This window comes from Aquimarina mycalae, assembly GCF_029906345.1.
Lineage (GTDB): Bacteria > Bacteroidota > Bacteroidia > Flavobacteriales > Flavobacteriaceae > Aquimarina.
The window spans coordinates 288358-403700 of the sequence record NZ_JARYGY010000003.1; the positions used below are offsets into that span (position 1 = coordinate 288358).

Sequence of the window (115343 nt, forward strand, 5' to 3'; positions counted from 1 at the left end):
GTTACTGATTATGCAAAAAGAAGTTATGTATCAATCTACAAATACGTATGATACATTAAATGAATTAACCAAGGAGACTACAACAGTTTGGCTTGTTTTTCACGGAATAGGATACCTAAGCAGATATTTTATTCGTCTTTTTCAAAGTCTGAATTCTGAAAAAAATTACATTATTGCTCCGCAGGCTCCGTCTAAATATTATAAAAACAATGATTATAAAAAGGTAGGTTCTAGTTGGCTAACAAAGGAAAACACGGTTACTGAGACTAAAAACGTTCTTAATTATGTAGATTCAGTAATTGATGCTGAACAGCTTCCTGAAAACATAAAATTCGTGGTATTAGGATACTCTCAAGGTGTTAGTATTGCTAGTAGATGGATCGCCAATAGAAAGATAAAACCTGATGCTTTTGTAATGGTTTCTGGAGGTTTTCCTAAAGAACTCGAGAAAGATGACTTTGCATTTCTAACCAACTCAACTACTATAACTCATATTTTAGGAGAGAAAGATCCTTATTTTGAAATAGAAAAAGTGAAGGCAGAAAAAGTAAGAGTACAGAATATTTTACCCCAAATAGAATTCAAAACTCATTCTGGAGGTCATGAATTAGATATTGAGACTTTAAAAAATATTGTTTAAATTTAAGAAGGATTTAAACATATAATAATGATTAAGAATATACTATGCTTTATTTTAACTTTGTTTTGCACCTTTAACTCTTTTTCTTTTACCATAGCATTCTCTGATTATTATATTGATCGAGTTACTGGAAAACAGCTCGGTTCAGATGGTTCTAAAACGAATAATCTAAGAGTAATTGATAGAAGAGAATGGGATTATGTAATTGAAGAAAAAGGAGGAACTTATTCCCGTCCTGGTATTCGTGAATTACATAAGAATAGTTATATCATTTCTGTAGACGAGAATCAAATACAACAAGAAATACAAAAAGTAGCTGATGACACGATGAAAGAAGGGCTTGAAAATCAAGTTTTTATTGTCTTGAATGTCAATACTGGAAAAATATTTGCCGTAAGAGATTGGATTCCAGAACTCAAAACTAATAAAGAAATTGTAATTAACACCTATGGAGTTGGATTAAACAGTGCCCCAAGAGTAGGTGAAGGATTGATGCTTCTTGCTCAGCTACATGGACATCCAAAAGAAATGCGAAAAGACAAAAAAAATGTCAGAACCGTTTCTGAGTTTGATATAAAAGTAGCCAAACACTTAGGGATTACGGTGTTTGCTATCGATGCATTTGATTCTTTTGTTTCCATGAGATCAAAATCATCCTACCAATACTCCAGAGCATTACATATGCATAAAGTTACAAAAGATGGTCGCACTAGAAATTTTGTAGGTAAAACATTTGGAAGGAATGGATTTCATACTTTCAATTTTTCTGACTATTTTGATTTAATGTTGAGAAAAGATGAATATGCCCCAATACTATGACTTAGACGCTGCTAATATTTTTCTTGCCTCTATAGTATCATAAATAATAATCAATTTTTCAATTTTGTTTTCTGAAGAGAATTCTAAAATATCCACTACCTTAAACTCTACTTTAGTATTATTTTTTAAGGTCCATATATACTTAAAAAGTACTGATATTCTATTTGAATTGTTTTCGCTAAAAACACCATCTAATTGTAATTCTGAAGCGTTTGTATCCTCTGCTAAGACACGATAAAACTCCCTTGCTGGCAACACACCATACAAAGGAGATTCTACGATCCCGTTATCAGTAAAAAGAGCAATTACTTTATCTACTTCTCCTTTCTCTAAAAAAGAAAGATAATGCTCTGCGACTTCTATTTTTGTCATGGTTTAAATCAAGTAATAGAGTTTATAAATACCGTTCTTCAATTACCTCTACATGATGTCTTTGATGTCCAGAAAGTATATAACCAGAAGCTCTGACACTCATGGGACTTCCACTAGCCTCTCCTATTTTGATTAACATATCATCTGTAAAACTTTTGAATAATGTAATTGAACTATTTCTAACTGCCTTAAAATCATCCAACAATTCTTTCTTAGTATAGTTATTAGCATTAGAATTAGGCACATATTCATCTTGATCAAACCCCATTAAAGGGCTTTTATCATTTCTAGCAAAACGCAGTGCTCTATATGCAAACACTCGTTCTGTATCTATAATATGCTGTAACACTTCTGCAATGGTCCATTTTCCTTCAGCATAAGCATAGGTTAATTTTTCATCAGGAATTGTATTCACAAAATCCAAAAACCCTTGTTTGCTTTGTTGTAAACCATCTATAATATTTGGAGCTTCAGCTTTATCAATAAAGGTTCCATAATACGGATTATATTCTTCTGGAGTAAGATAAGATTGCATAAATAAATAATTATAAATAAAAATAGAAATGTACTAATTCTAATTTCATTCTATGACAGCATTAACAGTTCTTTATTATTCTGGGAAGAAATCAAAAAAAGAAATCAAGAACGTTTAAAACGCGCTATTTATCATCGTTTAGTTTTTCTAATTTACAGGCTCTAAAATATAAAAACAACGGAAAAGTAAATGCTATAGCTAGCACAAAAGTTAGCGGAATGAATAACCACCAATGTTTCATTTTTAATTTAATTGCTTCTGGAATATACCATACAAAAAAGGTGAATACTACTACCAACAAATCTGCACTATAGGATTTTGCAGGGAACGTTGTTTTTGTTTGCGCAATATAATGCAGAATTGAAGTATTTTCTTCAGTCATAAAAAACTGAATATTAAAATACCAAGTATAACAAAGACCAAGAATTGCTAACAATAAATATGCATATTTGAGTTTCATTTGTGTGATTTTATATATTGACTATATCCTAATTAAGGGTTTTCTAACTATCTTTCATATTATTAACTAGCATCATCATTTATCAAGCAATTTTGTATAATGCTCTAATGTTATTCTATATACAAAAACATCCATATCCATATACGTTGTTCTTACTCCTCTGATCATTCCATTTCTTTCTGCAACTTTTTGGGATGCAACGTTATCTATATCAATAATTGAAATCACTGACGTGGCCAGGTTATTTTCAAAACATAACTTTTTGAATTCGTTTGCTGCTTCTATTGCATATCCATTTCCTTGATATCGTGAAATTAAATGATACCCTACTTCTATCTCGTTTTTATCATCAATATTTTGTAATAAAAGACCACATTGGCCAACAAATTCACCAGATTTTTTATCTATCAATGCTTGCAAACCATATCTTTGCTCCTTATACCTATTTAACTGAAAATCAATCCACTCCTTAGATTTTTCTGGTTTCATTTTCCAATCATCAGGAAAAAACTTTGTAGCAACTTCATCCATGATAAATTCTTGCCAAACCGCAGCATCCTTATCAATAAGCGGTCGTATTAATAAACGTTCAGTTTCTCTTTTTTCGAGATAATTAGTCCACATGTTTATGTATTTAAATAATGAAATCAAAATCGATAAGGTCTATTAAACTATCGATCTAATTCTTTTGTTATCTTCTCCTCTAAACTTTTTACTTTTTTCTTAGTTTTTTGATAAAATCTAAGAACCCCTTTTCTGTTTAATTCTATTTTTATTAAATAACTCATCAAGATATTTTTTTGTTTCTTACTCAAATTTATTGGAGTCTCAAGACTTATCAATACACCATTTTCATCAAACACAAAACTTGGAGCCAAGAATTCATTAATTTCTTTAAAATAATTCTTTTGATACTGCATTTCTTCATACTCTTCTTCAAGTATTTTTAAAGTATAGTAATCATATTCATATAAAGAAATTAGCTCTGATCTTAAGGAGTCATTCTCGATTAACTCTAAGCCTCTTGATTTTAGCGTTTCATAGGCAGAACTATTTTGTAATGATGTATAATCTCTTGTTAATTCTATAAATCGAAATTGTAATGAATCAAGAGTCATTTCTTTATTCTGAATTACATTTCTCCAAAACTCACAAGCTTTAATACCACGCTTATGACCATTAAGATTAATATTTAAATCTTCAATATCATTTTTTAATCCATTATTTAATTCTTCTAATATTTTTTGTTTCGCAGTATTATCCCTTCGGTTTTCATTCCAATTATTTAAGGCAAAAGCCGAAACAACTGCTATAAATATTGAAACAAATTCGAATATGTACTTTTTCCAATTCTTGTTTTTCAATTCAATTCATATTTAATAATAGTTAGTGTTTCGAATTTACTGTCTTTTCAATTAGCAAGATGTATTTAATACATATGATATCTAACACAATAATTTAGAAAACTAAAGCTAACAAATGATGATACTATTATTTAATTTTTATAGTATCTAAAGTACTAATAAAATTGTGAAATATTTTTATCTATCGAATTATCGTTTGTAGAATATCTGTTGCCATAGATAATTTGTAGGTTTGTCTTAAAGTTATGTATAGAGTCTGTATAATAATGCTTTTAGAACTTATGTAAATCCATTATGATGGATCAAGAAAACGAAACAAAAAGAAAAAAGAAACCTTGGCCAACTAAAGATGCTATGAAACAGGTTTATGAAATGAAGCTTTGGGGTGATCATAATTCTGAATTTTATTCTGGTATTGGATCGCATCATCCAGAGATAATACAACCATATATCGAAGTTATAACTTCATTTTTAAAATCTTTCAAAAACCCAATTACAGTATGTGATTTAGGTTGCGGAGATTTTAATGTAGGAAAAGCTCTGGTAAAACATACCAAAAAGTATATAGCTATTGATATCGTAGATGACCTTATCAAACGTAATAAGGAAACATTTAAAGAAGAAAATCTAGCGTTCGATTGTTTGGATATCGCAACGGACGATTTACCTTCTGGAGATTGTGTTTTATTAAGACAAGTATTACAACACTTATCAAATACCGAAGTACAAAATATTGTAACTAAATTAGCTGATTTTAAATATGTTATTTTAACAGAACATGTACCAGAAGGAACTTTTACACCCAATAAAGATATAATTTCTGGACAGGGAATTAGATTAAAAAAACAAAGTGGATTAAATTTATTGGTTTCTCCGTTTAATTTTAAAGTAAAAGAAGAAAAACAATTATTATCTATTACTCCAAAGGATTCAAAAGGAGTTATAGTAACCACTTTCTATCAAGTTTTTTAAACCATATTTATGTTAAGGATATACTATTTTACATTTTTTCAATAAAATCCAAAAACACCTTTTTATGAAGTTCCAAATCTAGATTAGGCGAAAGTGCTACACGCACGATATAATCTTTATCTCCTTCTTTAGTAGTTCCTTGGGTAGAAGTGGCAGGTATAGTCCAATAACAGCCTTTTAACTGCCCGTAACTAACACAAAACTTACTTTCATTAGGAATTTCCTTTATCATTAGGTTGATCAATGTAAGATTTAATGCTCTTTTATAGGATTCTTTTTCTTCTTCGGTATTACCTTTAGTAGGAAGATCTAATGAAAATACAGATGGTGTAAACCCTTTATTTGCCAATTCATCAGAAACAAAATTAATTTTTGCTTCTGGTAAATTATCGTTAATAAAGTTTACAAATTCACGAGTATTCTTATAAGCACCATCAATTCTTTGAAGCATAGATGGCAATTGCTCTGCCAATAATTCCATCTGAAGGTTTGTAGCTTCATTATCACAAAGTCTAAGATGCAACGCTATTTTATGCATTAAATCTTCAGATTTTTTATTTGACACACAGTAACCAGCTGTACATTTTCCTCCACTAGGGAATTTTGAACCACTAACATATGCAATCGTTCTAACCGAAGAAAGTATTTCATCTTCACCTAAAAAGTGTACATTAGGGCAAAATGTTTGGTCTAAAATAAAAACAGGATCAATCGCTATTTCTCCATTCTTAGTTTTACGTTCCTTACTTAAAACCTCTTTTAATTTTTGAAGATCTGGGACTTCTACTCTTGGATTTGTTGGAATCTCTGCAATTATATATGGTATCGCATCTTCTTCTGCTATTTCTTTCAAAACCGTATCAATACTCTGAACCATGTCTTTACCGCCATCAACTGGTAAATCCATTACTTCAATAGTATCAATACATGCGGCAACTCTTCTTGCTTGGTCATTGGTTCCTCCATAACAATTTGGTGGAACTATAATTTTGATCGCTTTTCCTTTATGTTTTTCTTGTGCATCATGAATAAGTCCCATTACAATAGCATACTGCATAGAGAGTCCACTAGAACCGACAAGTGCCTTTATATCAGTACCAGTAATGTTTTTTATTGAATTTAAGACTTGGTTTTTATTTGTTTCTCGATTAGCAGTCTTATCATCAGAAGAAGTCTTTTGTAATGCATATTTTAAAGCAATCAGCGTATTAGCAGGTGTCATCGCAATAGTCTCTCTTCTTCTTACATGCTGAATTTCTGACACGTAACTTTCATTTTGTTCACCATTTACTAATAAAACACTACCTAGGTCAACATGAATATTAATAAAAAAATCAATATTTGGCGTTAGATCAAAATTACAAACATCATCTTGTTCTGTAATCAAAATTGTACTACCGTCAAATTCTGAAATCTCTTTTGTGTGCGTTATTTTTTTTAGATCAAACGTATAACCATAAACTTGTCGTAGAATTTGAGCATCAAAAAAATCTGGCAACTCACCAGAGTATAAGATTTGAGTATTTTTATTATCTAACAAATTCTTTCGCAGCACAGCCATCACAGGAATTGTCCTTGATGAAAAGCTTATTACATTTTCTGAGTTTATACTATTTAAATTAGCTATAACCCATTCTAACACACAGGATAATGGATGACCTAATCGAATATAATCAAATGCAGTAGGTAATTCATTTAGGGCTGACGATCTAGAATTATTAGTATTAAACAGGATTTCAAACTGCCCTAAAAATTGAGTTTTTGCTAATTCTTCATCATAAATATCCAATCGATGAGTAGTTAGATTTAGCCAGTCTGCGGGCATGTTTTGCAATACATTATTAATATAATTCAGCACTTTATTGTCTTCCATTATTGTTACCATTAGATAGGCTGCCAATATATATTAATTAGATATATTTTAAAAGCATTACAAGATGTTTTGTTATTCAAAAATCTAACATTTCTCATGTGGCAAATTAGTATCAGAACGATGCTATATAATGTTTTGTTTATAGCTCACCATTATTTTCTTTAAACAGAACTTTCATAAGAAGTTTATTATATCTGTATGGAGTCATTTTCAAACCTTCAACCTAATCCGATTCTAGTTTTCAAATAGTTATCATTTTTCTAACTTAGCAAAACCAACTGTTTTTCTATAAATATCTGGTGAAACTCCTACTTTCTTTTTAAAAAATCGACTGAAATAAAATTCATCCTGATATCCCAAAAAAGCAGCTATCTGTTTTACTGGTTTAGAAGTTAAATAAAGTTCACGTTTAGCTTCTATAATAATCCTATTAGTAATTAAGGAAGTAGGTGTTTGATTAAGGTACTTCTTTGCGATCCCTGCTAATGTTTTTGGACTAACACATAATACATCAGCATATTCTTGAGGAGAATGTAAGCTCGAATAATTATTCTCAATCGCATCTACTAAATTTTGTAGTATCTCTGATTGACTATCAGAAAATTTTGGTACAATATCTTTATCAAATTGTCTTTTTTGTCGTACCGCCTCTATTAAAAAAACTTTCAAAAAAGCTACAAGAACTTCGTGTTGAGCAATAGAGTTTTTATCCATCTCTTTTGAAATTTGTTCTATTAAATTAAAAAACAAAGTTTCTTCAGAAATTTTAAAATAAGGAAGTCCATGAAAATTATTGAAAAGGATTCCTTCGGTTTCAATTTCATTCTGATGACGATAGATACAAAAAAAATCAGGATGAAAGTTTAACAGATATCCTGAGCATCGCTCATCAGAAGCAATCATAAAAGGCTGGTAAGGAGCTAAACAAATTATCTGATTTCCTTCCAATTCATATTTAGAAAAATCCGCTGTTAACTCATATATTCCTCCGTTTAACAAAATAATAGAGTAATAATTTTTTCGTTGCAAATGGTCAAATTGATTTAGGTCATTGAATTGCTCCAATCTAAAAGCTAACTCACCATTTTGTTTATCAATAATAATTTGAGCCATAATCATCTATTAATCTTCCTTAATACAAAAAAGAAAGGAGTGCATTGAACACTCCTTTCTAAAGATAATAATTATTTGGAAGCTAAAATATCTATTTTTTGGATTGCTGATGCATCAAAACTTTCCAAAATAACAGGAGCGTTTTCCATAAGAGCAGCAGCTACTTTACCTGTTAGATGTGCATCTCTTCCTGTATCTTCTTTAAAAGTATCGAATATAGCAAAAGTACTCTCATCTAACTGGATAGCATACCAGGACAATGTTTTTGGTTCATCTCCTACCAATTGCTTACCTACGTTTAGAAAATTTTCTACATCTCCAGACTTTCCTTGTTTAGCTTTCATAATTACCAATAATCCTTTGTTTTGTATACCAGGTTTATGATTAGAAGCTACCACATTAACTGCCTGTATACTTCTACTGACATCAAAGCTTTCCAACAGATTATCTGCATTCGCTAATAAAGCTTTTGCAACTTCACCACTTAAATGAGCTTGTCTACCTACTTCTGTTTCAAAAGTGTCATAGATTCCAAAGGTTTTATCATCAATCTGAAATGCATACCAGGATACCGTTTGGGGCTCTTGATTTACCAGTGCCAATCCACCAAGTAGAAAATTTTTAACATCTTGTTCTTTTCCTGCTTTAGCTTTCATAATTACTAATAATCCGATTGTTTCTTTTTTTACGTCGTTCATGTTATTACTATTTATAGATTTAGAAAATGTTTGAATTGAAGATCCTAGAAGCATTACTAGGGCGATTAATTTTAATGGAACTTTAGTTTTCATATTTTCTTTATTTTTTGTCACAGTGCAAATTTGGCACTAAACAAGAGATCCTGGAATGGACATTTATTACTAATGCATGGACAATTTTCAGAAAGGACTTTCAGTAATTTTATATATTAGATTAACGCATAACGCAAACGCATCACTGTATACGTAAACAGTGACCATACACTGATTTATTAGGGTTCTTTTTTTATCGAAGAATATTTTTCCCTATTTGATACTATTCACTAATACATCGTCCCAAATTAAGTTTATTGTTATTCTAGGCAAGATATTGGGTAAAAAAAAAACCACAACAGTAAAACTGTTGTGGTTTATATAATTAAAAAGATATTTATTCTTAAGCCGAGTTACGACTGGCGTTGATATTACCAAATAAAGAACGTGTTACCATTTTTTCATAGATTTCCAAATCTTTGGCATCTTTACCAGATCTTGTAATATCTTGAATCTTCTTCAATGCATATTGTTGGATCGTAAGCAAAGGCAATACAATGTTTTCTCTAATATCTATAGATGCCTTTCCTGCTGGTTCATTTTCCATTAATTCAGAATACCCTGTTAGTTTTAATAAAAGACGTTTAGTCAATTCATATTCATCATGGATGATATTCCAGAATGCGCCATACTCTTCATCGTCTTTCATATATGAAGTTAACTCAAAAAATGATTTAGTCAAACTCATCATACTATTTCCAACTAAAGCCCTAAAAAACGCTGAACCTTTATACAAGGATGTTATTTTATCAAATTCTCCTCGATCTTCATAGACTTTTAAAGCAGTACCTACTCCATAAAACCCTGGAACATTTTGTTTTAGCTGACTCCAACTACCTACAAACGGTATTGCTCTTAAATCACCAAAATCTAATGTACTACTCTTACTTCGCTTAGATGGACGACTACCTATATTAGCTTTACCATAATACTTAAGTGTACTCATATGTTCTAAATACGGTAAAAACTTAGGATGATTTTTAAAATCAACATAGGTCTGATAACTAATATCAGCTAATTCTTGCATTGTTTCTTTATTCTCTTTGGAAAAAAGATTCGCCTCATTAGCAGTCAACTCGTTTTCAACTCCTGCTCCTAACAATTGCTCCAGATTATACTGACAAGAATCTAAGGTTCCAAAATTAGAACTGATTGTTTGTCCTTGAACAGTAAGCTGAATTTCTTCATCCTCTACTGTTGGTCCAAGAGAGGCATAAAATTGATTTGTATTTCCTCCTCCTCTTGCTGGTGGTCCTCCACGTCCGTCGAAGAATACTACTTTTATATCATATTTTCTTGACACTTCTGTCAAGGCTTCTTTTGCTTTAAAGATTCCCCAGTTAGCCATCAGATATCCACCATCTTTAGTTCCATCAGAGAAACCAAGCATAATAGTCTGCTTCATTCCACGACGTTTTAGATGCTCCATATACACTGGATTACTATACAATGCTTCCATTACTTGATGAGAAACCTGCAGATCTGGAACTGTTTCAAACAATGGAATCACATCTACAGAAGGTTGTTCCCAATCACATAATCTGATCATTGCAAAAGTTTCCATCACATTAAGAACACTTCCGTTATTACTAATAATGTAACGGTTTGCTCCTCGTTCTCCGTTGTTCTTCTGTATAGTTTTGATAGCATATATAGATTCTATAGTGGCCCTTGCCATATCATCTTCTAGTACAGATGGATCTAATTTTCCAGTGGTATTGGATAATACTTTTATTTGATCCTTTTCTGTTAAAGAATCATAATCCTCAGGAAAAAACCCTAAGCCTAGCGCATTCGTACTTTTTACCACTTCAGTTAATACATTATGATGTACTCTGGAATCTTGTCTGATATCTAAGGTTCCAAAATGGAATCCAAAAATCTTTATCTTATTTATCAGATCCTGAAGCTCTTCTAAGAACAAAGACTGATGCTTGGCAATCAGTTCTTCTCTCACCTCCAATAAACCATTCATCAATGTATCAATAGACAAAGGTTCGGCCGTTCTGGCATAATAGAAATTTTCATACAATGCTTCTTCAAGCACTCCTAATTTGTCCTGTAGATTACCAAAAGTGATTCTACGTTTTAGTTTACGCATATCCCTATAATAGTTTATCAGAATTGTTTTGCGCAATCTTTTTGCCACTTTAAGTGTCGTTTCTGTAGTCACAAATGGATTACCGTCTCTATCTCCGCCAGGCCAAAACCCAAGATTAATAAGATCATTTCCTAGATCTTCGTCTTTAAAAAAGTTTTGTTGAATATAATTATAGATAGTACCTACAGCATGATAAAATACATTCTCTAAATACCAAATCAAGCTTACCGCCTCGTCATAAGGAGTTGGTTTTTCCTTTTTGAAAAAGGCTGTTTTACCAAGTTGCGCCAACAATCTTTTGATACCTTGCGAATCATTATTTCGAATTGCTAAATCCAAATCGTGAATTATCCCTAATACTGTTCCAGGATAAAATTGTGTAGGATGCGCTGTTAAGGTCGGTCTAATCTTAAACCTTCTCAAATACTCTTTTAGTTCTTCTAATTGTCCTTTTGCTTGCGCTTCTTCTTTGATACTTCTCAAAGTACCACGTCCATCCATATTATTTACAATAGGAAAAGCTGCATCTTCTATTGCATCAAATAATACTACCTGACGCTCTATATACTGAATAAACCTAAACAAAAGATCATGTTTTTCTTTATCTGATGGATTATCTTGATAGAGTTTAAAAAAGTTTTCTACAATTTCGGAAGGGTTTTTCTTTTGATCATATCCTTTTTCGCAAACTTCTTTAAAAAGTGGAAGTAAAACCCCTGTATTCGTGATTTCATCAAAGGGTAATGTAATAAATATACTATTGTATATCTGATACTTAGTCAGAACGTTGTGGTTAAAACGCTCTATTTTTGGTTGTCTTGCCATAATTGTGGTTACTAATATGGTTGATTAATAAATTATTTTACAATAAAAAACCCTCTAAGATTGGTTCCTAAAGGGTTTATATATGAATAGCATCGCCCTTTACATATCCTGAAAAATAGAATGCATCAAGCGTTTTTTATCATTAATACTTTCTTCTAAAGAAATCATAGTTTCTGTACGATACACACCATCAATATCATCTAATTGAAAAATAATATCCTTTGCATGATTAGTGTCCTTTGCTCTAACTTTACAAAAGATATTAAACTTACCAGTAGTAATATGTGCAACAGTTACAAATGGTATTTCTTTAATTCTTTGTAATACAAATTTGGTTTGCGAGGTATTCTGAAGATAAATACCGACATAAGCGATAAAAGAATATCCTAATTTTTTGTAGTCTAATGTTAATGAAGATCCTTCAATAATTCCCGCTTCTTCCATTTTCTTAACACGTACATGAACGGTACCAGCAGAAATCAATAATTTCTTTGCAATATCCGTAAAAGGAGTACGAGTATTTTCGATCAACATGTCTAAAATTTGGTGATCTACTTCGTCTAATTTAAATTTTGCCATAGTAATTCTAATAAATTTTCCCGATTATTTACATTGCAAAAATAACAGAAAAATAATGTTTTCATACATTTTTTTTCAACTTTTTCTCAATTCTGTTGAGAATAATTCATCATTTAACCTGAATTTTAACAACTGATTTTCTCGAACTACCTCTACTGTAACGTTTTCGTTATATATTTCCCTTTTATTACCTATAATTTCTCTGTGTCCATAAAATTTTTCTAAATCTCCAATTTTTTCAATTTTCGGAATGAATTTGACAGCGTTTTCGGACAACTTCTCGGTATATTGAATGGCAATATCCACATTTTTTTTATCCAAAATTACATCTCTTATGATAATGTCATAAAAACATTTGCCATTTTCAGGAATATCAAAATATTTTTGATAATATTCTCCTGTTACGTTTTTTTCTGAAATATATCCTACTGCTCTAATAAGCGCATAAAAAATAAACTCTCGGGTTTTTTCACGACCATAATCATCCTTATAATGTCCTGCTTCAAATAATATGGTCGGTATCTCCATATCCGACAATGTATCACCAACACAATTGATATTAAAACCATCATCATACCTTCCTATACTATTTGGAATACATTGTTGTAATACAGTATTGATCTCTGATATGATTTCCATCGCAATCTTTCTGCAGGGAGTTATAGAGCGATCTTTATCACCAGCAGGAGACAAAAAAGAAACAGTAGCAGACGAATTCACCTCTCCTGCACTAAAGATAGTGCGTTGTCCATGCAAATTAAAAGCATAATGGGGTTGAACTCTTTGAATCACTTTACTCAGAATTACACTTTCTTTTTGAGTTCTATTCTGAGCGTCTCGATTAAGATCTACTTGGTTATAATTAAGTCTTGTATATGCTTTTGCTCCATCTGGACTTAACATAGGTATTATATATAAAGTACAGGATGTCAAAATATGTTTAGAAAGTTCATTAGAACCATCATTAAGCATATTTATAAAGTCAAAAATTCCTTTTGTAGTAGTGCTTTCATTCCCATGCATTTGAGACCAGAATAATAACTTCTTAGGTCCATTACCTAATTTTATAAGATGGATAGGTGCATTATTTTCAGAAGTACCTAAAAATTCAACACAGTCTTTTTTTGACAAAATTTCTATTAGAGGGTTAATATGCTCTAAATGTATATAGCGTCCATATAAAGAAAGCTCTTTGTATGTAGTAAACCAATTCGATAATTCGTGAGTATTCATAAATCTATAAAAGCGTCTAAATTACTACTGTTTAAGGAAGATTCATAACAATTAATTTAATTTTTACAGATGTAAACTTCAATTATTGTTACAATTGTAAATTATCCGCATTTACAGATGTAAACAACTATTTATCTTTGTTTGTTTAAAATGTTAAACAGCATGTTTATATCGATTTAAAAAGAACCTTAAGTTATTAACAAATAACAAGGGTCATTTTATAAATATTGCTAATATTCTGTTTTTCAATGTTTAAATTACATTTATTTAAAGTGTATATTTAATATTAAGTAACGATTCTTTTTAGTAATTTACAAATGTAAACTCATTTTTTAAACCGTTTGTTTACCTTTGTAATCATATTGCTAACTTAAATCTGTTTACAATCGTCAACACAGCTGCTTTCGGAAAAAGAATACAAGAAATCATGAAGTTCTATCATGTTTCTGCGTCAGGATTTGCTGATGCGATGGGCGTTGGACGTTCTTCTATTTCGCATATTCTTTCTGGTAGAAACAAACCCAGTTTAGATTTTGTAATGAAAATTACCGAAGCTTATCCCGAAGCTGAATTATACTGGTTATTGTATGGAAAAGGCACATTTCCTAAATCTGAAAAACCTACAAGTATTGACCAGATAAAACCTCAAACTTTAACGCCACCTTCTACTCCAACGAAAATTACAGAACAAATCACATCGAAACAAGATTTGTTCTCACCACAAACATCTACTTCAAAACCAGATATAAATACTACTCCTGAAGCGGAAAAACCTGTTAGACAGGTTTTGTCTACCACTAAAGAGATTAGCCAGATCGTAATTTTTTATATAGATGGTACATTTGATGTGTTCAAGAATTAAAAAATCTTAACAACTTTTCTTGTCTATATTACAGAATCTATTGAAATAAATTTATTTTCGTTTATTCTTATAAAAAATCTATGAAGCGAGTCGCTTTTCTATTATTTATCATCATTTTTATTTCGGGTTGTTACCAACAAGAACGGGATTGTACGGATTTTCAAACAGGTACTTTTGAATTTGAGACCTATCTTAACGGAGAACTAGCTAAAACTACTTTTATTCGTAATGATTCTATTGAGATTGATTTTTTTCAGGGTAAAAGTGATACCGCTAGCATTCGATGGATAAATGATTGTGAATACATCGTAAAAAAACTGCATCCAAAGAATATGGCAGAAGAAAAAGCTATACATATGAAAATATTATCTACCGATAAAGACACTTATACTTTTGAATATGGATTGGTAGGCGCAAAAAAAAATAAACAAAGAGGAACCGCTAAAAAAATTAAATAATGTTAGAGATTTTTACAACCGCAGATGCCTGGGTAGCCCTGTTAACATTAACATTTCTTGAAATTGTACTTGGTATTGATAACATCATATTTATTTCATTAGCCTCAAGCAAATTACCAGATCAAGAACAAAAAAAAGCAACCAATATAGGGTTGTTATTGGCAATGGTAATGAGGATAGTGTTGTTATTTGGAATTTCTTTACTTGTGGCTATGGAAGCTCCTTTCTGGCATATCAATCTCCCATGGATTGAAGCAGGAATCAGTGGACAATCCTTAATACTCTTTGGAGGTGGAATGTTTCTATTATATAAAAGTGTTCATGAGATTCATGAAAAAGTAGATGAAAAAGGAGAAGAAGAAAAAGAAATTCAAGCCAAAAGTTCTAGCTCACTATCCAAAGCTATCGTTCAGATCACTTTGATTAATGTAGTGTTTTCTTTTGATTCTATTCTTACCGCTGTTGGTATGACAAATGGATTAAGTGATAATCCAACTGATGCATTAATTATAATGATCATTGCTGTAGTAATTTCTGTTTTGATTATGATGGTATTTGCTACTCCAGTAGGGCGTTTTGTAAACAAACACCCTTCTATACAGATACTTGGGCTTTCTTTTTTAATTTTAATCGGTTTCATGTTGATTGCAGAAGCTGCACATCTTGCACATCTCCAAATATTTAATACAGAAGTAGGTACCATACCTAAAGGATATTTATATTTCACGATTGCATTTTCTCTATTTGTGGAGTTTATCAATTTTAAACTAAGAAAAAACGGGAAGCCTCAGAAACAAGAAGATTAAGACTAAAGAATACATTATTATTTTTCTTAAGCACTAATCCTAACGTATTGACTAAAACAAATGAGTAAATTAAAAGAATTACAAGATCGTAGTGGATCTGTATGCGAATTATGTAGTACTACTAATGACTTGTCGATATATGATATTCCAGAATCGCCTAATGTGGGATTAGACTCCAGTATTTTGATATGTATAACCTGTAAAAAGCAAATCGAAGATTCATTAACAATGGATGTGAATCATTGGCGTTGTCTTAATGACAGTATGTGGAGTCAGGTTCCAGGTGTACAAGTAATTGCATGGCGAATGTTATCTAGATTAAGAACTGAAGGTTGGCCACAAGATCTATTAGATATGTTGTATCTAGAAGATGACATATTAAAATGGGCTCAAGCTACAGGAGAAGGCAAAGATGAAAGTAACAACATAAAACATATAGATTCTAATGGTGCTGTATTGCAAGCTGGAGATAACGTGGTTCTGATAAAGGATCTGAATGTAAAAGGAGCTAATTTTACTGCAAAACGTGGAACCGCAGTTCGAAACATATCTTTAGTACATGATAATCCAGAACATATCGAAGGTAAAGTAAGTGGTCAACATATTGTAATTTTGACCAAATTTGTTAAAAAATCATAGCTACTCACTGCAAAATCAAACTGTATCTTAACCAATTTTCATATATTAGTAATACTAATATTTTTATTCCCTATTGCTCTAAATATCAACAAACCTACATCATCATCTGATATTAAACTCTTTTTATGTTTGCGAATTTTAGTTCTACGGAATATAGACAAACAAGAATAGCCTATCGTAATGCGATCGTTCTTATTCGTCAAGCCCATTATGCACTACATGATTACATAACAATTGGTCGTCAGAGTACTGTTAGTACGGGAGATCGAATTAGAATTGAAAATGCTTTATTCAATTCGTTTTATTATTTTGAGAGAAATAACAGCTCATATACCAGAAGAAACGGAACGAATTCTAATAATAGATTCTTAAGAGATTATGGTTATTCTATTGATTCTATTTCCAGAAATCTTAATCAACTAAATAGACATGCTACGCATTATGAAGTACAGCGTTCTTGGAGCGATATGGATGGAGATGATTTTATAAGAGTGTACGAAAGTAGTAATGATTTAAACAATGTTGTCAATAGGATAATAGCGTATTCTGTTAGATCCCGACCTCATGTACATACCGATCAGAGATCTAGAGAACATGGAAATATTTATTTAAATTCTGGTTTTTTTACTTTAAGCGCAGATCATCAAATAGGTGTGATAATCCACGAAATGTGTCATACCGTATTAAGGTTTGGGTTTTCTAGAACCACTCCTAATTCTAATGATACTTACATGCAAGACAATGGATATGACACTATGACCTTAAGCCAAGCTATTGTTAATCCCGACAAATATGCACAGTTTATTTTACTTCTTGCAGAAAGAAGTTTACTCTAAAATATAGTTCTAAATTTTTGAAGTTAACTAGTAAACAAACACTTTAAATAATCACACTTAAGACGCTAAAAAAGAGTTGTTTGATCTGTATTATCTTCGTTTTTTCCGTCGCTTTCTTTAGTGTTGTTTTTAGTACCTGAGCTCACCGCCTCTTCCTCTATAACTTCTATTTCTTCAGTTGGTATTTCTTGAGGCTCTTCATATGGTAACGAGTCCAACAGGTTTATTTGTCTTACCTTTTCTGTAGTTAATTGATTACCTTGAGCCTTGATACCTTTTACAGAAATGAAATCCTCTAAGCTTATTTCGTCATTTGGTTTCTGATCTTTTCCTCTAAGTTTATTGTATACAATTTCGGCTACTGGTCTATGATCTGTAGAAACAATTTCTAAAAATGATTTCTGATGTTCAGAAATAAACACCTCTTCTCTATCTGCATTCTCAACCAAAAATCGTTTCACATAGTATCGTTCTTTTTCTCCATCCCAATAAATGGCCGATATTGGTTTCATCGGTTTCCATTTTTCAAGCACAATCATATCAGAACCAAAATGCACTGTAATCTCAGGTACAATTGTTTTAAGAGCTCCTTTTTGATTAATAATCAAGAGTCGGTCTTCTCCTTTAAATTCACCAAGCAACTCTCCTCTTCCATCAACATTTAATCGTCTAACGGTATCATCAAACCAAATTTTACGAGGCTTCAAGGTTGAAACCCCTTGTTCCTTCAGTTCAATTTTTTTAATATTATACTTAGTTACAATATTTCCTTTTACTCCTCTTCCTTTAATTAACAAGTCAGAAAAATCAAGATCAAACTTTAATTTCTTTATACTTCCTGCTTGTCGTAAGAAAATCGTAATCACTTCAGCTTCTCCATTCGGGTTAGCAGTAAAATAAGTAATCTTTGAACTCTTCTTCCCTTGAGTTAAATCATACTCTTTATCTCTTGTAACTCCAGTAACTGCAAATCGTTTCACATAAGATGCTCCTCCTCGACCATCCTGATAAATCATATTATAAATCGTACGTTTATCTTTTTTCTTAAAGACAGCAACGTGGATAATATCCTTACCAACAAAAGTTTTAGCATCTACTTTAGTAATCATCATTTTACCATCTGCCATAAAGCAAATAATATCATCAATATCGGAGCAATCTGTTACATATTCATTTTTTCGAAGTGACGTTCCTACAAAACCTTCTTCACGATTTACATATAACTTAGTATTTCTAATAACTACCTTAGTAGCTTCAATGTCATCAAAAATTCTTATTTCGGTTTTACGTTCTCTTCCTTTACCATAGGTGTCTTTCAATCTTTTAAAATAAGAGATTGCATACTCTATAAGGTGTTCCAGATGGTGTTTTACTTGCGCAATATCTTCTTCTAAGGCTTCGATTTTTTGTTGTGCTTTATCAATATCGAATTTGGATATTCTCTTAATCCTAATTTCTGTTAAGCGTACAATATCATCTTCGGTGACAGGTCTCTTTAAATGCTTTATATGTGGTTGTAAGCCTTTATCAATAGCCTTAATAACACCTTCCCAAGTTTCTTCTTCTTCTATTTCGCGATAAATACGGTTTTCGATAAAGATTCTTTCCAGTGATGCAAAATGCCATTGTTCTTGCAATTCGTTTAATTGAATCTCTAGTTCTTTCTTCAACAATTCTACAGTATGATCTGTAGAACGTCTTAGCATCTCCGAAACTCCAATAAAATTTGGTCTGCTATTTTCTTCAATTACACATCCCAAAGGAGAGATTGATGTTTCACAATTTGTAAAAGCGTATAATGCATCAATAGTTTTATCTGGAGAAATACCGCTTGGCAAATGCACCAATATCTCTACTTCTGCAGCTGTATTATCTTCAATTTTTTTAACTTTTATCTTACCTTTATCGTTAGCTTTTAGAATAGAATCTATTAAACTAGAAGTTGTGGTAGAGAACGGTATCTCGCTTATAACCAGCGTGTTCTTATCTAGTTGAGAGATTTTTGCACGTACCCTGACTTTTCCACCTCGGTTACCATCATTATAGTTTGTAAAATCTGCAATTCCTGCAGTTGGAAAATCTGGTAGAATTGTAAATCGTTTTCCTTGTAAATGTTTTATTGAAGCTCCAATTAACTCTATAAAATTATGCGGAAGAATTTTAGTACTCAACCCAACAGCAATTCCTTCTGCTCCTTGTGTAAGTAACAAAGGAAATTTTACAGGAAGATTAATAGGTTCTTTTTTTCGACCATCATAGGATAGCTGCCAATCTGTAACTTTTGGATTATACACAACATCCAATGCAAACTTAGATAAACGTGCTTCTATATATCTGGATGCAGCTGCTCTATCTCCTGTAAGAATATTACCCCAGTTACCTTGCATATCAATTAGCAAATCTCTTTGACCTATTTGCACCATCGCATCTGCAATACTAGCATCACCATGTGGATGATACTGCATAGTATGCCCTACAATATTTGCCACCTTATTATATCGGCCATCGTCTAAATCTTTCATAGAATGTAAGATTCTTCGCTGTACTGGTTTCAAACCATCTTCTATTGCTGGTACAGCTCGCTCCAGGATTACATAGGATGCATAATCCAGAAACCAGTCTTTATACATTCCGGTAACTTTGGTAATTACTTCCTGAGGTTGATGGTCCTCTGGAGTTATATCGTTATGTAGTTCTTCGTTTTCGTTTTCTATATCCATACCTTTTTGCGGGCACTTTTTTGTATTCCTTTAGATTATTCTTCTACTGCGTCTAATTCCACCTTTAAGTTTTCTATAATAAACTCTTGTCTACTTGGTGTGTTTTTCCCCATATAAAAAGACAACAGTTCTTCTATAGACTTATCTTTATCCAGCATTACTGGATCCAAGCGAATGTCTTCACCTATAAAATGTACAAATTCATCTGGTGATATTTCTCCCAGCCCTTTAAATCGAGTGATTTCTGGTTTACCAGATAACTTATTAATTGCATCCCTTCTTTCTTGTTCAGAATAACAATAGATTGTTTCTTTTTTATTTCGCACTCTAAAAAGTGGTGTTTGTAAAATGTACAAATGTCCTTCTTTAATCACCTCAGGAAAAAACTGTAGAAAGAATGTGATTAACAGCAATCGAATATGCATTCCATCCACATCGGCATCAGTAGCAATAACAATATTATTATACCTAAGATCTTCTAGAGATTCTTCAATATTTAGCGCAGCTTGTAATAGATTGAATTCTTCATTTTCATACACAATTTTCTTACTCATATTATAGCTGTTTAGTGGTTTCCCACGTAAGCTAAAAACAGCTTGTGTATTTACATCCCTTGATTTGGTAATAGATCCACTTGCAGAATCTCCCTCTGTAATAAACAAGGTACTTTCCAGATTTCGGTCTTTTTTACTATCGGTAAGATGTACACGGCAATCTCTTAGTTTTTTATTATGTAAACTTGCCTTTTTTGCACGTTCGCGAGCTAGTTTACGAATCCCAGATAAATCTTTACGTTCTCGTTCTGCTTGTAATATCTTTCGTTGGATACTCTCCGCTACGTCAGAATTCTTATGCAAAAAGTTATCTAGTTTTGTTTTTACAAAGTCATTAATAAAAGTTCGTACCGTTGGCAGTTTTCCACCCATTTCGGTTGATCCGAGTTTGGTTTTGGTTTGACTCTCAAAAACTGGCTCCATTACTTTAATACTTATAGCAGATACTATAGATTTACGAATATCACTAGCTTCATAGTTTTTACCATAAAACTCTCTTATCGTTTTTACAACTGCTTCTCGGAATGCCGCTTGATGTGTACCTCCTTGCGTGGTATGTTGTCCATTAACAAAAGAGTGATACTCCTCGCTATACTGAGTCTTACTATGTGTAATAGCTATTTCTATATCTTCTCCTAACAAATGAATAATAGGATATAGTCGATCATCTTCATTAATATTATCCGATAGCAGGTCTTTAAGTCCATTTTCCGAAAAATATTTTTCACCATTAAAAATTATGGTTAATCCAGGATTTAGATACACATAATTTTTAAGCATCTTGGCTACATATTCTGTACGGTACTTAAAGTGTTTAAAAATAGTGTCATCTGGTACAAATGAAACTTTTGTACCTCTTCTACGAGAAGTTTCACCTAATGTATCCTGATTTGTAAGGTTTCCTTTTTCAAATTCTGCAGAAGCCGATTTACCATCACGTGTAGATTCTACTCTAAAATAAGTCGACAAAGCATTTACTGCTTTGGTACCAACCCCATTTAATCCTACGGATTTTTTAAAAGCTCTGGAATCGTACTTACCACCAGTATTCATTTTAGATACCACATCCACTACTTTACCTAATGGAATTCCTCGGCCATAATCTCTTACAATTACTTTATCACCTTGAATGGATATTTCAATAGTCTTACCAGCACCCATGACATATTCATCAATAGAATTGTCTAATACTTCTTTTAGTAAAATATAGATTCCATCATCTGCAGAAGATCCATCTCCGAGTTTACCAATATACATTCCAGGACGCATACGGATATGCTCTTTCCAATCGAGGGATCGTATATTATCTTCGGTATATTTAGTTTCCTTACTCATAAAATTTTGGGTAGAATGCTTGCTAATATAAGCTTTCACTTACAGAATTAAAATAGTCATACTACAAAGTAATTAACAATTCTAAAAAGGTTTTTGTTGATTATTTGGCACACAGTAGATTGAAGAGTTATATGGTCTTCTTTTACCATCAAAATAAGTTCTAAATACACTGTACTGATATATTACAGTTGTTTTTCTATATTGCCACAAGAGTATAAAATTATTGCTTTTGTATTGATTATATTTTTTTATTTAAAATAGACGTTTTTATAGTTTTCAATACATAAACACAACATAATTAACTCAATACACGATTAAAAATTTTAAATATACAATCAATCAGTTTCGACAAAAAAAGATATCTATAAAAGTCCTCTTATTTTACATTAAAATCTTCTCAATATGAAATTTAGAAAAGCAACCAAAAAAGATCTCCCAACCATTATAGAAATGATTGCTGATGATCCATTAGGAAAAACAAGAGAGCGCTTTCAAACACCATTACCAATGGAGTATTTAAAAGCTTTTAAACAAATAGATGCTGATCAAAATCAAGAATTAATTGTATTAGAAAATGAAGACTCTGAAATTATAGGAACATTGCAATTAACCTTTATTCAATATTTAACGTATCGTGGAGGAATCAGAGCTCAAATTGAAGCGGTAAGAGTTAGAAAAGATCAAAGAGGGCTTGGAATTGGAAAAGCAATGTTTACATGGGCAATTGAGAGATCCAAAGAACGAAATGCACATTTACTTCAGTTAACAACAGATAAAAAGAGGCCTAAAGCAATTAATTTTTATAAAGAATTAGGATTTATAGATTCTCATGAAGGAATGAAGATACATTTTAAATAAAAATAATTTTATATTGGTAATTAAAACGATGAAATATCAAATAGATAATATTAATAAAACAGAATACCCAGAAGTTGTAGATGTATGGGAATCTTCAGTTAGAGCCACTCATCACTTTCTAAAAGAAGAGGATATTGCGTATTTCAAGCCTTTAATTCTGAATACTTATCTAGATGCCGTAACATTAAGATGTATTAGAAATGAGCACAAAAAAATAATTGGTTTTATGGGAGTAGCAGATCAAAATTTAGAAATGTTATTCATTCTTCCCGAATATAGAGGAAATAGCATAGGCAAAACATTAGTAGAACATGCTGTTCAGCAACTAGATATTATAAAAGTAGATGTAAATGAACAAAATGAGCAAGCAATTGGGTTTTATGAACATTATGGATTTGAAACAATTGGTCGTTCTGAACTAGATTCTTCTGGAAAACCTTATCCAATTTTACATATGAAACTAAACCACAAATAACGATTTATATGATGCTCACCTAAGCAACAAGCAAAAATCCATACATACAAACACATTGGATATCACAACAATTCAAAACACCTTTTCCAACATACCCAAATTATGAACACAAAAATCGCCTACATTACCGATATTCATCTAGATGAACAATTTACTACTGATCAAGGAATAGATGCTCGCAAAAATTGGCAAACCATCTTAAAAGATATTACTGATAAAGAAATTGATGAAATCATTTTTGGAGGAGATATAGGCAAAGAATCTGCAAACAAGTGGTTTTTTGAATCATTACGTGCATACAATATTGCTATTTCTTTAGGGAATCATGATTCTTTTAATGAAGTTACACAACACTATGACAATCGTATTGATAAGACGCAAACCGAGTTATACTATACTCAGGAAAGAGGTTTTTACAAATTCATATTCTTGGATTCGAGTACTGAGATGATAGGTCAAGAACAATTAAACTGGTTAAAAAATGAACTCTTAACCACAAAAAAGATTGTCATATTTATACATCATCCAATATTAGCTATTAACGCAGCGGTAGATAAGAAATATGCACTAAAAAATCGTCTTAAAATAAAAGAAATATTATTCAACATTAAAAATGAGATTACTATATTTTCTGGACATTACCATTTTAATGATAAAAGTATTGACAATAACATTACTCAATATGTCACTGCTGCAAGTTCTTATCAAGTGGAAAAACTACCGAATGAAATCAAGTTAAATAATGAAACTTTTGGGTATAGAATTATTGAGTTATCTAAAAATGAAATCACTACGAATTTAGTAAGTTTTTTAACGAACTAACAAACACTTTACATCAACAAGAAACTATATCTAATAATCATACGAGCTACGCCCTAACCCAAGTATATTAATATTTAAAACTATTAAAAATATTTGCGTAACCGAATGATTACATATGTATTTGTAACCAATCAGTTACATTTATTATGCGAAGAGATGTTTTTCAGGCCATTGCAGATCCCGTTAGAAGAGAGATTATTTCGCTTTTAGCAAAAGAAACCTTATCCATCAATTCTGTTGCAGATAAATTTGATGTAAGTCGTCCTGCAATATCAAAACATTTAAAAATACTGGAAGAATGTGGAATCATTGCTATTGAAAAACAAGGTAGAGAACGATTTTGCTTGATTCAACCTACAAACTTAATTCCAGCTTTCCTTTGGATTGAGCAGTACAAAAACCTATGGGAAGACAAATTAGATTCTTTTGAAAATTACCTAATCAAATTACAATCAAAAAATAAAGAAAATGAGTAACACAAACAATCGTACATTAACATTAAAAAGAACCTTTAACGCTCCTATTCAACTAGTCTGGGAAGCTTGGTCGCAGCCAGAACATATTGTCGAATGGTGGGGACCAAAAGGAATGGAAACTAAAATAGTAACGCATGATTTTAGTATCGGTGGCTCCTGGAAATACGTTATGTTAATGCCAGATGGGAAAGAATTTATTGCTGATGGGATATATTCTGAAATTGTAGAGTTAAAAAAGATAATTTCCTCTGCTAATTTTAAACCTATGACAGAAGGTGTGGAAATACAAGCGTTATTTGAAGAAAACGGGAATCAAACTAATTTTACATTTAATGTAGTTCATCCAACAGAAGCATATTGTAAACAACAAGAAAAAATGGGATTCATGAATGGTTGGGGATCAGTTTTTGATAGACTTAGTGATTTTGTAAGTAAACAGTAAAGTAATTAAAGTAGTTACATACTAATAATAAAATCAAAACAAATATTCACAATTGTTTCTTTTTAAACATTCAAAAAATAATACCTTTAACAAAAAACTGCTTGTTTAAATAAAACTTTCTCAATTAGGTATTATATAACGCATGGAAAAAGAAAATTGTGATTACAAAGCACCTGTTAAAAATCAAGATGCTCTAGGTACAAATAACGATTATGATACCATCATAATCGGATCTGGCGCAGGAGGTCTTTCTGCAGCAATATGTTTAGCGCGTGCTGGTCAAAAAGTATTGGTATTAGAACAACATGATGTTCCTGGAGGCTGGTGTCACAGTTTTTACTTGAATGGATATCGTTTTACTCCTGGTGTGCACTACATTGGCTTATTAAATAAAGGAGGATCAACAAGTACGCTTTATGAAGGCCTTGGGATAGCTAATGATATTAGTTTTTTTAGAATGAACCCCAAAGCTTATGAACATTGCTGGATTGGTGACAAGCGTATAGATATGCCTGCTGGATATGATAATATAAAAGAAGCTCTTTCTCGGCAATTTCCTGAAGAAACAAAAGGGATTGCCAAATATCTAAAACTTGTTAGCGATGTAAGTTATGAGTTACAATTAATTCCTAAAGTGAAGGGATTCTGGGCACATATTACAATTCCATTTCGAACAAAAAACATGGGTAAATACAGTGTCTTTAGTTTACGAAAAGTAATCTCTAAACATATAAAAAACCCGTTACTTAAAGCGGTACTCAATATACAGATTGGAGATCACGGATTACCTCCTTCTAGAACAAGTTTTCCTCTACATGCTGCTGTTATGGGACATTATTCTAATGGTGGCTATTATCCAATTGGTGGCGGTGGTGCATTAGTAAAAGCAATGACCAATGCTTTAAAAAAACATCACGGTGAGATTAGAACTAGTCAGAAAGTAAAAAAAATTCTTCTAAAAGGTGATAAAAAAAAGAAAGCTATAGGAGTACAACTCGAAAATGGAGAAAACATTTTTGCGAAACGTATTATTTCTAATGCAGATCCAAATAAAACTTTTATTGACTTAATAGGAAAGAATAACATTAGTAATAAACTTAATAAGCGCCTTAGTAAAACTAAATATTCTTGTACTTCGTTAATGCTTTTCTTGACAGTAGACATGGATGTTCGCAAAGCTGGTTTAGATTCTGGAAACATCTGGATGATGGAACATGAAGATCTTGACGCTATATTCGAGAAAACTCAGAAAATAGATATTCTGGATGGCGACATTTTTCCTGGAATGTTTATTAGTTGCACAACATTAAAGGATCCTATAAGTTTTGATGGCAGATATCATACCATAGAAGCAATTACCTATATCAACCATGAATCTTTTAGTGCATTCAAAAATGAAGAAGATATTCGTTCTGAGGCTTACTTGACATTCAAAGAAAAGCTAACTGTAAAAATGATTAACACCCTAGAAAAAGCTATTCCAGGTGTTAGTGAAAAGATTGTTCAAAAAGAACTGGGTACACCAATAACTAATGAATATTATATAAATTCTACTAATGGTTGTGTATATGGAACAGAAAAAAGTTTCTGGCAAATCGGACCTTTTGCATATAAATCAAAAAGTGAAATAGAAAACCTTCATTTATGTGGAGCCAGTGTTTTATCACATGGAGTTGCTGGAGCAGGGTATTCTGGTGTGGAAACTGCAGCAAAAATTCTTAATTGTAGACAGGAAGACCTTATACAACCAGATGATTCTCAAAACATACGTATCTATGAAGCTGAAGACGATTCTGAATATCCAGAATGGATGCAAAAAAAGATTCAGGTAAAAAAGGATCGATTGGCTGCAGGAGTTGGAGGATTTCCAGAGGTTCAATAAAAATAATACGATTAGAAAAAGGAGCATTAAAGTATATGCTCCTTTTTTAATTTAAATACATATTATCCTTTAAGCCAAGCTTTTCTAAGAGCAATTTGTTTTTCTGTTGGATTATCATTAGTACCCAAACTTTCTCCTTTTGTATAAGCTTTAGCTACTTTAGTTTTTATTACTACCTCTTCTCCCGCTCTGTTTAGCTTTAACACTAAATCATCACCTTCTTTCCACTGAAAAGTACCTTGTAACACTGAATTAGCATTTATTAATGTCAATTCGGTGCCATTAATTTCTTTTATAACATCATTAGGTTGTACTCCGTTATCAGTCCAAAAACTATTTCCAGATACCAAATCATTAAAGAAAATACTTCCTTTTTCCTGATCTCCGTTAACAATAAGTGCTCCTCCATTTCTAACATAACTAGTTTCTATGTCTTTTATCCCAACAGAAAGCCCTACTTTTTCAAAAAACTCAATATAGTTGATTGGTGTATCCCCAATCACGTGAGTCTTTAAAAATTCTCCAATAGATGGATATGTCATTGCAATTATTTCTTCTATAATCTTATCATCTTCAAAAGGTTTGTTTTTACCATATTTTAACGACAATTCTTTCATAAGGGATAATATTCCACGAGTTCCATTACTTTCTTCTCTCATTAATATATCAATACACATCCCAATTAAAGCCCCTTTTTCGTATACATTGTTATAATTTTTAGCATATGGTTCATTAAGAATATTCTCACTCATAACTGTAAAACTCATCGCATCATCAAATGTATTAGCTGATTGAATTTTACTCATCATTTTAGTATAGAATTCATCTTCTGTTACCAAACCTTGATCTATTTGAAATACACTGGCAAAATATTCAGTTACACCTTCATACATCCATAAATGTTTAGAAAAAGTTGGATTATTATAATCAAAATAATGTACATCTTCAGAATGCACACTTAGTGGTGTAACTATATGAAAAAACTCATGAGATACGACATCGATCATTGCTGAAGTCAATGCATCCTCAGGAATAGCTTCTGGCAATACTACTACGGTGGATGTATGATGTTCCAGAGCGCCAAAACCTGTAGGTGCCGTCTGTGATTGCGGTGCTAGATATAAATATATATCATATCTTGATGTACTATTGATATCACCTAAGTAAGCTTTCTGTGCCTTCATCATTTTAAAAACAGTTTCTTTTATACCTGCTGCTGTATATACCTTATTAGGTGAATACACGCTTAAAACGATTTTGATTCCACCAACTTCAAACTCCTCAATATCTAACTGACCGTACATCATTGGATTATCAGTAATTTCGAAATACCTAGAAGCAAAATATTTATCCGTAACAATGGTACCATCTTCATTCTTTTCTGAACCAATATTCTCTAATGCTGATGTTCTTTTCATTGCAGAAGGAGCCTTTACCTCCAACGCATATTGATTGTTTTTTAATACGTCAAAATAACCAATAAATCCATGAAGGTTTAGCACAAAATTATCAGGTTCTATATTTGTTCCAGATGGCGAAAACGGAGTACCTTGTGTTGTGTTTTCGATATCAAAAGTATCGTTAACAAGGTATACAATCTTATCTAATTGCTTGGCATTTGGGATTAACCAAGTATTTTGATCTAGTTTCTCTACAGTCAATTCAACACCCTTATAATCAAGAGCTCTAAAATTATCCACAAATTTACCAAAATCACTTACTGCATATGTTCCTTGTACAACTTTTGGAAGGTAATACTTAACTGTATCCTGAATAAATCGTCCTGGATTTATAACCACAGGGACTTTATCATCTGTAATCTGCGTTAAATCTACCTTAGTAGCAATTGGGGTTTTTGAGGCAATATCATTTGCTTTGTTTATAGTTCCACATCCAATCAGCAATAAACTAATGGACAATGTGATAATTACATTTTTCATGTATATAAATATTTACTAAGCTAGACGCTAAAAGTTTATACGTGTTACAATTTTAATCCTCCAAAATATACAATTTGTATAGACTTTAACTTATTTTTGGTATTTATTTACTTACACTACCTCTTTTGGATATTACAATTAACACACATCGAATTCGACTTTCAACTTCCAAAAAATCATTAGATCCATTAAAAAAGACGATCATTTTCTTACACGATTCTTTGGGATGTATTGAGCTTTGGAGAGATTTTCCTGAGAAAATAGGTGCAATTACCAACTGTAATGTTGTATCCTATGATCGATTAGGTTATGGAAAATCCGACAGTTTTTCTGAACTAAAAAGAGATCACGATTATTTAAAAAAAGAAGCAGATGTTTTGAGCACAATTATAGATCAACTAGGGCTTCAAAAAGTACTATTGTTTGGTCACAGCGATGGTGGTAGTATCGCATTATTGGCTGCATCATTGTATCCTGAAAAAATTACGGGAATCATTACTGAAGGCGCACACATTTTTGTAGAAAAAGAAACTCTACAGGGCATAAAAGATGCGCAAATAGCATATAACACTACGAACCTAAAACAAAAGCTATCTAAATACCACCATAAAAATACAGAAAATGTATTTCGAATGTGGGTAGAGACTTGGCTTTCTCCATCATTTATTGATTGGAATATAGAAGATTATTTACCAAACATACAATGTCCTTCTCTTATTATTCACGGAGAAAATGATGAATATGGGACAATTAAACAGGTAGAGACGATTGTACAAAAGACTACTGGAAAATCCATACCACTTCTTATTCCTGATATTGGACATACACCCCACAAAGAAGCAGCAGATATTGTAATTGATAAAACTTTGGAATTTGTCCTAAATTTATGAATCTATGGTACTAATACTTCCCAAAAGTCTATAAAATCAAATGTTTGAAGAATTAAATCAATATTTTTGAATTGTTATATAAAATTCAAAAAACTATGAAATTCATCAAATCATTTTTAATACTCTTAGTACTGAGCTCCACCCTACAAGCTCAAGAAAGTTTAGAATATCAAAAACCTGTAAAGGAAATTTTAGATTTAGTCGATGTCCCCTTAGCTCCATCCATTCGGATTGATCAAAAAGGTGAACATATGATTTTCTTATATCGAGATGGTTACAAAACCATTACTGAATTATCAGAAAAGGAAATGCGATTAGCTGGATTAAGGATAAATCCAAAAACGAATATTTCAAGTCGTACAAACTATTATAACAATATAAAATTAAAAAAAATAGAAAATGAGCCTGTTCAGGTTACTGGACTTCCTGCAAACCCAAGAATATCCAACATATCCTGGTCTCCAGATCAAACCAAAGCTGCATTTACAAATACAAATGTTGATGGTGTTGAACTTTGGGTTTTAGATATCAAAAGTAACAAAGCAAGTAAGATTACTGATGCTTCTCTAAATGCAAATATTGGATCCCCTTTTAGGTGGTTTAAGGACAACGCTTCTTTATTGGTTAAATTTTTACCTAAAGAGAAAAAATCCTTGATTAACGTTGATGAAGCTGTTCCTGCTGGACCTACTATTTCCATTAGTGAAGGAACAAAAGCACAAAATAGAACATATCAGGATTTATTAAAAAATCCAAATGACGAATATAATTTTGAGCAATTAGCTACTTCTGAAATATATAAAGTGAATCTAGATGGTTCTAAAAAATCCTGGTCTAAAGTAGGAATGATTCTTAATTATTCTTTTTCTCCTGATGGTAATTATATTATGATTACAGAAATTAAAAAGCCATTCTCTTATTTAGTTCCATATTACCGTTTCCCTCAAGAAACAGCTATTTACAAAAGTTCTGGAGAAATTTTTAAGACCATTAATAGCGTTCCTATGGATGAAGTACGTCCTAAAGGTTTTATGGCTACAAGGATAGGAAAAAGGTCTATTAACTGGAGATCAGACAAACCTTCTACTTTAGTTTGGGTAGAAGCTTTGGATAAAGGAGATCCAAGTATCGAAGTTGAATATCGGGATGAAGTGTTCCAGCAAGATGCTCCTTTTGAAAGCAAACCAGCGTCAATACTAAAAACAATTAATCGATTTAGTAGTATACAATGGAGTAATGAAAAAGAGATAGCATTTGCATATGACTATTGGTGGAATACAAGAAATACAAAAACGTATATTTTTAATCCAAATAAACCTTCTGAAACACCAAAGATAATTCACGATCGAAACTACCAAGATCGATACAATGATCCTGGAAATTTCGTAAGATCAAGAAATGAGTTTGGAAGATCTGTTATAAACATTATCAAAGGTGATGCATATCTTACTGGAGATGGTTACAGTAAAGAAGGGCAATTTCCGTTTATAGATCAACTCAACTTAAAAAGTAACAAAACAAAAAGAGTATATCAATCTTCGTATACTGATAAAGTAGAAAACATCTATTTTGCCACTAACATAGATAAAGGAGAATTTCTTGTTGGAATAGAATCTCCAAATGAGTATCCAAATTTTTATATTAGAAACATTAATTCTAAAGATAAACTAAAACAAATCACCAATTTCAAAAACCCTTTCTCTGCTATTCAAGATGTTCATAAGGAAGTTATTAAATACAAAAGAGAAGATGGATTAGAGCTTTCTGGTACTTTATATTTACCGATTGGCTATGATAAAGCTAAAAAAGAAAAAATGCCGATGATATTATGGGCTTATCCAGAGGAATTTAAGGATAAGAAAAGTGCCTCTCAATCTACATCAAATCCTAATGAATTCACTTATCCGTTTTGGGGTTCTATGATTTATTGGGTAACTAGAGGTTATGTTGTACTGGATGATGCTTCTTTTCCTATTGTAGGAGAAAATGATGAAGAACCTAATGATTCTTTTAGAAAACAATTAGTAGCAAATGCAAAAGCTGCTATCGATGCTGTTGATGATTTGGGATATATTGATAGAAATCGTGTAGCTGTTGGTGGCCATTCATACGGAGCATTTATGACCGCAAATCTATTGTCACATTCTAATCTTTTTGCCGCTGGTATAGCCCGAAGTGGTGCATATAACAGAACACTAACTCCTTTTGGGTTCCAAAGCGAAGAACGAAGTTATTGGGAAGCTCCTGATGTATACAATACGATGTCTCCATTTATGCATGCAGATAAGATGAAAACTCCTTTATTACTTATACATGGGAAAGCTGATAATAATTCTGGAACCTATCCATTACAAAGTGAGCGTTATTTTAATGCTTTAAAAGGACTAGGAGCTACAGCAAGATTAATTATGCTACCCAAAGAAAGTCACGGATATAGAGCAAAAGAGTCCATTCTTCATTTATTATGGGAACAAGACCAATGGCTTGAAAAATATGTAAAGAATAAAAAAATGCCAGTTTCGGAAGGCACAAATTAATTAAAAATAATGATGCCTGATAGTAGTGTTATCAGGCATCATTATTTTATTTTAAAAGAATATTACCCCTAGAAAATTGGGTTAAGGCAATAAATTTTTAGAAATAATATTTCGAAGATCGTTCTTATTTAGTGGTTTATTAATAATGTCATTCATCCCGATTTCGAAACACTCATCTTTAACCTCTCCTAACTCTGCTGCTGTAAGTGCAATTATAGGAGTATCCTTATCAAATTCACGAATTCTTCTTGTAGCTTCATTTCCATTAAGATAAGGCATATTAAGATCCATCAAAATAAGATCAAAATCTTCTTTTTTCATCATTTGTATTGCGTTAAACCCATTTTCGACAATTACACAATCATACCCTATTAGGCTCAGTAAATTTTTGGTTACAATCTGATTAATCTTATTGTCTTCAGCTACTAGTATTCTACGATATACATTGGTCGCACCATTATTGCGTTCATTTGAAGATTGCTCCTCTCCTTCTTCTAATATTTCTAGATGTAAGTCAAAATAAAATTTGGTTCCCCTTCCTTCATTACTTTCTAGTTGGATTTGACTATCCATCATTTCCAAAAGATTTTTTACAATAGAAAGCCCAAGACCAGTTCCTTCTAACTTATTAGACTCTCTATCCACTTGCGAAAATTTCTCGAATACATAATCCTTCTTATCTTCTGGAATTCCTACACCACTATCCTCAACTTCATATCTAATTTGAATTGTATTTCTCTCTCTACTAAGAATTTTAATTCTCAACCATATAGTACCATTTTCGGTAAACTTAGATGCATTTCCAATTAGGTTGATTAATATTTCAGATAATCTTAGAGAATCAACATTTAGAGAATCTGGAAGTTCATTAGGCACATCTAGTATAAGCTTATTGTCTTTACTCTTTGCCTGATATTCAAATGAGTTTAATAGGTTCTGTGATAGTTTAAAGAGATTTGTAGGAGTTTTAGCAAGCGTTACTTTATTAGATTCTATTTTACTAATTTGAAGCACATTATTAATAAGGTTTAACAGGTAATCTCCAGAAAACTTTAAAGATCCTAATAATTGTCTGTGTTTATCTAACACATCTTTATCTTCAAGTAATAAGGATGTTATTCCTACTACTCCATATAATGGTGTTCTAAGTTCGTGGCTTACCGTAGAAATAAATTGTGACTTTACTTGTGTTAATTTTTCGGCTTCGGATTTTGCTTCAATAAGTTGTGCGTTTTTTTCTTTTAAGACATCGCTTAATTTTTTCTTTGATCGATATCCTATGTAAATAAAAAATATTACTCCTAGCAATAGGATCAACCCAACAACAGAAATGATATTGATTGTTTTATTAACTCTCGCCATATTGGCTTGATACTCTTTTTCTGTTTTGGTTATTTCTAACTCTCGTTTAAACTCATCAACACTAAAGCTTACTTTAGCAACTTCGATCTGCTTAAGCTTATCTTTATCATAAACCTTGTCTTTATACTCATGATATAGTTTTAGATCTTTAAACGCTTCTTCAATATTACCTTGTTTCTGATGCATTTCTGCCAAGGCTTCGTATGTATATGAAAGCTCTAATAGCATATTATGTTTTTCGGCTATTCCTATAGCATCCTTGAAATATCCTTCGGCTTTAGCCATCTCATTATTATTCAAAGCCATTTTTCCCTTAAGATATTGCACTTCACAATACCCTTCAATATCCCTATTTTCGATAACCAATTTTTCTGCTTCTTCTAAATATGGAATGGCTTTATCAAACTCATCAGCATCAATATACGTCCAAGCTAAATTTATGACAGGTGTCATATATTCCTGAGAGTTATTTAACAACTTACCTAAAGCAGTAGCTTTGTTGTAAAAATCTAAAGAAGTATTAAGATCCTTATATCCATCAGAATACACATTACCTAACCCATTATAGTTCCATAAAATAAGTAGTGAGTCATTTGTTTTTTCGGCATTTTCTAACGATTTCCTAAAATATTGTTCTGCATTTTTATAGTCTACAAGAGTCTGATAATTATAGGCTATTAAATAATAGGCTTCTGCTTTATAATGGTCATTATTTAGTTCATGAGCATAGTTAGCCGCCTTAACAGCATATTCAAGAGATTCTTTGATCTTATATTCAAAAGTTAGGTTGTTAGATGTATCTATTAGAAATTGTAAACTATCATTGACAGGGAATTTTGATTTTTCCTGACTGTAGACCAAATACGGAATAGAGAATATAAAATATGTAAATAGTAATATTTTCCTCAAAATATTTGTCTTTTAAAATGTCTAACTTACTCCTATATAGTTCTATTAATTATAGAAATATATAATTAATCCCATTTGTTAATTTACTAAAAAAAAGTAGAAATTCAAGATTTTATAATCAATAACGCAGAAAGGTATTTATAGATATAACTATTTTTTCTCCATTTTTGAAGCATTGTAAATCCATTAAAACAATTACAATGCTATCAATTAAATCACAGGAAATTATTCAAAAAAAAACTCGATAACCTTAATGGATATCGAGTTTTTATAAAAAATGTGATTTATATTTTATACATTAAATAGGAAATGCATTACATCTCCATCATTTACAACATATCCTTTCCCTTCTACTCCAAGTTTTCCAGCTTCTTTCACTTTTGCTTCACTACCATAAGAGACATAATCTTCATACTTAATAACTTCTGCACGAATAAATCCTTTCTCAAAATCTGTATGAATTACTCCAGCCGCTTGCGGTGCAGTAGCTCCAATAGGAATTGTCCAAGCTCTTACTTCTTTTACTCCTGCAGTAAAATAGGTCTGTTGATTTAATAACTTATATGCTGCACGAATTAATACAGATGCTCCAGGCTCTTCTAATCCCATATCCTGAAGAAATAACTGTCTTTCTTCGTAATCTTCTAATTCTGTTATATCTGCCTCTGTTCCAACAGCTAAAATAATTACTTCTGCATTTTCTGAAGCAACTGCCTCCTTTACTCTTTGTACATGAGCGTTTCCATTAACAGCCGCACCTTCATCTACATTGCAAACATATAATACAGGTTTATCTGTAATGAACTGTAATGGTTTTACAAATGCTAAATGATCATCCTCGGAAACTTCTATTGCCCTAACAGAAACTCCTGCTTCTAATCCTTCTTTTAATTTCAACAATACTGCTTCTTCTTTCTGAGCTTCTTTATTACCTGTTTTTGCAGCACGTTTAATCTTGTCCAGTTTCTTTTCCAGAGTTTCAAGATCTTTTAGCTGTAATTCTATATCAATTGTTTCTTTATCACGAATTGGGTCAATAGAGCCATCAACATGCACAATATTATCATTATCAAAACAACGTAATACATGGATAATAGCATCAGTTTCTCGGATGTTTCCTAAAAACTGATTTCCTAATCCTTCACCTTTACTAGCACCTTTTACCAATCCCGCAATATCAACAATCTCTACCGTTGCTGGTAAAACACGTTCGGGATTCACCAATTCTTCTAATTTTTCTAATCTTGAATCAGGTACATTAACAACCCCAATATTAGGTTCAATTGTACAAAACGGAAAGTTTGCACTTTGCGCTTTTGCATTAGACAAACAATTAAAAAGAGTAGATTTTCCTACGTTTGGTAATCCAACTATTCCTGCTTTCATATGTATAAATATATAAGGATAAATATGACACTTATCCAAATTTTTGAGAGTGCAAAGATAATAGTATTAACGTATAGTAAACAAATACTATACAAAGAGATTATTATTAAAAGTAAAGATGGTAAAACAAACTTAAAAAATAATAGTTCTACTCCTAATTATCGACTCTACACGATTCTTTCATTTTTTCGTAATTTTGTGATAGCAAATAACTATCCAATGAAAACGCTACAAAACTTTTTAACGATTGTATTCTTCATGTGTATTTGTACCACTTATGCACAATCTGAAGAGAAAAAAGAAGAAAAAGAGACTCCTGAAGAGGCAAAACCCAAAGAAAATTCTTCTGAAGAAATAGTAACTAAAATCATACGGATTAAAGGTCCTAATGGAGAAGAAAAAGTAATTAAAGAACAACAAGTTATTACTAAAAAAACGGATATTAAACTGAATCCTGATGAGGAGGATCAAACAAACCGAACAGCGGTATATTCACCTCAAAAGGTATCTATTAAAAATTCTGGAACTACTTCTAATGAAAAAATATACAGCAGTGTTCCAGATGGAACAGGATATGTATTAACTCTCATTGATGAAAACGGAGAAAAAATATCAAAAGCTAAGCCTGTTTCCAACGGATATTATCTTATAAACATTGGTCCTAAAGATAACTGTCTTGGTCGTTTTGATGAAAGCAAAAATCTAATTATAGAAACGTATGATGCTGCAACTGATTCTGTTGTTTCATTGACTTATAAATTAAAATAGATTCCTATATATTAAAAAAAATAGCCTGATGTATTGTATTGCATCAGGCTATTTCTGGTAGTTAATCTATCTAAAATGTGTTATTATAACAACATATGCATTAATTTACGCTAAGATCTTTAATAGCTACTTGTCCGTATACGTTAGAACTAGAATGACTGCTACTTGTAGATTGAAGGTAGGCTCCAGCTTTAAAATAATTTTCATCTGCATCTCCGATATCAACCGAAGTAAAGAGTGTTCTTACTCTACTACCACTATTATTTAATTCATACAATCGTACTACACTATTTCTCATAGTAAGTTCAAAATAATATTCGGTATCCATATTCATGTCAAAATTGATTGTTCTTCCCTGACCTTCTATCTCTTCTGTAACATAACCTAAAATTCTAAGATCAACTCCTCCTGAATTTTGTCCATTACTTCCTTGTACTTGCACACGAATCACATCATCATAACTATCATTTCTTTCGTGAATTTGACCAAAACACAGTTTTCCTGAAGGAGGAAGATCTTCTATTCTAAACCTCCATTTCATAGAGTGCTCTGTATTAGTGGTTCCATCCCAATAATTATCTCCACCATTAACTAATTCTCTTAACTCTGATCTTGGGTTAGAAGAACCTCCAGAAGTTGGGTTTCCTGGATAACATCTAAATGTTGCATATCCATTATTTTCAAAGAAGAAATGACTTTCATTTTTACTTGCATTGTCTGCATAATTCAATCCATTATCATTACTTCCAACGTTTAAATTTCCACTAAATCCGTTTAATTTCCAGCCACTACCTATAATACTTGCTGCAGTTCCTCCACCTGGAGGTGGCGGTGGTGGCGGTGTTGTACCTCCTACTTCTGTAAAAAACCATCTGAATTTATCATTACCATTCCAAGAGCGTGATTCTACATTACCACCATTAGAAGTACTTCCTCCTGCAACTCCTATAGATTTCCCACTATCTCGAGACTTCAGCCTATAATATCCACTACCAACACTTATAATCTGCCATTCTTGATGACTACTACCATTATAAGCTCTTGATTCAATATTAGCTCCATTACTGTTGCTTCCATTCTTAACAGTAATTGACTTACCACTATCAACACCTTTTAGTCTGTAATAACCATTGCCGACACTAATGACTGTCCATTGTCTATGGGTACCACTAGCATTACCCCATTGTTGAATATTAGCTCCATTAGAATTACTTTTATTTTGAACATCCATATGCAATCCACTTTTCTTATTTCGTAGATAATACGTTTTACCAGCAACTGGGGTTGCTTTTTGAAAGGTTTCTTCTTCAATATTGGATTCAGTTAGCTCTACAAACTCTTCTGACTCACAAGATAATGTAAGTATAAAGCTCAATAACAAGAACGTTTTGGCTAGGAAAGGAAGAGATTTACCTTTCCAATGGGTTACATGAGTTTTCATAATTGTTAATTTTGAATTATTCATAAAATTTGTGTTAAATATTTGGTTACCCAATAAAATAATTGGTTAACCAATTCAGTTATCACAATATTAATGATTTATTAACACAACTCAAACGTTTTCGTAAAATATTTTGAAATTAATTAACACATTACTAGAGATTTAACAATAATATTCCACAAAAATAACCCTGACTATATTGTAAAATATCATATCAATAATAATTCATATGCAATATACTTACGAAAAAAGACCATCTCTTAAGACAGTCTTTTTGAATTTTAAAACAATATTTTATTCTAATACGTTACATCTAATGTCATATCTTTAACTCTAACTTCTCCATAAGCATTGGGGGATTCATTATCATACCCTTCTCCTGATTTACAATCTTCTAAGAACATTGTAGATTGAGTATAACATCCTACTTTAAAATATCCAGTACTATCTGCGGATTCCCAATCATCTGTCCAAGCATCTAAACCAGGTCTACTTTCATTTTCTATTCTACAGTAAACTCGACCATTTTGAACGGTAACTGTAACTCTTAGTTGCTCTCCCAAACTGTAGGGTAATACATTATCCACCTCAATATCATCATTTTGAACCACATGTAACCCCTGCTCATCTGATCTATACTCCACACGCAAAGGCTCATCACCTGGTCCATGAATTTGCACCATAGACACTTCAGGTTTCTCTACGGGTAAGTGTGTAGCTCTAACGCGTACATCTAAATATTGATAATCATTCATACTCCAATAATTATCATTGCCTCCTGGCATTTGTCTTAACTCTGATCTTGGATAAGAAGAACCACTTGTTGTTGCTCCACCACAATGTGCCTTAAAAACAACTTCATCACCTTCTACATAAAAATACTCAGCATATGGCATAGGAATTTCTCCGATAAGATCTCCCATTTCTATTTCACTATCAGAAGCATTTCTATTTCTATCATTACAGTCATTTCCTGACCTGTTATCATTAGTACTATCCTTACCATTTCCATCAAGTGGGAATGTAATTTTCCATTTATCTAAACCTGATAAAATATCTGATGGATTATTACCTCCTCTTGTATTACCTTGTGGAGTAGCTGTTACCGATTTACTAGAAGATGTATTTCCAGAATCATCCTTTGCTACCACTGTAAACGTATATGATGTTCCATTTGTTAAACCACTTATTGTTTTATTTTCACCTGTAGCCGTCGTACTTCCACCTGTATAGGTAATACTTACATTGCTAAAATCAGCATCATTGGGATTATCCCAACTTAAAGATACCGAACCGTTACCTGCATTTGCTCTTAAATTAGAGACAGCTCCTGGAGGTGTCGTATCACCTGGATTCGTACCTTCTCCATAAATTTCTGTTTCTATAATACTATTCCAACTACTACTTGAATTACCAAAACAAGATATTCTAACATATCTTGCATTTACACTATCAAAATCATAGGTTTCCAATCCTTCAGTTGTACCACTACTCCCATTAGTTTTTGCATCATATATAGTACTTAGAGAAGATGTTGAGTTACCTACTCTAATTTTAAAATATGCTTTTCTTTCATCACCTTTAAACCATGCTATTTTTAAGCTGGAAATGGTTTTTGTTGTACCGAGGTCATACGTAATATATTTCCCTGTATATCCATTAGATGACCATCTAGATTCTGTATTCTGAATTTCTCCATCAACTGTATTTTCTGGTCCGTATCCTGTTTGATTTCCGTTTGTAGAAACATTTTGCGCTATGATTTGACCGGATCCTGTAGTGCCTTCTGATTCACTATTCAGCGTAAAATCATCAAAACGAACATCACCACTATCCCTGGTTCCTACGATAGTTACTGAAGACGAGCTTCCACTATTAAATGAAACTGAGACCTCTTCGAAGTTACTGGTATTAAAATCATTTGTTTGACCACTTATAGAAAGTTTTCCATTTCCTTTAACCCAAGCCTTCAGAATATAATTGGTATTTTGATTTACACTCACCGTTTGCTCTATTTTACCTGAGGAACCTGTTACTTTTGCTGCTTTAGATCCTGAGTGTTCATCACCTGATATTGCATAATTACTTGTACTTCCCCAATTTGCTTTTCCAGATTCGAACCCTGGATTTTGAATCGGCACAGAAATTTTTATTCCAGTATCTTCTTTTATCCCTTCCAAAATTTCATCTTCAATTTGCTCATTGGTGCAACTTAAAGCTGAAAAAAGCAGTATCAGCATGAAGGTCACAGTCAATGATAAAAAGGACAACTTCTTTTTGACGGTTGGTAATTTTTTCATTTGTTAGTAATTTTTAAAATGTTAACGTTTTTCCCTTAAACTACCGATTTGATTAAATTGGTTACCCAATATTTCAATATTAATACTTTTTTAACATTACTCAAACGTTTTCGTAAAATAATTATCTAATAACTTTCATATTCTCAAATTCCATAGATAAGAATTGGGGCTTTAAAAACGACATAAAAACCACCTTTAATCACACGAAAAATCCTACAAATAGTAAGTTTGCAAGCCATGGAATTATTTTCATTTCCGACTAAATTTTAAATAAAAAACAGAATTTACACAAACCAAAAAAAATTAGTTTTCATACTTAAATCCGTACATAAATTGAATAAAATATGCATAAAAAACTGTCGAAAAATACCTAAGAAAGATAGAAAAACGTCAAGTTGATCATTTAGCTAGGTAAAACATGTAATAAATAGCACGGATATTTCTGCTTTAAGATTTATTGAATATCTTTAAAATCATAAAACCAATAAATATATTTACATGAAAAAACTCACACTCATTTTATTTGGCTTATTCACTAGTATAGGGTTTAGTCAACAAATCGTCACCGGAACAGTAACTGATAGTTCTGGAGTACCCATACCTTTTGTTAATATTATAGAAAAGGACACCAATAAAGGAACAACTTCTGATGATTCAGGAAATTACACCATTGCTGTAGATGAAAATGCTACTCTAGTTTTTAGTTATATAGGTTTTCAAACCCAGGAAATCCAAGTTGGTACAAGAGAGAAGATTGATGTTATTCTTTTAGAAGGTGAAGCACTCAGCACCATTGTTATCGTTGGTTCCAGAAGTCCAAAACGAACAGCTACAGATACACCTGTTGCTATCGATATAATTGATATGCAAGATATTATCACTAAAAGTGGTAAAATAGAAATTAACGAGCTCTTACAGTATACTGCTCCGTCATTTAATGCGAACAAACAATCTGGATCTGATGGTGCAGATCACGTGGATCCTGCTACATTGAGAGGTTTAGGTCCTGATCAAACTTTAGTACTTATTAATGGTAAACGAAGACATACTTCTTCTCTTATCAATATTTTTGGTACAAGAGGTAGAGGTAATTCTGGTACAGACCTTAATGCTATTCCTGCTTCTGCTATAAAAAGAATTGAGATTTTAAGGGATGGTGCAGCTGCACAGTATGGATCGGATGCGATCGCTGGAGTTATAAATATTGTTCTAAAAGATAATACCGATAGACTTAGTGGTAGTATTAGTTATGGAGCATATAATACAAACGCTAAAGGAGATTTTCCTGCAGGAACTCCGAATACAGATGGAAATCGATTGGATACAGAAAATGATGGAAACAGAATTGCTGATGATAAAAATTTTGATGGGGGCTCTGTAAAAGTAACTGCTAACTATGGTGTTGGTATCGGAGAAAAAGGATTTGCAAATTTTACCACAGAATATCTTAGTAAAAATAAAACATTAAGACCTGGTTATGATTTTAGACGAGGTTTTGGAGAAGCTGCTATTGATGGTTTTAATTTCTTTGCCAACGCTGCTATACCTTTATCAGACAAAACCGAATTATATGCCTTTGGTGGTAGAAATTATCGTGATACAGATGCGTTTGCTTTTACTCGTAATGGAGGAGAACGCGTAGTTACCGCTATATTTCCTAATGGATTTACACCAAGAATTACCTCTAATATTATTGATAATTCTGTTTCTGCAGGAATCAGAACTGAAATTGCAAGTGGTTGGAAAATTGACCTTAATAATACTTGGGGTAAAAACAACTTTCACTATTTTATCGAAGGAACCCTAAATGCTTCGTTACAAGAATCGTCTCCTACAGAATTTGATGCTGGTGGTCATAGTTTAAGTCAAAATACTACCAGTTTGGATTTTTCTAAATATTATCCAAATATTTCTAAAGGTTTGAATATTGCTTTTGGAGGAGAATATAGAACTGAAAACTTTATCATTTTTGCTGGAGAAGAAGGTTCATACGCTACTTATGATGTAAACGGATTGGCAATTACCGATCCTGCAAATCAAACCCAACCAACTGATCCTGATTCTGGAAATCTTAGACCTGGAGGATCTCAGGGATTCCCAGGATATAGTCCTGCCAATGAAGTAGATCGTTCTCGTTCTAATATTTCTTTATATGCTGATGCCGAATTAGATATAACCGATTCTTTCTTGTTAGCTGGTGCTGCAAGATTTGAGAATTATAGTGATTTTGGTAGTACAATTAATGGAAAATTAGCTTTTAGAGTAAAGGCTGCAGAAGGTATTAATATACGAGGTTCTGTTAGTTCTGGTTTTAGAGCTCCTTCATTAGCTCAGATATATTATAACTTAAGGTTTACTGATTTCCAAGGAGGTGTTGCTACAGAAACGCTACTTTCGGCTAATAATAGTCCAGTAACCGCATCTTTTGGTATTGAAAGACTTAAAGAAGAGACAGCAATCAACGCAGCACTAGGTGCAACAGCAAGTATTGGAGATTTTACAATTACATTGGATGGATATTATATTGATGTAAAAGATAGAATTGTACTGACTGGTACTTTTGCAGCACCGCAGATTCCTAATGTAGCCGAGGCACAATTCTTTGCCAATGGAGTGGATACAGAAACCATAGGATTGGATTTGATATTCTCCTGGAAAGGAAACTATGACTTTGGTAATTTTGGAGCTACGCTTGCTGGAAATATCAACAACATGACTATTAAAGATGTAAATACTACTTTAGATGAATCTACATTTTTTGGAGAAAGAGAAAAAGCCTTTTTATTAGCTTCTGCTCCTGACAGCAAATTTGCATTAAATCTAACCTATGGTTTAAATAAATTTAATGCTGGTATTGGAGTTACTCATTTCAGTGAAATTGTTTTAATTGATTTTGCTGATACAGAAGATGTATATGGCTCAAAAATTACTGCGGATCTAAATCTTGGATACAAGTTAACTGATAACCTTAAATTCACTTTAGGTGGAAATAACATCTTTAATGAATATCCTGATCAGCAAAACGACGGAGAAACGGAAGCTGGTGGATACTGGGATGCTGTGCAAATGGGATTTAGTGGAGCTTACTATTATGCTAGATTAGATTTTAATTTCTAAAAATTAATAATACTGTGAAGTCACATTGAGTATATCTATATATTTTACTCAATGTGGCTTTATTTTTACTCAAACTCCATTAAGCGTTTGATCGATTGTTTCTATATATTCATCAAATTCTATCAAATCGTTATGAGTCCCTCCTTCTATAGAAATCATTCTTTTTTTGGGAGTTTGTATATTCTCGAATAGCCTTCTACCAGACGCGTACGGTACTACTCCGTCATCAGTTCCATGATAAATGGTAATATCACAAGTTACCTTTTTTATATATTCGTTAGAAGTAAATTTATACTTCAATATATTTTTAACGGGAAACATCGGTAACCAATGAGAAGTAACTTCTTCCAGGGTATTGTATGGGGTCTCTAAAATCAAATTAGCAGGTTGATTTGTTGATGCAATTTTTGTAGCTATACCTGTTCCTAACGATCTACCATATATAATGATCTGATTTTCTTTATATTTTTTCAAAGTATATTCATAAAATAATTGAGCATCTTCATAAAGGTTTTCTTCTGTGATGCTACCTGTACTCTTACCGTAACTTCTATAGTCCATCACAATCACGTCATATTGTTTCTTTGCAAAGAAAGAGGTTATCCTTCCCCATTTGGATAAACTTCCTCTATTTCCATGAAAATATAAAATGACTCCTTTAGGGTTTTTATTTTTAAAATGAATAGCATTTAATCGTTCACCATCTTTTGTTTCAATAAAAAATTCTTCAAAAGGGTGATCAAACTGAAAAATATGACTAGTTGGAAGTTTTTTTGGTTGAAAAATAATTTTTTGCTGAAAAAAATACAATATTCCTAATCCCATAAGATATACTATCAATGTCCATTTTAAAACCGATTTAAGCTTGGACATTTACTTTTTTTGAAGCGTGTCTTACACCGATACTGGTATTCGAAAGATTGATTTTCTTTATTCTCGAATTAATAATTTCTCCAAGCATCTTGTGGTAAGATTCAAAATTATTAAGGTTTTTATGTCCTCCACCTATTACGGTATACAATCGCGTAAGTTTTGGTTTTATTTTTGACAACTTAATACTAGATTTAAAAGGAATCAATTTATCATGAGTTCCATGTATAATATGAATTGGACAGTTTACATATTTTAACCATTTATACGTTGGTATGGGATATCTCATAATCAAAGAAACTGGCATAAAAGGTATAAACTTAGCTGCTACTTTACTCAAACTATAATACGGAGCGTCAAGTATTAACATTTTTGGGTTATTAATAGAAGCTAATTTAGTAGCAAAACCAGATCCCATAGATCTTCCATACAATATGATGTACTTCTCATCAACCTTTTCTTTTAGTTTATTGTATACAAATTGAAGGTCTCTTTTAATAGCCTTAAAAGAACGTCTGCCAGTACTTTTACCAAACCCTCGATAATCTAACATACATACATCGTACCCATGCCTTGTAAAATCAACAGCAAATTTACCCCAACCTTTAATACTTTTAGAATTTCCTTTAAGATATAACACCACACCTTTTGGTTCTTCTACCTTAAAATGAAGTCCATTAATAATGGCCCCGTCTCTAGTCTCTAAATTGTATTCTTCTACGATCTGATTGTTATAATGGAACTCAAAATCTTTATCTAGCTTCTCTGGCTTGAAAATAAAATACTCCTGCAAATAATATAAAGCAACACTAGCGATGATGTAAAATGCAAGAATAATAATTGCTATGTAACCCCAATTTGGCATATTAATATTCCTTTTAAAAGTTTTTGTAAGTAACTAATTTACAAAAAATTAAAACGCGCAAATAAAAAAATCCTGCCAAAGCAGGATCTTCATATTATTATTTACATTTTTTTAACGTCTTGCGTCATAAATTCTAAAGCGAACACCTACCCTTGCATAAATATCAAAGAATTTACTATCCACATCTACTATATTATCTGTAAAATCATTTGTAGCACCTACTTCTACCATAATATCGAACATTTCTCCAATCATCTGAGAAAATCCTACTCCGTACACTCCACTAATTACCAATTGTTCGTATTGTTCAGATTCTAAATCAACATCCCCCAACTTCACATTAGTATTTAATCTAAAAGCAGGCCCTGCATTTATAAAAGGTCTGAAACGATCTTTTCCACGATTAAATAAATACCTGAATTTAGGATTAAAACCAACCTGAAGTGCTTTAAAATCTTGAGTAATATTTGTTCCAAATACATTACCCACTATTTCGCTATTTCTTTGTAATAATTCAATTGAAAAAACAATACTTGTTTTTGCTCGAACTCCCATTACATATCCATATCCAGCATTAAAATAAAACCCTACTCCACGATTACTATCAGCGTTTTCTATATTTAAACTAGAGCTTGTTACACCTCCTGAAACTTCCCATCGATATTGTCCATAAGAAGTGATTGAGATTGTTGCTAATACAATAAAGAATATTAATTTTTTCATAATTTCATGTTTAGATTTGAGGTTAAATTCCAGACGAAAATACTAAAATTTAAAAAATGAAGATAAAAAAACCTGTCTAAACAGACAGGTTCTTATTAAGTATTTAAAAACTAATTTGTTATTCTTTATGCATAAATGCTTGTTTTTGTAATAAAAACTCTTCAGTCTCCACAATATCTTCATCTGGTACACAACAGTCTACAGGACATACAGCAGCACATTGCGGTTCTTCATGAAATCCTTTACATTCAGTACATTTATCAGGTACTATATAATAAATTTCATCACTTACAGGTTCCTGCGCTTCTTCAGAGTTGACAGCTTTTCCACCAGGAAGCACAACATCTCCTTCTAAATCAGTTCCATCGGCATATCTCCAGTCATCTGCACCCTCATAAATTGCAGTATTTGGGCATTCTGGTTCACAAGCACCACAGTTTATACATTCATCCGTTATTATAATTGCCATAGCTCTTTTTTATTCTAAATTTGCATCACAAAAATAACTCGTAAACTAGTGATAAACAAATTAGAAATGGTATTAAATGATCGTATTGCCGCTTTTTCTGAATTAGGTCTCTTCTTAAGTCAATTCAAAAATACTGGTTATGAGAAGATTAGCAATATTAAACACAATGAAGATTTTTTTGAAGGAATGATTCAAAAAATAGAATCTGCTAAACATCATAATGGTTGGTTTACTGAAGAAAACATTGTGTTTTCATTATCTCAATGGAGCAACCTCTTAACTAAAGTTACTATAGAAGCATGGTTATCTCCATACACATTGGATAAAGAAGCACAAAAGACTATTGGTATCATTATGGCTGGAAACATTCCGTTGGTAGGGTTCCACGATTTTATTTCGGTACTATTAAGTGGTCATAATGTATTGATAAAACAATCTTCTAATGATAATCAATTGCTTCCTTACCTAGCATCTTATCTAATTGCCGTAGAAGCTAGATTTAAAGATCGTATTTCTTTTACAACCGAAAAATTCACTGATTTTGATGCAATTATAGCTACTGGCAGTAATAATACAGCTCGTTATTTTGAACATTATTTTGGTAGTAAACCTAATATAATTCGTAAAAACAGAAATTCTGTTGCAGTATTAACGGGTGATGAATCCAAAGAACAGTTAACTGCCTTAGGTGAAGATATATTTAGATACTACGGTCTAGGATGTAGAAGTGTTTCTAAACTTATGGTACCAGAAGGTTATGATTTTGATCTGTTTTTTAAATCTATGTACCCTTTTAATGATATCATAAATGGTGCTAAATATGCCAATAACTACGATTACAACAAGGCAGTATATTTGATGAGTAATTATAAGTTATTAGAAAATGGTTTTCTTATACTTAAAGAAGATAACAGTTATAGCTCGCCTATCGCAACCTTATTTTACGAAACCTACGCATCAAAAAGCGAACTATCTAAAAAATTCGAAGCAGATAAAGAAGCAATACAGTGTATTGTAAGTGATAATTTTTCTGATAGTAGTATTGATTTCGGAACCACGCAACACCCTTCTCTATCAGATTATGCAGATAATATAGATGTTATTGAATTTTTAACAACAATTGACTGAATAATTTATCATTTTGATAATGCTTTTGTATCAGATTATTAGCACCTTTGTGGTGTTTTTTCTTACTGGATTCAGGAACCAAAAAAGAAGATAAAAACTAAATAATAAAAACGATAAAAACTACTGATGAAAAAGCACAACTTTAGCGCAGGACCTTGTATTTTACCACAAGAAGTATTCAATGAAGCATCCCAAGCTGTATTAGATTTTAATAACTCTGGGTTATCCATTCTGGAGATTTCACATCGTAGTAAAGATTTTGTAGATGTAATGGAAGAAGCCCGTAGTTTGGCTTTGGAGTTATTAGGCTTAGAAGGTAAAGGATATAAAGTTCTTTTTCTTCAAGGTGGCGCTAGTACTCAATTTTTAATGACTGCTTATAATCTACTACAAAAAAAAGCTGGATATATTAATACTGGTAGTTGGAGTGATAAAGCAATCAAAGAAGCTAAGATTTTTGGAGAGGTTATAGAATTAGCATCTTCTAAAGATGCCAATTATAATTATATTCCAAAAGGGTATGAAATCCCCGAAGGTTTAGATTATTTACATTGTACAAGTAATAATACCATCTTTGGTACGCAAATAAAAGAGTTTCCTACCACTAATTCTCCATTGATATGTGATATGAGTAGTGATATCTTCTCTAGACAACTAGATTTCTCTCAATTTAGTTTAATCTATGCTGGAGCTCAGAAAAATATGGGACCAGCAGGAACTACTCTTGTTGTAATTAAGGAAGATATTCTTGGTAATATTGAAAGACAAATACCTTCAATGTTGGACTACAAAGTACATATTAGCAAAGGAAGTATGTTTAATACACCTCCAGTATTTCCTGTATATACCTCAATGTTAACATTACGATGGTTAAAGAAATTAGGAGGAATTGCAGCTATAGAAGAGCAGAATGAGAAAAAAGCAAAACTTATCTATTCTGAAATAGAATTAAACCCTCTGTTCAAAGGATTTGCTGCAACAGAAGATAGATCTATGATGAACGCAACTTTTTCTTTGGTAGATGAAGATCTTAAAGAAACTTTTGACGCTATGTGGAGCGAGGCTGGTATTAACGGACTTAATGGCCATAGAAGTGTTGGTGGTTATAGAGCTAGTATGTACAATGCAATGACTATGGAAAGTGTAGCGGCACTTGTAGATGTAATGGGTGACTTAGAGCGAAAAGCGTAATTGACCCAACCAACTTATTAAACTAAAAACTTAACATTAAAAATAAAACTTTTACAATGAAAGTATTAGCAAACGACGGAGTATCTCAAAGTGGTATTGATGCACTGGAAAGCGCTGGGTTTGAAGTGCAAACCACTACCGTTGCACAAGATCAATTAGTAAACTATATTAATGAGAATGACATCAATGTATTACTGGTTCGTAGTGCTACTAAGGTACGAACTGATATTATTGATAACTGTAGTTCTTTAAAAATTATTGGACGTGGTGGTGTTGGTATGGATAATATTGATGTCGCGTATGCTCGTGAAAAAGGATTGCACGTAATTAATACACCAGCTGCTTCATCAGGATCAGTAGCAGAGCTGGTTTTTGCTCATTTATACGGAAGTGTACGTTTTCTTCACGATTCTAATAGAAATATGCCTTTGGAAGGAGATAGCAAATTTAAGAACCTTAAAAAGGCCTATGGAAGCGGTATTGAACTAAGAGGAAAAACTCTTGGTGTAATCGGTATTGGACGCATAGGTCAGGCTACTGTAAAAATTGCCATTGGTGTTGGTATGAATGTGATTGCCTTTGATCCTTTTATAGAAGAAGTTGACATTCCTTTAGAATTTTTTGATGGACAATCCTTAAATTTTAAGATTAAAACTGTTTCTAAAGAAGAAGTGTTGAAGCAAGCTGATTTCTTTACACTACACGTTCCCGCGCAAAAAGAGTACGTTATTGGTAAAGCGGAAATTGAACAAATGAAAGACGGTGCTGGATTAATCAATGCTGCTCGTGGCGGTGTAATTGATGAAGTTGCATTGGTAGAAGCGTTAGAAAGTGGTAAGTTAGGATTTGCAGGTTTAGATGTATTTGAAAATGAACCTAATCCAGCTATTAAAGTATTAATGAATAATAAAATATCATTAACACCACATATCGGTGCTGCAACAGGAGAAGCACAAGATAGAATTGGTCAAGAACTTGCTGATCAAATAATATCTATACTAAAATAACAGCAATAGTATAGTATCTAACAAATTATTTAAGAAGCATCTTTTATAAAATTTTATAAAAGATGCTTCTTTTTTACATCAGATTGCACTTACGTCGATAAAATCGTCTTTTCATCTATTATTTCCCTAAATAAATACGTCACTTTTTCAGAATTTTATGAATAAAAAATGTAAATTTAGATCACATAATAAAAAATATAAATCATGTCTGGAATTTTAGATCTTTTAAATAGCCCAATGGGAAAACAAATTATTAGTGGAGTTAGTAGTCAAACAGGACAATCTGCTGATAAGACTGGAAACTTATTAAGTATGGCAATGCCAGTACTTATGGGTGCAATGCAAAAAAACGCTTCTACTCCTGAAGGTGCTTCAGGATTATTAGGTGCACTATCAGGAAAACATTCTGGTGGAGGAATATTGGACAACTTAGGAGGTTTATTTGAAGGTGGCGTAGAAGACAATGTCTCTAATGACGGAGCAGGAATTCTAGGACATATTCTTGGTGGAAAACAACCTGCTGTAGAAAATGCTTTAAGTCAAAAATCAGGTATTGATGCAGGTTCTGTAGCTCAAATTTTAAAAGTTGCTGCTCCAATCCTTATGGGAGTGCTTGGTAAGCAAGCTTCACAGAATAATGTTTCTGACGCTAACGGATTAACAAGTATGCTAGGTGGTATGCTTGGAGGAGGTCAAGGTTCTAAACAACAATCACTTATTGAGTCTTTCCTTGATGCAGATGGAGATGGAAGCATTCTTGATGACGTTGCAGGTATGGTGCTTGGAGGTGGCAACCAGAAAAAAGGCGGTCTAGGAGGATTATTAGGTGGACTTTTTGGAAAATAAGCCTATTATAATATAAATATCATTTGATATTCAAAAACTAAAGGAATCTTAATTAAATAGTTAAGATTCCTTTTTTTATCTACAAAGCATTTTTTGTATTTGCCTTTAAATAATATGTTTCACAAAAATGTTAAAGCTGAAAACTATTTGAAGTACTTTTTGTATTTTAACCTTTAGTAAGGTTATGAAAAATTTTATCTACATACTAGTACTAGGGTTACTCATCTATGGTTGTGGCGTTACAAAAGATAGAAATCTTGATGTTGCATCTACAGATACATTAGATACTTTGCGTATCGCAAATGACAGCTTAGAATATGAGATTATTATTATTGAACCAGGTTTTAATGGTTGGCTTGCTACACAAAACCCTAGAGGATATTATACAGAACAATATTTAGAAATCAGAAATCGACAATATGTAGTAGAGTATAATCAAAGAGTATTACAGCCTCAAAGATTCAATCCCAATTTATATCTTCAAACAATTAACTATGAACCTAATGTTCATTATGGATATGAAGTTAATTATCTCTTATATAATTACTTTTTATTTTTTGAACAACGATATCGTCAAAGATTCATTGTAACCAGAGGTCGAAGATTTTGACAGCCTAAGTTTTAATCGTATTTTTGCGATATGCAGAAATTCAAAGATCGTTGGGAAATTAGCGCAAACTGGCAGCTTATTTTTCCAGTCCTGGGATTAACAGGTTTACTTTTTTCATCTTTTTTATTAAGTAAGAAACTAACTTCTGGAATATTCAAACTAGCAGAAAGTGATAATTCTTATGTGATATCTACATCTCTAATTACACTATTCCTTTTCATCATTTTACTAGTTTTGACATTAAAGATTTTTGGTGCCTTAGAAAAAAAATGGGATGTTACCTATCGATGGGAGCTTATAGCTATTTTTATAGCTTTTGCGATCACTGGTTCAACGGCTGCAAGAATTTCAGACCCAATCATTTCATTATTAGGATTTGATAGAGAATCCACCAATGGATTGATATATTGGACTTTAAGAATATTTTTAATATTTCCTGTATACCAAGTGTTACTCCTAATAGTAGGTTGGGTATTTGGACAATTTAAGTTTTTCTGGAGTTTCGAGAAAAAAATGTTGCGCAGAATGGGGTTTGCAAGATTTATAAAGGATTAAGAAGCATCTACTTCTATGATATCTTTTATACTTTGTTTTTTAAACACATAGGTATATACCCACATAATAGTAAACGTTGGAATAACATCTAATCCTGGGATTGCCTCTTCAATAAATGTAAAAACACCTGCAGCTTTACCTACATTACCTTTATACATTCTTGTCATTAGTATTGCGGCTAATGGAGCCCAAATAACATCACCTACATCTCCAATAATAGGAATTACATAAGATGAAGTAACAACTCCAATAATATCAAAAAGGATGCTTAAACCAAGTTTCTTGTGTTTTTCTTTTGCCATAGTAAATCATTTATATTTAGTAATTTACAAAATATAAATCAAATAGCATTCCAAAAAAACACTATGCCAAATCTGCAGTAATTAATCTTAAAAACTCGGTGCGTGTTTCTATTTTTTCAAATTGACCTCTAAATCCTGAAGTAGTAGTTACAGAATTTTGTTTCTGTACTCCACGCATCATCATACACATATGGGCTGCCTCGATAACTACAGCAACACCTTTTGGTTTTAAGGTATTATTAATGCATTCTAAAATATCATGAGTTAAACGTTCCTGAACTTGTAAACGCCTTGCAAACACATCGACAATACGAGGTAACTTGCTTAATCCTACAATCTGCCCATTAGGAATATAGGCAATATGAGCTTTCCCAAAGAAAGGTAACATATGATGCTCACATAACGAATACAATTCAATATCCTTAACAATTACCATATCATCATAATCTTCCTTAAACATAGCACTTTTAAGAATTTCTTCCGGATCCTGATGATATCCTTGCGTAAGAAACTGCATTGCCTTTGCAGCTCTTTCTGGAGTTTTTACGATTCCTTCTCTACTAACATCCTCACCTAAATCTGTAATTATAGATTTAAACTTATCCTTTACATCATCTGTAACCTTGATATTATATTCTTCAAATTTATTATATGGCATTTTATATATATTAATTCGGTATTTCTGTTTTTAGTTTATTCTTAAAAGTAGCTTGCAATTTACTCAGTTTCGGGTTAATCACAAACTGACAATAGCCCTGATTGCTATTTTGATTGTAATAGTTTTGATGATAATCTTCTGCATTATAAAAAGTACCTAATGCTGTAACCTCTGTAACAATAGGACTATCAAAGATACCTTGCAAGGTAAGATTTTCAATCATTTTATGAGCCAATTCTTTTTGATCATTATCTATATAAAATATAGCACTTCGATATTGTGTACCTCGGTCAGCTCCTTGTTGATTTAGCGTTGTAGGATCATGGGTAGCAAAAAAGATTTCCATTAACTCATTAAAGTTTATGATTTCAGGATCATATTCTATTTTTATTGCTTCAGCATGTCCCGTCTTTCCTGTAGTTATTTCTCTATACGCTGGATTTTTAATCGTTCCACCAGTATATCCAGAAATTATCTTATACACCCCTTCTAACCGCTGAAAAACGGCTTCGGTACACCAAAAACATCCTCCAGCGAAAACAGCTATCTTTAAGTTATTTTTTCCCATAATATTGTTAAAAAATAAAAATTGTTTAACGAATGTAAACTAATACTAAACAGCACTAGTCATTTTTAACTTTTCATTAGTACGCCATGTACCTCTACAATCCTAGTTTTGCAGATAAGTCGAAAAAGTAAGGATTTTTTTACAAAATATGAATATAAAATTAAGCACTATCGCTAGTATGCTATTCTCTTTGCATACCATTATTTTATGTAGTCAAGAGAAAAAGGAAATTATTGCGCAAAGAATAAACTCTGCACCAAAAATAGATGGTATTCTGGATGACGAAATTTGGGAAAACATACCTGCCAATGGTGATTTCAGTATGTGGCAACCAGGTAATGAGGGTGTTATACCTCAAAACCTTCAGACTGAAGTAAAAATGGCATATGATAATAAAGCGATTTATTTTGCTGCTTACTTATATGATGATGAACCTGATAAAATATTGCGCCAATTCAGTCAACGAGATAATGTATTTGCTCAAGCAGATTTCTTCAATATATCGATAAACACCTATAATGATGGGATTAATGAAACCCGATTCTTTATTACTAGTGCGGGAACCATTGGTGATGCTCGTGCAGATCAATTTAACGAAGATTTTAGTTATAACGTAGTATTTGAAGCAAAAATCTCTTTTGATGAAAAAGGATGGTATGCAGAATTTAAGATCCCATATAATGCATTACGTTTTCCAGAAGTGGATGTACAAGATTGGAGTATTAACTTTTTTAGAAGGTTACAACATAAAAATCAAACACATTCATGGAATTTTGTAGATAATAAAGTTGGACAACGAACTCAATATAATGGAATAGTTAAAGGAGTAGAAAATATAGATCCTCCTACCCGATTAACGTTTTTCCCTTTTGTTCAAGGTTTAGCGTCTAGTTTTGATGGAGAAACCGAAACAGATGTTAGTGCTGGATTAGATGTTAAATATGGTCTAAGTGATAGTTTTACTCTTGATGCTACGCTAATTCCAGATTTTGGGCAAGCAGCTTTTGATGAAGTGCGTCTTAATCTTGGCCCTTTCGAGCAAACTTTTGGAGAAAATAGGCAGTTTTTCACAGAAGGAACAGAGCTTTTTAATAAAGGTCGTATTTTCTTTTCGAGAAGAGTTGGTAATGGTCCAACTGGATCTGTATCTGATGATGACCTTAACGAAAATGAAGTTGCAGAAGATACACCTTCTAAAGTCAACTTATTAAATGCTCTTAAAATTTCAGGAAGAACTAAAGGAAACCTCGGTATTGGTTTTTTTAATGCCGTTACCGAAAAAACAAGCGTAAGAATAACCGATACAATTACAGGAACTCAGAGAGAAAAAGTAGTTGAACCCTTAGCAAACTATAATATATTCGTACTTGATCAACAGTTCAATAAAAACTCTTCTTTATCATTAATTAACACCAATGTAACTCGTAACGGTAGTGATTTTAGAGATTCTAATGTAACAGGCTTAGTTTGGAATCTCGCTAATAAAGCTAATTCTTATCGTCTAACTGGTCGTACTATTGTAAGTCATGTTAATCTTCCTGGTGATAATATTGGAGGCTTTGCTTCAGAACTTGATTTTGATCGTATTAAGGGTAAATTTAGATACGGTTTTGGACATGACTTATCAAATACAACCTATGATATTAATGATTTGGGAGTTAACTTTAGAAATAACTTTAACAACTTTAGGGTAAGTGCTTCTTATCAAATTTTTGAACCTACCAAGGTGTTTAATAATTATCGAATTAATGTATTTGCAAGACATCGACGTTTATATGATCCTAGTGTAAAAACTATGAATTCTATAGGTACAGATTGGTTTTTTGTAACTAAAGACCGACTTGCCTTTGGTGGTTTCTTAATTTACGATTCTGATACAGATGATTATTTTGAACCTAGAGTAGATGGAAGATTTGTTACCTATAGCGAAAACTTAGGCGTAAGATTATGGGTTTCTTCTGACTACCGTAAAAAGTTTGCATATGATGTAAGATTATTTCATCGCAATTGGTTTGAAGATAATCAAGAAACCTATAGCATCAATGTTTCTCCAAGATATAGGTTTTCTGATAAATTACTTATGATATGGACTACTGACTATTCTCAAAGAAATAAAAACTTTGGATATGTTGACAATACAGATACTGATGTGTTTTTAGGACAAAGAGATATTACCACAATAGAAAACTCATTAAGTGCTAGTTATAATTTTGATCCTTATAAAGCAATCAATCTTCGTTTTAGAAATTTCTGGAGTACTGCAGATTATTCTGAAAATGTATTCTTTGTATTAAATAATGATGGATCTCGTACACAAACTAATTATGATATTTCTGAGAATAATCCCAATACCAATTTCAATATTTGGAATCTTGATCTTAGTTTTAGTTGGCGGTTTGCTCCAGGAAGCGAGGCTACCCTACTCTATCGTAATCAGATTTTTAACCAAGATGATTTATCAACTATTAATTACACCAATAGTCTAGACAATCTTTTTGATCAACCAATAAAACACACATTATCTTTAAGAGTCGTTTATTTCTTAGATATAAATAATTTAAAAGGTTCTTTTAAAGGATAATCTTGGCGAATTTTGAGATATTAGTTACTTTCACTGTTTTAAGCTATAAAATTAATGATCAAAGCAAAAAACATTCACAAGAATTATGGAGATTTACATGTATTAAAAGGTGTTGATCTTCATATAAAAGAAGGTGAAATAGTTTCTATTGTAGGAGCTTCAGGAGCTGGTAAAACAACATTGTTACAGATTTTAGGGACTTTGGATAGAGCAACAGAGATAAAAGGTAGTGACTTATCTATTAATAAAAATATTATCAATTTTCTATCTCAAAAACAGCTTTCTAAATTCAGAAATGAACAATTAGGCTTTATTTTTCAATTCCACCAACTATTACCTGAGTTTACAGCCTTAGAAAATGTATGTATCCCTGCATTTATCAAAAAAACTCCTAAAAAAGAAGCTGAAAAAAGAGCTAAAGAATTATTGAACTTTTTAGGATTAGGAGATCGCTATGATCATAAACCTGCCGAGCTTTCTGGAGGAGAACAACAACGTGTTGCGGTTGCAAGATCCTTAATTAACAATCCAAAAGTAATTTTTGCAGATGAACCTTCTGGAAATCTAGATAGTGAAGCTGCAGAAAACCTACATAAGTTATTTTTCAAGCTACGTGATGAATTCGGGCAGACCTTTGTTATTGTTACTCATAACAGGGATTTAGCAGATATGGCGGATAGAAAATTAGTTATGGTTGATGGAAAAATTGTAGACAAAACATAAAAATTACTAAAGGTTCGAAACTAAATAAATTTTGTGAAAAAGCTAACAAAAACCGAACTCAAAGAATTTCTTGATGAAAAAGCAGCTTTCTATGAGCAACCAAAATTTATCGAAACAGACCCTGTTCAAATACCACATCTTTTCTCACTAAAAGAAGATATCGAAATCTCGGGTTTCTTAACGGCCACTATTTCCTGGGGGAATCGTAAAAGCATTCTCAATAATGCCCATAAATTGATGTTACTGATGGGTAATTCTCCTTATGATTTTATAATGAATCATGCAGAAACTGATCTGGATAATCTAGAAGGTTTTGTTCATAGAACCTTTAACAGTACTGATCTTACTTATTTTATAAAAGCTTTACAAAGTATCTATATCAAATATGGAGATATGGAAGGCTTTTTTAAGCCATATGCTAAGGACGAGTATCTGCAAGATGCAATTCATCATTTCAAGAAAGAATTTTTCTCTTTACCTCACCAGCTCAGAACTCAAAAGCATATTAGTGACCCTCATAAAAACTCGGCTGCTAAGCGGATCAATATGTTTTTTAGATGGATGGTTAGGGATGCTAATGCAGGCGTAGATCTAGGTATCTGGAAAAGCTTATCTCCTGCTCAATTATCTTGCCCATTGGATGTACACTCTGGTAATGTTGCACGAAAATTAAACCTATTAAGTAGAAAGCAGAATGATAGTAAGGCTTTACATCAGCTTGATGTTAACTTAAGGTTATTAGATCATTCAGACCCTATAAAATATGATTATGCGCTATTTGGACTAGGAGTTTTTGAGAAGTTTTAACTTAAAACAATTCCAAATAATAATACTCAATTCACATTCTAAACATTAGGTTGATGTTTCTTTAATAAACATAAAACATTCGCATAAAGTTATTCAGCTTATGGTCGTAGTAAATTTGCATAAACAAATTTACACATAGCCATGAAAAATTACTTAAGTCTTACAATTCTTTTATTTACCTTATTACTCATTTCATGTAACAATGATGATAATACGACAGCTCCACCTATAGGAGATTTAATACAATTAGAAAGTAGATCTACTTCTCCAGTTCTTTTAACTAAAATGTCTGGATTTACGGATATAGAAATTTATAACTTACTTTCTTCTGAAGATACTTATATTCCTAATTTCACTTATGGATCCATGGCAGATGGAGCTGGTTTACTTCGTAATGCAGATGGTACTTACACATTAATCAATAATATAGAAGCAGATTATGCTATAGCAAGAATAACTCTTGATGAAACATTTAAACCTATAAAAGGAGAACATATTCTTAATGCGGTTGCTACAGCTAATACTGCACAATGTTCTGGATCTATGATTTCTCCAGAAGAACATGGTTTTGGACCAATGTATCTTTCTGGTGGAGAATGGGGAGGAAATTCAAAAGGAGTTTTTGCTACAGATCCTTTAAGAGATCCTTCGGTTGCCTCTACTCCTAAAATGTTAACAGCTATGGGACAATGGTCTACCGAGAATGCTGTTGCAATAGGAAAAGATGCCTATACTGATAAAACAGTTGTTTTTATTGGAGATGATCATAGTAATAATGAAATTCCTTCTGGTCAATTAGGAATGTATGTTGGAAACAGAGGTGATCTTGAAGGAGGAAAATTGTACGGATTAAAAGTTACTTCTCCTGGAATCACATATGAAATGGATATGGAAGAAGGTACTGCCTATGATATGGAATTTGTAGAACTTACTGAAAAAGATATCGACTTATTGGATACAGAAGCAAAATCTAAAGGTATTATGGGATTCTCCAGATTAGAAGATATCGATTGGAGAAGAGGTTCTTCCGCTAATAACAGAGAAGTATATCTTGCCGTAACAGGAAGAAACAAACCAGATCTTATCGGAAAAGGAACTCGTTCTGGAAGAATTTATAAAGTAGTATTAAACGAAAACGATCCTACTGGAGCTGGTAAAATCATCTGTGTGTTAGATGGTGATAAAATTGGCGGTAAAGCGGAAGCCTTCCATAGTCCAGATAATATATTAGTTACAGAAAATTACGCATACATCCAAGAAGATCCTAATGGGATTCAGGATTTTAAACCAGCTGCTAATCACTACGCGAGATTATATCAATATGACCTGAATAACGGAACATTAAAAGCAGTTTTAGAATGTGATCAGGTAACTGCCGCCGCTCAAGGATATGGTCCAGTAGACAGAATTTGGGAAATCACTGGAATGATTGACATCTCTGATATTATAGGAGTTGATGAAACTTTTATCCTTATTACTCAAAACCACGGATGGGAAAAAGCAGATGGAACACCTTTTACTGATCCAAATGCAAACCCAAATGTTTCAGAAAGCAGAAAAGAAGGAAGTATGCTATATATAATCAAAGGATTAGGTAGATAGTATATCATATACTAGCTAAGAATATAATTATTTCACATGCAATTATTATTAAATTTTAGCAATAAAGGGGCCTATCTTAGGATAAGCCTCTTCGTGTTACTTATCGTATCCTCTTGTTCAAAAGAAGTTAAAGTAAAAACGGAAAAAATTCCTTTTATTACCGTAATGCAAAAACAGTTTGGTGAAGATATTACGCTTGCTATTTCTTACCTTGATAGTATTAAGCAATACCCATCCGAATCTGGAGATCGTTTCAAAGAAGTTAAAACATCTTTCAAAAAAATAGAACCTGTTTTATCGGTGCTTGACGTTGAAAACTATGGTTTTCTTAATCAACCGAATATATTAAAGGTAGAAGAAGAAGATTTTACAGATATAAAAATCAAATCACCCAGCGGATATCAAGTGCTAGAAGAAGAAATCTTTACTGATCAAATTGATACGCTGTCTATCATAAAGCATGTTAATTTAATTACCAACAGATTAAAGCTCATCAAAAAAAACACTAGTTTTAATCACCTAAAACAATATCATTTCCTTTGGTTGCTTAGAAAAGCAATCACTAGGGTTGCGCTCACAGGAATTACAGGGTTTGATTCTCCAGTATTAGAAAACTCTTTAGAGGAATCTAAAATAGTATACCAAAGCTTATCTACATACTTATCTATTTTTGAAACTGAATTTAACGATGAAAACTTATTCAAATCCTGGAATACAGAAATCAAAGCTACTTTGAATAATTTAGAAGGTGACTTTAATGAGTTCGATCGGTATCATTTCATTAAAAACCATACACACAAACAACTAAATCTTTGGAATCAAACAGTTACTGATTGGCAAGTAGTGTTCCCTTTTGAGTTGGCTTTAAAAAACAATGCTACATCTCTTTTTTCTTCTGATACTTTTAATGTGAATTATTTTGCTGATCAGGGTCAAAAAAAGATCCCCTCAGAAAAAATTTCACTTGGTAAAAAGTTATTCTATGACGCAAATCTTTCTGCTAATAAAATGATTAGCTGCGCTACCTGTCATCAACCAGAAAAAGCTTTTACAGATGGTTTAAAAATATCCAAAGGAGTTACTCGCAATAGTCCAACACTGCTATATGCAGCATTACAGCAAGCTTTTTTCTATGATAAACGAGCAGGTGGATTAGAAGGACAAATCATTAATGTGATCGAAAACGAAAATGAATTTCATTCGAATCTGGAAACTTTAGAAAAAGTTGTGAAAACAAATAAAGTATATGTCAAAGAGTTTTCAAAAGTTTATCCCAATCGAGAAATAAACAATAACGATATCAGAAATGCTATAGCTAGTTATATAAGGAGCTTAACTCCTTTTAATTCCAAATTTGATAGAAACATCAATGGTATAGAAAATTCACTTACTATAAACGAAATTAATGGATATAATCTTTTTAATGGTAAAGCCAAATGTGCTACTTGTCATTTTGCGCCATTATTTAATGGAACCGTTCCCCCAGATTATAAAGAATCTGAGATCGAGCTTATAGGTGTTCCTGCAACGAATGATACAGTCAATGCCATAATAAGCAAGGACCTAGGAAGATATGAAGTATATAAAACACCAGAACGAAAACACTTTTTTAAAACACCTACTGTGCGAAACTCTGGTAAAACAGGACCATACATGCATAATGGCGTATACAATACATTAGAAGAAGTTATGGATTTTTACAATCGTGGTGGTGGAGCTGGGATAGGTATAGATCTACAATATCAAACTTTGCCCTCAGATCGCCTGAACCTTACAGAGCAAGAGATAAATGATATTATTGCATTTATAAAAAGTTTAAATGATAATACCATAGATTATTAGATTTTGAGTGTCATTTGGCGAATGATTGAAGGGAATTCTTAATTTCTAATATTTTTTTGTTAATTTTATTAAGAATTGATACACACAAATCAATTCTTGATGAAGATGATTGTACCGGCATTCCCCATAAATGAAGATTTTAGACTTGAAGCATTAAAATCACTAGATATTCTTGATACCGAATCTGAAAAAGAATTTGATGAAATAACTGCACTTGCTGCATATCTATGTGATACAGAAATTGCACTTATATCATTAGTAGATAAGGATAGACAATGGTTTAAATCTAAACATGGATTATCTATTTGCGAAACTCCCAGAGAACAATCCTTCTGTGCACATGCTATTTTAGAGCCAGACAAGCCTCTAATTGTAAAAGATGCTAGACTTGATAAACGTTTTTGTAATAATCCACTAACAGCAGAAGAGAAAGTTGTAATTTTTTATGCTGGTATTCCTCTGATTGATAAAAATGGATTTGCTTTAGGAACCTTATGTGTTATTGATAGTAAACCCAAAGAACTTAGTAATAAACAACTAGAGTCCTTAAAGTCATTGGCAAATCAAGTAGTGATACTTTTTGAATTAAATAAAAAAAATAAAGATCTTGAAAAAGTAGAAGGTAAATTGAGAAAGAGAAATGAATCTTTAAAAGAATTTGCCAGAGTAATTTCTCACGATCTTAAAATGCCTTTAGCTAATGTAATTACTACTTCTGATTTACTTAAACTAAAACTGGCAAACGATCTGGATAAAGAAACATCCGAGTATTTTGAATACATAAAACAATCCTCTTTTTCAATGAGTGATTACATAAATGATGTATTAGATCATTATGAAAGTGATAGTTTGGTACAAAATAAACCAGAAACGTTTAAATTAAATCATCTGCTTAAAGAGATTTCAGAATTACTTAGTATAAAACCCGATTGCACGATTAATTTTCCTAAATCCGATCCTACATTGGATTGTAATAAATCTGCCTTAAAACAAATATTTTTTAATCTGATTGGAAATAGTATTAAGTATAATGATAAGGAACATATTATCATAGATATAGAAAATACAGAGGATGATATTTTCTACTATTTTAAGATTATCGACAATGGTATGGGAATTCCCAAGGATAAAATTGCTTCTATTTTTGACTTATTCACAACTGCTAATGGAACAGATAGAAGTGGTAATAAAGGAAACGGAATTGGGTTATCGACTGTAAAGAAATTAGTAAATAACCTGGGTGGATGTGTCAAAGTAACATCCAGCGTAGGTATACAGACAGTATTTGATTTTTCGATAAAAAAACAAGTCAGTAATTAGCGTATTGTTGCAACACAAGCTTCTGCACATTTTTCTCCATCAATTGCGGCAGAAATAATTCCACCAGCATAACCAGCTCCTTCTCCACAAGGATACAGTCCTTTTATTTGTGTATGCTCTAGCGTTTTTCGATCTCTTGGAATACGAACTGGAGAAGATGTACGTGATTCTGGAGCATGAACTACAGCTTCATTCGTTAGATAACCACGCATACTTTTATCAAAAGCTTTAAAACCTTCCTGTAATGTATGATGAATGAATTTCGGGAAAACCTCCTTCATATCTACAGATGTTAAACCTGGTTTATACGAAGTCTCAGGTAAATCCGAAGATAATATCCCTCTAGTCATATCTATCAATCGCTGTGCAGGAACTTTTTGGGTTTCTCCTCCTGCACGCCAAGCCTGTTGTTCTATACTTTTTTGAAAGTACATTCCTGCCAATGGACCATATTGTTCAAACGCTTTAAAATCCTCTAGACGAAGTTCTACTACAATACCACTATTAGATGTAGGTTGATCTCTTTTGGAAGGCGACCATCCGTTTGTGACTACTTCACCAGGACTAGTAGCACAAGGCGCAATAACACCACCTGGACACATACAAAAGGAATACATCCCTCTACCTCTAACTTGTTTTACAATACTATAAGGTGATGGAGGAAGATACGGCCCGCGAACTTCACACTTATATTGTATTTGATCTATTAATTGTTGCGAATGTTCAACTCGAACCCCTAATGCAAAAGGTTTAGCTTCAATTACAATCTTCTTTTTATATAAGAGTTCAAAAATATCTCTGGCAGAATGTCCCGTGGCTAAAATCACCTTCTTTGTATCTATTCTATCACCATTTTGTAGAGTTACGGCATTAATTTCAGCATTTTTGATTTCAAAATCGGTGACTCTTGTTTCGAAATGTATTTCTCCTCCATACTCAATAATTTTTTCTCTTATTGACGCAATGATTGCTGGTAATTTATTAGTACCTATATGAGGATGAGCTTCTACTAATATTTGATCAGTAGCTCCAAAACCTACCAATAATCGAAGAATCCGTTGTACATCTCCTCTTTTTTTAGAACGTGTATATAACTTACCATCGCTATAGGTTCCTGCACCACCTTCACCAAAACAATAATTAGAATCTTCGTTAACAACATGATCTCTATTAATAGCCTTAAGATCTCTTCTCCTATTGCGAACATCTTTACCTCTTTCTAGTACAATGGGCTTATACCCAAGTTCTACAGTTCTTAAGGCTGCGAATAAACCTGCTGGACCAGCTCCTATTATTACTACTTCACTAGCATTGGATACATCAGAGTATTCTGGAAGTCGAATGGGTTCTTCTACAAAATTTTCTTGTACAAAGACTCTAATTTTAAGGTTTACTTTTATAGATTTTTGTCGCGCATCAATAGAGCGCTTTAGAATCTGTATATATCTTATTTCTTCTAATGGTAACCGATTCTTCTTGGAGACCTGAACCTTTAACTGATCTGAATTTGCAGCAATTTCTGGTGATACTTGTATGGTAAATTCGTATTGCAATACTTATCTATTGTGATTTTTCGCGAAGATACAATATTCTTCAAGCTAAAACATGTTCATTGCTTTTTAACCACCAGAATACTTCTTAAACCTTATGACAAATCATTTATTCCGAACATAGACCAATTTAAACTTTCTGTTGTTTTGATCTCGCTGTTCGATCTCAAACTGCTTTAACGATTTAAATAAAGGCGTCAGTTTTTCGAATCCAAAGTTTCTGGAATCAAAGTTAGGTTGTTTCTTAAGAATAAGAGAACCAACATCTCCCATAAAAGCCCATCCATCTTCATCTGCAGCATCGGATACAGAATTTCGAAGCAATCGCATCACTTTAGGAGTTATTTTATCTAAGTTAACCTTCTCAGATGTAGCTTTTCCATCCTGCTTCTCTGTATCTTTCTTTAATATTTCTAGATAAATAAACTTATCACAAGCTACAATAAACGGATCTGGAGTTTTCTTTTCGCCAATTCCGTAAACTACCACTCCAGCTTCTCGTAATCTTGTAGCTAATTTAGTAAAATCACTATCAGATGAAACCAAACAAAATCCATTCACTTTTTCTGAATATAAAATATCCATTGCATCAATGATCATAGCAGAATCCGTAGCGTTCTTACCAGTTGTATAACTATACTGTTGTATAGGATTGATTGCATTTTCTAAAAGTATATTCTTCCATTTTGCCAAGTACGGTTTTGTCCAGTCACCATAAATTCTTTTAACGGTAGGAGTCCCATATTTGGTAATCTCTTCCATCATTTCCTTTATATATTTTGAAGGTATATTGTCACCATCAATAAGGACGGCTAATTTTGTATCTTTAATCATAATTTTTAAAGATACATAAAATAAGATAGCTAAAAAGTATATAATCCTTGCCTATTTCATGAGTGTTAAGAAAATTTTAGAACAAACAAATCATCGTCCATGGATATTACCAAAAGAAGATTGGAAATTTTATCAGGAATGGAATAATGCTATTTTTTTGCATTGGAAGGTAACACTTAATGAATTACAAAAATTTGTTCCAAAACAGTTAGAAATAGATTTGTTTGAAGGAGAACCTTGGGTTTCTTTAGTTGCTTTTTCTATGGAAAAAATTAGGCCTAAACATCTACCATATTTTCCTCCAATTTCTAATTTTTATGAAATTAACATAAGAACCTATATCAAATCAAAAGAAAAAACTGGTGTTTATTTCCTGAGTATTGAAGGAGGAAAACGACTTTCATGTTTTATTGCAAAAAAGCTTTCTGAACTTCCTTACCGATATTCTAATATGACAAGAAGCGAGCAGATCTATACCTCTATGAATAATGCGTATAGTGATCGGTTTCATATCAAATTCAATATAGAAGATAATGTAAAACATAAGTCAGATCTCGAGAATTGGTTAACTGAAAGATATGCACTGTTTCAAGATGCTAATAATACTATCAATACCTACGAAATTCATCATCCCGAATGGTCTTTACGATCTCTAAAAATTAAAGATTTAACTGTTGATTATCCTCGATTTCAAAATTTACTAAAAAACCAACCTGATAAAATTGGATATTCAGAAGGAGTAAAAGTAATTGCCTGGGAAAAACAAAAAAGTAAGCTAGAAGATTATAAAACATACAACTAATAGTATCCCGTGGAAATTAAATCTCTTAAAATATACGCTAAGCATATTGAAGCTCAAAAAGTTTTTTACAGAGATATATTAGGATTTACATACCAAACAACATCTAACGGTTTTAAAATTGATACCCAGGAAAACTCATTATACTTTCAAAAATCATCGCTTGACACGTATTATCATTTTGCTTTTTTAATACCAACTGGCGCGATACATCAAGCTATCTTATTTTTAGAAAATAAAAACATAACACTGCTACCATATCGCAACAAAAAAATCATTCAGTTTGATCACGGTAAAGCAATTTATTTTTATGATAAAGATCATAATATAGTAGAATTTATAGAACGTCCTTTATTAGATTACCCTTCTAATAATACATTCTCTATTGAACAAGTAATCAAGCTTAATGAAATTGGTTTACCTCATAAGGATCCTCTTTTAATGGCTAATACTCTTATTAAAGATTACGGAATAAACCCTATCAATAAAAATATAATGAGCGAAAAGTTTTGTTGGGTTGGAGATCATAATGGTGTAATTATCGTAACAAAAGAAGGTAGAAATTGGCTCCCAACAAATAAACCAGGAATTATAAATGATTTCACGATCCATTATGAAGATGAAGGGAAAATATACAGCTTATCATTTGATCAAAATAGAATTAAATAAAGCATCAATTATTCGTTTTTCCTTTTAAAATGTACAAAAAATTGTTTTTTATCCGAAAAAACAAAGTTTTCGTCGATCCTTTCTATTATTGAGATCACATCATTATTAGCCTATAAAAACAGTATGAATTCTGGGATTTAATGAGAGAATTTAACTTTTATTAATATTTAAGTTTCTATATTTGATTTGAACAAACAATTAATTAGACTCATGAAAAAACTATTTTTATTAGCCATTGTGCTTATCGGTTTTACAACAATTTCTAATGCCCAAAGTTTTGATTTTGGTATTAAAGGAGGTGTGAATTTTGCTAATATAGATTCTAGGTTTGATACTGATGCCAGAACAGGTTTCCATATTGGTGCAGTAGCTACCGTTGGAATAGGAAGTAAATTTGCAATTCAACCAGAAGTTTTATACTCTGCACAAGGTACTGATGATTTAAAGGTTGATTATATAAATGTTCCAATTCTTGTTAAATATAAGTTCCTAAAGTTTTTGAGCTTCGAAGCAGGACCACAATTTGGTATCGCAGTAAATGACGATTATGAGATTGGTGAACCTGAAACCTTCGATTTAAGTGCTGCTGTTGGAGCAGGTGTAAAATTCGGGAAATTCTTTTCACAGCTTAGATACAATTATGGTTTTACAGATGTTCGAGATGGCGTTGGAAGTCAAAACAGAACTTTCCAGCTTTCTGTAGGATACTACATCTTCTAAATAGAATAACATAAAGTTATAAAAAAGCGGAAGTACAACTTCCGCTTTTTTTATGATCTATTACGTCTTCTATTCTTATTTCTATTATTACGTCTAGGTTTTCCTTGTTGATCCTTCTTTGGTTTGGCAGCGTTATAATCAAAAACGAAACTAGGCTCAAAACCTTCAATTATTTCTTTAGGTAATTTAAACCCTAATAACTTCTCGATTCCTTTCACATAACTAACTTCTTCCTGAGAAACTAACGAGATAGCTTCTCCACTTGCTCCTGCCCTTCCTGTTCGACCAATTCTATGCACATAATCTTCGGAAACATTAGGTAATTCATAATTGATTACATGAGGTAATAAAGGAATATCAAGTCCACGTGCAGCAATATCTGTAGCAACTAATACTCTAATTTTATTTTGTTTAAACCCACTCAATGCCTTGGTTCGTGCACCTTGACTTTTATTGCCATGAATTGCAGCCGATGTAATTCCATTTTTAACCAATTTTTCACTAAGACGATTTGCGCCATGCTTTGTTCTTGTAAAAATCAAGACCTGTTTCCAGTTACCTTCAGAGATTAGCTTGATAACGACAGCTGTTTTCTTAGCTTTGTCAATCTTATACATCTTTTGATCAACTTTTTCAGCAGTCGTATTCTCTGGTGCAGCCTCTACCGATATTGGGTGATGCAAAATACCATTGGCTAATTTTTTGATTTCTTTAGAAAATGTAGCCGAGAATAATAGGTTCTGTCTTTTTTGAGGTAATAATGCTAAGATTTTATTAATATCTCTCTGAAACCCCATATCAAGCATTCGATCTGCCTCGTCTAATACTAAAACCTCTGTTTTTGCCAGAGAAAGTGCTCTTTGATTATGTAGGTCTAATAGACGCCCTGGAGTTGCTACTAATATATCTACTCCTTGCCTTAATGTTTTGATTTGAGGGTTTGCATTCACTCCTCCAAAAATCACCATTGATCTGATATCTACAAATTCGCTATATGCTCTCACGTTTTCTAATATCTGAGCTGCTAATTCTCTTGTAGGAGTTAATATCAAAGCTCGTATGGGTCTTTTTCTAAAACGCTGTCCTTGTGATAATATTTGCAGTATCGGTAAGGTAAATCCTGCTGTTTTACCTGTTCCTGTTTGAGCAGATGCTAACACATCTTTTCTTTCTAAAATTGGTGGTATTGCTTTTTCCTGAATTGGAGAAGGAACTGTATATCCTTTCTTGTCGATAGCTTTTAATAAAGCATCGGATAATCCTAATGAATTAAATGACATATATATTGTTTAAGAAACAACAATTTTTATTTAATTAATGCCATTTCTGAATAAAGCGCAAATGTACGTCTATTTTTTTTGGACTAACTATCACTTCATTATTCTCACAATAATTAAAATTTTATAAAATATCTGTTCTTTGAAGAAATGTTATGTAAATTTATAAAAACTACTATTATGTCTCAACCAAAATATCCAGGGCTTTTTGATAGAATAAAAGCGATCATTATTGATTCTATAGTTTTGATAATTTTTATGATCATTATTACTGATATATTTTCCTCATTAGATAATGTCTCAGATAATGCTAGAATAATTGCTTTTCTATTCATATTTCTACTTTATGATCCTATTTGTACCAGTTTTTTTGGAGGAACTATTGGCCATAATCTTATAGGGATTAGAATAAGACAAGAAAACAATCCAGAAAAGAATATTTTATTTTCAGTAGCGCTTTTTAGATATCTTGTCAAAGCATTATTAGGCTGGATCTCTTTGTTTTCTGTAATGAATAATGAAAAACGACAAGCGATACATGATTTTATGGCAAAATCGGTAGTTGTATATAAAGAACAGATAAAAGAACAATGTACTCCCTAAAAATTAGTTAACCCAAAACCGTCAATACCAAATCTTATAGTATATTTGACAAACGTTAATCAAGAATGCAATTTAAACACCCAGAATTTCTTTATGCTTTACTTGCACTTGTTATTCCTATTATAGTTCACTTATTTCAATTAAGACGTTTTCAGAAAGTAGCTTTTACTAATGTTCAATTCTTAAAAGCTGTAACCATACAAACCCGTAAAAGTTCGCAAATAAAAAAGTGGTTAACACTGCTTGCAAGACTATTAGCGTTAGCTGCAATAATTATTGCTTTTGCGCAACCGTTTCTAGCTTCAGAAGAGATTGTTGGTAAGAAAAGTGAAACTGTAATTTATTTGGATAATTCTTTTAGTATGCAAACTAAAGGCTCTAAAGGTCCTTTATTACAACGAGCCGTTCAGGAGTTATTGGCTGCTTTGCCCGAAGATGAACCTTTCTCTATTTTTACTAATACAGAAACCTTTAAAGAAGTCAGTAAAAAAGATATTCAAAATGATTTGCTACAGTTATCCTATACTTCAAATCAAATACCATATAATGCAGCATATCTTAAAGGTAAGCAGCTACTAGGTAACTCTCCAGAGACTATAAAACGTGTGATAATGGTTTCTGATTTTCAACAAAAAGAAGACATTTTTGATCTTCCATTAGATTCTGAAACCAAGACAAATCTGGTGCAATTAAAGCCTGTTACTCGTCAAAACATTGCTATTGACAGTCTCTTTTTACAGCGTAATGCAGATAACGAATTAGTCCTTAATGCACTACTTAGTAATACAGATTCTAATGCAGAAAATATTTCTATTGCATTATACAATGATGATAAATTGATTGCTAAGACTTCTACTTCTATTCCTAAAAATGGTACCGCAAGTACCCAATTTAGAATTGATGAAAACACCAAGATCAATGGACGTGTTGTACTGGAAGATCTTGCATTGACTTTTGATAATTCGAGATATTTCACAATCAATACTCCTGCAAAAATAAAAGTAGTAGCTATTAATGAAGAAGATGATCGCTTTGTTAAAAACATTTATACATCAGATGAGTTTTCTTTGATCAGTAGCGCATTAGATGCTCTTAATTATAACGATATCAGTGATGCAAATTTGGTTTTACTAAATGAAATAAAACAAATTCCTGTTTCCTTGATTAATACTCTAAAATCTTTCTCTGATCAAGGTGGTACTATCTGTTTTATTCCTGCAGAAGATGGCAATTTAAACTCTTATCAACAATTAATAAGTAATTTCTCTACAACAGGGTTATTATCAAAAAAAACTCAAGAAAAAAAAGTCACTGGCATCAACTTTTCACATCCATTATATAGAGGAGTTTTTGACAAACAAATTACTAATTTTCAATACCCAAAGGTAAATTCATATTATAAAACTAATGTCGATTATAATATATTATCTTTTGAAGATAATGATCCTTTTTTATACAAGACAAATTCATTGTATGTGTTCACAGCATCTATAAGTAGTAATAACTCTAATTTCAAGAACTCTCCGTTGATTGTTCCTACTTTATACAATATCGGAAAACAAAGTTTGCAACATTCTGATATATCTTATACTATCGGACAAGCTAACACATACGATGTTCCAATATCTTTAGGTAAAGATGGAATATTATCTTTGGAATCTGATAAAGAAAGTGTAATCCCATTACAACAAAGTTTTGCCACCAAAGTACGAATTACAACAGATGAAGTTCCTGTGAGTGCAGGTATTTATGCACTAAAAGATAAAGAAAACATCATTCAGAATGTGAGTTACAATTATAATACTTCAGAAAGTGATTTAGAATATTATAACCTTACAACCACAGGAGAGTATGAAGTTAATGATTCTGTTGCAACACTATTCGAACAGATAAAAGAAGAGACCAGTATTCATGAAATCTGGAAATGGTTTATTATTTTTGCATTGTTTTTTCTCTTAATTGAAATCCTATTATTAAAATATCTAAAATGAACTTTGTATTAAAGGCTGCAACCGTTATTGATCCTTCATCACCCTTTCATAATCAAACGGTTGATATCCTAATCGAAAATGGTATCATAACTGATATTGATGCTTTAATTGATACAAAAGATGGTGTTGAAGAAGTTAAATTAGATACACTGCACGTATCACAAGGATGGTTTGATAGTAGTGTAAGTTTTGGAGAACCTGGTTATGAAGAGCGCGAAACTATTATTCACGGATTGACTGTAGCTGCTAAATCTGGTTTTACAAATATTGCTTTAAACCCTAATACCTTACCAATTACGGATACGAGCGCATCCGTAGGTTTTTTAATGGGAAAAGCAATGAATAATGCGGTCAATTTACATCCTATTGGTGCTTTAACAACCAAATCAGAAGGAGTAGATTTAGCTGAATTATATGATATGCAGCAAGCAGGAGCCATTGCTTTTGGAGATTATAAAAAAGCCATTAGAAACCCTAACTTACTCAAAATCGCATTATTATACGCTCAAAATTTTAATGGATTGGTACTCTCTTTTCCTCAGGATAATAGTATCGCTGGAAAAGGAATGGTAAATGAAGAAGAACAAAGTACATTATTAGGTCTTAAAGGAATTCCTGCATTGGCAGAAGAATTGCAAATTTCCAGAGATATTTATTTATTAGAATATACTGGAGGAAAATTACATATCCCTACAATATCAACTGCTAAATCAGTGGCATTAGTTAGAGAGGCAAAAGCCAAAGGATTACAAGTAACTTGTAGTGTCGCTTTGCATAATATCGCGTTAACTGATAAATCGTTAGAAACATTCGATACTAATTATAAAGTATTACCTCCGCTAAGAACACAAAATGACGTAGAGGCATTGCTTGAGGGAATCGAAGATGGAACAATTGATATGATCACGAGTGATCATAGACCTATGGATGTAGAACATAAAAAGGTAGAATTTGATAATGCTAAATATGGTAGTATTGGCTTAGAAAGTTCTTTTGGGGTATTAAATAATATTATAAGTACAGAAAAAGCAGTAGCATTGCTTACTCAGGGAAAATCAATATTTGGAATCGAAGATATTCCTGTTGCGAAAGGAAATAAGGCAAATTTATCTTTATTTATCCCTAAAGGTAATGATACCTTTACTGAAGAACATATACTATCAACTTCTAAAAATAGTGCTTTGTTAGGGAAAGTTACAAAAGGAAAGGTGTATGGAATTATTTCTAATGGAAAGGTAATACTTAAGTAGTTTTATCAAAATCATAACTTTTGATATTAACAGATAGATTTATAAAAAAACGCTCACAAAACAAAATACATCAATCATGCAATCAGATTACGCAAAACAAGGAAAAACCTCAGCAATTATTGCTTACATTACTATCGTAGGTACTATTATTGCTTTTTTTATGAATCAGGATCAAAAAAACACTTTTGCCAGTTTTCATATAAGACAGGGCTTAGGGATAAACATTAGTTTTTACTTATTAGGAGCACTGGTAAGTATGTTTGATTCTTGGTTGATTTCTTCTTCTTTTTATGTTTTTATATTTGTCCTTTGGGTATTCGGTTTGATCACTGCCATAAGAGAAGAACAGAAAACAGTGCCTATTATTGGACCTTATTTTCAGGACTGGTTCACTTTTATAAAATAGTTTCTGCTCAAAAAAACTATCCGAAATACTTCGTAACATATCAAACTAGTTTTATTAAGAATTAAAGTTAAAAAAACAGTTATTTCCTCATACCCATCAGTTATTACTTCTCATTAAAAACTTAGTGATATATATACTAGCTTTAAAGTAATAGTATGTGTAACCATTAAAAAAACTATTATGAAAGTAATTAAATTTAAAAAAAACAAAAAACGTATCACATTGATTATCAATACTGAACGAATACGAAAGTTCTTTATTTCTCTCCCAAAAGCAAGCTCTGGAGCAATCCATGGAAACAACGGATCTTCATATTAACAACACAATAGCTAGAAAATTATTGATACAAAATTACTCAATTATGGTACGTTTAAAAAACTACTTAATATTGCCTCTTGTCCTTCTAGTTCTATCTGCTTGTAATACTTCTAAAGTACCTATAAGTTTAGTTAAAAGAGAAGTAAATATGATCCCAAACAGAATAATTGGATGGGAATATTATGTAGAATTAATCAATGGTAATATTAAATCAGAAACAATCTACAATTCTAATAAATTATCACAGGAAGATACCCTTGAAAAGGCAATAGAAGCCATACAAGTGTACGCACTACACGATAGTTTAATTAAGAGAAAAGTGTTGAAGCCTATTCTGGAGCTTCCTAATGGAAAAAATAAAGCAATTAGCTCATTTTAAATATTATGCAGAATTATTTATAATTTTAAGAATTTATAGATCCTCAAACATTTTACCGTAATATCAAAATCATAGCGCTAGCAAGTTGTTTTGCTAGCGCTATGATTTTGATATTATTACTAAGTAAATTAGCTTTTATATTATTTTTCGTCTATTCTTATTTCTTTTCTTTATAAATGATCTTTAGGTTGGAAATCAATTTCCTTCATTACAGATTTCTGGTGTAGATGTGCTCGCTTCTTTATTTTTAATATTTTCTATGTCACTAATAATTTTATGAAACAGTTCATTACTGGATAATTGGTAGTAATATTCAGAGGGTGATTCTTCAATACATATTTCTTTATCCATTATAATGTCTTCTTTATGATTCATGAAATATCTAAAGACAAATACCAGTATGAAAATTTCAATTATATATTTTAGCACTTTAGTCATCGTACTATTTTGAACACCTGCTTGCAACAAAAGAACCATTAAGAAAGCTATTATCATCTCCGTAAGCAATCAATTTTCCTGCAACTTCATCCTTATTTACATGAGTGACCTCTATTAATGCGCATTGAGCTGTTAACTTTCTATATTTATTTCCCATTTTATTAATAAAAACAAAGCTTTTCATACGAAGTTTTTCAGAGAAGTTTGTTGAATATATTCCTTTCTGTAAAGGAGCTTCGATATTCCCTGAGCTCCAGTATGCACTGACTCCAGGAGCATATTTAACGTCATTACATAGGTCTAGTGGAGCTCTACTAAAAAACGAGAATCTATAAGATTTTCCTTTTTTAGTATTAATTTCTTCAACATAACTCTCTTCTAAAGTGAAGTTTTTGACGAAAATTTTTCCATATACCTCATCATCATCAATCGATTCAGCACATAAATCTTTTTCTATAGTACTTGATTTAGTTTTATTAGCTGCATATGAAGTAATAATTATGGAAGCACTTAGCAGCATAATCATTAAAAAACTATGTTTTAGGTTTTTCATTTTCTATAAATTATCAAAGATTCTTTGACAACAGTTTCAAGTTTTAGAACATCTATTGAGAAAAAAATTATTCTTCAAATTGATCTACACTTTAATCCCTTTATTTTTTGTCTTGGATGTTTTAACCTCTTTATCCTTTACCGATGTACTAGCAGTGTTATTTCCAGATGGATTCAAGGAATTTTTAGGGTTTTTAAATGCTTCTAAGGTTACTTTCCCAGATGTATCCATTTTTCCTTTTATAATCGTCTTTGCTGCTACTAAAGGTTTATCAAGTGTGACCTCTCCTTTCTTATCTACACTTCCAGTAGCCAGAGATATAGCTTCTGTCTTTACTGCTGATGCTATTTGAGTATCTTGATCTTGCGACTGATTATTAGTTTTTGATTCTCCAAGATATCTTTCTTTAATACTCTGTGCTAATTCACCGAAAGTAAGCGCCTTCTTACCTGTATCAAAGGCTAGAACCTCATCTTCTTTTTTAAAAGCTCCAGGCACCACGCCTAAGGTTACTACTACAGGAGTTTTGGTAACGTCTGATAAGGTGTCTTTAGCTTTAGAAGCTATTTTACCAACCAAAGGCTTTCCTTCTATAGGTTTTAAAACACCTAAAACCTTATCCCCAACTTCTTTTATTTTTTCTTTTCGAGCTACGCTATTTTTTCGAGATTCTAACTGTTTTTGTTGTGCTGCTTTTTTGGCTTCGGCTGGATCGAGATTATTCGATTTACCCGAATCTTTATTTAATAATTCTGATACCGTACTAGCAACATTCTTAAGTACATCAAGTTTTGGATATTTCTGTTCTAACCCCATCACTTCTGGTTTCTCTTTTGTACCAAAAACTTTCTTGATCTCTGGAGAATTAGCAATTTTTTCAAGAATTTTACCAGCTTCAGGATTCATTTGATCCTGTATTTGACTGATAGTTTTCTGTGTTAATGGTAATCTTGCTTTTAAAATTATATCTGTTAATTGTTTTTTTATAAACTCTTTTTCATTAATTAAAGGTGATTTCTTTCCATCAGCTATCTTCACACTAACATTCATCTTTTCTCCCATATGATCAGCGCCAGAAACGAATTTAACATCTTTTTTTTCGGCTAGATAATCCAATACTTCTTCTAAATCACCTTTTATTTTATAGGTTACTCCTTGCAAAGGTATTTCGATACCAGTTCCTGTAGGTGATTGGGTTAACTTTTCTGATTCTATTAAAACTGGAGGTGTGGAAAGTTTATGTTGTGCTCCTCTAGCTACATTGTTATTTTCTTTATATTCCCAAGCTTCAAATCCTTGTTCCATTGTATATCTGTATTAGTTATTATTACTTTTTGTGTTTTACTCTTTACCATAAACATCTAATAATCCATATCTATGATTAAAATGAAAGGTTCCTTTTAGCTAAATCTTTACTCCTTTCACATTAGTCTGAGATGCTTTTATGTTTTTATTTTCTACAGGAATATTGGTGGTGTTTTTCGTTGATTGATTCAACTCATTTTTTGGCTTTGCAAATGCATCAAGAGTGACTTTCCCATTTTTATCAATACTTCCTGTTGCTAATGTTTTTGTTCTTGTCTGTACTTTCTGAGCTTCTACTACCATTTGCATTAATTGGTTTTTATGAGCATAGGGATATTGTTTTTTTGAATCCAGCAATCCTTGATTTCTTTGTAATTTCTTTTCACTGGTTTGATATTGTAAATTAGTTGTTCCCTTTTTTTGATCAGCAGTTAACATTTCTGTTCTTTCGACTCTATGGGTTGCATCGATTTTTTTATTCAATACTTCTTTGGCTATTTGTTCTGCTAGCTGCCCAAAGGTCATCGTAGTATTTTCTCCTTGAATATAGGCTGTGTTAGATTGCTCATTAGGATTGGTATATGGGTTTATCTCCACGATAATTGGATTACTAGTTAGTTCATTAATAATACCTCCGATTATAGGCAACTTTCTAGCTGCATCAACTCCATTACCAATAGATTCCAAAAGTTTATCCAATTTTTCAATTCCTTGCTTTGGTTCCGAATTTATAGCATCTACCAGATCCTCTCCTTCTTTTTTACTTAAAATCTCTAACGCTGGTTTTACAACTCCTATCACACTCTGAGTAGTAGTAATGATTTCAACTGATTTTTGCACAGCTTTTACTGGAATTTTGGAGGTTACGGCGGTTATTCCTCCTACTGCTTCTTCGGCAAGGGTTTCGGTTGCTTTTTTTAACGCACCTAATACGGCTTGTTGAGGAGTTCCAACCTGTATTCCAGGTTCACTAATAGAAGCAGCAATATTATCCTGCATATTATTTGATGCTCCTTCTATTGTAGAAGCTACAAGTTTCACATCTTTATTTTCTTTTAGGAAATCTAGAACATCTCTTGTGTCTCCTTCTAATCTATAGGTACGTTTACCTACCTCAATTGTAGGAGACTTACGTTTATGAACCACATCTGGATGCGGAATCATTATTCTATCATTCTTAAGTGATGTTTCTGTAACATACCCATGTTTAGTATCTTCTGCTGCCATAATTATTGGGTTATAAAGTTTTACTGTTTACTATATTATTTAAAATCTACTTCACGAACTCCTTTTACATCTCTTCTTCTATCAACAGCTTGTCGTAATTGTTCTTTAAGTTCTTTTCCTGACGCTATCCCTTTTATTTTTAATAATGCATTAGAGTGATCTGTAGTGTCCAAAACAATATTAGAAAGTCCTAGAATCCTGAGGAAAAAAGGTTGTTCGTGCTTTAAATCTTTTACTCGATATAATTCTAATTCGTCGGTAGTTCTTGATAAAATGCCTCTATATTCTATTACTCTTTGATTTGTAATCTCTAGTTTATTGAGTTTCGTATCATAATATTTCCATAAAGCCAATAGCAGTCCTACCCCAAAAGCTAAGGTTAATGGAACACATAGGATATAAAAGGGTAGATTTACCCATTGAGATGGTGTTCCTGTCCAAATCATTTTTTCTTCTGTAGTTTGATTTATAGTTGTATTCATCATATCTAAGTGGTTTTAATGCCTAAACACACTAAGTAGGCCTTCTTTTTCTGATTTACTCTTTAGTTCTTCCAATTCTCTAAATATTTTATTTTGTATGGCAACATATTTTTCACGAATTTGTTCTGAAATCCCACGATTAGGTTTAAAATAGCCACCTCGATTGTACGGGGAACTTCTATCATAGGAAAATATTACTTGGTTTACTGTGTTTAATGCATCTTGCAAATAACTCACTGTTTCTTCACATTTTTTTTTCTTAAAAGGCGATAAATAAGATCCACATGCATTCCTATACACGAAAAATGGAAGGGTTCCTGCATCCATATCAAATGCATTTCTATCTAAATTTTCCATTACCGTTGTTGCTCCTACTGTTGCAAACTTTTTAGCAGATTCAAAACTTTTATTTCTGTACTCCTGAATCTGATCTTTTTCTGCTGCTCTTATAAACATTCCAGCAGGATCATAGTATCCTAAACCAGGTGTTTTCATTGCATCTATTCCTGCTTTAACAAGAGATTTTCCCATATCGGCTATCCCTGCAATATCATACCATTTTTTCTTGTTGTCTGATCTCTTTTTATGACCATGTTCATCTCGTTCATTATTCTCAAATTCTCTAACATTATAATCTCTTTCTTCTACATTTGGTAATATAATATCTGCTGTTTCACCTACTAGAAAGCCTAAATCAGTCAATGTTTCTGTTTGTTCTGTTAAGGAAAAAACAGTTCCTGTTTCTGGTATATATCCCTCTATTGTAGGTTCTTCTGGTAAACCAACTGTAATATCATCATCATCTGGAATAGGGTCATTAGGAATTTCTGGTTGTGGTGGTGGTGGTGGCAATTCTATATATAATTTAGGATGATCTTCATTCCATTGTTCGATGAATTCTCGTGTTTCAAAACAGGTTCTGTCTCTCCATCCTACTGGAAATACCCAAACATGTCTTTTCCCATATGGGTTCCCATATTTTCCATCTCTCTCTTCTGAAGCTAGTCTAGTTTCACCTGCTGGTATTTTTATCTGTTTACAAGGATTATTTCGGTTCCAGGTATATATATCTTTATATTCTATATACTTTCCTCTATAATTATCATTACTAGCTCCGCAATTGTTATTTTTCACATCCCATTCAGGAATTCCATCTAAATTAGCATCTGCATATTCGTATGGGTTTTTATAAAGACTAAATCTGAAATGGTCAATAGTTTTATATTCTATTTCTCCTGCACAAAAATTTACCGCATCGGGATCTGGAACATCATCAAAAGGGTCTTGTTCGTCTTCATCTTCATCTTCTTCATGTTTGTCATAGATTATAAAAGCATCAAACAAAACTTGTTCGTCTTTTAAAGATTCCATAACATTCGTATCTCTATTGATTCCCCATTTCGCGCCAACAAACTCAGTTCCATCCATCCAGGTTTTTATATTGCTAGAATGGCTCAATATTACAGAACCTGATAATAAATTTCGGATTACTATCTGATATCTCGCTGATTCTCCATATTCTATTTTTTCGGTAACACTTACCCAGTTTCCTTTAAAAAAAGCTAAATCTGCACTGGTTAATACTATTTGATTATCTAACTCATCAGTATATTGTACTTCTATTACATCTAGCGTATCTTGCTTTGTTGCAGTTAATGTTATTAATGGTTTTTCTTCGTTAGATTCAAGAACAGAAATTAACTGATGTACATGTGCAAAGCTTTCTGATGGTTGAAAATCTTCTGGGAGCTTAAAGTTCCATCTATATTCTATAGTTTCTTCTAGCGTACCTAAGAGATTATCAGGTGCTTGATCATATGTTTTTATTTCGGTCCGTTGTATATCAGAATTATGACTACATCCAAGGTTATCTGCTGTTGCATGAATTAAAAAGCTAAAAACATGATGATCTAATACTTCGTCAAATACTTGTTCTATATGCTTACCACTAGCACTATGACTGGTGCATTCATCTGTTTTATCTGGTGCGTCAATTGGATCACCTCCTTCAGATAATGCAGTCGATATTAATGTATACAAGTTAGAATTTGGAGCTTCTGCAGCAAGAAACACGGTTTCGACAACAAGCTCAGAATCAGGATCCACCTGTGCGTTGCATACCATACTAAAAAGTACTATTGCAACTAGTATTAACTGTTTCATGATGTAATTTTTTAATTGAATTAATGCATCAGACAAACTGGGAACATATCATTTGATCCCAATATATTTACTGAAACCTAACGGAAATCAGTATCTCAATTTAGTGTGGTGTATATTTATACGTTTTGAATGTAGCTGTGAGATATAATACACATATATCTACTGTTTCAGGTCTTTAAATCTTGGTATATAATTTTCTATTAATAATCCATGTGGGTTATTCTCTGTTCTGGATACATTATATATATCAAAAAAAGATTTAAAAGAATTCAGTGTTTTAGATTTTTGATCCGTTCGATTTACTATTAACTTTCCATACACTTCTGCTTTATAGGGAAGTACTTGATCATCTACCTTAACAGAATCAATTTCTAGTTTTTGAACCAAATTTTGAGATTCTACTTTGGCATAATGTCCTTGTGCTTTTAATGATAAGTATAATTGTTTTCCTGAATCTCCAATAAGGTAAAATGATTTATTAGATTTTTTTTCATAGTTAAACTGATCAATGTTCCAAAATAGTTCATGAAATCTTCTTACATGACTTACAATTTCAGGTCTACGATATGTATCTATCTCACTCACGTTTACACCTGTAGCAAATGCAGCTGCACCATCCTCAGAAAGCACAAATGCTCTATCTCTAAAGCTTATACTTACCATAAATGCCCAGATCATACTACTTGATATTGATATTATACATACGATTAGGCAAATCATTAATGACCTTTTTGCGAGTATAAAGCTGGATGGTATATCTTTTAATGTTTTTAAATCCATGATATATAATGCTTATATATTTGTTTTAATACTTGATTGTTCTACTGATTAAGTAATATTGTTTCACTAAACCTAAGCAAGTCTAGCTTAACTATGTGAGCTTAGGCTTAGTCAACAACATTTCCAAAATATAATAGAAGAAACATACTGGTAATCTGTATATGTTATAGAATTACATCTATATACATTACCTTTTTATTATTATTGATCATTTTTGAATGATCTATTCTTATGGAAGAAGAAAAACGGTTGCAATCACATCTACCAGACCAAATATTGCTAAACCAATTACGAATTTTACAAAATTCTTCTGAGCGGCATCATTTCCTTGCATATATTGTAAGAAAACTATAAAACCACCTACGATAGCGAATGCACCCACACCAATATTTAGTACTGTTTTTAGGTTATCACTCCATCCTGTCATTCTGGTTTCTATATCACCTACCTGAGCCATGGCATCTGCCATACTTAAAAAGATAAATGATACTGCTAATAACAAGTTTTTAGATCTTAGATTTTTCATAAAAAATAATTTATTAAGGTTAATTAAAAAAAGTTCTTTGCGTGCTGTTGATTTAATTTCAATTGTTTTCATAGTTTAAATTTTATAAGTGTTATGTGAAAATTGTTTATTGTTACTATTATTTGGTCATCAAAAAACATCTAGCTCAGTTATTGTATTCTTTTTTAATCACTATCCGATTTTCTTTTAACATTCATAACCAAGCCTTTAATTTTTTGATTGATTCTTATACATTTAACACCTGATTGATATTGTATAAAGGTTAAGAACTCTCCTTCTCCAGGAAATTTTAATTCAATCTGTACGTATGGAAATACTATTAACGGTATTATTAGTGCGACCAAAAAATTAGCAATCGCAGCGAATAAAAAAAGGATCCCTCCAACAACAATCACAACTGCTATTTTAATATCAAACCCTGCTACACTGGGCTTTTTTTCTAGTACTTTAGGTGGTCTAAATTCCATGTTATAAAATTTTTTATTACTATTTATTTTTTCTTTTTGCTACTACTTCCTCCCATTTTTCTCATCGCTTTATATGCAGATCTTCCATCTGTCACCGCTCCTTTTGCTGTAGCATATGCAGCACCTACCGAAGATTCTCCTTGTCCGGCAACTAGCATTTTTGCATACTTCGGTACTTCTAATAGTGCAAAAATCATTACAATCTGAACTGCAATAGAAAAGACTGGATTATCAAAAATATCTGCGGTTGGGTTACAAATTGAAATCACAAATAAGATTAAATGGATAATAGGTATCCAAAGTAACACCGACAAAAACCCAAAAAACCATTGGCTAAGTGTTTGCTCATTACCCACAATAAGTGAAAATGGTAATACCAAAGCTCCTAATAGAAGGTATATTGTTTTCATGATCAGTTGTCTAAATAATACATAGGCAACAATCACAGTGGATGTAAAATAGATAATCAGATGTATTAATTCTAACAGCGGGTTTACTTGAAGTATATCGAAAATACCGCCACCATCTATTCCTCCAGTGGATTGTATATGTTCTATTGCACTTTGAGCATTTGTTTGATATGCTCCACTTACAGAATTAGCTGCTTCCTTAACCATGTCTGACACTATATCTACTGGTGTGATCAACAATAGATTAACTAGGTCTTCGTACAGTACAATCGCTCCTAGTGTTAATACTGGTCTTACTAAAGTAGCTGGACTAATTCTTTCGTCTGGTTTTAAAAAACTGATCACAATTTTATGAGCTACATAAATTAGCATAATAGCACCTCCCAAACGAGATGAGTATGGCAAAAGTTCACCCACAAAACTATTAACGTCTGCAATAATTGTGGTTCCCAAACCATCAATAAAACCTTGTAAATCTGTAACAGGAGCTTGCATAGTTTATCTTTTACTTAGAAAATATTATTGAGAGTTATACTATTCTTCACATCTTTGGATATCTTTTTTACACGAGCATTAACTTCTAACAATCGTATCAACATTTTCATTGATGCAGTTGCATTATATCCAGGTCCTCCACTTGTAGCTAAACCTAAAACAAAACCTAATCGTTCATCTTCTATCTCATCCAGATACTTTTCCTCTAATGCTATAGCACTTCTATATCGCCGTAATCCATGTCTTAATTTGACGGTGCCAATCATTGGAGTAAGATCAGCTTTGACATTGTTAATCACTGTTCTAGTTTCTAGTACAATTAAGTGTGGCATTGCGGTCATTACAGAACCTGTTAAGTTAGCTCTGGCACCTCGTTTGGAGTTATATTCACTTTCTAAATCTGCTAAATCTTTCAATAGATCCACCTGTTTCTTTTTGTAAACAAGTTCAGCTACTAAAGTTGCAGCAAGAGCTACTTTTTGCCCAAACACTACATCATCTTGTATATGCCATGATTGCGCTCTAAGAGGTAATAAAACCAACAATAACAAGGCTAACAGTATTATTTTTTTAATATTCCTCATGCTCAGTTGCTATATTGATTACTTTTTCTAATAAGGCAAGGGTTAGATATACTCTTTTGCCTTCTGTCATATAATTTCTATTGGTGAGGTAATCTTGTAGTTTTCCTCTTTCGGCTTGAAACTTTTTAGTAAATCTTGCTTGGATTACAGTGTTTCTAATTGGGTTAGAGTAACTCCATATCGGATACTTGGATTGAATATGTCTAAAACTTCTAACGGTAATAAAATTTTCTAATATCCCTTGTTTTGCTTTAAAAATTGGATTGATTATATACAGTTCTCTATTTTGTTCTGTCATTAATTTTTTAACATCGCGAGACACTAATTTTTCTGCAGTCGTATGTGCTGTTAAATTGGTGCTATGTTTAGCAATATGTCTATAAGAGTTTCTGGACCAAACATCATTAAGAGCTACATTAAATCTAATTACTGTCTGTGCTGTACCTAACATATTAAAGCCTATCAATACAGATATAACCACTAATCTTTTCATAAAATATTTTTTAAAATTATTCTGCATTTTGTCTTAATCTTACTCTAATTTACTGTCAAAGAGTATCATTAACTAACGTAAAGTAATAAGTGGTTTAGATTAAATAATAAGTGGTAATTGAAGATATATAATGATGAAAAATAACCTGTTCCTTATATAAAATGATCTATTTAATTGGCAAGTGTATATAGCTTATATATCATAGGATACTTTGTTAATAATGCGCTATTACTGAAATTTTACTTGTACTCATATATTGATATTTTCTTTACTATATATTTTACAAATGACTTGTATTACTAGTTATTACAACTCATTTTAGTACTAAAAAAAGGATCTAACTAAAAAGTTAGATCCTACTTTAATTGCAATATGTAATTTGACGATTTGTATAATTTAATTCACTAATTTATTTAATAGTTTACCTTCATCTATTTTAGAATCTATTTGATCCATTAGACGGTTAATTTTATCCAATGATCTCATAAAGTTTTGATACATATTCATCTTTTCTCCATAGACACCATAATGCTTCAATTTTTTCTCAAACTTTTGAGTGATATTATTCAAGCTTGCTTCAACAATATATAAATCTTTACTATTTTGTTTTTTTCTGGAATAGCTAAAAACGGTTAATGCATTATTATTCGTTTCAAGAATTAATCTTCTTGCCCTTGCATCGATTAGTTTATTTTTTACGTGCTGAACATAAGAATCTCCTGGAGCAAAATATCGAATATCGAATTTAGGAATTGCTCTGGTACTGTAACTATCTTTAAACTCTTCCATTTCTCGCTTGATATTATCTTCTTCTCTTGATAATAAAGCATACTCTGCAGTCAGTGCTACTGAAGCAGCATTAGAAAGTGCATCAATTGCTGGTAACTGTGCAAAAATGCACTGAGAAGAAACAATAATTGATAATGATATTATTAGATTTTTCATTTGTATATACTTTACTTTGATGATACCATCTCTTATTATATTTTGTTTAGAAAAAGATCTCAATTTTTTTAATTTCACTTAGAATATCAACATCGCCAGCGATAATACCCGCTGCGATTGTAACTCCTAATAAGGAGCGTAATTCTCTATCATTTTCAGAAAACTTCCTCAATAATTCTGCTCTTAATCTATAAATCTCTTGCCTATTATCTGATCTTACCGTTGGATTGGTTCGACTAAAAACATCGGTACCTACAATTGATCCTAATACTCCACCTCGTACTAAATTTATTTGATCTATATATTCTTTTTTATTCTTAGTCATATACATTGCATTGGGACTATTTGATATAACGGTACTAATCCCTGCCATAACACTGCTAGCAAATGCAGTTTTTAAATAATCATTTCTTGCTTTATTATCAAAAGTATTATTTCGATAATATCGATCTAACATAGTACGTAAATGTTTTTTTGAGCTACTGAGGTCATCGTTAATAAATTTTAATTCTGCTGCTCTTGTTGCAGCTGTAGCATTCATAATTCCCATCTGTGTTCGGGTTCGTCTATCGGTATTAGAGAGCCAAAAATGTATCCATTGTCCATAACTAAATTCTGTACCTATTGCTAATAGAATAATTAAAACTATTTTCTGCTTCATGACATTTAATTTTATCGTTTACCAGGATATTTTTTTATTTCTTGTAATATTCGGCTGCTTTTTTTGGCCTTGTTTTTTTTCCTGTTTCTGTCTTAAATCTATTTTCTCTGTCATTGATATCTGTTGTTGCTTTGGTTTAAGATTCGTAGGAATTTTACTTTTTATCATTGGGGTAGTGAAAGCTTTTACTATGTCCTTATTAAATTTCATATCCTTAAGATTACTAAATAGTTTATTATTATATCTCTAGTTAGTAGCAAGTACTACTTTAGGCGTCAGTAATTTTTTTCTTGGTATAGCAATTGTACTAGATCTGCCTCCATTTTTTTCAAAAACATCTATAAACAATTTTTCATTATCATTAGGTGTAAACTTGTCAAAAATCAGTGTCATTCTTTCTACATCTCCACCTTTTATCAGATAATTTTTATCACAAATTTTTATAGGACTTATAATTCTTTCTTGATATATATAATCTGAAGTAATTTTTTTATTCAATTTTAATCGAATCAAAATGTTATCTACATCAAAATCGATGGTAGCTTCATTTTTTATATCTAATCGGATAGCAATATGATCTTCTTGATAGAAAATACCTGATATTTTTAGCCTTAAATTATCTCTTTCTTTGGTTAAAATAATATTGGATTTTGCCGAGTTAAAATCTGCACAGAGCTTATCTATTTTATTAGTTTTTTCCTGTTTCTGAGTGTAGCTTGATTTTATACTATTTATATTTTCTTTGCTATCTCCAATACGATAAGAATGTATATTCGTATCCCGCATATATCTTAATGGAATCGAATAAAATGTGCCTCCATTAGTAATTACGGTTAAATTAGATCTAGTGCTAATTTCACCTAAATCTAATCCTTCTCCTATATGTTTTAGTTTAACAATAGGTTGAATCGTATCTGCTATAAAATAAGGTGAACCGATGTCAATGTATTTAATATTTTCATTAAATATCAAATGAGTTGTATTCACATCAGATACGTATAAGTTATCCTGATTTTTAAGTGCTTTAATTATATTATTATGTTTCTTTTTTAGGTTCATTGATCTTTGGGCATATCCAAAACAGGAGAATAAAAGCCCTAATGTTATCAGTACATATTTCATTTTTTTCTTATTTTAAAAATTATTTTTCAACGAATTGTTTTAGAGCAACTTCCATATTATTATTCTTTTTATAATCATCGAAAATAATCTTGTTTTCGTCTGCATTAGATGAATAGCAAGCGTAACGCTCTGGAGAGACTTTTACTTTATAAACATTTGAGGAATTACCGACTTTTATATATACTTCTCGTTTATTTGTAGAGAACAATTTCTCAAGATCAGATTCGCTAAACGATAAGTATTTTGCAAATTTATCTTTAGACGCCATTTTCTTTTTATGGGAAAGCAGAATCATTGTATCGGTATTATTGATCATTGCTGGTCCAGCTACAGTCTCCAAAATATCCTCTACATCTTGTGTCGCAATCGCTACTTCTCCATAAAACTTTCTTACTGTTTTATACAAGTATTTTATGAATTCTGCCATTTCTCCTTTAGAAATTGGTTTCCAACACTCATCAATAAAGATTGATTTTTTCACACTTGGCATCAACCTAATTTTGTTCATTATTACATCAATACATAGCATTGTTACTAATGGGAATAATATTGGATGATCTTTAATATTATCCATCTCAAAAACTATAAAACGCTCCTGTACTAAATCTATAGGTTGTCGTGAATTAAGAATTTTGCTATACTTTCCATCATGAAAATCTTGTATCGATAATCTAAAACTCATCTTATCGAAATATTTAGATTCATCATCTAGTACTTGATTATTATTTACGAAATCGAAGAATGTTGACATGCAAGGAAATATGTCTGGGTTTTTCTCTATATTTTCATAATATAAATCGATGTATAATCCTATAATCTGTTTCTCTTCTCTTAGATAAGGGTCATCTCCTTTCCATAAGAAAATAATCAACGAAATCAGGAACACTTTTTTATCGATTGATATTTCGGCTCCATTTAAGTAAAAAGGATTAAACTCCAACGGATTATCAATTTCGTATGTAAAATATTGACCTTTTACTAGTTGACATAGTTTCTTATAAGAATTACCAATATCGATCATTACAATATGATGACCTTGTTCATAATATTGACTAGCAATATGATTAATCAGAAAAGATTTTCCTGTACCTGATGGGCCGAAAATAAGTCGATTACGATTTACAATAAGTCCTCGTTTAACAGGATCGTCCCATAAATCCAGGCGAATTGGTGATTCATTTTTACGATCACAAAATAAAATTCCGCTTTTATTACTATCATAATAGCTTTCAAAATTCATCAAAGTAGGACACTGCTCTGAAACCCCTATAAATCGATAATTTTCAGGTATCAAAGCTGTAGCTCCTGGACAATTATTTATATAAATATCTTTGATTGAATATTTTACCTGATATGGTGTAATACCTAATTCTCTGAAAGAGTTTTCTAATTGATTACGATTATCTTCTAATTTTTCTAAGGTATTGTTCCAGATAATTACACTGTAATGTTGTGTGACAAAATTTAGTTCTTTCTCAATAACTTCTTCAACTAAATCATTGATCTGACCGTAGGTTATTTCATTTTCTTTAGAGAGAATCGATAAACTTTTAAATTGTTTTAGTTTGGTTTTTAGTTTATTAAAAATAGCATCGGATTTATCTATATATATCACCTGATTATAAATATGATTACAATCCAAACCAATAGAGATTGGTTGAATAAAAGGAATCTGAAAATTAGTTTTGGGTGTTGAAAAATCAGTATGTTTTATGGTACTTTCTATGTTGATTGGTAACTGATCATTTGAAGAAATTGAATATATTTCTCCCACTTTATCACCAACTTGTAATTTTTTATTCATAAAAACATCTTTCAATACACCTGTTGGTTCTGGAGATAAAGAAAAATATTTATCGATTACATCCAATATTTCGTCACTATCTAATCGTTTTACAGAAAAATATCCTTCTTTAGTCAGATACGAAACCGTTCTTCCTACTCTACTTATAAATTCATCAATATCCTGAAGATATTTTTCGAACATTTTTTGATTCGTATTAAAGGTTGCCTTTTTTTTAGAATCCTTGGTAATGATTAAATAACACTCATGCTTTAAGGTAGGTTTTTCATAAAAAAATTGATTATCACTCCTTGATAACATATTATCACCATCTGCAATTTTTTCTTTTATTTTATTGACAAAGAAATAATCTTGTTTTTGGACGATTGTCTCTTCTGGTAGTGATCTGATTACTTTATCAAACAATTCATTTATTTGATTTATAGCATTCTCATCCAAAGAATATATCTGCGGCAACTGTAGTTTATACACTACGCTGATATCTCCTTTTTTAGAAATCAATAAGTCATTGTCTACAGTATATATTGGAAATATTTTATCTATTGATTCGCTCTTCATATCAATCTTTTTTACAACAGTTATTACTTGTTTACTTTATAATTTATTTCTCGTCAATAAATCATAAGCCTGAATCTGTATCTACATTAATCCAAATGTTATATTTTCTTGGCATGAGTACTCTACGTTTTTTAAATAACTCATCAGATACTTCTTTTGCAGCCGATAATATGGCAGCATCTTTTACTTCATCAAGATTTATAGAGGTGTCTTCTCCTCCAAAAGTGCTTCCTTGGGTTCCTTTACGATATGCATATTTATAGATATCATTGGCTACTTTTGATGGTATCTTCGTCCAACTTCTATTGCTAAGATGTACTCCTTCTCTTCCATCAAAATCAAATACTTTTAAATCCAGTTCGAAAAGTTGATTATTAGCTTTGTAACTAACAATATCGATTGTCAACCTCTCTGGCCCTCCAAAAGAAGCTTTCCCATATACAATCGAATTTTTTGGTATAATAATTCCTAAATCTTTAAGTACTAATTGTTTCTTAGTTCTAATAGCAATAGTACTCCCCTGAATTATTAATCCTTGATCTACTGTTTCTGCTGGAATTAAATCTCTAACAAAGTCGTTCTCAGAAAAACTTCCAGCTCCAAAAAAACCATTATTATTAAGAAAGGCATTGCTTAATCTACTTGATGCTATTTGAGATTCTTGGGAATTTTGGTTTGGTGTATCCTGAATATTTGTTGTGGTGGTGGTTTTAGTATTATTCGCATCTTCTGATACTAGCTTACGTTCTTCTTCTATTTGTTTTTGCATCTCCAAAATCATCATTAACTCTTGATCCATTTGATTTTTTTGGGAGTTTGCCACTTTCTTCCGATTGTTTTTTTTAGTATCCTTGCCTGTTAATTTCCCTATATTCTGTTTTATACTGTCTTTAGGTTCTTCTGATTTTTTGAGTTCTTCTGATTCTTCAGAACTAAAAGGATCTATCATATTTTCAGGCTCGTCCTCTTTATCATACTTTTGTTTTTTTGTAGAATATTCTAACTCGTTCTCATCCACTTCTGGCATTGATATAGATACTATATTAAGACTTTGATCTTCTTCATCTGCATCATTAAACACCATGAATTTTATCATAAAAACTAATGCTAATGAGAATAATCCTGCTACTACTCCTACAATTATTTTTTTCTTCTTATCCATTATTTTTATTTAAAATGATATATTATTTTTTTGCAACTCTATTTCTCTTTAGAATCAGTTTCCAAAATACCATTGGATCAATGTTTACATTATCTAATAGTATTTCGTAGTGAAGGTGAGGTCCTGTTGCCATTCCTGTATCACCTACAAAACCTATAACATCTCCAAATTTGACCTTTTGTCCCTCTTTTACGCTTTTATTAGTAAGATGGGCGTATAGAGTTTTTATCTTACTTCTATGTTTAATAATTACTCTATTGCCATAACCTGGATGATAATCTACTTTCTCGACGACACCATTTGCGGTTGCTTTTACAGGTTTGCCCTTTAAGGCCGCCAGATCAATTCCATCATGTTTTTTTATCTCATTAAGAATTGGATGTTTTCTATATCCATAATTAGAGGTAATCCCTAAAAAATCTTCTAATGAAAGTGGAAGAGAAATAGGAAACTCCTCTTCTAACTTTAAAGAATCTTTACTTTTGTTTTGCCCTAAAACAGTAGTTGATATTAACAATAATAGCATTGTCAACAATTTTGTGAGCTTTATTATTTTTACACAATTCAGAACTTCCATTATTAAGCATTTTGATTTCCAGTTGACTCAGTTTCTTCTAATTCAGAAACAGTATTATCAAATTCTTCTTCTAAATTTTCTTTATTATGAATCTCATATAATTCATTTGCAATCAATATATCTATCTCCTGTACAATTCGGTTAAAGTTTCCATTGACTAAATCATCCAGGTTTTCTGCATCTATAGTATCTGGGATTGGTTTTTTAATTTGATCATTTCGTTGATCTACTTTAATTTTTCCTCTAAAAATCTTTCTACCGATCTCTTCTCCAAAATTATCAGATACCACTCCTACAAATTCTCCTTGTGAAAGTTGAGATATGGTAGCTACTGGAATTACATATTCCAGGCTTTCATTAATAGAATATGAGGTAGAACTAGTATCAACAGAAATGTTTTTGAGTTTTTGCTTTTTCTTACCGAAAATCTCTTGAAGTTTGTTTGCAGTACTACTTCTTACAGAACCACTAAAAATATTACCAACTATATTAAATATTGTTTCTGCTATTTTATCTCCATAATCCCTCTTTAATTGTTCTAAATCTTGCATTCCTATTGTCGTAGATATCTTATTTGATCTGGCAGTAGCTATAAGATTATCTAATCCCATAAAATACATGGTTGGTAACTCATCAATAATTACCGAACAGGGTTGTTTGTTTTGTTTATTAATCTCTTTTAAAACCTGAGTTGAGATTAACCCTAATGCTGGAGAGTTGGTAGTTTGGGTTGATGGGGAATTAGCTAATATAAGAATGCTTGGCTCCTCTGGGCTATTGATAGCCAATGGTACATTCAGTTCGGGATATACATTATTCCCCATCACCCAAAACAGTTCTTTTGTGGCTAGTTGTGATAATGGTATTCTGGCTGATGCTGTTTGCCCTGATAATTGTTCAAACGCTTCTTTTTCTAAAGCATCTGCAAATGGAGTCATAAAAAACTTAAGTTCTGGATAGTTGACAAAAATTTTAAAAACCTTTTCGTCTGGACATGAAGCTAATGCAATTGCATGTGGTAATGTACAGTATTTACCGTTTTCATAAATCTTTAGAAAGTAGATGCATGATGCAAAATAAGAAATTGCAGATTGCGCAAAAAAATCCTTTTTAGTGATCCACTCTTTGTTAAGATTATACAATACAGTTTGAGAAGCTTCTATAGCGTCTGCTGCTTTTCTGATTAAATCAGGGCTTAGTGGATTTACAAAATTAGATTGTGCTAAATCATCTAAAGAAATCACCGAAAATTTTGGCTCTATTTTATAATTTTTCTTATAATATTCTAAGAATGCGTATGTTTCTTTTGCTAATGATGGGTATTTAAAATCATATACCAACATCGTAAACTTTTTCTTAATATGCTGTCTGATATACTCTTCTATCACAGAATATGATTTACCAGAACCTGGAGTTCCAAGAACCATGGTAGCTCTAAAAGGATTCACTACATTAATAGTACCTTTATCTGTCTTGAAGTTTACAGAATATGGATTTTCCTTGACTCCTTTTTCTTGTTTAAAATTCTGATTTTTTTCGTTGAATTCATCTTTATGTCCAAAGAATTCAAAGTGTCTTCTAATATTCATAAAGCTCCATATAAAAAGGATAAAAAACACTACGGTAATCGATATATACGCGTATACATTTACCTTAATAAGTGAGGAAGAGACAAAGATCAAAAATGATAATACAGCTATTACTATATACATAATTGATCTATTTCCTTCTTCTGGTCTCTTTTTTACTTTAAATCCAAAAGATGAAAACATAAATACCGATATCGATATGACTCTAACTAAGAAAGAGTTTTTTATTAGAGGTAATTTGTTTGCAATATTCACTAAACCCTTGGTAAAAGTAGTATTGGTAAATCCATCTTTGGATAATTGATTATAATAAGAAATATAGATATCAGAAATAATGAGGCTCGTACACATTAAAAATGCTACAACTACTAAAAGATCTATAGAAAACTTACTGTCTTTCATATCATTAAACATTAATATTTTAGATACATAAAATAGTTACCTATACTGTATCGTTTCTCTAAGATAGAAATGAATCAAGCTATTCTTATGCGCAAAGTAATAAGTGATCGATGTAAGTAATAAGTGGATTTTTGCAAAATCATAACATGTTTATGATAACATAAGCTCTTAATCTTTATACAAAAAAAGAACCCGTTTGCAATACAACAATACGAGTTCTTTTAAAATAAAAAACATAATAAATACTAAACCAGTTTCTACTTTATACCAAGATATTGGTAGAAAGAATCAACCTTCCGTTTAGAAATCGGTAAATATTGATGATTAGATGTTTCTAAATAATTACCATCTTTTTTGTGCACATTAAGTGCGCAATCCATATTAACTAGATACGAATGATGAATTCTAAAAAAATTATTATTAACCAAGGATTTTTCATATTCACCTAAATTCTTGCTAGCGATAGTAGTTGTATTATTTTTTGTATGAAACATCGTATATCTGCCTTCAGATTGTAAATAAATAATTTCATTTACAGGAATTATTTTAACGTCTGTTGTCGACGGTATAGCAATCATTTTTAGTGGATCTTTATCATCAAACTTTTGATTGTGTAGAGAAGCCATTCTTTTGATTTCTATATTTTTTTTAGCCTTTTCTACGGCTTGTATTACATCCTCTAACACCATAGGTTTTAAGACATAATCCGTAGCCACATGCTTAAACGCTTCAATAGCATATTTTTGATGAGAAGTTGTAATAACTAGCTCTTTATCATCAATATAAGATACTGTCTTAAGCCATTCAAAAGCGCAATCCTTTCCTAAATTAATATCCAGAAAAATAATATCAAATTCCTTTTCTTTTAAGCATGAATTAGCTTCACTCACACTATTTGCAAAACTACAAACGTTTACGTAGGGACAATTTCTCTTTAAGATTTGAGTAAGTAATTCTACATGATACGGTTCATCTTCGATGATAATTGCATTAAATTCATTCATAATCACTTTATTAAGGTTATTGTGTGTGTATGTATATGTGTATGTGTGTCTTCTTTTATATTATTTATCAATAATAAAAACTGAAAAAGATGTTCCAATACCTTCTTCACTTTTAACCTCCAAATATCCGTTATGATATGTCAACAGTTCTTTACAAAGAATAAGTCCTAATCCAGAACCGCACTCATCATTGGTTCCTTTTTTAGAATGTACTTTATCTATTTTTAATAGGTTTTCAACTTCATCCGCATTCATTCCAATTCCATTATCCTTTACTTCTATGCATATCATATTATTTACGCTCTTTGCGTGAACCTCAACATATCCTCCTATTCTTGTAAACTTTATGGCGTTATTGACAAGATTAGACAATACAGTTTCTAATATATTAGGGTCTACATTTGCTTTAAAGCTTTCTTTGATATTTGCTTGAATTTTGATCTTTTTTTGAACGATTAAGTCCTCATAATTATCGATCACTTTATCCACAATTTCTTTAATCCCTGTTATTTTTCGAGATACCGTTATCCCTCTTTGATTTGTGGCTGCCCAGGAAAGAAGTTTTTCTGTTAGGTGGAAATTTTTATAGGCTGAAGTTCTTATCCATGCTATATATTTTTTGACATCTTTTTTATCCAATTCATCTATGGAACAAAATAAAAGATCACAGAAACCTAAAATAACATTAAAGGGTGCTTTTAAATCATGAGAAATGATAGAGAAAAACTTTTGTAGTGCTCCATTTATCTCATTAAGCTCTTGATTTAAAGCGTTTTGATTTTTAAGAGATAATGATATTTCATCTCTTTGTCTATTAATTATTATATTTCGTTTAGTAAGTTCTTCTGTTAATTTTTTGTTTTGCCAAAATCTATACAGAAAATATGTGCTAAACGATATAAAAGCAAGAACTAAGAATATAAGAAAAGAATTTGCGATTTTTTCTCTACTAATTGTTAACAGTTCGATTTCATTATCTTTTAAAAGAATATCAATTTCTCGTTGTTTCTGTTGTTGTCTATACTTACTTTCTAATTTTGCTATTTTGCCAGATGCTCGAACATCACGAATACTATCTTCATATTTACCTCTCTCTACAAAATAGAAATTAGATGTCGCATATTTTTTAAGTAATTTATTTACTTTGTATGCATGAGTTCTACTATTTTTTTTGATTAATAAGGACGAGCTGCTGTCTGCGTATTTTAATGTTTTATCTAGATAAAATAATGCATTTTTTTTATCTCCTAATCCAGCGTAACAAGTAGATAGATTGCCATATAATCTAGAGTTTGCAAAAACAAATGGTACACCTTTGTTTTCGAAATCTAAAGCAGCTTCTAGATATCCTAAAGCATTTCTATATTCATGTTTTAGTAGATAAACTTTACCTATACTATTATATGTACCTGGAATATATTTTTGTAGATCTTGGTTATCAACAAAGTTTAAACCTTTTTTAAACCAAAACAATGAACTATCCAATTTACTTTCTACTCTATACACATGACCGAGATTAGTATGTAATCTCCATAAATGTATGTTGCGTTTTTTGGCATTAATTTTATCTACTTTTTGATGTTCATACTCTTTTAGTAGTGCTCTATTAAAATTAACAGCTTTGTTATACTGTCTATTAGCAAAATAGATTTCTCCTATTTTTAATTTAATATCAAAAACACTTTCAGTATCATTTCTTTTTTCATAATAATCTAATAATTCAATACAATACTCAAAGACTTCTTCATCATCACCTAATGCGACTAATAGAGAAACATAATTTCTATAAATCTCGGCCGTAATTTCATTCACTGAATTATCCTGAAAATGGTGAAATGATTTTTTAAAGAAAAGTTGAGATTGTTCATACCGATCTAATAAAAAATAAATGCTTCCCAACATGCCATTACATATCCCTAGTTCATATAATTCTCCTTTAACCATATGATACTTAGCCGCATTTGTATAAAGAACAATAGCTTCTTCTAAAAAATACTGATTGTCTACATATAGTTTACCTAACTTTTTAAATAGCTTATGTTTTATTTCTTTATTTTCAATTTGCTGTATGGCGTCAACAAGTTTTGCCGCATATAATTCAGTCGTTTTCTGATTGGTAGTAGAATTTTTGTTAATCAGTTCGAATAGCTCTGTAATATGTTCGTTCCGTATTTCGGTATGTGGAACAATATCCATATTTATAGCAAAAGAAAAAGGCTTTACTTTTGTATAAAACAATATAGTATTAATAAGTACTATAGTAAAAAAAACGATTCTCATTCTAACCATAATCACACATTTATAAAAACAAATCACAGCAAACTAAAAAGTGTTTGCCTTTTATTTTTAACATTAAAATCTTTTGGTTGGTTAATATTTTATATAATGTTCAAAATGGTATTGACACTTATAAAATGTATGTTTCTACATCTTATTAAGTTTTTATTTAAACACGTTATATTTTGGTTAGTATCATTAAGTAGTGTTTAAAATAAATATCAATATCAAGATGAATTTTACAATATCATACGATATATATCATGGTAGATTCTATCACTTTTATTCAATAGTTTAAGTACTATAATCATCCCATAAAAAATACGTCCTTTACAAATGTTTAGTTTATTTTTTCCCCGACAAAGTCAAAAAAGGACATTTATAGTTCTAAGTAGGACATTAACTGTCAAAAAGAGTCATCTAATGTCAAAACAGGACGTTTTAGGTCACATTATGTTTCATGATCTGTCATTTATGTGAGATCAGGTAGATCAGATACTATAACTATAAAAGTAGGGTTACTAAATGAGTTAAATTTTTAACAAAAAAACATTTGTGGTTAGGTCTGTACTTGTTAATTTAGTGTTAAAACCTCTCTGTCTACTCTTGAACCTTAAATAAGTATGATAAAACAATTACTACTCCTCATAATTCCCTTTATCTTTTTATTATTTTCTATAGATGTTAGTTCTCAAGAAAATACAAAAAATCAATATGTAAAAAGGATTCTGGATACCATTCATCAGAATCTTACCAAAATAAACTTTGATAATGTTTATAATAACAGTCAAGAAAAAATTGATAGTTTACATCAAGCTCTAAAAACAACTAATATCCTAACCGAAAAAGCTATTGTTTACAACCAATTAGCTAGCATACAACGTGATAACATGGATAGCTTAGGTTACTATGCACATAAAGCTAATGAGTTACTAATGCCTTCTAAGGATATGTATAGTGAGGAAGAGTATATTCTTTCTTTGTATTTATTGAGTGAGCATGCAAGACGTTCTGGATTTTTATCAAAAGCCTTAAGTATTGGTTATAAGGCTATGGAAATCATTGAAAAATCAAAAGACAAAAAGAAATTATTTCCTTTAAGAAGTAAATTAACCAGAAGTATATCGATCACACACTCTAGAAGTGGCGATTTAGAGCTCTCTATTGAGTATTATTATAAACTCTTACACCTTTTACAGGCCGATAACATACATCCAAGTCAGATAAGTTCATATATCTATTTTAATTTAGCAGGAGAATACCTAGAAACGGAGCAGATCGATTCTACCATAACCTACATTAATAAAGGTATTAATCACGCTATCATTAATAATGAAGAGAATATCATTGTAGAAAGTATCGATTTACTAATACATACATTGATAGAAACCGAGATGTATGAAAAAGCTGAGCGTTATTTAGAAATTTTTATAAGATTATGTAAAAACACAAATAATGAACAAGTACTTCCTTATTATTATGAAGCTTATGCATATTTATCAGAAGAACTCAATAAATCTGATCAAGTACTGAAATACGCTGAACTAGCATATATAGAAGCATGTAAGAGAAATAATTTTTCTCACAAAATCCAGTTAGGAAAAAATTTAGCAGAAGTTTACACTAATAAAAATCTATCTACAAAGGCGTATAAATTATTGAAGGAGATGGATTCACTAGAGACTTCAGTGATTAACGATAAAGAAAAAAACAGACTTCACTTAGAAGAATTACAGTATCGAGATACTGTATTGGCCATAGAGAAACAAGAGAAAAAAATACAGCAACAAGCTAATAAGCAAAAAGCTAATAAGCAAAAAGAAGTTATCATTTTATTTGTTAGCGCCCTATTTGTTTTTGCGGTAATTACTTCTATAGTTCTTTTTCGTGGGCAAGAGAAAAAGAAGAAGCTTGCACAATCATTACTAAAACAAAAGCAGGAACTCGAAAAGCTTGATCAAATAAAATCTCACTTCTTTTCTAATATCTCGCATGAATTGCGAACCCCGCTTACACTAATAAGTAGTCCTATAGAAACGTTATTAGACTATAGTAAAAAAGAAAGTTCGAACTCTTACATTATTTCTAATCTAACGCTTATACAACGAAATGCAAAAAGCCTTAAAAGTTTGGTAAATGATATTTTAGATTTGTCAAAACTAGAATCTAATAAACTAGAATTACAAGAAGAAAATGTTGCGATCTCGCCTTTACTTAAACGAATCTCTTCTGGTTTTGATTCTCTAGCCAAGCACAATAATATTCAATACATTACATCTTTTGAAAATTTACCAAACCAATGGGTATCTCTTGATATTGGTAAAGTAGAAAAAGTACTTAATAATTTATTATCAAATGCAATAAAAAACACTCAGACAGAAGGCAAAGTAACACTAACAGCTTCAAGGAAAAAAGATATTTTAAGTATTGAAGTAACCGATACTGGACAAGGTATATCTAAAGAGGATTTACCTAATATTTTTGATCGTTTTTTTCAAAGTAAACAACCCAATATTTCTACACAAAGTGGTACAGGTATCGGTTTGGCATTAGCAAAAGAACTTACACATTTAATGTCTGGCAATATCACTGTAAAAAGTGAATTAGGAGTAGGTAGCACTTTTTCTGTTTCATTACCATTCAGACAGGTATCATCTCCTGTAGCGATTAAAAATTTCACAGAAGAAGTTATTACAAAAGAAGAAGTCCAGGTTAACTTAGATCATCTAGTCTTACACAATGACACACAAATCAAAAAACAACATACTATTTTGATTGTAGAGGATAATCATGATATGCAACAGTTTATTGCTAGTTTACTACATAATCAATATCACGTTTTTTTAGCCAATAACGGTAAAGAAGCGCTCGAAATACTTACACAACAGAACATCAATCTTATAATATCTGATGTCATGATGCCCGAAATGGATGGGTATACACTTTTAGAAAAGGTTAAAACCAATGATTCTTATAGACATATTTCGATAATCATGCTAACAGCATTGGGTAGTGATACCAATAAATTAAAAGCGCTTATATTAGGTGTAGATGATTATCTACTTAAACCTTTTTCACCAAAAGAATTATTAGCTCGTTGCCATAATTTATTAGAATATTCTACGGAACGAGGACTTATAGAAAATGAGGATATTCAGAATAGTAAAATAACATCAATACAGGCTGATACATCAATTGATACTATAGAACCTGTACACACCATCCAAATCAGTCGATCAGAAATAGACTGGATAGAAGATGTTGAAGAAGTTATTAGAAAAGAACTTGAAAACAATGATTTTTTATTAAAAAATCTAGCAGAACATTTTAATTTAAGTAAACGACAATTTCAGAGAAAAATAAAAAAGATAACTGGGCTTACTCCGAAAAAGTATAGACAAGAGATCGCGCTTCAGAAAGCCAGAGAATTATTAGAAAATGGAAGTTATGAAAACACTACGGCTATTGCTTATTCAATAGGTATGAATCATGTAACCCGCTTTTCAAAGTTATATGAAGCTAGGTTTGGAAAGAAACCTAGTGAGTATTTTTATTATTAAAAATAATATCTGTTATCTACTTTGACCAGTTGTCGTTTGCCTCTCGTTTTCCAATATATTAAACCACTAATTAACCCTACCACAAACCCTATAGGTCCAGCAATAAAAACTCCTATCAAAGGACCTTGATGCGACGTTGGTGTAATAATCACAGGAACAAAATAATCTAAGAAAAAAACAATGGGCCCTACAATAAAACCTCCAACTACAATATGGGTTGCTAAGTCATTAGAAATATGAATAGTCTTCTTATATACCAACATCATACTAAGTATTGCTAATAGTATGGATATCGACTGAGAGACAATCAATGTAATTAAAGTTTCTGGTGTTATATATGTCATCACTACATAGGTAAATAGGTATATGGTTATAAAGACAAATATTGCTAAACAAGTTCGTAATAAGATGCTCATAGGTTATTTAATGTAAAGCTGTTTACTTTATAATAGAATGATGTACCTGTTGGTATAAGAATCATTGTTATTATTCTTTTTTTAATATCTCAGTGTTCTGATCTGCTATACTCTTAATGCTAAGTTTAACTCCAAATCCTTCTAGTTCAGCTTGTACATTTATTTCCATTTCTGAATAGAGTTTAGTAAAAAAGTTCTTTTCTATATCATACTTCATTGTTCCCTTGCCCCTTCCTACCAAGCTTTTACGATAATCCTTAGTTTTTGATCGTATTCGATGATAAAGATTAAAATATCCTATTCCATTTTCTATTTTTTCTAAGGTATAAATAGACTCTACTTCTATTTTAATTGGCAGATATACTGGCATTTTCATAGGAGTTCTATTTTCAAAACTTTCTCCAATTTTAATTTTTCTTTCAGGATATTTAATTTGATTCAACATCGTTTCCATAGTAGCGCGCACCATTTCTTTTGTATCTGTAGTCATTTTATCAGAGATAATTGAATCAATCTTAGTTACTCCACCTTCTGATTTACCATAAAACTTTGAATCCTTTTTTAAAACCGAATGATTTGATTCTAAAAACTCTATATGAATCGGAAATGAATTTCTAAAGGTGCTACCAGTTCTTACAATACTCTTTAATACAATATTACTTTTAGAAGTATCAGGATTAGAAACTCCGTTTTTCTTTAAACTTTCTATGATATCCTTAGAAGCTACATAATTAATTGTATTTTCTACAATCTGATTTTGTACTTGTGTGTATATAGAATTAGGTAAAAAACCAACTTTAAAATTAATTTCCTCAGTATCATTTTTACATGAAACCGAACCTATAATTAATAACAGTAAGATGATGACTTTCTTCATTTTTAAATCTTCATAATTAATTATTAGTTTCTATTCAACGATAAAAAGTTTATAAAACTCATTATAACCAAATTCAATATTGCTCTCATCTTCAAAGAAATCAACTCTTAATTCTTCTGTTCCAAAATTAAATTGCTGATTCACTTCAAGATCCTCTTGTTTTAACTTGAAAAATCTGTCTTTTAAAAAATCCCATCTACTTACAAAATAATGAAAATGCGCATCTGATCCTTTATAATAATATCCTACAAAATTGGACGAAGAGTTTATAATAAAAGCATCTTCGGCTATGTCAATATCAAAATTTGAAACTTCAACGGTATTACATGAGAAAAGTATAACTCCAAAAAACATATGTGCGTTTTCCTTTAACGTCTTCATCATATCTAATACAATTTATTTACATTTTAGTTTCAAAAAATAAATGATAACAAAAACCTATTGAAGAAAATTTTACCCCTATTTTTACTCTAAATTACTACCTAAAAGGGGTATTAACTAGTATAAAGTAATAAGTGGTTCAGATTAAATAATAAGTGGTAAAACACAAGCATACACGCTTATAGCTAATTTTTTGAAGTAGATCAATCAATATTTTTAATTTAAAAAAGTTATATCTAAAGAATTTCACTTTTATGAAAAAAGTCTTTAAAATAATTCTTAAAATATTAATCCTCATTTTATTAACGCTACTTACTCAAATCGGAGGAATTATTTATTTAGTTTCTGAAATTATTATTTATAAAAAAACGAAACATCATCGTTTGAGAAAATCAGGCGTTTTTATAATATTATATTTTGGAATTACATTTTTACTAATTCCCATTGTTGCTCCAATTTTTGGGAGAGAAAAAATCAAAAACAATGATTTCATAGCAGCACAAACTATTTTTACAACTGTTTGTAATAGAAATTATGTTACTCCACAATTAAATAAGGCATTACAGAATATTGCCAAGACACTTAATAATAAGCACCAGGGAATCAAACTAATATATCTGGATGCTAATTTTCCATTTATTGATGGTTTTCCATTACTACCACATCTTAGTCATAATGATGGAAAAAAAATCGATATTTCATTTATATACGTCAATAAAGAAAGTAACATAACCAACAAAAAACCTGCTATTTTAGGGTACGGAGTATATGACGGTCCAAATTCAAATGAATATGATCAAATCAAGGTTTGTAAAGAAAAAGGATATTGGCAATATGACTTTCCAAAATACCTAACCTTAGGAATTATAAATAATGAGCTTAAGCTTTCTAAAAAAGCAACAAAAGATTTACTTTTGGCAATTGTAAAAGAAAAACAAATTAGAAAAGTATTTATCGAACCTCACTTACGAAATAGAATAGGAATACAAAGTCCAAAAATAAGATTTCATGGATGTCAGGCAGTAAGACACGACGATCATATACATTTTCAATTATAATAGGTTTTTATAAGCTATATCATATAAAAGAGTATTCAAATGGAAACGAAAACATTATCATTACATCATATCATTAAAGAGCCAACATTAAAAAAAGATAAAACTCCAGTTTTATTTATGTTTCATGGATATGGTAGTGATGAAAAAGATCTGTTTTCGTTTGCTTCAGAATTACAAGAAGAATTGTTTATAATATCTGTAAGAGCTCCTTATCCTATGCAACCTTATGGTAATGCTTGGTATGCTATTTATTTTGATGCAGCGCAAGGAAAGTTTAGTGACGATGCACAAGCAATAGAATCTCGTGATAAAATAGCATCCTTTATTGATGAGGCCTGTTCTGCTTATAATCTGGATCCCAATAATGTGACATTGCTAGGTTTTAGTCAAGGTACTATTCTTAGTTATTCGGTAGCACTCTCCTATCCCGAGAAAATAAAAAATGTTGTTGCATTAAGTGGTTATCTTAATGAAGATATTCTTAAGGAAGGATATGAACAACATAGTTTTTCTAATCTTAATGTGTATTGTTCACACGGAAGTGTAGATCAAGTAATTCCTGTTGATTGGGCACGTAAAGCTCCTGTAAAGTTTGCCGAATTAGGCATTCAAACTACTTTAAACGAATTTCCTGTTGGACATGGTGTTGCTCCTCAAAATTTTTATCAATTTAAAGAGTGGCTGGATAAGTATATATAGTTTATGATTTATAACGAATTATACACCTAGTCTTTTTATTATAGTATTTTCCAAAACAAAGACTATCTATATTTGTCGTTCAACCCAACACCATCTAATATCATAGGCGTAATCTTTGTTATTCTTGAAACTCTAGTAGCTTCTCGTTTAGCAGTCGTAATATATTCCACATATTCTTTTTGCTTAAAAGGAGTAAGTTTACTGAATGATACTTCTGCTTCTTTATTAGAAGCAAACAAGGCATCTAACTCTTTTGGTATCTCGAAGCCCTTAGATTTCTCTATTTTTATTTCCTTACCTTCTTTTTGATTCTGAATGGCTTCTTTAGTGTATTGTAATACAAGTTCTTTATCGATATCATCAAAGCCGTGAAATCTCCATTGTCTCAAACCTTTGGTCTTTCCTTCTTGAGCATTGATCAATTTTTTCTCTTTATCTTCTAAAAACACTCCTTGATAAAACCAGATTCCTACATAAGATTTAAAAGCTCCTAACCCTATCACATTTTTACCATCTATTGTATACACAGGAATTCCCCATTTTATAGTTTCTTTCATTTCTGTAGAAGACATAATAGCTCTTAGTAACTCTAAACTTTCTTTCCATTCAGTTTTCTTTGAAATAAACTCTTCTACCGATTTGTTTTTTTCCATACTACTAAAGTTTATAATGTTGTACCTAATACACTAAAATATAAAAACCAGTTGAAAACTCTATGACTGTGCCAATCTATTAGTGATTAAAAGGATGTTCGTTCACCCAATGAAAATCTCGATTAGTTAACCTAAAGTCAGTTTCTGATTTTCGTTTAAAATGTATAAATAACGAATCACCATCTAACTTACCTCTTAATTGCAGTAATTCCTTACCATTAAAATAATATGAAAAATGCTGTGGGATACAAGCTGTAGATTCTTTAAAAGCTATTTCCTGAGAATTCGTATTTGTTTCAAAAGTGTACCTATCAATAGAATCATTCATTTTTTTTACAATAGCTTGTTTTTTCTGATCAATAATTAAGTATCTCCATTGAGATTGATCTGTAAGCAATGGTTGTAAGGTATCTCTGTTCTTTATAAATAAATGTGATTCCCATATCCCGTAAAACTCTGATCTTTCTTTAGTTTGTTCCCTTATATCAAACTGTATTATAGCCTGAAAAGCGCAAATTCCGAAAACAACAATCACTATAAGTTTTTTTCCAATCATTTTTACTTTTCTATATCCTGGATTCTTAATCAACACATAGTGATCAACTTTTTCAGCAACTTTATTTTTAAAGAAAACATTTATTAAACGATTCCTATCGACCCATATTAATATTAAAGCTACTAATAGTAGATGAAAGGAAAATTGCTTTACTGGAACATCATAAGTAAAATTAATCATTACTACATTAGTCATTACACCTAGAATAATAAGACTTCCTAATGTAACTGTCTTTCTAAAGAGTAATAGTACTCCTCCTAACAATTCAGCAAAACCAGTAAAAAAACTATAGGCAAAAGAGTGTCCCATAAAAGTCCAGGCCAAACCCATTGGAGACATTTCACCTACTTCTTGTAGCAATAGTTCAAGGCTAGGATCGCCAAATTGTGCTTTAAATACTTTTGCAAAACCATAAAGAAGCATTGCTAAAAACAAGGCCGTTTTTAATATCGCTTGAAACCAATGCCATAGTATTGTATAAGAAGTTCTTTTGCGGTCTAAAGCAGTCCAGATTAGCACAACAAATATAGTTAGTACAACATTAAACCCTAACCTAACGAAATCAAAAGTTCTATCTCCACTTCCTGTACTTTTCATATCAAAATCTGCACCCCAATGCAATATATATTCTGCAAACCATCGTAATGGAGTTTCCAGAAAAAGAGATGTAAATAAAAGAAGAATATATAAAATTAAATATGTAAAGATAGCTCTGAAACCAAGCTTATGTAATCGACTCCAGTTTTCTTTGGATTCTTGTGAATGTACCATATTAATTAAGTTAGATACTTGTTAGAAGCATAGAATTCTAATTCGTTACAACTTATTTTAATAACAGTAATGAAAACTTATAAGGGAATGAAACCAAAATACTTATTATTCTTGTTTTGTCTATTCTAAATACTTTTTCAATCTTTCTTTTATAAAATAATCCCATCCTCCTTGGCAACTTTCCCTTGTAAACTCAGGAACATCTGAAGGGAAATCTTCTGTAACTGTAAGTGAAAAATTAAGTTTTGTAGCACTCTTATGTTCAGATAATTCAAAAGTGACATACCCATCACCCGAAAATTCCTCATAACTCCAGGTATAACTAATTTTCTGATTTGGCACAACTTCAATAATTTCCCAGCGATGTGTATACTTTCTATCCTCGACTTGCACTAAAAATTGTGTTTTAAACCCAACTTCGGGAATGAAGTCTACAATATTATCAAAAAACCATTGCCTCATTTCTTGCACATCTGTTAATGCACTCCATACTTTATTCATAGAGGTATTAAAAATTTGCTCTACTGTAATAGGTTTGTCTGTAGTTTTCATAATTTTAATGGATTTTACAAAAGATCAACATTTTTAATATTATAAAATAATAACATAAATATATAAAAAACATCTTGGCATAAAACTTGATAAAACTGCCTTAAATATCAAACAATGAAAAATTTATTATTGATCGGATCTTTTTTAATTCTATTATCATCTTGTGTTCCAACCAAAATAGCTCCAAATATTGAAGATTATAAAGTGACGATTGGTAAAAAATTTAAAAAACAACTGCCTAAAAGGACTGCATTTATTTTTGAAGATCCTAAAAATGCCAATGAATTTTATCAATTCATCAATGCCAAATTTAAATTAAACAATGAGGATGTTCGATGGAATGTTCCTTTTACTGTAAATAATGAAGAATATTTCCTTTCGTTTTATGAAGTAGAAAGAAGTTCTAATACTATTAACCTTGCACCAATGGCAATAGATGCTATTTTAGATGTTAATGAAGGTGGTCCTGTTCTTGAAGATTTTTATACCAGTCGAAGTGGAAAATGGTACGTAGCACTTACTGTGAATGACAATGATTTTATGGATCCTCTTAAAGAGAACTATCTAAAAAGAGACGAGATTGTAATTTTTCTAAAACAACTTAAAAATGAATATTTATCTACTAGTAATTATAAAAAATATTTACTGATAGATTAATGTATTGATACTAAGATATTTTTTGAATAAATTACCTAAATATTTTTAAACCATTTTATACTATAGGTATATACAAATCAACAATGAATTTATTTTCAGGATGTTCACGAAAATCATTATGATATATCTCAAATGGGTTTTCTTCAGCTTTTTTATATCCGTTTTCGTTCATCCATACAAAAAGGCTACTCCACGATTTTTCGAAATCATTAGGAGTAATTTCAAAACGACCTACAATACTTCTTCCTTTATTAATGCTAATCGAAGTAATCTCACCTTGTTCTTTAAATGTTGCGTCGGTAAGTATACAAATACTCATACGCACCTTATCAGGAGATGTGATTTTAAAACTATCATGAAATATTCTTCCCATTTTAGTTTTTGGGTCATCTAGTATTCCCTGAGGCTTTGCCCATCTAATTAATCTATCAAAAGTATACTCTATACCATCGATTCCTATTTGTGTGATACTTGCAAAATTTAACTCTTCAATTTCTTTTACTTCAATTTTAGCGTTCATTTTAATCCAGTGTATATGATTATTAATGTTGCAAATGTATTTTTCAAAGATCAAATTCTCTTGTCCAATCTTGCTATTCGTTTTACTAATCTTGCTAAATTTTCCAGGAAGTTGTTTTCGAAACTCGGTTGGACTAACTCCATAAAAATTCTTAAACGCTCTCGTAAATGAAGAATTACTCTTAAAACCATATTGTAGCGACAATTCAGAAACGCTCACTTCTTTTTTGTGCATTAATACAGTAGCTGCCTTTTCAATTCGTCTTCTATTGATATATATATTCAAAGTTTCACCAATTATCGCTTTAAAAATTCTATGAAAATGAAAAGGAGAATATATCGCAACTTTAGCAATTGATTCTAATGACAAATCCGTATCGAGATGATCATCAATATATCTTAATGCCAAATTTATTCGACCGATATATTCTTTTTGTGTCTCATTCTCTATATACTTCATTTATTGTAACATTCTAGTGTAGGTTCTAATTACTATTCAACTGGAGCTCCATTACGTAAAGATCAAGTCCTTGACCCCAATAATCCTTTTCAGTTCTTATAAGATTATAGCCAAACTTTTCGAAAAACTTATACGCTAGTTGAGAGGTTGTTACTACAGATTTTTCTACTAATGGGTTTGATGTAAATGTTTTTAGACAATAAGCTACTGCTTTTTTCCCAAGTCCTAATCCAGTATAATTTGGATGAAAAAATATCCATGTGATTCTTCCAGATGTATCATTTTCGTCTACATAACACCCCATTCCTCCAACTATTTCACCGTCATATTCAATCGTCAAGTATGTGTCACCGTGTAACTCTAAATACGCTTCAAAATCCTGAATTTCTTTCTGATCAAAATACTTTGGTGTGTTAAGTATAAAAATATCAACTAACTGTTTTCTATCAGATAATGTATAAGGTCTTATCACTTTTACTATTTAAATTTCATTAATAGTCAGCTAATAAATATACATCATTAAATTCGTATTCTGATTCAAATAGTCATACTTTATAGAGCAATCTCTAACTTCTCAATGACTGCAGAATTCCAGTTAAAATCTATAAACAGGGTATTATTTTTTTCATTCCAAATGAAAGGTATATTTTTGGTTCCAATCATCACAGATTTTGGAACTGTTTTAATATTATGAACTATTAATGAGATATTACGACTGGATTTGGCATATTGACCTCCTGTATTAGCTCTGAAATTTATTGACAGTGTTTCTTTAGTCTTTTTACTTTCAAAGTTTAATATTTCATATCTTCCTTTCTCATAAGCATTAGGTGTTTTGCCATCATCATCATATAGTTTTCCGAAACTATTCTCAACCGACGCATCGTGATAGTAATGTAAAATCAATTCCTTAGTATTATATGCTTCTGTGCTCTGTACTGTTTCAACCATTGGTATAAACGATCCACCTTTTACAAATACAGGAATATGATCTTCTACAGTTTCTACGGTAATATATCTTCCGCCTTCATATTTTTGATTGGTGAAGAAATCATACCAATTACAACCTTTAGGAAAATATACATCTTTTGATGCTACTTCGGATTTTACTATTGGAGATACTAAAAAATTATCTCCCCATAAATAAGTATTAGAAACTGTTTGTAATTCTTTAGCATCTGGGTTTTCAAAAAACAAAGGTCGCATCAATGGAACACCAGTTTGATTATTCTCAAAAGCTATTGTATAATTATAAGGTAGCATTCGATATCGAAGCTCAATACTCTTTCTTGCTAATTCTTTAGTTTTCTGATCATGAAACACAGGTTCTGGAGCGATATGCTCTTGTGCATGCGGTCTATAGATAGGTTGAAAAACTCCATACTGTAACCAGCGTGTATATAAAGCCGCATCAAATTTATCTCCACCAGCAAATCCTCCCAAATCAGAGTGCATATATCCCAATCCTTGAATTCCCATAGAAAGTGCAATTTCTGTTTGTGGTTGTAATCCTCCCCAACTTCTACTAACATCTCCAGACCAAGGAATCATACCAAAACGTTGAGATCCCGAATATCCAGCACGCATTAAAATAAAAGGGCGTTGTTCTGGAAAATCTTTTTGATACCCTTCTTGTACTAATTTTGCCCAATCATGACCATAGATATTATGTACTTCATCCGCAGATCCAGTGGCATGTAATAAAGCTGAAGGATGTACTTCTGGTTCGCCTAGGTCTCCCCACCATCCTGCGACTCCATATTCTTTAGTATAGGTTTTATAAATATTCCAAAACCAAGCTGCACCTTTCTGATCATAAATATCTATAATTCCAGTATTACCGAAATAGAAATCAAATCTAAAAGGATTACCTAATGAATCTTTTCCAAGTACTTTTTCCGCTACTGCTTCTTCCCATTTTTTCGATGTTGATAAAATAAAAGGTTCTGTAATTAATACAGTTTTTACTCCCTGATCTCTGAAATCATTGATCATTTGCTTTGGATTAGGAAATGAATCTTTAAGAAACTCGAAGTTCCCCATATGTCCTTTCATCTCTTTTCCGAACCAATAAATATCTAAGATTACCGCATCTAAAGGAATAGAATCACTTTTAAACTTAGCAATAGTTTCTTTGGTTTCTTGTTCTGAATGATATCCAAAACGACTGGCAAAATTACCAAAAGCCCATCTTGGAGGTAACGGTTGCTTTCCTGTTAAATCAGTATATTGATCCATCAAATCTTTCCAATCATCACCTGCCACTACTTGATAGGTCTTTCTACCGTTAATCGTTTCATAGCTAAGTGTATTATCTTTTTTACTGTCAATATCCAGAAAACCTATTGGAGCATTATCAAAATGAACCGCATAAACCTTAGAAGATAAAACTAAAGGCATAGTATAATTCATTAACTCTGAACGAGTCTCATACCCATAATGTGCTCTATTATACAATTGTAATCGATTACCTCTCCTATTCATTCCTACTACTCTTGCTCCAGCACCATAAATCACTTCTTCTTTATCTAAATTAAAGTTTAAAATTTCGGTAGAATCTGTTTTTATATACCCCTCGTTTTCCGAAATCAATTTCTTCTCTTTATAAGTATAATATATCTCAAAAGGTTCTTTATTTATATGGACCTGAATACCTTCTGCTCCATATATAATAGTATTATCTGTTTCTGTTAATTTTGCTGCAATTCCTTTATTACCAAGAACCACTGCGTGAGATTCTGTATTAAAGGTCTCTCCTGTTGGAATAAAGGAAGTTTCTATAATCTTATCAGAATATAGTTTAATGATGTACTTACCATTATCTCTAGGAATTTCTATAAACCGATCTTTTTGATAACTGCTGAAATTTGCAATAAAATCGCTTGAATTATTTTTACAAGAAACTGCTGCAAATGTTAGTATTCCGAAAAGTAAAAAAGAAAAAAATCTTGACTTCATATATAATGCGTATTTCTAATATAGATAAGAACCAAATATACTCGAATCCCTTTAAAATTAGGGAATAACGGCACACAGCAATACCGAATTATTAAATCTTCAGTTAAACTTGAAATATGCAATAAGAATGACAATAGTTTACTACAACGATTTCGTAACCTAGTATAGAGGCAATTAAAGATATCCGAAATAGTTTTAAATTCGGGAATTGGGCATCTCGGATTCTACAAAAAACGCTTAAAATAAAATACTTACACCCTAATTTCTAGGATATAAAAATGATTGTTCAACTTCAAAATCTACTATTCCATCTTTTCGGACATCATAAATAATAAATAATTGTCCCCAATATACACCATCCGTAAAATCTGCTATAATCCACTTATGGTTTAGTAATCTTACTTTATTTATGGCCATATTACCTTCCATCCCTGCAAAAGGAACAATAGGGTTATCTGCTCCTGGTTTATTCTGAACAACAATCTGATCACTAATTGTAAGTTCTAATTTTTTAGCATCATATCCTTGCTCTTCAAAATAATTAATAGCTTCCTCGTCACTATCCAGTGAGAAATAAGTTAGATCCAAAACTTTATCAATCAATGAATCTTTTTCTAAATCTTTAGATTTTATTTCCTCTTCTTTCTCTTCTATTTTAGCCATTAAATTATCGATCTTACCATCATAAGATTCTTTAGCTTTTTTTGCATTCATAAATTGAAACAATATGAATAGAACTGAAAAAATAAATAGGTATAAAAATATTCTGCTTCGCATATTAAATTGTAATTTTTAAATTATCGTAGGCAATAAAAACGTTTTCTGGTAATTGTTGTTCTACTTCATCATGAAACCCTAACATATGACTTATATGAGTAAGATATGCTTTTTCGGGTTGTACTTCACGAATAAACTCTAAGGCTTCTTCTAGGTTAAAATGTGAATGATGGGGTTCAATTCTCAAAGCACTCACTACCAAAACCTTTACTTCTTTAAGTTTATTAATTTCCTCTTGTTCAATCGTTTTTACATCCGTTAAGTATGCAAAATCTTTAAACCGAAACCCAAAAACCTGCAATCGATTATGCATTAAATTTATAGGAATCACATCCAGGTTACCCAGCGTAAATGGTTGGTTAGTTAGTTCATTTTCTATAACGCTAGGTGCTCCTGGATATTTATTTTCTGATGAAAAGATATAACTAAATCTTGATCTTAAAGCTTTTAATACTCGTTGATGCGCATACACAGGAATATCTCCTTGTCTGAAGAAAAATGGTCTAATATCATCCATTCCCATAGTATGATCCGCATGTTCATGAGTAAAAACTATCCCATCAATCCACGTTACATTATTCGCCAGCATCTGTTGTCTAAAATCGGGACCACAATCAATTACATATTGATATTGATCCCACGAAATCATTACAGATACTCTTAATCTTTTATCTTTAGGGTTTTTACTTAGACATACAGGATGATCACTCCCTATTATCGGAATCCCTTGCGATGTACCTGTGCCAAGAAATGTAACCTCCATACGTATTATTGAATCAGAACAAATGTAATTATATTTTTTTTGCTCAAAAAGTAATTCATTTATGCTCTTTGTTATTTATACCAATTATAAAATGTAAAAAATTGACACTTGTTTTTTTTAATAATACTTAATGTATTAGTAACTTTACATAAACAAAAAAAGCCCATTTCGCTATGCCTATTACTATTATGGGAGACAAAGAATTCGAATCTGTCCCCTCACTTAAGAGTAAAGCCTTACGTATTAATCTAAATGCCAATATCTATGGTACTTTTGCAGAAATTGGTGCTGGTCAAGAAACAGCCCGTAATTTCTTTCGAGCAGGAGGTGCTTCTGGTACTATTGCAAAGGCTATGAGTGCCTATGACAAAGACTTTAGTGATGCAATCTATGGAATTGAGGATGATAAACGCTATGTTACAGAGGCTCGTCTAAAAAAAATGTTGAAACACGAAGTGCGTCTTATCGAAGAACGCATTACACGGGAAAAACATCCTAATAAATTGTTTTTTAGTTATGCTAATACAGTAGCTACTATTGATTTTGCTAAAAAATATAAAGGACACGGCTGGGTTGGTATCCGATATCAAACCAAACCCGATGAAGATTACAATGAAATTATACTTCATATTCGTTTTCATGAAAACGATGCCAAGTTACAGCAAATGACTTTGGGAGTATTAGGAGTTAACCTTATTTATGGAGCATACTATAAATATGATAACCCTAAAAAGTTATTGAGATATTTATATGATCATTTAGATAAAGATCAAATTGAAATTGACACCATTAATTTTTCGGGACCTCGATTTAAGAAGGTAGATAATCGATTAATGAGCTTGCAACTGGTTAAAAATGGAATGACAGAAGCTGTCATGTTTGGACCAGATGGTAATAATGTATTACCTGCAGCTGTTCTATACAAAAAGAATATTCTTGCGCTTAGAGGAAGTTTTAGACCTGTGACTAAGGTAAACATGGATATTTACAAAAAGGCGCATAATATGTTCCTTAATGAAAATAAAGTAAATAAAGATAAAACTATAGAGATTTTCGAGATTACGTTATCTAACCTTAGAGCCGAAGGAGAAATCGATGAAGAAGATTTCATGTCAAGAGCTCGTTTGTTATGTTCTCTTGGGCAAACCGTTATGATATCCAATTTCCAGGAATATTATAAAGTAGTAGAATATTTCTCTAATTATACCAAAGAGCGAATGGCATTAGCTATGGGAGTTAATAACCTGATTGACATCTTTGATGAGAAATATTATAGACACCTTAGTGGTGGGATTTTAGAAGCTTTTGGTAAGCTCTTCTTTAAAGATCTAAAAGTGTACCTATATCCCTTAAAAAATGCTAAAACTGGTACACTAACTACAAGCGAAACTCTTAAAGTACATCCAAGAATGAAAGAATTATATAAATTCTTTAAGTATAATGGTAAACTACAAGATATTGTAGATTATGATCCGTCTATTATGGATATATTCTCAAGAGAAGTACTGCAAAAGATTCAAGATGGAGAACCTGGCTGGGAAGAACAATTACCAGAACTAATTCCAGAAATGATTAAGGAAAATAATTTCTTTGGGTATAAACAAGCTGAAACAGTGTAGTGCTAGATATTAAATTTTATCCGCACACTAATATACAATCACTTATAAACTGGTGTATAGTTACCCTTTAACTATACACCAGTTTACGTTAATTTGATTAGCCCAAAAAAAAACAGCTTATTAAAATGAAAATTTTACTGTTTGGAGCATCTGGTTCAGGAACCACAACATTGGGAATTGAAATTGAGAAAAAAACAGCTTATAAACATTTAGACGTTGACGATTATTATTGGAAGAAGACTATACCACCCTTTCAAGAAAAAATACCATTGATAGAGCGTAATGAAAATCTGAAAATCGATTTCAATACATTTGAAAATGTAATTGTGAGTGGTTCGATGGTGAGTTGGGGAAAAGAATGGGAAACAGCCTTTGATTTAGGGGTTTTCATCCGATTAGAAAACACCAAAAGAATGGAACGGCTTAGAAAAAGGGAAGCTGAGCGTTATGGAGAAAAGCTTCTGACTGATCAAAAAACTAAAAAGAATTCCGAGGCTTTTTTAGCATGGGCTAATCAATATGAAAACCCGCATTTTAAAGGTAGATCTTTAAAAATTCATAATGATTGGATTGAATTACTCAATTGTAAAGTATTGAGATTAGATGGAGAAACTGAATTGAATGATAAAGTAAAAAAAATATTAGCAGAAATAAATACCTAATACCATATATAAAACATTGAGCTCTGTATTAAAATTTACCCAAAAGTCATTGCATATTTACATTGATTTCACATAAGGCACTTTAAAATAGAAACATCAAGACTACAAAATTATGTCAGAATTACACATAAAAACGAACCCAAAGGTTGCATCGGTTTACCATAATTATTCTGATTTTGTTCGTGAAAAAATAACTCATCTTCGTAACTTAATTATAGAAACAGCAGAAGAAATAGAGGAAATAACTTCTATAGAAGAAACTCTAAAATGGGGAGAACCTAGTTTTTTAACGAAAAAAGGAAGTACTATAAGAATTGATTGGAAAAAAAGTAAGCCTGATCAATACGGAATGTATTTTCAGTGTACAAGTAAATTAGTCACCACCTTCAGAGTTATATATAAAGACACTTTTCAATTCGAAGGGAATCGAGCAATAATTTTTCCGATACAAGAAGACATTCCAAAAAAAGAATTGCAAAATTGTATTAGAGCAGCCTTGACCTATCACACTGTAAAGCATTTACCTACATTAGGAATATAAAAAAAGCATATAAATAATTATTTATATGCTTTTTATTTTAAGGAATGTATTATTCAGAAAAAGTATCTATACGGTAAACTATAATATTTGCGCAGTATGATCCTTTGTTTTTACCTTTAAAATAACCTCAGAAAGCACCCCATTTTCATCAATTACAAAAGTTGTGCGATGAATTCCGTCATATTCTTTACCCATGAATTTTTTAGGACCCCAAACTCCAAATGCTTCAATGACTTTCTTATCTTCATCTGCAAGTAACGGATAAGGTAATTCATATTTATTTTTGAAATTCTGTTGTCGTTTTGCACTATCTGCACTTACTCCTAAAATTTCGTATCCTTGCGCTTGAAAAGTTTGGTAATTATCTTTCAGGTTACAGGCTTCAGCTGTACATCCTGGAGTACTGGCTTTAGGATAGAAAAAAACGACCAGTTTTTTCCCTTTATAATCTTCTAAGCTAATGGTATTTCCATCTTGATCCAGTGCTGAGAAGTTAGGAGCTTTGTCTCCTACTTTTAATGTTGTCATGCTTTAACGATTAGTGTGAAAAATAAAAAATAAAAACATGTATCTATGTTTTCGATAAAATTAATGTAAAAATTATAATCCCATATTCTTTTATCAAAAATTTATGCCTTGTTAAACCATATACTTCCCTTAAAATATTTCTTACTTTAGCATAAAATATACTATTAACATGACCAAACAGGAAAAGGTAGATTTCACCATAAAGACACTTAAAGAATTATATCCCACTATTCCGATTCCGTTAGATCACAAAGACCCTTACACCTTACTCATAGCAGTATTAATGAGTGCTCAAAGTACAGATGTTAGAGTAAATCAAATCACTCCTCTCCTATTCGAACGCGCAGATAATCCATATACAATGATAAAATTATCTGTAGAAGAAATACGAGAAATCATAAAACCTGTTGGTTTAAGTCCCATGAAATCTAAAGGAATCCATGGACTTTCAAAGATTTTAATTGAAAAGCATAACGGACAGGTTCCTCAGAGTTTTGAAGCTTTAGAAGAATTACCAGCGGTAGGACATAAAACTGCAAGTGTAGTTATGTCGCAAGCCTTTGGTGTTCCTGCATTTCCCGTAGATACGCATATACATCGCTTAATGTATCGATGGGGGTTTAGTAATGGTAAAAATGTAACACAAACAGAAAAAGACGCAAAGCGTTTATTTCCAAGGGAATTATGGAATGATCTTCATTTACAAATTATTTGGTATGGAAGAGAATACTCTCCTGCCAGAGGTTGGAACCTTGATCAAGATATCATTACCAAAACTATTGGGAGAAAGACTGTAATTAACGAGTATAGAAAAAAATAAAAGACCTGTTTCAAATGAGACAGGTCTTTTACAAAGTTTAGTTTTAATTTAGAAGTGCTTCAAACTTCATATTTTTATAATCTATAACACTTAAAGCCTTTGAGTAATTCAAAAGAAAATCTACTGTAATTTTCTTTGGTACTAATTGTTGTTGCTCCTCTTTTCGAGAAGACTTAAAGTAAAATTTTGCCATATTAATTAATCTTAAATTAAGGGTTATTTATAGTAAATAACGAGGCAAATAATACTTTATTGCATAAAGAAATGTTAATTTGTTAAAACGATATTGTTTTTCTCAATAACCTTTCTCAAGTTAATCAATGCATATCTCATACGTCCTAAAGCTGTATTGATGCTTACACCTGTCTTATCTGATATCTCCTTAAAACTCATATCACGATACATACGCATCACTAATACTTCTTTTTGATCTTCAGGAAGTTCTTGTATTAAATTACGAAGATCTTCTTCAACTTGGTCTTTTATAATTCTTTTTTCGGCATTCAAATCTCCATCGCTAATAATAGAAAAAATACT

The 115343-nt window shown here is 31.5% G+C and carries 110 protein-coding genes (1 of these 110 running past the window's edge); 47 read left to right on the forward strand and 63 right to left on the reverse strand.

Features of this window, described 5'->3' with window-relative positions; all coding sequences use genetic code 11:
• The first annotated feature begins 10 nt into the window (after positions 1–10).
• Together QBK95_RS09050 and QBK95_RS09055 are read left to right on the forward strand one after the other, a co-directional pair.
• Positions 11–640: an alpha/beta hydrolase gene (locus QBK95_RS09050; protein WP_280932815.1), complete on the forward strand. Its 630-nt coding sequence runs from the start codon at positions 11–13 to the stop codon at positions 638–640.
• Positions 641–667: 27 nt separating this feature from the next.
• Entirely contained in the window at positions 668–1459 is a 792-nt protein-coding gene (locus QBK95_RS09055; protein ID WP_280932818.1) for a hypothetical protein, read from the forward strand.
• Here QBK95_RS09055 and QBK95_RS09060 read toward each other — a convergent pair.
• From QBK95_RS09060 to QBK95_RS09080, 5 genes are all read right to left on the reverse strand, one after another.
• Entirely contained in the window at positions 1454–1831 is a 378-nt protein-coding gene (locus QBK95_RS09060) for a nuclear transport factor 2 family protein (protein WP_280932819.1), read from the reverse strand. The genes QBK95_RS09055 and QBK95_RS09060 overlap by 6 nt on opposite strands.
• 22 nt (positions 1832–1853) lie before the next feature.
• A complete protein-coding gene (locus tag QBK95_RS09065; RefSeq protein ID WP_280932821.1) occupies positions 1854–2366 on the reverse strand; it encodes a DinB family protein in 513 nt (170 codons plus the stop codon).
• A 124-nt stretch (positions 2367–2490) separates the two neighbouring features.
• Positions 2491–2826 carry a DUF2834 domain-containing protein gene (locus QBK95_RS09070; protein WP_280932823.1) on the reverse strand — a complete coding sequence of 112 codons (336 nt, stop codon included), beginning with the start codon at positions 2824–2826 and terminating at the stop codon, positions 2491–2493.
• 75 nt (positions 2827–2901) lie between these two features.
• On the reverse strand, positions 2902–3450 hold the full coding sequence (locus tag QBK95_RS09075) for a GNAT family N-acetyltransferase (RefSeq protein WP_280932826.1): 549 nt from the start codon (positions 3448–3450) through the stop codon (positions 2902–2904).
• A 47-nt stretch (positions 3451–3497) separates the two neighbouring features.
• Positions 3498–4190: a DUF6090 family protein gene (locus tag QBK95_RS09080; protein ID WP_280932828.1), complete on the reverse strand. Its 693-nt coding sequence runs from the start codon at positions 4188–4190 to the stop codon at positions 3498–3500.
• 294 nt (positions 4191–4484) lie between these two features.
• On the opposite strand from QBK95_RS09080, the gene QBK95_RS09085 reads away from it, so the two are divergent.
• A complete protein-coding gene (locus tag QBK95_RS09085) occupies positions 4485–5162 on the forward strand; it encodes a class I SAM-dependent methyltransferase (protein ID WP_280932830.1) in 678 nt (225 codons plus the stop codon).
• A 28-nt stretch (positions 5163–5190) separates the two neighbouring features.
• On the opposite strand, the gene QBK95_RS09090 is transcribed toward QBK95_RS09085, so the two are convergent.
• The 6 genes from QBK95_RS09090 to QBK95_RS09115 form a co-directional block, all read right to left on the reverse strand.
• Positions 5191–7035 (reverse strand): PLP-dependent aminotransferase family protein, encoded by a 1845-nt coding sequence (locus QBK95_RS09090; RefSeq protein WP_280932832.1) that lies wholly within the window; start codon positions 7033–7035, stop codon positions 5191–5193.
• 252 nt (positions 7036–7287) lie between these two features.
• A complete protein-coding gene (locus tag QBK95_RS09095) occupies positions 7288–8148 on the reverse strand; it encodes a helix-turn-helix domain-containing protein (protein WP_280932834.1) in 861 nt (286 codons plus the stop codon).
• Between the two features lie 71 nt (positions 8149–8219).
• Entirely contained in the window at positions 8220–8939 is a 720-nt protein-coding gene (locus QBK95_RS09100) for a putative quinol monooxygenase (RefSeq protein WP_280932835.1), read from the reverse strand.
• A 343-nt stretch (positions 8940–9282) separates the two neighbouring features.
• Positions 9283–11865, reverse strand: coding sequence for a phosphoenolpyruvate carboxylase (locus QBK95_RS09105; RefSeq protein ID WP_280932837.1), 2583 nt, complete (start codon positions 11863–11865; stop codon positions 9283–9285).
• A gap of 99 nt (positions 11866–11964) precedes the next feature.
• Positions 11965–12444 (reverse strand): Lrp/AsnC family transcriptional regulator, encoded by a 480-nt coding sequence (locus tag QBK95_RS09110; RefSeq protein WP_280932839.1) that lies wholly within the window; start codon positions 12442–12444, stop codon positions 11965–11967.
• Positions 12445–12519: 75 nt separating this feature from the next.
• Positions 12520–13677 (reverse strand): M14 family zinc carboxypeptidase, encoded by a 1158-nt coding sequence (locus tag QBK95_RS09115; protein ID WP_280932841.1) that lies wholly within the window; start codon positions 13675–13677, stop codon positions 12520–12522.
• Positions 13678–14092: 415 nt separating this feature from the next.
• Between QBK95_RS09115 and QBK95_RS09120 the strand changes: the two genes are divergently transcribed.
• The 5 genes from QBK95_RS09120 (at position 14093) to QBK95_RS09140 (ending at position 17278) form a co-directional block, all read left to right on the forward strand.
• Positions 14093–14539, forward strand: coding sequence for a helix-turn-helix domain-containing protein (locus tag QBK95_RS09120; protein ID WP_348637332.1), 447 nt, complete (start codon positions 14093–14095; stop codon positions 14537–14539).
• Between the two features lie 80 nt (positions 14540–14619).
• The gene (locus QBK95_RS09125; RefSeq protein ID WP_280932845.1) at positions 14620–14997 is read left to right on the forward strand and encodes a DNA topoisomerase IV; all 378 of its coding nucleotides are present in this window, start codon (positions 14620–14622) and stop codon (positions 14995–14997) included.
• A complete protein-coding gene (locus tag QBK95_RS09130) occupies positions 14997–15803 on the forward strand; it encodes a TerC family protein (protein WP_280932847.1) in 807 nt (268 codons plus the stop codon). The genes QBK95_RS09125 and QBK95_RS09130 overlap by 1 nt, the downstream gene beginning before the upstream one ends.
• Before the next feature lie 60 nt (positions 15804–15863).
• Positions 15864–16442 (forward strand): PhnA domain-containing protein, encoded by a 579-nt coding sequence (locus QBK95_RS09135; RefSeq protein WP_280932849.1) that lies wholly within the window; start codon positions 15864–15866, stop codon positions 16440–16442.
• A gap of 125 nt (positions 16443–16567) precedes the next feature.
• Entirely contained in the window at positions 16568–17278 is a 711-nt protein-coding gene (locus QBK95_RS09140; RefSeq protein ID WP_280932851.1) for a M35 family metalloendopeptidase, read from the forward strand.
• Positions 17279–17343: 65 nt separating this feature from the next.
• Here QBK95_RS09140 and QBK95_RS09145 read toward each other — a convergent pair whose 3' ends face one another.
• Positions 17344–19998 carry a DNA gyrase/topoisomerase IV subunit A gene (locus QBK95_RS09145; protein WP_280932853.1) on the reverse strand — a complete coding sequence of 885 codons (2655 nt, stop codon included), beginning with the start codon at positions 19996–19998 and terminating at the stop codon, positions 17344–17346.
• Between the two features lie 35 nt (positions 19999–20033).
• Positions 20034–21887: a DNA topoisomerase IV subunit B gene (locus QBK95_RS09150; protein WP_280932855.1), complete on the reverse strand. Its 1854-nt coding sequence runs from the start codon at positions 21885–21887 to the stop codon at positions 20034–20036.
• Positions 21888–22289: 402 nt separating this feature from the next.
• On the opposite strand from QBK95_RS09150, the gene QBK95_RS09155 reads away from it, so the two are divergent.
• From QBK95_RS09155 to QBK95_RS09180, 6 genes are all read left to right on the forward strand, one after another.
• The gene (locus QBK95_RS09155; protein WP_280932857.1) at positions 22290–22745 is read left to right on the forward strand and encodes a GNAT family N-acetyltransferase; all 456 of its coding nucleotides are present in this window, start codon (positions 22290–22292) and stop codon (positions 22743–22745) included.
• Between the two features lie 28 nt (positions 22746–22773).
• On the forward strand, positions 22774–23220 hold the full coding sequence (locus tag QBK95_RS09160; protein ID WP_280932859.1) for an acetyltransferase: 447 nt from the start codon (positions 22774–22776) through the stop codon (positions 23218–23220).
• A 102-nt stretch (positions 23221–23322) separates the two neighbouring features.
• Positions 23323–24042: a metallophosphoesterase family protein gene (locus QBK95_RS09165; RefSeq protein WP_280932861.1), complete on the forward strand. Its 720-nt coding sequence runs from the start codon at positions 23323–23325 to the stop codon at positions 24040–24042.
• 146 nt (positions 24043–24188) lie between these two features.
• Complete coding sequence (locus tag QBK95_RS09170) at positions 24189–24518, forward strand: ArsR/SmtB family transcription factor (RefSeq protein WP_280932863.1); 330 nt, start codon at positions 24189–24191, stop codon at positions 24516–24518.
• Positions 24511–24960 (forward strand): SRPBCC domain-containing protein, encoded by a 450-nt coding sequence (locus QBK95_RS09175; protein WP_280932865.1) that lies wholly within the window; start codon positions 24511–24513, stop codon positions 24958–24960. Before QBK95_RS09170 ends, QBK95_RS09175 begins: the two co-directional genes overlap by 8 nt.
• Before the next feature lie 142 nt (positions 24961–25102).
• Positions 25103–26842 carry a phytoene desaturase family protein gene (locus tag QBK95_RS09180; protein WP_280932867.1) on the forward strand — a complete coding sequence of 580 codons (1740 nt, stop codon included), beginning with the start codon at positions 25103–25105 and terminating at the stop codon, positions 26840–26842.
• Positions 26843–26904: 62 nt separating this feature from the next.
• On the opposite strand, the gene QBK95_RS09185 is transcribed toward QBK95_RS09180, so the two are convergent.
• Entirely contained in the window at positions 26905–28782 is a 1878-nt protein-coding gene (locus QBK95_RS09185; RefSeq protein WP_280932869.1) for a M61 family metallopeptidase, read from the reverse strand.
• A gap of 125 nt (positions 28783–28907) precedes the next feature.
• On the opposite strand from QBK95_RS09185, the gene QBK95_RS09190 reads away from it, so the two are divergent.
• Both QBK95_RS09190 and QBK95_RS09195 read left to right on the forward strand, forming a co-directional pair.
• Complete coding sequence (locus QBK95_RS09190; protein WP_280932871.1) at positions 28908–29672, forward strand: alpha/beta fold hydrolase; 765 nt, start codon at positions 28908–28910, stop codon at positions 29670–29672.
• A 95-nt stretch (positions 29673–29767) separates the two neighbouring features.
• Positions 29768–32209 carry a prolyl oligopeptidase family serine peptidase gene (locus QBK95_RS09195; protein ID WP_280932872.1) on the forward strand — a complete coding sequence of 814 codons (2442 nt, stop codon included), beginning with the start codon at positions 29768–29770 and terminating at the stop codon, positions 32207–32209.
• Between the two features lie 81 nt (positions 32210–32290).
• Here the strand turns inward: QBK95_RS09195 and QBK95_RS09200 are convergent, their stop codons facing one another.
• Complete coding sequence (locus QBK95_RS09200) at positions 32291–34480, reverse strand: tetratricopeptide repeat-containing hybrid sensor histidine kinase/response regulator (protein WP_280932874.1); 2190 nt, start codon at positions 34478–34480, stop codon at positions 32291–32293.
• A 291-nt stretch (positions 34481–34771) separates the two neighbouring features.
• The gene (gene ychF / locus QBK95_RS09205; RefSeq protein ID WP_280932876.1) at positions 34772–35866 is read right to left on the reverse strand and encodes a redox-regulated ATPase YchF; all 1095 of its coding nucleotides are present in this window, start codon (positions 35864–35866) and stop codon (positions 34772–34774) included.
• A 219-nt stretch (positions 35867–36085) separates the two neighbouring features.
• On the opposite strand from ychF, the gene QBK95_RS09210 reads away from it, so the two are divergent.
• On the forward strand, positions 36086–36634 hold the full coding sequence (locus QBK95_RS09210; protein ID WP_280932877.1) for a hypothetical protein: 549 nt from the start codon (positions 36086–36088) through the stop codon (positions 36632–36634).
• 100 nt (positions 36635–36734) lie between these two features.
• Here the strand turns inward: QBK95_RS09210 and QBK95_RS09215 are convergent, their stop codons facing one another.
• On the reverse strand, positions 36735–38075 hold the full coding sequence (locus tag QBK95_RS09215) for an RICIN domain-containing protein (RefSeq protein WP_280932879.1): 1341 nt from the start codon (positions 38073–38075) through the stop codon (positions 36735–36737).
• Between the two features lie 299 nt (positions 38076–38374).
• Positions 38375–40375, reverse strand: coding sequence for a polysaccharide lyase family 7 protein (locus QBK95_RS09220; protein WP_280932881.1), 2001 nt, complete (start codon positions 40373–40375; stop codon positions 38375–38377).
• Between the two features lie 498 nt (positions 40376–40873).
• On the opposite strand from QBK95_RS09220, the gene QBK95_RS09225 reads away from it, so the two are divergent.
• Positions 40874–43492 (forward strand): TonB-dependent receptor, encoded by a 2619-nt coding sequence (locus tag QBK95_RS09225; RefSeq protein ID WP_280932882.1) that lies wholly within the window; start codon positions 40874–40876, stop codon positions 43490–43492.
• Between the two features lie 69 nt (positions 43493–43561).
• Here QBK95_RS09225 and QBK95_RS09230 read toward each other — a convergent pair whose 3' ends face one another.
• The 4 genes from QBK95_RS09230 to QBK95_RS09245 all read right to left on the reverse strand — a co-directional run bounded on the left by QBK95_RS09230 (position 43562) and on the right by QBK95_RS09245 (position 46419).
• Complete coding sequence (locus QBK95_RS09230; protein ID WP_280932883.1) at positions 43562–44365, reverse strand: alpha/beta hydrolase; 804 nt, start codon at positions 44363–44365, stop codon at positions 43562–43564.
• Positions 44352–45227: an alpha/beta hydrolase gene (locus QBK95_RS09235; RefSeq protein WP_280932885.1), complete on the reverse strand. Its 876-nt coding sequence runs from the start codon at positions 45225–45227 to the stop codon at positions 44352–44354. The genes QBK95_RS09230 and QBK95_RS09235 overlap by 14 nt, the downstream gene beginning before the upstream one ends.
• 111 nt (positions 45228–45338) lie before the next feature.
• Entirely contained in the window at positions 45339–45950 is a 612-nt protein-coding gene (locus QBK95_RS09240; protein WP_280932887.1) for an outer membrane beta-barrel protein, read from the reverse strand.
• A gap of 118 nt (positions 45951–46068) precedes the next feature.
• A complete protein-coding gene (locus tag QBK95_RS09245; protein WP_027391726.1) occupies positions 46069–46419 on the reverse strand; it encodes a 4Fe-4S dicluster domain-containing protein in 351 nt (116 codons plus the stop codon).
• A gap of 66 nt (positions 46420–46485) precedes the next feature.
• On the opposite strand from QBK95_RS09245, the gene QBK95_RS09250 reads away from it, so the two are divergent.
• The 6 genes from QBK95_RS09250 to QBK95_RS09275 all read left to right on the forward strand — a co-directional run bounded on the left by QBK95_RS09250 (position 46486) and on the right by QBK95_RS09275 (position 51756).
• On the forward strand, positions 46486–47547 hold the full coding sequence (locus QBK95_RS09250) for an acyl-CoA reductase (protein WP_280933232.1): 1062 nt from the start codon (positions 46486–46488) through the stop codon (positions 47545–47547).
• A gap of 126 nt (positions 47548–47673) precedes the next feature.
• Positions 47674–48738, forward strand: a complete 1065-nt coding sequence (serC, locus tag QBK95_RS09255) for a 3-phosphoserine/phosphohydroxythreonine transaminase (protein ID WP_280932893.1) — start codon at positions 47674–47676, stop codon at positions 48736–48738.
• Positions 48739–48794: 56 nt separating this feature from the next.
• A complete protein-coding gene (locus QBK95_RS09260; protein ID WP_280932894.1) occupies positions 48795–49745 on the forward strand; it encodes a D-2-hydroxyacid dehydrogenase in 951 nt (316 codons plus the stop codon).
• Positions 49746–49949: 204 nt separating this feature from the next.
• A complete protein-coding gene (locus tag QBK95_RS09265) occupies positions 49950–50591 on the forward strand; it encodes a DUF937 domain-containing protein (RefSeq protein ID WP_280932896.1) in 642 nt (213 codons plus the stop codon).
• Positions 50592–50775: 184 nt separating this feature from the next.
• Positions 50776–51201, forward strand: a complete 426-nt coding sequence (locus tag QBK95_RS09270; protein ID WP_280932898.1) for a DUF6146 family protein — start codon at positions 50776–50778, stop codon at positions 51199–51201.
• Between the two features lie 30 nt (positions 51202–51231).
• Entirely contained in the window at positions 51232–51756 is a 525-nt protein-coding gene (locus tag QBK95_RS09275; protein ID WP_280932900.1) for a DUF6787 family protein, read from the forward strand.
• On the opposite strand, the gene QBK95_RS09280 is transcribed toward QBK95_RS09275, so the two are convergent.
• The 3 genes from QBK95_RS09280 to msrA all read right to left on the reverse strand — a co-directional run bounded on the left by QBK95_RS09280 (position 51753) and on the right by msrA (position 53284).
• Complete coding sequence (locus QBK95_RS09280; protein ID WP_280932901.1) at positions 51753–52058, reverse strand: hypothetical protein; 306 nt, start codon at positions 52056–52058, stop codon at positions 51753–51755. The two genes, QBK95_RS09275 and QBK95_RS09280, sit on opposite strands and share 4 nt — an antisense overlap.
• A gap of 61 nt (positions 52059–52119) precedes the next feature.
• Positions 52120–52716 (reverse strand): GTP cyclohydrolase I FolE, encoded by a 597-nt coding sequence (folE, locus tag QBK95_RS09285; protein WP_280932904.1) that lies wholly within the window; start codon positions 52714–52716, stop codon positions 52120–52122.
• Positions 52717–52726: 10 nt separating this feature from the next.
• Positions 52727–53284, reverse strand: a complete 558-nt coding sequence (msrA, locus tag QBK95_RS09290) for a peptide-methionine (S)-S-oxide reductase MsrA (protein ID WP_280932906.1) — start codon at positions 53282–53284, stop codon at positions 52727–52729.
• Positions 53285–53432: 148 nt separating this feature from the next.
• Here msrA and QBK95_RS09295 point away from each other — a divergent pair, with 148 nt between their 5' ends.
• From QBK95_RS09295 to QBK95_RS09320, 6 genes are all read left to right on the forward strand, one after another.
• Positions 53433–55865, forward strand: coding sequence for a DUF5916 domain-containing protein (locus QBK95_RS09295; protein ID WP_280932908.1), 2433 nt, complete (start codon positions 53433–53435; stop codon positions 55863–55865).
• A gap of 54 nt (positions 55866–55919) precedes the next feature.
• Positions 55920–56588 carry an ABC transporter ATP-binding protein gene (locus tag QBK95_RS09300; protein ID WP_280932910.1) on the forward strand — a complete coding sequence of 223 codons (669 nt, stop codon included), beginning with the start codon at positions 55920–55922 and terminating at the stop codon, positions 56586–56588.
• Positions 56589–56621: 33 nt separating this feature from the next.
• The gene (locus QBK95_RS09305) at positions 56622–57395 is read left to right on the forward strand and encodes a TIGR02757 family protein (RefSeq protein ID WP_280932912.1); all 774 of its coding nucleotides are present in this window, start codon (positions 56622–56624) and stop codon (positions 57393–57395) included.
• A gap of 141 nt (positions 57396–57536) precedes the next feature.
• The gene (locus QBK95_RS09310; RefSeq protein WP_280932915.1) at positions 57537–58997 is read left to right on the forward strand and encodes an alkaline phosphatase PhoX; all 1461 of its coding nucleotides are present in this window, start codon (positions 57537–57539) and stop codon (positions 58995–58997) included.
• A 36-nt stretch (positions 58998–59033) separates the two neighbouring features.
• Positions 59034–60839: a cytochrome-c peroxidase gene (locus tag QBK95_RS09315; protein WP_280932917.1), complete on the forward strand. Its 1806-nt coding sequence runs from the start codon at positions 59034–59036 to the stop codon at positions 60837–60839.
• 99 nt (positions 60840–60938) lie between these two features.
• Positions 60939–62159 carry a sensor histidine kinase gene (locus QBK95_RS09320; protein WP_348637331.1) on the forward strand — a complete coding sequence of 407 codons (1221 nt, stop codon included), beginning with the start codon at positions 60939–60941 and terminating at the stop codon, positions 62157–62159.
• On the opposite strand, the gene QBK95_RS09325 is transcribed toward QBK95_RS09320, so the two are convergent.
• Positions 62156–63712, reverse strand: a complete 1557-nt coding sequence (locus tag QBK95_RS09325) for an NAD(P)/FAD-dependent oxidoreductase (RefSeq protein ID WP_280932919.1) — start codon at positions 63710–63712, stop codon at positions 62156–62158. The genes QBK95_RS09320 and QBK95_RS09325 overlap by 4 nt on opposite strands.
• A gap of 102 nt (positions 63713–63814) precedes the next feature.
• Entirely contained in the window at positions 63815–64543 is a 729-nt protein-coding gene (locus tag QBK95_RS09330; RefSeq protein ID WP_280932921.1) for an NYN domain-containing protein, read from the reverse strand.
• Positions 64544–64601: 58 nt separating this feature from the next.
• Here QBK95_RS09330 and QBK95_RS09335 point away from each other — a divergent pair, with 58 nt between their 5' ends.
• The 3 genes from QBK95_RS09335 (at position 64602) to QBK95_RS09345 (ending at position 66731) form a co-directional block, all read left to right on the forward strand.
• The gene (locus tag QBK95_RS09335; protein ID WP_280932923.1) at positions 64602–65345 is read left to right on the forward strand and encodes a YqjF family protein; all 744 of its coding nucleotides are present in this window, start codon (positions 64602–64604) and stop codon (positions 65343–65345) included.
• 9 nt (positions 65346–65354) lie between these two features.
• A complete protein-coding gene (locus tag QBK95_RS09340; protein WP_280932925.1) occupies positions 65355–66011 on the forward strand; it encodes a VOC family protein in 657 nt (218 codons plus the stop codon).
• Between the two features lie 210 nt (positions 66012–66221).
• The gene (locus QBK95_RS09345) at positions 66222–66731 is read left to right on the forward strand and encodes a porin family protein (protein WP_280932927.1); all 510 of its coding nucleotides are present in this window, start codon (positions 66222–66224) and stop codon (positions 66729–66731) included.
• A gap of 50 nt (positions 66732–66781) precedes the next feature.
• On the opposite strand, the gene QBK95_RS09350 is transcribed toward QBK95_RS09345, so the two are convergent.
• Entirely contained in the window at positions 66782–68011 is a 1230-nt protein-coding gene (locus tag QBK95_RS09350) for a DEAD/DEAH box helicase (RefSeq protein WP_280932929.1), read from the reverse strand.
• A 177-nt stretch (positions 68012–68188) separates the two neighbouring features.
• On the opposite strand from QBK95_RS09350, the gene QBK95_RS09355 reads away from it, so the two are divergent.
• The 6 genes from QBK95_RS09355 (at position 68189) to QBK95_RS09380 (ending at position 72955) form a co-directional block, all read left to right on the forward strand.
• A complete protein-coding gene (locus tag QBK95_RS09355) occupies positions 68189–68611 on the forward strand; it encodes an RDD family protein (protein WP_280932930.1) in 423 nt (140 codons plus the stop codon).
• A gap of 65 nt (positions 68612–68676) precedes the next feature.
• Positions 68677–70602, forward strand: coding sequence for a vWA domain-containing protein (locus tag QBK95_RS09360; protein ID WP_280932932.1), 1926 nt, complete (start codon positions 68677–68679; stop codon positions 70600–70602).
• The gene (locus tag QBK95_RS09365) at positions 70599–71852 is read left to right on the forward strand and encodes a dihydroorotase (RefSeq protein WP_280932935.1); all 1254 of its coding nucleotides are present in this window, start codon (positions 70599–70601) and stop codon (positions 71850–71852) included. Before QBK95_RS09360 ends, QBK95_RS09365 begins: the two co-directional genes overlap by 4 nt.
• Before the next feature lie 76 nt (positions 71853–71928).
• Complete coding sequence (locus tag QBK95_RS09370; protein WP_280932937.1) at positions 71929–72258, forward strand: magnetosome magnetite crystal formation protein family; 330 nt, start codon at positions 71929–71931, stop codon at positions 72256–72258.
• Between the two features lie 180 nt (positions 72259–72438).
• On the forward strand, positions 72439–72576 hold the full coding sequence (locus QBK95_RS09375; RefSeq protein ID WP_280932939.1) for a hypothetical protein: 138 nt from the start codon (positions 72439–72441) through the stop codon (positions 72574–72576).
• Between the two features lie 43 nt (positions 72577–72619).
• Complete coding sequence (locus tag QBK95_RS09380) at positions 72620–72955, forward strand: hypothetical protein (RefSeq protein WP_280932941.1); 336 nt, start codon at positions 72620–72622, stop codon at positions 72953–72955.
• A 195-nt stretch (positions 72956–73150) separates the two neighbouring features.
• Here the strand turns inward: QBK95_RS09380 and QBK95_RS09385 are convergent, their stop codons facing one another.
• The 21 genes from QBK95_RS09385 to QBK95_RS09485 all read right to left on the reverse strand — a co-directional run bounded on the left by QBK95_RS09385 (position 73151) and on the right by QBK95_RS09485 (position 94991).
• A complete protein-coding gene (locus tag QBK95_RS09385) occupies positions 73151–73306 on the reverse strand; it encodes a hypothetical protein (RefSeq protein WP_280932944.1) in 156 nt (51 codons plus the stop codon).
• A 91-nt stretch (positions 73307–73397) separates the two neighbouring features.
• Positions 73398–73946: a hypothetical protein gene (locus tag QBK95_RS09390; RefSeq protein ID WP_280932947.1), complete on the reverse strand. Its 549-nt coding sequence runs from the start codon at positions 73944–73946 to the stop codon at positions 73398–73400.
• 84 nt (positions 73947–74030) lie between these two features.
• Entirely contained in the window at positions 74031–75251 is a 1221-nt protein-coding gene (locus QBK95_RS09395) for a hypothetical protein (RefSeq protein WP_280932949.1), read from the reverse strand.
• 99 nt (positions 75252–75350) lie between these two features.
• Positions 75351–76478: a hypothetical protein gene (locus tag QBK95_RS09400; RefSeq protein ID WP_280932951.1), complete on the reverse strand. Its 1128-nt coding sequence runs from the start codon at positions 76476–76478 to the stop codon at positions 75351–75353.
• 35 nt (positions 76479–76513) lie between these two features.
• A complete protein-coding gene (locus QBK95_RS09405; protein ID WP_280932953.1) occupies positions 76514–76963 on the reverse strand; it encodes a PH domain-containing protein in 450 nt (149 codons plus the stop codon).
• A gap of 12 nt (positions 76964–76975) precedes the next feature.
• Complete coding sequence (locus QBK95_RS09410; protein ID WP_280932955.1) at positions 76976–79123, reverse strand: hypothetical protein; 2148 nt, start codon at positions 79121–79123, stop codon at positions 76976–76978.
• Positions 79124–79282: 159 nt separating this feature from the next.
• Positions 79283–79801: a hypothetical protein gene (locus QBK95_RS09415; RefSeq protein WP_280932959.1), complete on the reverse strand. Its 519-nt coding sequence runs from the start codon at positions 79799–79801 to the stop codon at positions 79283–79285.
• A gap of 331 nt (positions 79802–80132) precedes the next feature.
• Complete coding sequence (locus tag QBK95_RS09420) at positions 80133–80429, reverse strand: hypothetical protein (RefSeq protein WP_280932961.1); 297 nt, start codon at positions 80427–80429, stop codon at positions 80133–80135.
• A gap of 164 nt (positions 80430–80593) precedes the next feature.
• Complete coding sequence (locus QBK95_RS09425) at positions 80594–80896, reverse strand: hypothetical protein (RefSeq protein ID WP_280932963.1); 303 nt, start codon at positions 80894–80896, stop codon at positions 80594–80596.
• Positions 80897–80919: 23 nt separating this feature from the next.
• On the reverse strand, positions 80920–81801 hold the full coding sequence (locus QBK95_RS09430) for a hypothetical protein (RefSeq protein ID WP_280932965.1): 882 nt from the start codon (positions 81799–81801) through the stop codon (positions 80920–80922).
• A 14-nt stretch (positions 81802–81815) separates the two neighbouring features.
• A complete protein-coding gene (locus tag QBK95_RS09435; protein WP_280932967.1) occupies positions 81816–82385 on the reverse strand; it encodes a hypothetical protein in 570 nt (189 codons plus the stop codon).
• Positions 82372–82878: a hypothetical protein gene (locus QBK95_RS09440; protein ID WP_280932969.1), complete on the reverse strand. Its 507-nt coding sequence runs from the start codon at positions 82876–82878 to the stop codon at positions 82372–82374. Before QBK95_RS09440 ends, QBK95_RS09435 begins: the two co-directional genes overlap by 14 nt.
• A gap of 396 nt (positions 82879–83274) precedes the next feature.
• Positions 83275–83823: a hypothetical protein gene (locus QBK95_RS09445; RefSeq protein ID WP_280932971.1), complete on the reverse strand. Its 549-nt coding sequence runs from the start codon at positions 83821–83823 to the stop codon at positions 83275–83277.
• A gap of 46 nt (positions 83824–83869) precedes the next feature.
• On the reverse strand, positions 83870–84484 hold the full coding sequence (locus QBK95_RS09450) for a hypothetical protein (RefSeq protein ID WP_280932973.1): 615 nt from the start codon (positions 84482–84484) through the stop codon (positions 83870–83872).
• A gap of 246 nt (positions 84485–84730) precedes the next feature.
• A complete protein-coding gene (locus tag QBK95_RS09455; RefSeq protein ID WP_280932974.1) occupies positions 84731–85606 on the reverse strand; it encodes a DUF4138 domain-containing protein in 876 nt (291 codons plus the stop codon).
• Between the two features lie 19 nt (positions 85607–85625).
• Complete coding sequence (locus QBK95_RS09460) at positions 85626–87968, reverse strand: TraG family conjugative transposon ATPase (RefSeq protein ID WP_280932976.1); 2343 nt, start codon at positions 87966–87968, stop codon at positions 85626–85628.
• A gap of 61 nt (positions 87969–88029) precedes the next feature.
• Positions 88030–89130: a conjugative transposon protein TraM gene (gene traM / locus QBK95_RS09465; RefSeq protein ID WP_280932979.1), complete on the reverse strand. Its 1101-nt coding sequence runs from the start codon at positions 89128–89130 to the stop codon at positions 88030–88032.
• Positions 89131–89152: 22 nt separating this feature from the next.
• On the reverse strand, positions 89153–89656 hold the full coding sequence (locus tag QBK95_RS09470; protein ID WP_280932981.1) for a M23 family metallopeptidase: 504 nt from the start codon (positions 89654–89656) through the stop codon (positions 89153–89155).
• Positions 89657–89709: 53 nt separating this feature from the next.
• The gene (locus QBK95_RS09475) at positions 89710–91698 is read right to left on the reverse strand and encodes a TraM recognition domain-containing protein (RefSeq protein ID WP_280932982.1); all 1989 of its coding nucleotides are present in this window, start codon (positions 91696–91698) and stop codon (positions 89710–89712) included.
• A 257-nt stretch (positions 91699–91955) separates the two neighbouring features.
• Positions 91956–92702 carry a LytR/AlgR family response regulator transcription factor gene (locus tag QBK95_RS09480; RefSeq protein WP_280932984.1) on the reverse strand — a complete coding sequence of 249 codons (747 nt, stop codon included), beginning with the start codon at positions 92700–92702 and terminating at the stop codon, positions 91956–91958.
• 60 nt (positions 92703–92762) lie between these two features.
• Positions 92763–94991, reverse strand: a complete 2229-nt coding sequence (locus tag QBK95_RS09485) for a tetratricopeptide repeat-containing sensor histidine kinase (protein ID WP_280932986.1) — start codon at positions 94989–94991, stop codon at positions 92763–92765.
• Between the two features lie 611 nt (positions 94992–95602).
• On the opposite strand from QBK95_RS09485, the gene QBK95_RS09490 reads away from it, so the two are divergent.
• A complete protein-coding gene (locus QBK95_RS09490; RefSeq protein ID WP_280932988.1) occupies positions 95603–98539 on the forward strand; it encodes an ATP-binding protein in 2937 nt (978 codons plus the stop codon).
• Here QBK95_RS09490 and QBK95_RS09495 read toward each other — a convergent pair.
• The 3 genes from QBK95_RS09495 to QBK95_RS09505 all read right to left on the reverse strand — a co-directional run bounded on the left by QBK95_RS09495 (position 98536) and on the right by QBK95_RS09505 (position 100216).
• A complete protein-coding gene (locus tag QBK95_RS09495; protein WP_280932989.1) occupies positions 98536–98955 on the reverse strand; it encodes a hypothetical protein in 420 nt (139 codons plus the stop codon). The genes QBK95_RS09490 and QBK95_RS09495 overlap by 4 nt on opposite strands.
• Positions 98956–99025: 70 nt before the next feature.
• On the reverse strand, positions 99026–99832 hold the full coding sequence (locus tag QBK95_RS09500; RefSeq protein ID WP_280932991.1) for a hypothetical protein: 807 nt from the start codon (positions 99830–99832) through the stop codon (positions 99026–99028).
• Between the two features lie 30 nt (positions 99833–99862).
• The gene (locus QBK95_RS09505; protein ID WP_280932993.1) at positions 99863–100216 is read right to left on the reverse strand and encodes a hypothetical protein; all 354 of its coding nucleotides are present in this window, start codon (positions 100214–100216) and stop codon (positions 99863–99865) included.
• A gap of 251 nt (positions 100217–100467) precedes the next feature.
• Between QBK95_RS09505 and QBK95_RS09510 the strand changes: the two genes are divergently transcribed.
• Positions 100468–101271: a hypothetical protein gene (locus QBK95_RS09510; RefSeq protein ID WP_280932995.1), complete on the forward strand. Its 804-nt coding sequence runs from the start codon at positions 100468–100470 to the stop codon at positions 101269–101271.
• 39 nt (positions 101272–101310) lie between these two features.
• Positions 101311–101970 carry an alpha/beta hydrolase gene (locus tag QBK95_RS09515; protein ID WP_280932997.1) on the forward strand — a complete coding sequence of 220 codons (660 nt, stop codon included), beginning with the start codon at positions 101311–101313 and terminating at the stop codon, positions 101968–101970.
• 62 nt (positions 101971–102032) lie between these two features.
• On the opposite strand, the gene QBK95_RS09520 is transcribed toward QBK95_RS09515, so the two are convergent.
• From QBK95_RS09520 to QBK95_RS09530, 3 genes are all read right to left on the reverse strand, one after another.
• A complete protein-coding gene (locus tag QBK95_RS09520) occupies positions 102033–102623 on the reverse strand; it encodes a YdeI/OmpD-associated family protein (RefSeq protein ID WP_280932999.1) in 591 nt (196 codons plus the stop codon).
• A 79-nt stretch (positions 102624–102702) separates the two neighbouring features.
• Positions 102703–103950 (reverse strand): hypothetical protein, encoded by a 1248-nt coding sequence (locus QBK95_RS09525; protein ID WP_280933001.1) that lies wholly within the window; start codon positions 103948–103950, stop codon positions 102703–102705.
• Between the two features lie 120 nt (positions 103951–104070).
• Entirely contained in the window at positions 104071–104502 is a 432-nt protein-coding gene (locus tag QBK95_RS09530) for an SRPBCC family protein (protein ID WP_280933003.1), read from the reverse strand.
• Between the two features lie 114 nt (positions 104503–104616).
• Here QBK95_RS09530 and QBK95_RS09535 point away from each other — a divergent pair, with 114 nt between their 5' ends.
• Entirely contained in the window at positions 104617–105159 is a 543-nt protein-coding gene (locus tag QBK95_RS09535; RefSeq protein WP_280933005.1) for a hypothetical protein, read from the forward strand.
• Positions 105160–105214: 55 nt separating this feature from the next.
• Here the strand turns inward: QBK95_RS09535 and QBK95_RS09540 are convergent, their stop codons facing one another.
• The 5 genes from QBK95_RS09540 to QBK95_RS09560 form a co-directional block, all read right to left on the reverse strand.
• Positions 105215–106138: an AraC family transcriptional regulator gene (locus QBK95_RS09540; RefSeq protein WP_280933007.1), complete on the reverse strand. Its 924-nt coding sequence runs from the start codon at positions 106136–106138 to the stop codon at positions 105215–105217.
• Between the two features lie 25 nt (positions 106139–106163).
• Positions 106164–106610, reverse strand: coding sequence for a GNAT family N-acetyltransferase (locus QBK95_RS09545; RefSeq protein WP_280933009.1), 447 nt, complete (start codon positions 106608–106610; stop codon positions 106164–106166).
• Between the two features lie 80 nt (positions 106611–106690).
• Complete coding sequence (locus QBK95_RS09550; RefSeq protein ID WP_280933012.1) at positions 106691–109096, reverse strand: glycoside hydrolase family 31 protein; 2406 nt, start codon at positions 109094–109096, stop codon at positions 106691–106693.
• A gap of 258 nt (positions 109097–109354) precedes the next feature.
• On the reverse strand, positions 109355–109810 hold the full coding sequence (locus QBK95_RS09555; RefSeq protein ID WP_280933014.1) for a hypothetical protein: 456 nt from the start codon (positions 109808–109810) through the stop codon (positions 109355–109357).
• Positions 109811–109874: 64 nt separating this feature from the next.
• The gene (locus QBK95_RS09560) at positions 109875–110636 is read right to left on the reverse strand and encodes an MBL fold metallo-hydrolase (RefSeq protein WP_280933016.1); all 762 of its coding nucleotides are present in this window, start codon (positions 110634–110636) and stop codon (positions 109875–109877) included.
• 173 nt (positions 110637–110809) lie between these two features.
• Between QBK95_RS09560 and QBK95_RS09565 the strand changes: the two genes are divergently transcribed.
• The 3 genes from QBK95_RS09565 (at position 110810) to QBK95_RS09575 (ending at position 113458) form a co-directional block, all read left to right on the forward strand.
• Entirely contained in the window at positions 110810–112255 is a 1446-nt protein-coding gene (locus tag QBK95_RS09565; RefSeq protein ID WP_280933018.1) for a TonB-dependent receptor, read from the forward strand.
• A gap of 125 nt (positions 112256–112380) precedes the next feature.
• A complete protein-coding gene (locus QBK95_RS09570) occupies positions 112381–112917 on the forward strand; it encodes an AAA family ATPase (RefSeq protein WP_280933019.1) in 537 nt (178 codons plus the stop codon).
• A 112-nt stretch (positions 112918–113029) separates the two neighbouring features.
• Positions 113030–113458, forward strand: a complete 429-nt coding sequence (locus QBK95_RS09575; RefSeq protein WP_280933020.1) for a DUF1801 domain-containing protein — start codon at positions 113030–113032, stop codon at positions 113456–113458.
• Between the two features lie 78 nt (positions 113459–113536).
• Here QBK95_RS09575 and bcp read toward each other — a convergent pair whose 3' ends face one another.
• Entirely contained in the window at positions 113537–113986 is a 450-nt protein-coding gene (gene bcp / locus QBK95_RS09580) for a thioredoxin-dependent thiol peroxidase (protein WP_280933021.1), read from the reverse strand.
• Between the two features lie 169 nt (positions 113987–114155).
• Between bcp and QBK95_RS09585 the strand changes: the two genes are divergently transcribed.
• Positions 114156–114806: an endonuclease III domain-containing protein gene (locus QBK95_RS09585; RefSeq protein WP_280933023.1), complete on the forward strand. Its 651-nt coding sequence runs from the start codon at positions 114156–114158 to the stop codon at positions 114804–114806.
• A gap of 43 nt (positions 114807–114849) precedes the next feature.
• On the opposite strand, the gene QBK95_RS09590 is transcribed toward QBK95_RS09585, so the two are convergent.
• The gene (locus QBK95_RS09590; protein WP_280933025.1) at positions 114850–114999 is read right to left on the reverse strand and encodes a hypothetical protein; all 150 of its coding nucleotides are present in this window, start codon (positions 114997–114999) and stop codon (positions 114850–114852) included.
• Positions 115000–115073: 74 nt separating this feature from the next.
• Positions 115074–115343, reverse strand: partial view of an RNA polymerase sigma factor gene (locus tag QBK95_RS09595; protein WP_280933026.1) — the end only. The gene runs 315 nt beyond the window's last position; the window shows 270 of its 585 coding nt (coding positions 316–585); the start codon falls outside the window, past its right edge; it ends in the stop codon at positions 115074–115076.

Excerpts from the sequence above, each read along its gene's own strand:
- QBK95_RS09395 (WP_280932949.1), bottom strand. The coding sequence starts at position 75,251 with ATGGAACAAGGATTTGAAGCTTGGGAATATAAAGAAAATAACAATGTA.
- QBK95_RS09560 (WP_280933016.1), bottom strand. The coding sequence starts at position 110,636 with ATGGAGGTTACATTTCTTGGCACAGGTACATCGCAAGGGATTCCGATA.
- QBK95_RS09440 (WP_280932969.1), bottom strand. The coding sequence starts at position 82,878 with ATGAAAAGATTAGTGGTTATATCTGTATTGATAGGCTTTAATATGTTA.
- QBK95_RS09110 (WP_280932839.1), bottom strand. The coding sequence starts at position 12,444 with ATGGCAAAATTTAAATTAGACGAAGTAGATCACCAAATTTTAGACATG.
- QBK95_RS09185 (WP_280932869.1), bottom strand. The coding sequence starts at position 28,782 with ATGAAAAATGTAATTATCACATTGTCCATTAGTTTATTGCTGATTGGA.
- QBK95_RS09515 (WP_280932997.1), top strand. The coding sequence starts at position 101,311 with ATGGAAACGAAAACATTATCATTACATCATATCATTAAAGAGCCAACA.
- serC (WP_280932893.1), top strand. The coding sequence starts at position 47,674 with ATGAAAAAGCACAACTTTAGCGCAGGACCTTGTATTTTACCACAAGAA.
- QBK95_RS09345 (WP_280932927.1), top strand. The coding sequence starts at position 66,222 with ATGAAAAAACTATTTTTATTAGCCATTGTGCTTATCGGTTTTACAACA.
- QBK95_RS09075 (WP_280932826.1), bottom strand. The coding sequence starts at position 3,450 with ATGTGGACTAATTATCTCGAAAAAAGAGAAACTGAACGTTTATTAATA.
- QBK95_RS09100 (WP_280932835.1), bottom strand. The coding sequence starts at position 8,939 with ATGAAAACTAAAGTTCCATTAAAATTAATCGCCCTAGTAATGCTTCTA.
- QBK95_RS09495 (WP_280932989.1), bottom strand. The coding sequence starts at position 98,955 with ATGAGCATCTTATTACGAACTTGTTTAGCAATATTTGTCTTTATAACC.
- QBK95_RS09140 (WP_280932851.1), top strand. The coding sequence starts at position 16,568 with ATGTTTGCGAATTTTAGTTCTACGGAATATAGACAAACAAGAATAGCC.
- QBK95_RS09420 (WP_280932961.1), bottom strand. The coding sequence starts at position 80,429 with ATGAAAAATCTAAGATCTAAAAACTTGTTATTAGCAGTATCATTTATC.
- QBK95_RS09055 (WP_280932818.1), top strand. The coding sequence starts at position 668 with ATGATTAAGAATATACTATGCTTTATTTTAACTTTGTTTTGCACCTTT.
- QBK95_RS09195 (WP_280932872.1), top strand. The coding sequence starts at position 29,768 with ATGAAATTCATCAAATCATTTTTAATACTCTTAGTACTGAGCTCCACC.
- QBK95_RS09095 (WP_280932834.1), bottom strand. The coding sequence starts at position 8,148 with ATGGCTCAAATTATTATTGATAAACAAAATGGTGAGTTAGCTTTTAGA.
- QBK95_RS09155 (WP_280932857.1), top strand. The coding sequence starts at position 22,290 with ATGAAATTTAGAAAAGCAACCAAAAAAGATCTCCCAACCATTATAGAA.
- QBK95_RS09215 (WP_280932879.1), bottom strand. The coding sequence starts at position 38,075 with ATGAAAACTCATGTAACCCATTGGAAAGGTAAATCTCTTCCTTTCCTA.
- QBK95_RS09510 (WP_280932995.1), top strand. The coding sequence starts at position 100,468 with ATGAAAAAAGTCTTTAAAATAATTCTTAAAATATTAATCCTCATTTTA.
- QBK95_RS09475 (WP_280932982.1), bottom strand. The coding sequence starts at position 91,698 with ATGAAAGACAGTAAGTTTTCTATAGATCTTTTAGTAGTTGTAGCATTT.
- QBK95_RS09365 (WP_280932935.1), top strand. The coding sequence starts at position 70,599 with ATGAACTTTGTATTAAAGGCTGCAACCGTTATTGATCCTTCATCACCC.
- QBK95_RS09125 (WP_280932845.1), top strand. The coding sequence starts at position 14,620 with ATGAAGCGAGTCGCTTTTCTATTATTTATCATCATTTTTATTTCGGGT.
- QBK95_RS09115 (WP_280932841.1), bottom strand. The coding sequence starts at position 13,677 with ATGAATACTCACGAATTATCGAATTGGTTTACTACATACAAAGAGCTT.
- QBK95_RS09370 (WP_280932937.1), top strand. The coding sequence starts at position 71,929 with ATGCAATCAGATTACGCAAAACAAGGAAAAACCTCAGCAATTATTGCT.
- QBK95_RS09165 (WP_280932861.1), top strand. The coding sequence starts at position 23,323 with ATGAACACAAAAATCGCCTACATTACCGATATTCATCTAGATGAACAA.
- QBK95_RS09390 (WP_280932947.1), bottom strand. The coding sequence starts at position 73,946 with ATGAAAAACCTAAAACATAGTTTTTTAATGATTATGCTGCTAAGTGCT.
- QBK95_RS09130 (WP_280932847.1), top strand. The coding sequence starts at position 14,997 with ATGTTAGAGATTTTTACAACCGCAGATGCCTGGGTAGCCCTGTTAACA.
- QBK95_RS09275 (WP_280932900.1), top strand. The coding sequence starts at position 51,232 with ATGCAGAAATTCAAAGATCGTTGGGAAATTAGCGCAAACTGGCAGCTT.
- folE (WP_280932904.1), bottom strand. The coding sequence starts at position 52,716 with ATGCCATATAATAAATTTGAAGAATATAATATCAAGGTTACAGATGAT.
- QBK95_RS09575 (WP_280933020.1), top strand. The coding sequence starts at position 113,030 with ATGTCAGAATTACACATAAAAACGAACCCAAAGGTTGCATCGGTTTAC.
- QBK95_RS09460 (WP_280932976.1), bottom strand. The coding sequence starts at position 87,968 with ATGAAGAGCGAATCAATAGATAAAATATTTCCAATATATACTGTAGAC.
- QBK95_RS09360 (WP_280932932.1), top strand. The coding sequence starts at position 68,677 with ATGCAATTTAAACACCCAGAATTTCTTTATGCTTTACTTGCACTTGTT.
- QBK95_RS09250 (WP_280933232.1), top strand. The coding sequence starts at position 46,486 with ATGGTATTAAATGATCGTATTGCCGCTTTTTCTGAATTAGGTCTCTTC.
- ychF (WP_280932876.1), bottom strand. The coding sequence starts at position 35,866 with ATGAAAGCAGGAATAGTTGGATTACCAAACGTAGGAAAATCTACTCTT.
- QBK95_RS09050 (WP_280932815.1), top strand. The coding sequence starts at position 11 with ATGCAAAAAGAAGTTATGTATCAATCTACAAATACGTATGATACATTA.
- QBK95_RS09300 (WP_280932910.1), top strand. The coding sequence starts at position 55,920 with ATGATCAAAGCAAAAAACATTCACAAGAATTATGGAGATTTACATGTA.
- QBK95_RS09105 (WP_280932837.1), bottom strand. The coding sequence starts at position 11,865 with ATGGCAAGACAACCAAAAATAGAGCGTTTTAACCACAACGTTCTGACT.
- QBK95_RS09280 (WP_280932901.1), bottom strand. The coding sequence starts at position 52,058 with ATGGCAAAAGAAAAACACAAGAAACTTGGTTTAAGCATCCTTTTTGAT.
- QBK95_RS09585 (WP_280933023.1), top strand. The coding sequence starts at position 114,156 with ATGACCAAACAGGAAAAGGTAGATTTCACCATAAAGACACTTAAAGAA.
- QBK95_RS09535 (WP_280933005.1), top strand. The coding sequence starts at position 104,617 with ATGAAAAATTTATTATTGATCGGATCTTTTTTAATTCTATTATCATCT.
- bcp (WP_280933021.1), bottom strand. The coding sequence starts at position 113,986 with ATGACAACATTAAAAGTAGGAGACAAAGCTCCTAACTTCTCAGCACTG.
- QBK95_RS09145 (WP_280932853.1), bottom strand. The coding sequence starts at position 19,998 with ATGGATATAGAAAACGAAAACGAAGAACTACATAACGATATAACTCCA.
- QBK95_RS09520 (WP_280932999.1), bottom strand. The coding sequence starts at position 102,623 with ATGGAAAAAAACAAATCGGTAGAAGAGTTTATTTCAAAGAAAACTGAA.
- QBK95_RS09450 (WP_280932973.1), bottom strand. The coding sequence starts at position 84,484 with ATGAAGCAGAAAATAGTTTTAATTATTCTATTAGCAATAGGTACAGAA.
- QBK95_RS09135 (WP_280932849.1), top strand. The coding sequence starts at position 15,864 with ATGAGTAAATTAAAAGAATTACAAGATCGTAGTGGATCTGTATGCGAA.
- QBK95_RS09065 (WP_280932821.1), bottom strand. The coding sequence starts at position 2,366 with ATGCAATCTTATCTTACTCCAGAAGAATATAATCCGTATTATGGAACC.
- QBK95_RS09400 (WP_280932951.1), bottom strand. The coding sequence starts at position 76,478 with ATGGCAGCAGAAGATACTAAACATGGGTATGTTACAGAAACATCACTT.
- QBK95_RS09265 (WP_280932896.1), top strand. The coding sequence starts at position 49,950 with ATGTCTGGAATTTTAGATCTTTTAAATAGCCCAATGGGAAAACAAATT.
- QBK95_RS09525 (WP_280933001.1), bottom strand. The coding sequence starts at position 103,950 with ATGGTACATTCACAAGAATCCAAAGAAAACTGGAGTCGATTACATAAG.
- QBK95_RS09415 (WP_280932959.1), bottom strand. The coding sequence starts at position 79,801 with ATGATCTGGGCATTTATGGTAAGTATAAGCTTTAGAGATAGAGCATTT.
- QBK95_RS09170 (WP_280932863.1), top strand. The coding sequence starts at position 24,189 with ATGCGAAGAGATGTTTTTCAGGCCATTGCAGATCCCGTTAGAAGAGAG.
- QBK95_RS09060 (WP_280932819.1), bottom strand. The coding sequence starts at position 1,831 with ATGACAAAAATAGAAGTCGCAGAGCATTATCTTTCTTTTTTAGAGAAA.
- QBK95_RS09455 (WP_280932974.1), bottom strand. The coding sequence starts at position 85,606 with ATGAAATATGTACTGATAACATTAGGGCTTTTATTCTCCTGTTTTGGA.
- QBK95_RS09425 (WP_280932963.1), bottom strand. The coding sequence starts at position 80,896 with ATGGAATTTAGACCACCTAAAGTACTAGAAAAAAAGCCCAGTGTAGCA.
- QBK95_RS09490 (WP_280932988.1), top strand. The coding sequence starts at position 95,603 with ATGATAAAACAATTACTACTCCTCATAATTCCCTTTATCTTTTTATTA.
- QBK95_RS09335 (WP_280932923.1), top strand. The coding sequence starts at position 64,602 with ATGAGTGTTAAGAAAATTTTAGAACAAACAAATCATCGTCCATGGATA.
- QBK95_RS09220 (WP_280932881.1), bottom strand. The coding sequence starts at position 40,375 with ATGAAAAAATTACCAACCGTCAAAAAGAAGTTGTCCTTTTTATCATTG.
- QBK95_RS09550 (WP_280933012.1), bottom strand. The coding sequence starts at position 109,096 with ATGAAGTCAAGATTTTTTTCTTTTTTACTTTTCGGAATACTAACATTT.
- QBK95_RS09210 (WP_280932877.1), top strand. The coding sequence starts at position 36,086 with ATGAAAACGCTACAAAACTTTTTAACGATTGTATTCTTCATGTGTATT.
- QBK95_RS09480 (WP_280932984.1), bottom strand. The coding sequence starts at position 92,702 with ATGAATGAATTTAATGCAATTATCATCGAAGATGAACCGTATCATGTA.
- QBK95_RS09330 (WP_280932921.1), bottom strand. The coding sequence starts at position 64,543 with ATGATTAAAGATACAAAATTAGCCGTCCTTATTGATGGTGACAATATA.
- QBK95_RS09570 (WP_280933019.1), top strand. The coding sequence starts at position 112,381 with ATGAAAATTTTACTGTTTGGAGCATCTGGTTCAGGAACCACAACATTG.
- QBK95_RS09260 (WP_280932894.1), top strand. The coding sequence starts at position 48,795 with ATGAAAGTATTAGCAAACGACGGAGTATCTCAAAGTGGTATTGATGCA.
- traM (WP_280932979.1), bottom strand. The coding sequence starts at position 89,130 with ATGGATAAGAAGAAAAAAATAATTGTAGGAGTAGTAGCAGGATTATTC.
- QBK95_RS09445 (WP_280932971.1), bottom strand. The coding sequence starts at position 83,823 with ATGAAAAATCTAATAATATCATTATCAATTATTGTTTCTTCTCAGTGC.
- QBK95_RS09470 (WP_280932981.1), bottom strand. The coding sequence starts at position 89,656 with ATGCTATTATTGTTAATATCAACTACTGTTTTAGGGCAAAACAAAAGT.
- QBK95_RS09225 (WP_280932882.1), top strand. The coding sequence starts at position 40,874 with ATGAAAAAACTCACACTCATTTTATTTGGCTTATTCACTAGTATAGGG.
- QBK95_RS09410 (WP_280932955.1), bottom strand. The coding sequence starts at position 79,123 with ATGAAACAGTTAATACTAGTTGCAATAGTACTTTTTAGTATGGTATGC.
- QBK95_RS09230 (WP_280932883.1), bottom strand. The coding sequence starts at position 44,365 with ATGTCCAAGCTTAAATCGGTTTTAAAATGGACATTGATAGTATATCTT.
- QBK95_RS09150 (WP_280932855.1), bottom strand. The coding sequence starts at position 21,887 with ATGAGTAAGGAAACTAAATATACCGAAGATAATATACGATCCCTCGAT.
- QBK95_RS09310 (WP_280932915.1), top strand. The coding sequence starts at position 57,537 with ATGAAAAATTACTTAAGTCTTACAATTCTTTTATTTACCTTATTACTC.
- QBK95_RS09270 (WP_280932898.1), top strand. The coding sequence starts at position 50,776 with ATGAAAAATTTTATCTACATACTAGTACTAGGGTTACTCATCTATGGT.
- QBK95_RS09485 (WP_280932986.1), bottom strand. The coding sequence starts at position 94,991 with ATGGTTAGAATGAGAATCGTTTTTTTTACTATAGTACTTATTAATACT.
- QBK95_RS09180 (WP_280932867.1), top strand. The coding sequence starts at position 25,103 with ATGGAAAAAGAAAATTGTGATTACAAAGCACCTGTTAAAAATCAAGAT.
- QBK95_RS09500 (WP_280932991.1), bottom strand. The coding sequence starts at position 99,832 with ATGAAGAAAGTCATCATCTTACTGTTATTAATTATAGGTTCGGTTTCA.
- QBK95_RS09435 (WP_280932967.1), bottom strand. The coding sequence starts at position 82,385 with ATGAGGAATATTAAAAAAATAATACTGTTAGCCTTGTTATTGTTGGTT.
- QBK95_RS09070 (WP_280932823.1), bottom strand. The coding sequence starts at position 2,826 with ATGAAACTCAAATATGCATATTTATTGTTAGCAATTCTTGGTCTTTGT.
- QBK95_RS09175 (WP_280932865.1), top strand. The coding sequence starts at position 24,511 with ATGAGTAACACAAACAATCGTACATTAACATTAAAAAGAACCTTTAAC.
- QBK95_RS09295 (WP_280932908.1), top strand. The coding sequence starts at position 53,433 with ATGAATATAAAATTAAGCACTATCGCTAGTATGCTATTCTCTTTGCAT.
- QBK95_RS09565 (WP_280933018.1), top strand. The coding sequence starts at position 110,810 with ATGCCTATTACTATTATGGGAGACAAAGAATTCGAATCTGTCCCCTCA.
- QBK95_RS09375 (WP_280932939.1), top strand. The coding sequence starts at position 72,439 with ATGAAAGTAATTAAATTTAAAAAAAACAAAAAACGTATCACATTGATT.
- QBK95_RS09530 (WP_280933003.1), bottom strand. The coding sequence starts at position 104,502 with ATGAAAACTACAGACAAACCTATTACAGTAGAGCAAATTTTTAATACC.
- QBK95_RS09505 (WP_280932993.1), bottom strand. The coding sequence starts at position 100,216 with ATGATGAAGACGTTAAAGGAAAACGCACATATGTTTTTTGGAGTTATA.
- QBK95_RS09350 (WP_280932929.1), bottom strand. The coding sequence starts at position 68,011 with ATGTCATTTAATTCATTAGGATTATCCGATGCTTTATTAAAAGCTATC.
- QBK95_RS09355 (WP_280932930.1), top strand. The coding sequence starts at position 68,189 with ATGTCTCAACCAAAATATCCAGGGCTTTTTGATAGAATAAAAGCGATC.
- QBK95_RS09555 (WP_280933014.1), bottom strand. The coding sequence starts at position 109,810 with ATGAATGCAAAAAAAGCTAAAGAATCTTATGATGGTAAGATCGATAAT.
- QBK95_RS09430 (WP_280932965.1), bottom strand. The coding sequence starts at position 81,801 with ATGCAAGCTCCTGTTACAGATTTACAAGGTTTTATTGATGGTTTGGGA.
- QBK95_RS09385 (WP_280932944.1), bottom strand. The coding sequence starts at position 73,306 with ATGGATAAAGAAATATGTATTGAAGAATCACCCTCTGAATATTACTAC.
- QBK95_RS09540 (WP_280933007.1), bottom strand. The coding sequence starts at position 106,138 with ATGAAGTATATAGAGAATGAGACACAAAAAGAATATATCGGTCGAATA.
- QBK95_RS09090 (WP_280932832.1), bottom strand. The coding sequence starts at position 7,035 with ATGGAAGACAATAAAGTGCTGAATTATATTAATAATGTATTGCAAAAC.
- QBK95_RS09320 (WP_348637331.1), top strand. The coding sequence starts at position 60,939 with ATGAAGATGATTGTACCGGCATTCCCCATAAATGAAGATTTTAGACTT.
- QBK95_RS09315 (WP_280932917.1), top strand. The coding sequence starts at position 59,034 with ATGCAATTATTATTAAATTTTAGCAATAAAGGGGCCTATCTTAGGATA.
- msrA (WP_280932906.1), bottom strand. The coding sequence starts at position 53,284 with ATGGGAAAAAATAACTTAAAGATAGCTGTTTTCGCTGGAGGATGTTTT.
- QBK95_RS09160 (WP_280932859.1), top strand. The coding sequence starts at position 22,774 with ATGAAATATCAAATAGATAATATTAATAAAACAGAATACCCAGAAGTT.
- QBK95_RS09245 (WP_027391726.1), bottom strand. The coding sequence starts at position 46,419 with ATGGCAATTATAATAACGGATGAATGTATAAACTGTGGTGCTTGTGAA.
- QBK95_RS09380 (WP_280932941.1), top strand. The coding sequence starts at position 72,620 with ATGGTACGTTTAAAAAACTACTTAATATTGCCTCTTGTCCTTCTAGTT.
- QBK95_RS09240 (WP_280932887.1), bottom strand. The coding sequence starts at position 45,950 with ATGAAAAAATTAATATTCTTTATTGTATTAGCAACAATCTCAATCACT.
- QBK95_RS09405 (WP_280932953.1), bottom strand. The coding sequence starts at position 76,963 with ATGATGAATACAACTATAAATCAAACTACAGAAGAAAAAATGATTTGG.
- QBK95_RS09590 (WP_280933025.1), bottom strand. The coding sequence starts at position 114,999 with ATGGCAAAATTTTACTTTAAGTCTTCTCGAAAAGAGGAGCAACAACAA.
- QBK95_RS09085 (WP_280932830.1), top strand. The coding sequence starts at position 4,485 with ATGATGGATCAAGAAAACGAAACAAAAAGAAAAAAGAAACCTTGGCCA.
- QBK95_RS09235 (WP_280932885.1), bottom strand. The coding sequence starts at position 45,227 with ATGCCAAATTGGGGTTACATAGCAATTATTATTCTTGCATTTTACATC.